The organism is Clostridium peptidivorans (assembly GCF_900205925.1).
GTDB classification, from domain to species: Bacteria; Bacillota; Clostridia; order Clostridiales; family Clostridiaceae; genus Clostridium_AK; species Clostridium_AK peptidivorans.
In genome coordinates this window covers 57,672-147,845 of sequence record NZ_OAOD01000006.1, presented here as the reverse complement: position 1 = coordinate 147,845, position 90,174 = coordinate 57,672, and the positions used below count along the sequence as shown (strand labels likewise).

General features: G+C 31.6%; 79 protein-coding genes, 1 tRNA gene, 1 pseudogene and 1 riboswitch. Of the genes and pseudogenes, 16 read left to right on the top strand and 65 right to left on the bottom strand.

Annotated features, from left to right (window positions below; genetic code table 11):
- From CRN98_RS07510 to CRN98_RS07500, 3 genes are all read right to left on the bottom strand, one after another.
- On the bottom strand, positions 1 to 371 hold a 371-nt coding region (locus tag CRN98_RS07510), incomplete at its 3' end, for an acyl-CoA dehydrogenase family protein (protein WP_179632017.1).
- A gap of 13 nt (positions 372 to 384) precedes the next feature.
- Entirely contained in the window at positions 385 to 1,170 is a 786-nt protein-coding gene (locus tag CRN98_RS07505; protein ID WP_097026808.1) for a short-chain-enoyl-CoA hydratase, read from the bottom strand.
- Between the two features lie 278 nt (positions 1,171 to 1,448).
- Positions 1,449 to 2,084: a redox-sensing transcriptional repressor Rex gene (locus CRN98_RS07500; protein WP_097026807.1), complete on the bottom strand. Its 636-nt coding sequence runs from the start codon at positions 2,082 to 2,084 to the stop codon at positions 1,449 to 1,451.
- Positions 2,085 to 2,264: 180 nt separating this feature from the next.
- Between CRN98_RS07500 and CRN98_RS07495 the strand changes: the two genes are divergently transcribed.
- The 3 genes from CRN98_RS07495 to CRN98_RS07485 all read left to right on the top strand — a co-directional run bounded on the left by CRN98_RS07495 (position 2,265) and on the right by CRN98_RS07485 (position 5,549).
- The gene (locus CRN98_RS07495; protein ID WP_097026806.1) at positions 2,265 to 4,187 is read left to right on the top strand and encodes an ABC-F family ATP-binding cassette domain-containing protein; all 1,923 of its coding nucleotides are present in this window, start codon (positions 2,265 to 2,267) and stop codon (positions 4,185 to 4,187) included.
- 89 nt (positions 4,188 to 4,276) lie between these two features.
- Positions 4,277 to 5,242 (top strand): DMT family transporter, encoded by a 966-nt coding sequence (locus tag CRN98_RS07490; protein ID WP_097026805.1) that lies wholly within the window; start codon positions 4,277 to 4,279, stop codon positions 5,240 to 5,242.
- The gene (locus CRN98_RS07485) at positions 5,223 to 5,549 is read left to right on the top strand and encodes a DUF1904 domain-containing protein (RefSeq protein ID WP_097026804.1); all 327 of its coding nucleotides are present in this window, start codon (positions 5,223 to 5,225) and stop codon (positions 5,547 to 5,549) included. The genes CRN98_RS07490 and CRN98_RS07485 overlap by 20 nt, the downstream gene beginning before the upstream one ends.
- A 754-nt stretch (positions 5,550 to 6,303) precedes the next feature.
- Here CRN98_RS07485 and proC read toward each other — a convergent pair.
- The 7 genes from proC to tsaD form a co-directional block, all read right to left on the bottom strand.
- Positions 6,304 to 7,113 (bottom strand): pyrroline-5-carboxylate reductase, encoded by an 810-nt coding sequence (proC, locus tag CRN98_RS07480; protein WP_097026803.1) that lies wholly within the window; start codon positions 7,111 to 7,113, stop codon positions 6,304 to 6,306.
- Positions 7,114 to 7,356: 243 nt separating this feature from the next.
- A complete protein-coding gene (locus CRN98_RS07475; RefSeq protein WP_097026813.1) occupies positions 7,357 to 8,346 on the bottom strand; it encodes an ABC transporter ATP-binding protein in 990 nt (329 codons plus the stop codon).
- A gap of 2 nt (positions 8,347 to 8,348) precedes the next feature.
- The gene (locus CRN98_RS07470) at positions 8,349 to 9,326 is read right to left on the bottom strand and encodes an ABC transporter ATP-binding protein (RefSeq protein ID WP_097026802.1); all 978 of its coding nucleotides are present in this window, start codon (positions 9,324 to 9,326) and stop codon (positions 8,349 to 8,351) included.
- A gap of 11 nt (positions 9,327 to 9,337) precedes the next feature.
- Positions 9,338 to 10,228 (bottom strand): nickel transporter permease, encoded by an 891-nt coding sequence (nikC, locus tag CRN98_RS07465; RefSeq protein WP_097026801.1) that lies wholly within the window; start codon positions 10,226 to 10,228, stop codon positions 9,338 to 9,340.
- 85 nt (positions 10,229 to 10,313) lie between these two features.
- Complete coding sequence (locus tag CRN98_RS07460; RefSeq protein WP_097026800.1) at positions 10,314 to 11,318, bottom strand: ABC transporter permease; 1,005 nt, start codon at positions 11,316 to 11,318, stop codon at positions 10,314 to 10,316.
- A 180-nt stretch (positions 11,319 to 11,498) separates the two neighbouring features.
- Positions 11,499 to 13,070: an ABC transporter substrate-binding protein gene (locus CRN98_RS07455; RefSeq protein WP_097026799.1), complete on the bottom strand. Its 1,572-nt coding sequence runs from the start codon at positions 13,068 to 13,070 to the stop codon at positions 11,499 to 11,501.
- A gap of 442 nt (positions 13,071 to 13,512) precedes the next feature.
- Entirely contained in the window at positions 13,513 to 14,541 is a 1,029-nt protein-coding gene (gene tsaD, locus CRN98_RS07450) for a tRNA (adenosine(37)-N6)-threonylcarbamoyltransferase complex transferase subunit TsaD (protein ID WP_097026798.1), read from the bottom strand.
- 212 nt (positions 14,542 to 14,753) lie between these two features.
- On the opposite strand from tsaD, the gene CRN98_RS07445 reads away from it, so the two are divergent.
- On the top strand, positions 14,754 to 15,374 hold the full coding sequence (locus tag CRN98_RS07445; protein ID WP_097026797.1) for a RusA family crossover junction endodeoxyribonuclease: 621 nt from the start codon (positions 14,754 to 14,756) through the stop codon (positions 15,372 to 15,374).
- Positions 15,375 to 15,411: 37 nt separating this feature from the next.
- Here the strand turns inward: CRN98_RS07445 and CRN98_RS07440 are convergent, their stop codons facing one another.
- Complete coding sequence (locus CRN98_RS07440; protein ID WP_097026796.1) at positions 15,412 to 16,677, bottom strand: NAD(P)/FAD-dependent oxidoreductase; 1,266 nt, start codon at positions 16,675 to 16,677, stop codon at positions 15,412 to 15,414.
- A 446-nt stretch (positions 16,678 to 17,123) separates the two neighbouring features.
- On the opposite strand from CRN98_RS07440, the gene CRN98_RS07435 reads away from it, so the two are divergent.
- A tRNA-Trp gene (locus tag CRN98_RS07435) sits at positions 17,124 to 17,199 on the top strand.
- Between the two features lie 209 nt (positions 17,200 to 17,408).
- Here the strand turns inward: CRN98_RS07435 and CRN98_RS07430 are convergent.
- The gene (locus tag CRN98_RS07430) at positions 17,409 to 17,789 is read right to left on the bottom strand and encodes a zinc ribbon domain-containing protein (RefSeq protein WP_097026795.1); all 381 of its coding nucleotides are present in this window, start codon (positions 17,787 to 17,789) and stop codon (positions 17,409 to 17,411) included.
- Between the two features lie 7 nt (positions 17,790 to 17,796).
- Positions 17,797 to 18,705, bottom strand: coding sequence for a metal ABC transporter substrate-binding protein (locus CRN98_RS07425; protein WP_097026794.1), 909 nt, complete (start codon positions 18,703 to 18,705; stop codon positions 17,797 to 17,799).
- Between the two features lie 142 nt (positions 18,706 to 18,847).
- On the opposite strand from CRN98_RS07425, the gene CRN98_RS07420 reads away from it, so the two are divergent.
- The 4 genes from CRN98_RS07420 (at position 18,848) to rimI (ending at position 21,804) form a co-directional block, all read left to right on the top strand.
- Positions 18,848 to 20,095: an HD-GYP domain-containing protein gene (locus CRN98_RS07420; protein ID WP_097026793.1), complete on the top strand. Its 1,248-nt coding sequence runs from the start codon at positions 18,848 to 18,850 to the stop codon at positions 20,093 to 20,095.
- 92 nt (positions 20,096 to 20,187) lie between these two features.
- Positions 20,188 to 20,646 carry a tRNA (adenosine(37)-N6)-threonylcarbamoyltransferase complex ATPase subunit type 1 TsaE gene (gene tsaE / locus CRN98_RS07415; protein ID WP_097026792.1) on the top strand — a complete coding sequence of 153 codons (459 nt, stop codon included), beginning with the start codon at positions 20,188 to 20,190 and terminating at the stop codon, positions 20,644 to 20,646.
- Entirely contained in the window at positions 20,643 to 21,356 is a 714-nt protein-coding gene (gene tsaB / locus CRN98_RS07410; RefSeq protein ID WP_097026791.1) for a tRNA (adenosine(37)-N6)-threonylcarbamoyltransferase complex dimerization subunit type 1 TsaB, read from the top strand. The genes tsaE and tsaB overlap by 4 nt, the downstream gene beginning before the upstream one ends.
- Entirely contained in the window at positions 21,349 to 21,804 is a 456-nt protein-coding gene (gene rimI, locus CRN98_RS07405; RefSeq protein ID WP_097026812.1) for a ribosomal protein S18-alanine N-acetyltransferase, read from the top strand. Before tsaB ends, rimI begins: the two co-directional genes overlap by 8 nt.
- 221 nt (positions 21,805 to 22,025) lie before the next feature.
- On the opposite strand, the gene tyrS is transcribed toward rimI, so the two are convergent.
- From tyrS to CRN98_RS07390, 3 genes are all read right to left on the bottom strand, one after another.
- Entirely contained in the window at positions 22,026 to 23,246 is a 1,221-nt protein-coding gene (gene tyrS, locus CRN98_RS07400; protein ID WP_097026790.1) for a tyrosine--tRNA ligase, read from the bottom strand.
- Between the two features lie 291 nt (positions 23,247 to 23,537).
- Positions 23,538 to 23,975 (bottom strand): hypothetical protein, encoded by a 438-nt coding sequence (locus CRN98_RS07395; RefSeq protein ID WP_097026789.1) that lies wholly within the window; start codon positions 23,973 to 23,975, stop codon positions 23,538 to 23,540.
- A 219-nt stretch (positions 23,976 to 24,194) separates the two neighbouring features.
- Positions 24,195 to 25,343 carry an AlbA family DNA-binding domain-containing protein gene (locus tag CRN98_RS07390; protein WP_097026788.1) on the bottom strand — a complete coding sequence of 383 codons (1,149 nt, stop codon included), beginning with the start codon at positions 25,341 to 25,343 and terminating at the stop codon, positions 24,195 to 24,197.
- 324 nt (positions 25,344 to 25,667) lie between these two features.
- On the opposite strand from CRN98_RS07390, the gene CRN98_RS07385 reads away from it, so the two are divergent.
- The gene (locus CRN98_RS07385; RefSeq protein WP_097026787.1) at positions 25,668 to 25,841 is read left to right on the top strand and encodes a zinc-ribbon domain-containing protein; all 174 of its coding nucleotides are present in this window, start codon (positions 25,668 to 25,670) and stop codon (positions 25,839 to 25,841) included.
- 117 nt (positions 25,842 to 25,958) lie between these two features.
- A complete protein-coding gene (locus tag CRN98_RS17475; protein ID WP_143331281.1) occupies positions 25,959 to 26,111 on the top strand; it encodes a lmo0937 family membrane protein in 153 nt (50 codons plus the stop codon).
- A 159-nt stretch (positions 26,112 to 26,270) separates the two neighbouring features.
- Here the strand turns inward: CRN98_RS17475 and CRN98_RS07380 are convergent, their stop codons facing one another.
- The 12 genes from CRN98_RS07380 to CRN98_RS07325 form a co-directional block, all read right to left on the bottom strand.
- Positions 26,271 to 29,639, bottom strand: coding sequence for a hypothetical protein (locus CRN98_RS07380; RefSeq protein ID WP_097026786.1), 3,369 nt, complete (start codon positions 29,637 to 29,639; stop codon positions 26,271 to 26,273).
- A 245-nt stretch (positions 29,640 to 29,884) separates the two neighbouring features.
- Positions 29,885 to 31,477, bottom strand: coding sequence for a peptide chain release factor 3 (locus CRN98_RS07375; RefSeq protein ID WP_097026785.1), 1,593 nt, complete (start codon positions 31,475 to 31,477; stop codon positions 29,885 to 29,887).
- 223 nt (positions 31,478 to 31,700) lie between these two features.
- Positions 31,701 to 31,928 (bottom strand): thioredoxin family protein, encoded by a 228-nt coding sequence (locus CRN98_RS07370; RefSeq protein ID WP_097026784.1) that lies wholly within the window; start codon positions 31,926 to 31,928, stop codon positions 31,701 to 31,703.
- 57 nt (positions 31,929 to 31,985) lie between these two features.
- The gene (locus tag CRN98_RS07365; RefSeq protein WP_097026783.1) at positions 31,986 to 33,002 is read right to left on the bottom strand and encodes a permease; all 1,017 of its coding nucleotides are present in this window, start codon (positions 33,000 to 33,002) and stop codon (positions 31,986 to 31,988) included.
- A 21-nt stretch (positions 33,003 to 33,023) separates the two neighbouring features.
- Entirely contained in the window at positions 33,024 to 33,389 is a 366-nt protein-coding gene (locus tag CRN98_RS07360; protein ID WP_097026782.1) for an ArsR/SmtB family transcription factor, read from the bottom strand.
- A 236-nt stretch (positions 33,390 to 33,625) separates the two neighbouring features.
- Entirely contained in the window at positions 33,626 to 35,371 is a 1,746-nt protein-coding gene (gene arsA, locus CRN98_RS07355) for an arsenical pump-driving ATPase (RefSeq protein WP_097026781.1), read from the bottom strand.
- A gap of 25 nt (positions 35,372 to 35,396) precedes the next feature.
- Entirely contained in the window at positions 35,397 to 35,786 is a 390-nt protein-coding gene (gene arsD / locus CRN98_RS07350) for an arsenite efflux transporter metallochaperone ArsD (protein WP_097026780.1), read from the bottom strand.
- Positions 35,787 to 35,864: 78 nt separating this feature from the next.
- On the bottom strand, positions 35,865 to 36,935 hold the full coding sequence (gene arsB, locus CRN98_RS07345; RefSeq protein ID WP_097026779.1) for an ACR3 family arsenite efflux transporter: 1,071 nt from the start codon (positions 36,933 to 36,935) through the stop codon (positions 35,865 to 35,867).
- 28 nt (positions 36,936 to 36,963) lie between these two features.
- On the bottom strand, positions 36,964 to 37,377 hold the full coding sequence (locus tag CRN98_RS07340; RefSeq protein WP_097026778.1) for an arsenate reductase ArsC: 414 nt from the start codon (positions 37,375 to 37,377) through the stop codon (positions 36,964 to 36,966).
- Between the two features lie 37 nt (positions 37,378 to 37,414).
- A complete protein-coding gene (locus CRN98_RS07335; RefSeq protein ID WP_423237090.1) occupies positions 37,415 to 37,795 on the bottom strand; it encodes an ArsR/SmtB family transcription factor in 381 nt (126 codons plus the stop codon).
- Between the two features lie 204 nt (positions 37,796 to 37,999).
- On the bottom strand, positions 38,000 to 39,010 hold the full coding sequence (trpS, locus tag CRN98_RS07330; protein ID WP_097026776.1) for a tryptophan--tRNA ligase: 1,011 nt from the start codon (positions 39,008 to 39,010) through the stop codon (positions 38,000 to 38,002).
- Between the two features lie 163 nt (positions 39,011 to 39,173).
- Entirely contained in the window at positions 39,174 to 39,548 is a 375-nt protein-coding gene (locus CRN98_RS07325) for a desulfoferrodoxin (protein WP_097026775.1), read from the bottom strand.
- Positions 39,549 to 39,816: 268 nt separating this feature from the next.
- On the opposite strand from CRN98_RS07325, the gene CRN98_RS07320 reads away from it, so the two are divergent.
- Positions 39,817 to 40,023: a hypothetical protein gene (locus CRN98_RS07320; RefSeq protein WP_097026774.1), complete on the top strand. Its 207-nt coding sequence runs from the start codon at positions 39,817 to 39,819 to the stop codon at positions 40,021 to 40,023.
- A gap of 63 nt (positions 40,024 to 40,086) precedes the next feature.
- Here CRN98_RS07320 and lysA read toward each other — a convergent pair whose 3' ends face one another.
- Both lysA and CRN98_RS07310 read right to left on the bottom strand, forming a co-directional pair.
- On the bottom strand, positions 40,087 to 41,382 hold the full coding sequence (gene lysA / locus CRN98_RS07315; RefSeq protein WP_097026773.1) for a diaminopimelate decarboxylase: 1,296 nt from the start codon (positions 41,380 to 41,382) through the stop codon (positions 40,087 to 40,089).
- A 120-nt stretch (positions 41,383 to 41,502) separates the two neighbouring features.
- A riboswitch (Lysine riboswitch) is annotated at positions 41,503 to 41,670 on the bottom strand.
- A gap of 119 nt (positions 41,671 to 41,789) precedes the next feature.
- On the bottom strand, positions 41,790 to 43,091 hold the full coding sequence (locus CRN98_RS07310) for a M18 family aminopeptidase (protein ID WP_097026772.1): 1,302 nt from the start codon (positions 43,089 to 43,091) through the stop codon (positions 41,790 to 41,792).
- Between the two features lie 154 nt (positions 43,092 to 43,245).
- Here CRN98_RS07310 and CRN98_RS07305 point away from each other — a divergent pair, with 154 nt between their 5' ends.
- Both CRN98_RS07305 and CRN98_RS07300 read left to right on the top strand, forming a co-directional pair.
- Positions 43,246 to 44,430 carry a cation diffusion facilitator family transporter gene (locus CRN98_RS07305; RefSeq protein ID WP_097026771.1) on the top strand — a complete coding sequence of 395 codons (1,185 nt, stop codon included), beginning with the start codon at positions 43,246 to 43,248 and terminating at the stop codon, positions 44,428 to 44,430.
- A gap of 162 nt (positions 44,431 to 44,592) precedes the next feature.
- On the top strand, positions 44,593 to 45,675 hold the full coding sequence (locus CRN98_RS07300) for a PRK06851 family protein (protein ID WP_097026770.1): 1,083 nt from the start codon (positions 44,593 to 44,595) through the stop codon (positions 45,673 to 45,675).
- Between the two features lie 101 nt (positions 45,676 to 45,776).
- On the opposite strand, the gene CRN98_RS07295 is transcribed toward CRN98_RS07300, so the two are convergent.
- From CRN98_RS07295 to CRN98_RS07240, 12 genes and pseudogenes are all read right to left on the bottom strand, one after another.
- Positions 45,777 to 47,921, bottom strand: a complete 2,145-nt coding sequence (locus tag CRN98_RS07295; RefSeq protein WP_097026769.1) for a HelD family protein — start codon at positions 47,919 to 47,921, stop codon at positions 45,777 to 45,779.
- 73 nt (positions 47,922 to 47,994) lie between these two features.
- The gene (gene ftsH / locus CRN98_RS07290; RefSeq protein WP_097026768.1) at positions 47,995 to 49,917 is read right to left on the bottom strand and encodes an ATP-dependent zinc metalloprotease FtsH; all 1,923 of its coding nucleotides are present in this window, start codon (positions 49,915 to 49,917) and stop codon (positions 47,995 to 47,997) included.
- A gap of 200 nt (positions 49,918 to 50,117) precedes the next feature.
- Positions 50,118 to 51,479: pseudogene (locus CRN98_RS07285) on the bottom strand (alanine/glycine:cation symporter family protein).
- A 164-nt stretch (positions 51,480 to 51,643) separates the two neighbouring features.
- Positions 51,644 to 53,272 carry a SulP family inorganic anion transporter gene (locus CRN98_RS07280; RefSeq protein ID WP_097026767.1) on the bottom strand — a complete coding sequence of 543 codons (1,629 nt, stop codon included), beginning with the start codon at positions 53,270 to 53,272 and terminating at the stop codon, positions 51,644 to 51,646.
- Between the two features lie 253 nt (positions 53,273 to 53,525).
- Positions 53,526 to 54,416 (bottom strand): glycine betaine ABC transporter substrate-binding protein, encoded by an 891-nt coding sequence (locus CRN98_RS07275; protein ID WP_097026766.1) that lies wholly within the window; start codon positions 54,414 to 54,416, stop codon positions 53,526 to 53,528.
- Between the two features lie 257 nt (positions 54,417 to 54,673).
- Positions 54,674 to 55,492: an ABC transporter permease gene (locus CRN98_RS07270; RefSeq protein ID WP_179632015.1), complete on the bottom strand. Its 819-nt coding sequence runs from the start codon at positions 55,490 to 55,492 to the stop codon at positions 54,674 to 54,676.
- Positions 55,492 to 56,679 carry a quaternary amine ABC transporter ATP-binding protein gene (locus tag CRN98_RS07265; protein WP_097026764.1) on the bottom strand — a complete coding sequence of 396 codons (1,188 nt, stop codon included), beginning with the start codon at positions 56,677 to 56,679 and terminating at the stop codon, positions 55,492 to 55,494. Before CRN98_RS07265 ends, CRN98_RS07270 begins: the two co-directional genes overlap by 1 nt.
- 226 nt (positions 56,680 to 56,905) lie before the next feature.
- Entirely contained in the window at positions 56,906 to 57,535 is a 630-nt protein-coding gene (locus CRN98_RS07260) for a GntR family transcriptional regulator (protein ID WP_097026763.1), read from the bottom strand.
- Between the two features lie 52 nt (positions 57,536 to 57,587).
- Positions 57,588 to 58,688, bottom strand: coding sequence for a Ger(x)C family spore germination protein (locus CRN98_RS07255; RefSeq protein WP_097026762.1), 1,101 nt, complete (start codon positions 58,686 to 58,688; stop codon positions 57,588 to 57,590).
- Positions 58,685 to 59,779, bottom strand: coding sequence for a GerAB/ArcD/ProY family transporter (locus tag CRN98_RS07250; protein ID WP_097026761.1), 1,095 nt, complete (start codon positions 59,777 to 59,779; stop codon positions 58,685 to 58,687). The genes CRN98_RS07255 and CRN98_RS07250 overlap by 4 nt, the downstream gene beginning before the upstream one ends.
- Before the next feature lie 13 nt (positions 59,780 to 59,792).
- The gene (locus CRN98_RS07245; RefSeq protein ID WP_097026760.1) at positions 59,793 to 61,253 is read right to left on the bottom strand and encodes a spore germination protein; all 1,461 of its coding nucleotides are present in this window, start codon (positions 61,251 to 61,253) and stop codon (positions 59,793 to 59,795) included.
- A 3-nt stretch (positions 61,254 to 61,256) separates the two neighbouring features.
- Positions 61,257 to 62,354, bottom strand: coding sequence for a GerAB/ArcD/ProY family transporter (locus tag CRN98_RS07240; protein ID WP_097026759.1), 1,098 nt, complete (start codon positions 62,352 to 62,354; stop codon positions 61,257 to 61,259).
- A 197-nt stretch (positions 62,355 to 62,551) separates the two neighbouring features.
- Here CRN98_RS07240 and CRN98_RS07235 point away from each other — a divergent pair, with 197 nt between their 5' ends.
- On the top strand, positions 62,552 to 63,433 hold the full coding sequence (locus tag CRN98_RS07235; RefSeq protein WP_097026758.1) for an SDR family oxidoreductase: 882 nt from the start codon (positions 62,552 to 62,554) through the stop codon (positions 63,431 to 63,433).
- 54 nt (positions 63,434 to 63,487) lie between these two features.
- Here the strand turns inward: CRN98_RS07235 and CRN98_RS07230 are convergent, their stop codons facing one another.
- The 11 genes from CRN98_RS07230 to CRN98_RS07185 all read right to left on the bottom strand — a co-directional run bounded on the left by CRN98_RS07230 (position 63,488) and on the right by CRN98_RS07185 (position 75,087).
- Complete coding sequence (locus CRN98_RS07230) at positions 63,488 to 64,789, bottom strand: acetyl-CoA hydrolase/transferase family protein (RefSeq protein ID WP_097026757.1); 1,302 nt, start codon at positions 64,787 to 64,789, stop codon at positions 63,488 to 63,490.
- 191 nt (positions 64,790 to 64,980) lie between these two features.
- On the bottom strand, positions 64,981 to 65,952 hold the full coding sequence (locus CRN98_RS07225) for an acyl-CoA dehydratase activase (protein WP_097026756.1): 972 nt from the start codon (positions 65,950 to 65,952) through the stop codon (positions 64,981 to 64,983).
- Positions 65,933 to 67,033, bottom strand: coding sequence for an acyl-CoA dehydratase activase-related protein (locus CRN98_RS07220; RefSeq protein WP_097026755.1), 1,101 nt, complete (start codon positions 67,031 to 67,033; stop codon positions 65,933 to 65,935). Before CRN98_RS07220 ends, CRN98_RS07225 begins: the two co-directional genes overlap by 20 nt.
- Positions 67,030 to 67,932: an acyl-CoA dehydratase activase-related protein gene (locus CRN98_RS07215; RefSeq protein WP_097026754.1), complete on the bottom strand. Its 903-nt coding sequence runs from the start codon at positions 67,930 to 67,932 to the stop codon at positions 67,030 to 67,032. The genes CRN98_RS07220 and CRN98_RS07215 overlap by 4 nt, the downstream gene beginning before the upstream one ends.
- 344 nt (positions 67,933 to 68,276) lie before the next feature.
- Positions 68,277 to 68,408 carry a hypothetical protein gene (locus CRN98_RS18045; RefSeq protein ID WP_278335416.1) on the bottom strand — a complete coding sequence of 44 codons (132 nt, stop codon included), beginning with the start codon at positions 68,406 to 68,408 and terminating at the stop codon, positions 68,277 to 68,279.
- Between the two features lie 19 nt (positions 68,409 to 68,427).
- A complete protein-coding gene (locus CRN98_RS07210; protein WP_097026753.1) occupies positions 68,428 to 69,027 on the bottom strand; it encodes an undecaprenyl-diphosphatase in 600 nt (199 codons plus the stop codon).
- A complete protein-coding gene (locus tag CRN98_RS07205; protein WP_097026752.1) occupies positions 69,008 to 69,676 on the bottom strand; it encodes a DedA family protein in 669 nt (222 codons plus the stop codon). The genes CRN98_RS07210 and CRN98_RS07205 overlap by 20 nt, the downstream gene beginning before the upstream one ends.
- 237 nt (positions 69,677 to 69,913) lie before the next feature.
- Entirely contained in the window at positions 69,914 to 71,287 is a 1,374-nt protein-coding gene (locus CRN98_RS07200) for a sensor histidine kinase (RefSeq protein WP_341455793.1), read from the bottom strand.
- A gap of 7 nt (positions 71,288 to 71,294) precedes the next feature.
- Positions 71,295 to 71,975 carry a response regulator transcription factor gene (locus tag CRN98_RS07195; protein WP_097026751.1) on the bottom strand — a complete coding sequence of 227 codons (681 nt, stop codon included), beginning with the start codon at positions 71,973 to 71,975 and terminating at the stop codon, positions 71,295 to 71,297.
- Positions 71,976 to 72,350: 375 nt separating this feature from the next.
- Positions 72,351 to 73,676, bottom strand: coding sequence for an NCS2 family permease (locus CRN98_RS07190; protein ID WP_097026750.1), 1,326 nt, complete (start codon positions 73,674 to 73,676; stop codon positions 72,351 to 72,353).
- 238 nt (positions 73,677 to 73,914) lie between these two features.
- Positions 73,915 to 75,087 (bottom strand): serine/threonine-protein kinase, encoded by a 1,173-nt coding sequence (locus CRN98_RS07185; RefSeq protein WP_097026749.1) that lies wholly within the window; start codon positions 75,085 to 75,087, stop codon positions 73,915 to 73,917.
- A gap of 155 nt (positions 75,088 to 75,242) precedes the next feature.
- Between CRN98_RS07185 and CRN98_RS07180 the strand changes: the two genes are divergently transcribed.
- Entirely contained in the window at positions 75,243 to 75,977 is a 735-nt protein-coding gene (locus tag CRN98_RS07180) for an MBL fold metallo-hydrolase (RefSeq protein ID WP_097026748.1), read from the top strand.
- 48 nt (positions 75,978 to 76,025) lie between these two features.
- Here the strand turns inward: CRN98_RS07180 and CRN98_RS07175 are convergent, their stop codons facing one another.
- The 12 genes from CRN98_RS07175 to CRN98_RS07120 all read right to left on the bottom strand — a co-directional run bounded on the left by CRN98_RS07175 (position 76,026) and on the right by CRN98_RS07120 (position 90,160).
- Entirely contained in the window at positions 76,026 to 77,078 is a 1,053-nt protein-coding gene (locus CRN98_RS07175) for a DNA polymerase IV (protein WP_097026747.1), read from the bottom strand.
- A gap of 8 nt (positions 77,079 to 77,086) precedes the next feature.
- Positions 77,087 to 77,953: a mechanosensitive ion channel family protein gene (locus tag CRN98_RS07170; RefSeq protein ID WP_242960857.1), complete on the bottom strand. Its 867-nt coding sequence runs from the start codon at positions 77,951 to 77,953 to the stop codon at positions 77,087 to 77,089.
- Positions 77,954 to 77,998: 45 nt separating this feature from the next.
- Entirely contained in the window at positions 77,999 to 79,132 is a 1,134-nt protein-coding gene (locus tag CRN98_RS07165; protein ID WP_097026746.1) for a M20/M25/M40 family metallo-hydrolase, read from the bottom strand.
- A gap of 140 nt (positions 79,133 to 79,272) precedes the next feature.
- Positions 79,273 to 80,778, bottom strand: coding sequence for a glutamate/gamma-aminobutyrate family transporter YjeM (gene yjeM / locus CRN98_RS07160; protein ID WP_097026745.1), 1,506 nt, complete (start codon positions 80,776 to 80,778; stop codon positions 79,273 to 79,275).
- Positions 80,779 to 81,015: 237 nt separating this feature from the next.
- The gene (locus CRN98_RS07155) at positions 81,016 to 82,023 is read right to left on the bottom strand and encodes a LacI family DNA-binding transcriptional regulator (RefSeq protein WP_097026744.1); all 1,008 of its coding nucleotides are present in this window, start codon (positions 82,021 to 82,023) and stop codon (positions 81,016 to 81,018) included.
- A gap of 2 nt (positions 82,024 to 82,025) precedes the next feature.
- Positions 82,026 to 83,426, bottom strand: coding sequence for an ADP-ribosylglycohydrolase family protein (locus tag CRN98_RS07150; RefSeq protein ID WP_097026743.1), 1,401 nt, complete (start codon positions 83,424 to 83,426; stop codon positions 82,026 to 82,028).
- 11 nt (positions 83,427 to 83,437) lie between these two features.
- Entirely contained in the window at positions 83,438 to 84,739 is a 1,302-nt protein-coding gene (locus CRN98_RS07145) for an amidohydrolase family protein (protein WP_097026742.1), read from the bottom strand.
- A complete protein-coding gene (locus tag CRN98_RS07140; protein WP_097026741.1) occupies positions 84,732 to 85,658 on the bottom strand; it encodes a nucleoside hydrolase in 927 nt (308 codons plus the stop codon). The genes CRN98_RS07145 and CRN98_RS07140 overlap by 8 nt, the downstream gene beginning before the upstream one ends.
- Before the next feature lie 14 nt (positions 85,659 to 85,672).
- Positions 85,673 to 86,599: a pyrimidine-specific ribonucleoside hydrolase RihA gene (gene rihA / locus CRN98_RS07135; RefSeq protein WP_097026740.1), complete on the bottom strand. Its 927-nt coding sequence runs from the start codon at positions 86,597 to 86,599 to the stop codon at positions 85,673 to 85,675.
- A gap of 2 nt (positions 86,600 to 86,601) precedes the next feature.
- Positions 86,602 to 87,528 carry an ABC transporter permease gene (locus CRN98_RS07130; protein ID WP_097026739.1) on the bottom strand — a complete coding sequence of 309 codons (927 nt, stop codon included), beginning with the start codon at positions 87,526 to 87,528 and terminating at the stop codon, positions 86,602 to 86,604.
- Entirely contained in the window at positions 87,529 to 88,605 is a 1,077-nt protein-coding gene (locus CRN98_RS07125; protein ID WP_097026738.1) for an ABC transporter permease, read from the bottom strand.
- Complete coding sequence (locus CRN98_RS07120) at positions 88,598 to 90,160, bottom strand: ABC transporter ATP-binding protein (RefSeq protein ID WP_341455789.1); 1,563 nt, start codon at positions 90,158 to 90,160, stop codon at positions 88,598 to 88,600. The genes CRN98_RS07125 and CRN98_RS07120 overlap by 8 nt, the downstream gene beginning before the upstream one ends.
- Between the last annotated feature and the right edge of the window lie 14 nt (positions 90,161 to 90,174).

Genomic DNA, 90,174 nt, shown 5'->3' with positions numbered 1-90,174 from the left:
CCGAAAGCACCTATTCTTTCACCCTTAGCAAGTGCTGGTAAGTACTTTTCCTTTTGAGCTGGTGTTCCATGCTCATTTATTACTGATGCACATAATGAAGTGTGAGCTGAAACGATAACTCCTGTTGAAGCACAAACTCTTGATAATTCTTCAACTGTTATTGCATAGGAAACAACGTCTCCACCTGCTCCACCATATTCCTTTGAAAATGGTATTCCCATCATTCCAAGCTTAGCCATCTTCTTTACGTTTTCCATAGGAAATTCTTCTGTTATATCGATTTCTGCTGCTAATGGCTTTACTTCAGTTTCAGCAAACTCTCTTACCATCTGTCTTACAAATTCTTGTTCTCTTGTTAATGAAAAATTCATTATACTTTACCTCCTATCTATTTTTGAAGTTCTTTTCTTTTCTCTTTTCAACAAATGCTGTCATACCTTCTGTCTGATCTTCAGTTGAGAAGCATTCTCCAAACACTTCTGATTCGTAGGATAATGCTGTATCTATATCACATTGCATTCCTCTGTTTATAGCTGCTTTTGAAAGCATTACAGCTACAGGTGCATTTGCTGCTATTTTGTTAGCTAAAGCTTTAGCTTCATCCATTAGACTTTCTACTTCTACAACTTTATTTACAAGTCCAATTCTTAAAGCTTCTTCAGCATTTATTATATCTGCAGTATATATTAACTGTTTAGCCATTCCCATTCCTACAAGTCTTGGTAATCTTTGAGTTCCACCAAAGCCTGGAGTAATTCCTAGGCCAACTTCTGGCTGTCCAAATTTAGCCTTTGTAGTAGCTATTCTCATATCGCAAGCCATAGCTATTTCACATCCACCACCAAGAGCAAATCCATGAATAGCTGCTATAACAGGTTTTTCTAAAGTTTCCAACTTTCTGAATACTTTATTTCCAAGTATTCCGAATTTCCTGCCTTCAATTGTGTTTAGCTCTTTCATTTCAGTGATATCTGCACCTGCTACAAATGCCTTATCTCCACCACCAGTAAGTATAACTGCCAATACTTCATTATCATTTGCTAAATCATCAACTATTATGTCTAATTCCTTTAAAGTTTCTGAGTTTAATGCATTTAAAGCTTGAGGTCTATTGATTTTAACAATAGCAATCTTGCCTTCTTTTTCAAGGATAACATTTTTAAATTCCATATCAAATTGTCCTCCCTATAATTTTTTTATATAATCTTGTTAATATTATAACAAACATTTATAAAAAATAAAATATTTATACTCAATTTTATTATATAACGTAGAAATTCACTTTTCAACAAAAAAGTTTATATTTTTAAAATAACTTAAAAAAATAATTTGGAAACAACCTTAGTTTATTCCAAATTATATTGATTTACAACAGCTTAAATTGTTTAAAAATAAACAAGCAACATTTTTCACACATTTTCGCGCAAAATTATACTTGATTATTCTCTCTATTTCTCATCCTGACTCATTAAATAACTTAAAGTAAGTAAGCTTTCGCTTAAATGAACATTTTCGGTGTGTACTTTTTCTGGAACCTTTAAATCAATTGGAGCAAAATTCCATATACTTCTAACGCCATTTCTTGTAAATATATCTGCAACATTTTGAGCTGCTTTACTTGGAACACATATTACTCCTACATCTGTTGAATTTTTCTTTAAGTAGTCCTCTAATCCATCTATATCGTTTATTTCGATATCTCTTATTTTAAGTCCTACAAGTTTAGGATTTATATCAAATATAGCCTGCAAGCTAAAACCTAGCCTATCAAACTTAGTATAATTTGCTATTGCTTGCCCTATATTACCTGCTCCTACTATTACAGTTTTATACTCCCTAGTAAGACCCAATATCCCACTTATCTGGTTATACAATTCCTTAACATTATATCCATAACCTTGCTGTCCAAAATCACCAAAACAGTTAAAATCCTGTCTAATTTGAGAAGCAGTGAAGCCTATTTTTTTACTCAATTCTTTTGAGGAAATTCTGTCAACTTCATTTTTAAGTAAATCCCCAAGATATCTATGGTATTTAGGCAGTCTTTTTATTACAGCCATTGATATATCTTTTTTCTTGTCCATCACTACACCTCTTAAATTTTATTTTAATCATTTTTATATTTTACCATAATCTTTGTTACTATACTATATATGTTGTGAAAAATATAGCAAAAGTATTAATAAATGTTCATAAGATAATTTATATCTACAAAAATTTAACTTTACATAGTACAATAGTAATGGTAAAGAGGTGAATTAATAATGATAGTTTTAAGCTCGAAAGAAATTCATAAGACTTTTGGAATAGATATTATATTAGATAACATTACTTTTAGTGTAAATGAAGGTGATAAAATTGGGCTTATAGGCCCTAATGGCGCTGGTAAATCCACCTTGTTTAAAATACTTATGGGAACTATGGAGTACGATAGTGGAGAGTTATTCATAGATAAGAATAAAAATTTAGGTTATCTTTCTCAGCACCTTTCCTTAGATTCCAGTAATACAATATATGATGAAATGCTTAAAGTATTTGAAGATATAATAAATCTTGAAAATAAAATGAGAAGTTTAGAAGTTAAAATGAATGAACCCTATGATCCATCTAATGAAGAATATCATAATAAAATAATAAAGGATTATTCTGTAGCTACGGAACTATATAACAATCGTGGGGGATATACTTATAAAGGTGAAATAAGCAAGGTGCTAAAAGGACTTGGATTCACTGAGCAAGACTTTGATAAAACCATAAATCTTCTAAGTGGAGGCCAAAAAACAAGAGTATCCTTATGTAAACTCCTGCTTACAAATCCTCAAATATTATTACTTGACGAACCTACTAACCACTTAGATTTAGAAGCAATTGAATGGTTAGAAGATTATTTAAAGGCATATAAAGGAACCATTATAATTATATCTCACGATAGATACTTCTTAGATGCAATAACTAATAGAACAATGGAACTTTTAAATGGCCGTATGAATTCTTATGATGGTAATTACACTAAATTTATCGATTATAAGAAAAAAGATTACGAGGTAAAGCTAAAAGCTTTTAATTTACAACAAGCTGAGGTTAAAAGGCAGGAAGAAATAATAGAAAAATTTAGATCTTTTAATCGTGAAAAAAGCATAAAAGCTGCGGAAAGCAGACAAAAGGCCTTAGATAAGATAGACAGAATTGATGCCCCAGATAGAGACCCTAGAGCAGCTAAAATCTCTTTTTCTACTCTTATAAAAAGTGGCAATGATGTACTTCACGTAGAAAATATGAGTAAACGCTATGGAGATAAATTACTTTTTCAAGGATTAAATTTAGATATTAAGCGTGAAGAAAAAGTAGCTCTCATTGGTGAAAATGGCAGGGGTAAGACCACCTTGCTTAAAATAATCATGGATAATATCGATGCTGATACTGGCTTAAAGTTACTTGGTAAAAATGTATTCTTAGGATACTATGATCAAGAGCAGTCCGACTTGAACGTTGAAAAAACAATACTTGATGAAATTTGGGATAACTTCCCAGATATGACCACCACACAAATCAGAAGTGCACTAGCAGCCTTTTTATTTACTGGTGATGATGTATTTAAAGAAATAAATAAACTAAGCGGTGGAGAAAAGTGTAGAATTAATTTATTAAAACTTATGCTTTCTAAATCAAATTTTTTACTTTTAGATGAGCCAACTAATCATTTGGATATTATGTCCCGTGAGGCGCTTGAAGATGCCATAATGGATTACGACGGAACAGTTTTGGTTATTTCTCATGATAGATATTTTTTAAATAAAGTTATTAACAAAATATGTGAGTTAAATGAAGATGGCGTCAAGGAATACCTTGGTAATTATTCTTACTATGTAGAAAAGAAAAAAAATCCAAATAGATTTATGATAGAAGAAGAACAAGAAGGTAAAACTAAAACTCAAATACACCTAGAAAAAAAGAAAAAACGAGATATAGAAAAAGCAGAAAAAGAGAAAAAACTTAAAGTTAAGCATCTCGAAAGTTCCATAGCCGATAAAGAAGAACTGCTTGTAGATCTTCAAAATCAACTATGCCTTGAAGAAATTTATTCCGATCCTTTAAAAAGCGAGGGCGTAAATAAAGAAATTATCAAAGTTCAAGAAGAAATTGAAAAACTATATGAAGAATGGGAAGATTACTTGTCTGAGGATTAATAATTTTAAAATCAGTTTATAAAGTTTAGGTGAAGACCCCTTCATCTAAACTAATTTTTATGCACTATAAAAAATCAGGAGGTAAGGTTATGAATTCTAAAAAAGACTTTCTACCATATATTGCATCTGTATGTTATGCTATTATATTTGGACTTAGTTTTTTATTTTCTAAAAAGGCTCTTAATCACTCTTCTCCCTTTGAGCTTTTATCTTATAGGTTTTTAGTTGGCTTTATATTTATGTCTTTACTTATATTATTTAAAGTAGTAACTGTGAATTATAATAATAAAAATTTAAAGCCTTTATTTTTAGTTGCACTAGCTCAGCCTGTTTTATATTTCATTTTTGAAACCTATGGACTTAAATTTTCCTCCAGTTCTCAAGCTGGAATAATGATAGCCCTAATCCCTATATGCGTAACAATTGCAGCTATATACTTTTTAAATGAAAAATCAAACATATTTCAATGGATGTTTATAGTTTTATCAGTGGCTGGAGTAATACTAATTACGGTATATAACGGAAGCAGCAATAGTTCTAATAGTGTTTTAGGAACATTTCTTTTACTAGGAGCAGTTATTTCTGCATCTGTTTTTAATATACTTTCTAGGAAGGTTTCCGCAAGATTTTCTTCTTTTGAAATCACTTATTTTATGATGGGTATAGCAGCACTAACCTTTAACTTCTTATCCTTATTCACTCATTTAGTAAATGGTACTTTAACAAATTATTTCGCCCCACTAAAATCTAAGGACTTTTTAATATCAATATTTTATTTAGGATTACTTTCATCTGTTGTAGCCTTCTTTCTTGTAAATTATAGTTTATCAAAATTAGAAGCTTCCAAATCTGTGATTTTCACAAATTTATCTACTATAGTATCTATAGTAGCAGGTGTAGTATTTTTGAAAGAAAAGTTTTATACTTATCATATAATAGGTTCTCTACTAATACTTGGTGGTATATGGGGAACTAACTATATGAATATATCAAAACAAAAAGAAAAAAATATTTTGTCTAAAGGAGAGGAAAGTTATGCCGCAGATAAAAATTAGAGGTCTTAAAGAATCTGAAATATGCAAAATAAGCAAAGACATGGTAGATGAGCTTCAAAGGCTTTTAGAATGTCCTAGGGAGTACTTCACCATAGAACTTATACCTACTACTTTAATAAAAGATGGCCAAATTGTAACTCCTTATGTTTTTGTTGAAGTAGGCTGGTTTGATAGAGGCCAACAAGTTCAAGATATGTTTGCTGGTATAGTAACAAAGCATATACTAGAAACCAGCTGTGAAAATGTAGATATAATATTTACTGCATTCAAAGAAAGCAGTTACTATGAAAATGGAATGCACTTTTAGAAAAAGTGCATTCCATTTTTAACGTTTGATTAGCAGTATGGGATTTGCACCTAGGAAAGCAATTCATTTCGCTAAAAAGGGCTAATATTTATAAATTTAAAATACCTAAGCCTTCTAAACTCGCTGTGGCTCAGACAGTAGAAGGCTCTATACGATATTTAAAATTTATAAATAAAGCCCTTTTAAAGCTCATTCAATGCTTTCTACAGTGCAAATCCCATACTGCATTCAACACTAAAAATATCTTCATTTTAAGAATTGGTACATAAGAATCTTTTAGGGCGACAGCCTGAGAGGTTACAGGGCCTTATAAGAAATAAATGGAATGAATAGAAAATTTAATTTATAAGTTAACAATGTGGTAGTATGCTTAAAGCCTCTTAAAAGAAAATTAGGTGAATAATGCTCTACGACCTGTCGGTCTGCGGGCTTATCAGCCCTTTGATAAGTATCAATTTAAAAGGATATTTCGCTAAAGCGAAATTCTTTCCTTCAGTCAGTGAGCCTAAGTAATATTTTTAATATTGAATAATAGTATAGGATTTACATTGTAGAAAGCATTGAGTAAGCACTAAAAGGTCTTTATTTCTGAACTTAAAATATCGTTAAGAACCTTCTACTGTTTGAGCAAAGCGAGTTTAGAAGGTTTAGATATTTTAAGGGCAGAAATATTAGACCTTTTTTTGCGAAACGAACGCTTTCTTAAATGTAAATCCCATACGATAGATTCAATATTAAAACTGTCACAATTTCTTTATTTTTCGCTCATCTTCTTAGACTTTTCTCCGCAAACTTTTACCGCTTCAATTACAGTTCCTCTAAAATTATTTTTTTCTAGCGAATAGACCGCTTCAATTGTAGTTCCTCCTGGGGAGCATACCTTATCCTTTAATTGTCCTGGATGCTCACCTGTTTCAAGTACCATTTTTGCAGAACCAAGCACTGCTTGAGCTGCCATTTTATAAGCTTTATCTCTAGCAAGTCCTTGCATTACTCCCCCATCTGCTAAAGCCTCTATAAACATATATACATAAGCAGGAGATGATCCACTTATAGAAGTTACTGCATCCATAAGTTTTTCTTCCACCCACTCTACTTTTCCCAGACTTTCAAATATTGAAGATACTTCTATTTCCTCTTCCTTAATTAAAGACCCATCATGACATATTGCTGCCATACCCTCTCCTACTAAGGCTGGAGTATTTGGCATAACTTTTACAAATTTATTTTCAGTGTTAAAAGACTCCTTTAAAAATTCTATAGAAATTCCTGCTCCTATGGTAATAATAATTGCACCTTTTTTAACAGTTTCCTTTATTTCATCTATTACTTCCTTATGCTTATTAGGCTTTACGGCAAGTATTATAATATCGCTAAACTCAGCAACGTCTTTATTATTAGTAGTAATAAGTACTCCGTATTGATTTTTCACTTTTTCAAGCTCTGGCATAGTAGGATTGCTTACTAATATTTTTTTATTTCCCACAACATTAGATTTCACTAATCCTCCAATGATGGCTTGACCCATATTTCCGCATCCTATAAAACCTATATTTTTATTCATATATATTTACCTCCTACTGTTAAATAATAATCTTTCTTTTCAAGTTTCTTATATATAATATATCTTAATTTACTTCCTTAATTATATCATATGCATTTATGTTATATAATAATCTCATCATAAAAACACAGAAAGCCGACCTATGCCGACTTTCATCCTAAACTATTATCTTATTGAAATATCAATTATTCATTATCAACCACTTTACTAGCCATTAAAAGCTATAGCCACGCCAACTTGTCGCTAATTATTTTCTACTGCCATACTAGCATCATAAAGGTGACAAGCAACGCTGTGCTTTCCTTCTATTTCTACCATTTTAGGTTCTTCTAATTTACATATATCCATACACTTAGAGCATCTAGTATGAAATCTACAGCCAGTTGGAGGATTTAATGGACTTGGCACATCACCCTTTAATATAATTCTTTCCTTTTTAGCCCTAGGATTCGGAACAGGTATTGCAGATAAAAGCGCCTGAGTGTATGGATGTTTTGGATCGCTATATAGGCAATTATCATTTGCAATTTCTACAAGCTTTCCTAAATACATAACCCCAACTCTATTACTTACATGTTTTACAACATTTAAACCATGAGCTATAAAAAGATAAGTTAAATCAAATTCTTTTTGCAGGTCATGCAGTAAATTCAAAACTTGAGCTTGTATAGAAACGTCTAATGCTGATACTGGTTCATCACACACTATAAGTTTTGGATCTACAGAAATTGCTCTTGCTATTCCAACTCTTTGTCTTTGTCCTCCACTAAACTCATGAGGATATCTATCCTTATGATAACTTGCAAGTCCTACATAATTTAATAGCTTCAAAACTCTTTTCTCAAGTTCCTTGCCATCTACTATTTTATTTATTTTCATAGGCTCTGCTATTATATCTCCTATGGTCATTCTAGGATTTAGAGACGCATAGGGGTCTTGAAATATTATTTGTATATTTTTACTTAAATTTTTCTTATCCTTTTTACAAAGCTCTCTAATATCTTTGCCTTCAAATAATACGTCACCCTCAGTTGGATTTAACAAATTTACAAGCATTCTTCCTGTAGTAGATTTCCCACAGCCTGATTCTCCAACTAGTCCTAGAGTTTCTCCCTTATATATATTAAAACTAACATCATCAACAGCTTTAACATATCCCTTATTACTACTTAAAAATCCAGATTGCATAGGAAAGTATTTTTTTAAGTTTTTTACTTCCATTAAAACTTCCATAATCATACTTCCCTCCTTCCTTTGTTACTATATAAAAAGCATCTTACTTCTCTTCCATTATAATTAATAAGTGGTGGCTCTTTTGATGTGCATCTTTCACTACATTTACTACATCTGCTGCTAAAAGCACAACCTTCAGGCATATCTAAAGGGTTTGGAACCATACCTGGTATCATAAATAATTTTTTGCATTCCTCATCTATCTTAGGAATAGAATTTAACAATCCCTGTGTATATGGATGCATTGGATTCTCAAAAATTTCATCTACGCTTCCATTTTCAACCACCTTCCCACAATACATAACTACAACCCTATCAGCAGTTTCCGCAACCACTCCTAGGTCATGAGTTATTAAAAGTATTGATGTCCCAAGTTTTTCTTTAAGCTTAACCATTAAATCTAATATTTGAGCTTGTATTGTAACATCAAGTGCAGTAGTTGGCTCATCTGCAATTAAAAGTTCTGGATTACATGTAAGAGCCATAGCAATCATTACACGCTGCCTCATACCTCCACTTAGTTGATGTGGATAATTTTTAATTCTTGTTTCCGGAGAAGGTATTCCAACTAGATCAAGCATTTCTATTGCTTTTTTTCCCGCTGCCTTTTTAGATAACTTTTCATGTCTCATAATGGATTCAGAAATTTGCCTTCCTACAGTAAATACAGGATTTAACGAAGTCATAGGTTCTTGAAATATCATAGAAATCTTACTTCCTCTTATATCCTGCATTTCTCTTTTATTTTTGTTTAATAAATCTTCACCCTTAAATAATATCTCTCCATCTATAACTTTTCCTGGAGGGCTTGGAATAAGTCCCATAATAGATAGGGAAGTAACACTTTTCCCACTACCAGATTCTCCAACAATTGCTACAACTTCTCCCTTATCTATATTAAAGTCCACTCCATTAACTGCATTCACCAGGCCATCTTTCATCTTAAACTGAGTTTTTAAATTCTTTACTTCTAGTAACATTTCACTCACCTCTATTTTCTAGACTTTGGATCTAAGGCATCACGAAGCCCATCTCCAAACAAATTAAAAGCTAATACGGTAATAGTAATAGCTATACCAGGGAACAATACTATGTGGGGAGCGTTATAGAAATATCCTCTTCCTGATCCAAGCATACTTCCCCATTCAGCAAAGGGTGGTTGAACACCAAGTCCTAAAAACCCTAAAGCTGATGTTTCCAAAATAGCTGTAGATACTCCTAAAGTAGCGCGTACTATTATAGGAGACATAACATTGGGTAAAATGTGTTTAAATATAATATTAAAATCGCTATTTCCTATTACCTTTGCCGCTTGAACATATTCACTTTCTTTAACAGCTAATATACAGCTTCTAACTATTCTTGCATACTCAGGTATTGTGACAATACTTATTGCAATTACAGCCTTGTCTATTCCCCTTCCTAAAGCACTCATAAATGCTATAGCTAAAAGTAGCGATGGAAAAGCCAAAACTATGTCCATAATTCTCATTAAAAACATATCTATCTTTCCACCATAGTATCCAGCAGTTGCACCTATTACAGTTCCAATGCTTAATGCAATAGCAACAGAGGCAACACCTACTCTTAAAGATATTTTTGCTCCATCTATAATTCTACTTAAAATATCTCTTCCTTGTTCATCTGTTCCAAATATATGTGCAGATGATGGCGCTTGAAGGCTTTCAGACAAATTTCCTACATAAGGATCATAAGGCATAATAAAGCTTGCAAATAAAGCTATCAAAGTCAATAACAAAATTATAATTAATCCCACTAGTGCTGCTTTATTTTTTATAAGAATACTAAATGTATTTTTTAAATGTTTATATTTTTCTTCATGCTCTTCAACTTGAGCCTCTAATTCTACGTTAGTTTCCATTAAAATTACCTCCTGCATAATTTATAGAAATCTTTGATTTCGTAATAAATTAGCACATCTCAATTCATTTGAGATGTTTCCTTTATTAAGAGTATTTTATTCTAGGGTCTAAATATGCATATAGTAAATCTACTATTAAATTTACAAGCACAAATACAACCGCTAAGATCATTACAGAACCTTGAACTACTGGATAATCTGACTTTAATATAGCATCAATTGTATAACTTCCAACCCCAGGCCATGAAAAAACCGTTTCTGTAAGTACAGCACCTCCGAGAAGGGAACCCAATTGAAGTCCTATTACTGTAGTTATTGGTATTAGTGCATTTCTTAAAGCATGTTTAAGTATAACGACTCTTTCATATAATCCTTTAGCTCTTGCAGTTCTTATATAATCCTGCTTAACAATTTCAAGCATAGTAGATCTTGTCATACGAGCTATAATTGCAGTTGAATAAGAAGCTAATGCTATTGCTGGTAATATTAAATGCTGAAGCGAACTTTTAAACGCAGCCATATTTCCAGTGATTAAGCTGTCTAATAAATAAAATCCTGTAACATGCACAGGTTCCATACCTATTTGTATTCTTCCTGATACAGGTAACCAGTGAAGCTTAACCGAAAACAATATTATAAGCATAAGTCCAAGCCAAAATATTGGCATAGAAACCCCAAGAAGTGCTCCTACCATGCTAAGATAATCAACTAAAGAATTTTGCTTTACCGCAGATATTACTCCTATAATTACTCCAACTATAGAAGCAATAATAATAGCTGCTAAAGCAAGTTCAATAGTTGCTGGAAACCTTGCTAATATCTCTCCTGTAACTGAAGTCTTAGTTATAAGTGAATTACCTAAACTTCCTTTAAATACTCCCCCTATAAAATCAAAATATTGTAGATATAAAGGTTTATTTAACCCTAATTCTTCTCTTAAGTTTGCTACCTGCTCTGCAGTAGCATGTTGTCCTAATATAATACTTGCAGGGTCTGTTGTAAAAACATGCATTACTAAAAATACAAGTATAGATACTCCAAGTATTACAGGTATTAGTAGCACTAATCTTTTAAATATATACTTTAGCATATTCCTTGGCCCCCTTTTATAATTTCTAATCTAACGCCACTAGTACTATGTACTGATTTATAATTATGAAACATCTCATTATCATGAGATGGGCTAATTTGTAATGAAATCGTAGATTTCTACAAATTATGCCTATGTAGAAACCCCGTAGCTAAACGGGGTTTCTTAATCTTATGTCAATTATTTTTCTACATCCTTTAAGAATACAACTCCTGTTGGATGAAGTTCAAAGTTTTTAACTTTAGGTGAGTAAGCCGCCATACTCTTTGCGTAGGATATTGGAAGCCAAACTGCATCTTCATCTACTATTTTTTGTATCTCTTTATAAATATTATTTCTTTCTTCCCCATTTGGAGTTTTTCTTCCTTTTACAAGAAGTTCGTCTACTTTGGGATTATTATATCTAGCGGCATTTAAAGTAGATTTTATTTCTTTTGAATCAAACAGTGATAAGAAGTTATCTGCATCTCCGTTATCTCCATTCCATCCATAAAATAATATATCCCCCTCGCCTTGAGCTATTTTTTCTTTGTATTCCTTCCATGGATAAACATCAATTGTAGCCTTTATACCTACTTTTGATAAGTAGTTTTGAATAGCTTCAGCTAACTTTTGTCCATTTACTGGATTGTATGGTCTAGGATTTGAATAAGTAATCATTTTAACTTGTAAATTTTCTTTTCCTGCTGCCTTCAATAGCTCTTTTGACTTTTCTGGATTATATTGATAAGACTTTAATTTATCATTAAATCCTGGAATGAAAGATGGCATTGAAGTATATGCTATATCTGAGAAACCTTGATATAAGTATTTAACAAGCTCTTCTCTATCTATGGCGTAACTTATAGCTTGCCTAAGTTTAACATCGTTAAATGGTGCTCTAGATGTATTAAATGCCATGTAATTTATATTCATTCCCTTTTCATTAAATAATTGCATCTTACTATCTGTAAGTTTTTTAATATCATTAGGGTCAACTCCATCTATTATATCCACAGCTCCTGTCATAAGTTCACTTGCACGTACTGAGTTTTCCTTAGTGAACTTAAATACCACTTTATCTGATTTTGCTTTTTCTCCCCAATATTCATTATTCTTTTCTAAAGTTACTGCTTCACCCTTTTTCCAAGATACAAATTTAAATGGTCCTGTTCCTACAGGATTTTCGTTTAAGTTACCATTATTTTTCTTTATAGCATCAGGACTTGCCATTGGCGCTGCAAGAGACATTGCTAGGTTAGCTAAGAAAGGAGTATATGACTCTTTTAATATAACCTTCACTGTATACTCATCCACCTTTTCAACCTTTTGTACTGGTCCAAAAGTAAAGGAGGCATATGGCATGTCATCTTTTACTTGAGGTGGTATTTGTCTTTCTATATTAAATTTTACTGCATCTGCATTAAACGGTGTTCCATCATGGAATTTTACTCCCTGACGAAGTTTAAATGTATATTCTTTTCCATCATTACTTATCTTCCATTCTGTTGCAAGACATGGCTCTACTTCTGTTGATCCTTCTTTATATTGAAGTAATCCTTCATAGACATTTACAATTATCTTAGCTGATTCCCCATCATCAACATAAGCTGGATCTAACCCCCTAGGATCAGAACCTTGCGCATAAATAAGTGTTTTTGGTGCCGTAGCATTTCCACTAGTTGCTTGTTTGTTTCCCCCTCCACACCCTGCTAGAAGTGTTGTTGTTATAACCATACTGGTTATTAATAATGCTAGTACTCTTCGTTTCATTTTTTAGAAGCCCCCTTCATTTTTCTTAAATTTGAATAATACTTTAAAATTTGAAATTTTATTTCCCCCAATCAAAATCTTAAAGCATTTAGTTTTTAGCATATTTAATACATATTAATCATGTTTATGCACAAAACCATCAAGGCAATGACCACCTATAATCCTTTACCATCAGCATGTTATCATTGGCTTATGTAAATTAAAATTATAAGTTACTTATTAATTTTTATTATTTTCCATTATAGGCTCATTAACTAAAAATTGCAATTTTCAAAAATCCAAATTTCACATTTTATGACTGATGTAATCAATTTCAGTTATAATTACTTCCCATTTTATACCTTAATCGTCATTTTTAGTTTTACATATGTATACACTTGTTTTTATATCGAGGATTTCACAACTAATTTAGCAAAAAATAAAAAAGCTGCAAAACAGCTTTTTATCTTTGCCCCAATTTTAAGTTCGGTACTGCATTTAGTTCCATGGAAGATACCCTTCCCTTTAAAAATTCAAAGTATGCTGCACTTCCTATCATGGCAGCATTGTCTGTACATAGAATAGGCTCTGGAAATAAAACCTCTATGTCATTTTCACGCCCTCTATTAATTAAGGTGTCTCTCAAGCATGAGTTAGATGCAACTCCTCCTGCTACTGCTATTTTATTTACTTCTTTAATCTTACAAGCTTTCATTGCATTATCAACTAAAAATTGAACTACTGCCTTTTGAAAAGATGCTGCCACATCAGCTTTATTAACCTCTTCACCCTTCATTTCCATAGAATTCAAATAATTTAAAACTGAGGATTTTAAACCACTAAAAGAAAAATCTAAGGATTCATTGTCATGAAAGTTTGCCCTTGGAAATTTTATTGCATCTTCATTTCCCTCTTTAGCAAGCTTATCAATTTTAGGACCACCTGGATATCCCAATCCCAAAGCCCTAGCTATCTTATCATAAGCTTCCCCTGCTGCATCATCTCTAGTTTGACCCATCACTTCAAATTCACCATAATCTTTCATATATACCACAAATGTATGTCCTCCTGATACTACAAGGCATACAAAAGGTGGTTCCAAATCTTTATGCTGAATAAAATTTGAGCTTATATGACCTTCGATATGATTTACTCCAATAAGTGGCTTATCTAAAGCAAAAGCCAATGCCTTAGCATATTGAAGTCCCACAAGTAACGCCCCTACAAGACCTGGGCCATATGTAACCCCTACTGCATCTATATCATCAAAGGTAATTTTTGCTTTATCTATAGCCTCTTTAGCTACTGCACCAACTACCTCAATATGCATTCTTGAAGCTACTTCTGGAACAACTCCCCCAAACTTTTTATGTGTATCTATTTGAGAAGCTATAACATTTGAGAGTACATCTCTTCCATTTACTACTACCGCTGCAGAAGTTTCATCGCAACTGCTTTCTATAGCAAGAATTTTAAATTTCTTCTCCTCCATACTTTTACCTCTCTTATATTTCAATTATTAGATATATTTAGACTTGTTTTCATTTTAATTTTATATGGTAAGTTCAATAAATTATTATACTTTATTAGCACCTTATAATCAAATATTTGTGTCAATTAAACTCATTATGATATTATTAAATAAGGTTTTATTTTAATATTAAAATTTGCATTATATAACTTTATAAACAAAAGGTGATTAATATGAATAAGTATGCCAAAGTTGTAGTAAAAGGTTCCCCTATATCTAAATCAAATTTTAAGTTATCAAATTTAAATGGACGAGCAATTTTACCTTATAATTCGGGAAAATATCACGATAGATATGCCCTTTATGAAGAAGAAATTGCCTATGCTGCTAGAATTCAAAATCCTCATATAGTACTTACAGAGGCATTAATAGCAGTGCTCAAGGTTTATTATAAAAGTCAAAAAAGACATCCAGATACAAATAACATTACTAAAAGTATTTTTGATGGTATAGAAAAAAGTGGATTAATTATAAATGATGCTCAAATTAGAAGACTCATAATAGAAGAATATTACGATAAAGAAGATCCTAGATTTGAATTAGAATTATTTGCTGAAAGTCTATATAGCATGAGATATGATATATGCAAAAAAGAAACCAAGGACATACCAATAGAATATGAACCTCCTTCCAATAAGAAAAACTTGAATAATTCTGTTAAAAAAAATACATCCTCATCCAATAATTTAAACTCTTGCAATATATGCGGTAAAGAAATCACTGCTGAAAATTCTGTTTCAGCAAACAAAGGGAAAATGCTTATATGTAAAGAGTGCCTAAAAAAACTTTTTTAGGCACTCATCTTATTAATTATTTAACTTTAATTAAATTCTACTCCTCTTCTATCTTTACAGTAACTTTACTGCTGTTTGGATACTTCGAAAACATATCCTTTGTTATTTTTAATGTTTCCATGTCTCCTGGAGTAAGTATTCTTTTTTTAATATGCTTTTCTAGTGAGTCATCAAAGTAAAGAGCTATATAGCTATTTTTAAATACATTACTTACTCTAAATCCTAACTCAACATAATTTTCTACATTTTTAACATTTATATATTTAGGTACCGTATATCTTATACCTTCGCCTGCTACTACTTCCGTTACATCCTCACCATTTTGAAAATTCATACCCATTACATATAATGCTGCATTTTTTCCAGCCATATGACTTTCTATACTTACATTATCCACCAAATCATGCACGTGAAGCACATTTCCACAAGCAAATATACCCTCTATATTAGTTTCTAAACTTTCATTTACTATAAGGCCTCCTGTAATTTTTGAAAGTTCAACTTCTGCCTTTTTTGATAGTTCATTTTCAGGTAAAAGTCCTACAGATAAAAGTAACGTATCGCACTCAATAAATTCTTCCGTCCCCTTTAAAGGCTTCCTGTTTTCATCCACTCTTGCTATGGTAACCCCTTCAAGTCTATCTCTTCCCTTTATATCTATAACTGTATGACTTAATTTTAACGAAATATCAAAGTCATCAAGACACTGTACAATATTTCTCTTAAGCCCTTCAGAATAATTCATAAGCTCTACTACAGCCTTAACATTTGCTCCTTCAAGCGTCATTCTCCTTGCCATTATAAGTCCTATATCTCCAGAACCTAAAACCACAACCTCTTTACCTGGAAGATATCCTTCAATATTTACAAATCTTTGTGCCGTTCCTGCAGTAAATATTCCCGCACATCTTCCACCTGGAATATTCAATGCCCCTCTTGGTCTTTCTCTGCATCCCATAGCAAGCACTACCGCCTTTGCATTTATTTCAAATATGCCTTCATCTGGATTCACCGCAGTTATGACCTTATCTCTATTTAAATCTAATACCATGGTATTTAGCTTATATTCTATATTTAATTCCTCTATCTTATTTATATATTTTTGTGCATATTCAGGGCCTGTGAGTTCTTCCTCAAATGTATGAAGTCCAAACCCATTATGTATACATTGATTTAAGATTCCTCCAAGTTCACTTCCTCTTTCTAATATTAAGATATTTCCTACTCCTTCTTCCTTTGCAGAAATTGCAGCCGCAAGTCCTGCTGGGCCTCCGCCTATTATAACTATATCGTATTCCTGCATATTGTAATCCCTCCACCCTTAAATGTGTTCCTTATTTTTACCCCCGAGAATTTTAGTTCACGAGCTAAATCATCATACATATATAATTAAGCCTCAAGTCTAATTAATAACCAATCATCTCATTTGATAAGATGTGCTAATTTATAACTAAATTATATATTCTTACAAATTATGCAAAAGAGAGCACAAACTCTAGGTATGTACCTACACCCAAAAGCCAGCTCTCTCTCTTAAAGTCTGTGTTTATATTAATTTCTTAATCAAATCTCTCATTTAATAAAATATACTAACTTATAAAGATTTTTATAGGTTATGCAACGAATATATTTTATCACTATGATTTATGGGTTGCAAGAAATAATACTGATAAATGTTCTTACCTTGGAGATTTTACAGAAAAGTGTTGACAGCTTTCTTTATACATGATACAATAATTTTCGTAATGAAGGGGTATAGCTCAATTGGTAGAGTAGCGGTCTCCAAAACCGTTGGTTCCGGGTTCAAGTCCTCGTGCCCCTGCCAAATATTAAATCGTTGATATGACTAAATTTAAGCCTATGAGCATAGGAATTAAATTTAGTCATATTTTTTTCATATATAATTTTGATAATCAACTGTATGAGTCTGTATATCAATAATAATACAAATTAGTCTGTATCTATTTAATTCAATATTTATCTTAAAATAAATAGAGCTAAGCATTATTGCCTAGCTCAAATCTTTAATATAATCTATAACTTGTGCCCACAATGTGGACAATATTGAAATTTGCACTCTATTTCCCTTCCACAATTATTACACCTAGTTACACTTATGCTGTTGTCTTCCTTAAATACGTGATTTAAATCTTCATTATTAATTGGTGGATTTTCTCCCATCTTTAATGCTTCTCCAAGTTCTTTAGGTATCTGAAAAACTGCAGTGCAACTTCTGCACTTTAAATAATGCCTATAGTTCCACTTAAATATGGGTACAAAGAAAAAATGAAAAAAATTATATGCTTCTATAAGCTCATACGTAGTCATTCTTTCACAGTCTTTGCAAACCATATTTTGAACGCTTCGTATTTCTTTATGCTTTTCTTCAATTCCAAATACGCCTATAAAAAACATAATTAAATCACTCTTTCTTTTCTTTAATATTCTTTAAGCTAGATAAGTTATTCTTTAATAAATCTGTGTAAGTAAAGTTTTCTTCATATACATGTATCTTAACTGGATGCATATTATATTTTTTTATTATTTCTTCATTTTTCTTAAGCTCGTCACTATTATTATACATAAATAAAATGTTTTCTTTGTCACTTAATTTTTCTTCTAAGTCCTTATTATTTTTAACGGCTGATGAATTAATATTTTTTAATCCTATATATTTTATAAAATACTCTAATTCTTCTTCATTAAAAAATATTACATATTCCTTAAAATCTTCTGAAACTTTTTTAAAATCCTTCTCATAAGGCTCTATCTTTTTTAAATGTTCCGTAAAATTTTTTTCATAGTAATCACTATTACGAGGATCCTTATCTTGCAGTGCATTTTTAATATTTAAAATAGAAATTTTATAATTGTCTATATTGAGCCAGTAATATGGATTATCTTTTATTGTTCTTTTCCCATATTTTTTTTCTTTATTATAAGATATAAGTTTTACACCTCTAGACGCACTTGTAATTCCTACTTTGCTTTTACTTAAACTATCTATAAAATCCTTATCCCAAGGTTCTAATCCTACTCCGTTATATATAAACAAATCCTGTTTTGAAATATTATTCAAACTATCATCTGTATATTTAAAATTTATACCCTGTGCAGGATCTTTAAACATGTAACTTACATAATGTCTATCCTTAGTTAATTCTATCGTCATATTGTATATAAATTTATTTGTAGTTACTATATTTAAGGCAACTTGTTCTTCTTTTTCTATTGGCTTTTTCCATTCATTATTTACTGTACTCTGTGCAGGAGAACAGCTATATAAAAATGTTAACATATATAAAGTTATTACATAAAATAATTTTTTCAATTATTTCACCTCTTATGTGTACATATATTTAATATATATATTTTACCTAAAGTATCCATATAATGCAAAGATGTATTTACTTAGAATAATATACAGGTTATTATAAAATAAGTTATTACTTTAAGAAAGGATGTTTATAATTATGAAAATAAATATGGATAAAATTATAAGAGCACTTTCTTTGGCATTAGATTTAGCTCAAATGAGCGCATTAGATAAAAACAATAATATTATCATAGAGGAAGTATCTAATATCAATTATTCCAAGCATATATTTATGAATCACTCAAAAAGAGCATGTTATATAAGTTTAGAATTAGCTTACTCTTTACAATTAGACTACTCAACAATAAAAGAATTATACATTTCTTCTTTACTTCATGATATAGGAGCTTCAAATTTCTTTAGCCAAAGTCATTCCTACCCCAATTTCATAAAGGATCATTGCACAATAGGCTCTCAAATAACTTGTGATTTTCCTCAATTTAATAATTTAAGTACTTTTATATTATATCATCATGAAAATTATGATGGTACAGGCCCTATGAATTTAAAAGGCAATGATATTCCTTTAATAAGTCAAATAATAAGACTTTCAGACATATTAGATCTTTTATATGATGACTCTAAACCTTGTTATATGCAAAAAGAATCTATTTCTAATTGGATAAAAAAGCACACTAACATAATTTTTTCTCCTACTTTAGTTCAAGCATTCTTAAAATGCTCTAGTAAAGATTATTTTTGGTTTAACTTAGAGAACATTAGTCTTATGGATATTATACTAAAAGATTTTTTACCTAAATTTGATATATACTTAAATTTAGATGAATTTGAAAAAATAGCTCATATTTTCGGAAATATAATAGATAATAAAAATAAATTTACTGCTCGTCATTCTATAGGGATATCAGAACTTGCTTACAATGTATCTAGGCATATAGGATATGATAATGAAAAATGCCTAAAAATGAAAATTGCAGGACTACTCCACGATATAGGTAAACTTGCTATTCCAAACAGTATTTTAGAAAAGAATGGTCCTCTAAGCAAAGAACAATTTAGCATAATAAAATCTCATGTTTATTACACTAAAATTATTTTAGATAAAATAGAAGTAATACCAGATATAAGCGATTGGGCTTGTAACCATCATGAAAAATTAAATGGGAAAGGATATCCAAGAGCTCTATCCTCAAACGAAATTTCAGAAGAAAGCAGAATAATGGGAGTATGTGATATTTATCAAGCCCTTACTGAAGAGCGACCTTATAGAAAAGGTCTATCCTATAAAGAAGCTTTTTTAATTATGGATGATATGGCAAAAAATAATTTTATATGTAGTAGAGCATTATCTTATTTAAAAGAAGCAGTAACTTCCAATAATTAGTATTGTTTTTATATAATTTACTCTTCAGTTTTCTTTTTTCATAAATTAGGATAGAATATTATAATAGACAATATTAGAAAGTAGGTTTTTTTATGGAACTTATATGTAAAAACATAGAAGATACCTTTAAAATAGGTAAAATGATAGGAGAGCTTTGTAACCCTTCTGATATAATTTGCCTAAATGGAGATTTAGGCACTGGGAAAACCCATCTAACTAAAGGTATAGCTAATGGCTTAGGAGTAGATGATACTATAACAAGCCCTACATTTAATATAGTAAATGAATACGATGGACGATTGAAGCTTTATCACTTTGATGTATATAGAGTAAATGATCCAGATGAAATTGCAGCTATTGGTTTTGATGAATACATATTTGGTGAAGGTGTAAGCGTCATTGAATGGTCTAACTTTATAGAAGAACTTATTCCTTCTGAGCATATTGAAATAACTATTGAAAAAATCCCTGGGGATGATACTCAGAAAAGAAAAATTTCTATTAACTACATTGGCAAAAGATATGATTACATAAAGGAGATTACGCTATGAAAATTTTAAGTTTAGATACAGCTACAGAATCTGCAACCTGTGCTATTTTAGATGATGAAAAGCTCTTAGGTGAAATAACCTTCAACTATAAAAAACAACATTCAGTTATTACAATGCCTATGATTGAGTGTTTACTTAAAAACTTACATTTATCTATAAAAGATATAGATGGCTTTGTGGTCTCCAAAGGTCCGGGTTCATTTACAGGCCTTAGAATTGGAGCTGCAACTATAAAAGGCTTAAGTCAAGGTACAGGCAAGCCCTTTGTCTCTGTATCTTCTTTAGATGCACTTGCAGGTGCTATGGCATATACTAATGGTATAATATGTCCTATACTTGATGCCTTAAGAGATAACGTGTATACTGCCTTATATAAATTTGAACAAGGAAACCTAAAAAAGGTATTAGATCATTCAGCTATTTCATTAAAAGAGTTACTTGAACTAATAAAAAATAAAAATGAAGATGTATGTTTTATAGGAGATTGTACAGATAAATTTAAGAATGAGATTTTATCTCAAATCCCGAATGCACGTTTTGCTCCTGCAAGTTTAAATGTGGCAAGAGCATCTTGCTTAGGTGAAATAGGAATGTCCCTTTTAAAAGCTGGAATTTATGAGGATATTTACAGCTTTGCCCCTATATATTTAAGAAAATCCCAAGCTGAAAGAGAATATGAAAGGAGAAATTCTTGCAATAAAAATGAATAATGAAGGAATTGAAATTAGAGTAGCAGATCCCGAAGATATTTTTTCTATATATGAAATAAGCACGCTATGCTTCCCAATTTCTTGGAGCATAACTTCTATTAAAGGAGAACTAACCTCTAACACTCATGCAAGGTATGTGGCAGCCGTAGAAAATGGTGCTGTGGTAGGCTTTGCAGGACTTTGGATTATAGTTGATGAAGGTCATATCACAAATGTTGCAGTGCATCCAGATTTCAGACGTAAGGGAATTGGAGCTTTGCTAATGGACAAATTAATGTCAATGAGCAAAAATGAAAATTTAATAGGTCTCACCCTAGAAGTTCGCAAATCTAACTTATCTGCACAAAATCTTTATAAGCAATTTGGCTTTATAGAGGAAGGCGTTAGACGTAACTATTACAGCGATAATGGAGAAGATGCTATAATTATGTGGAATCACTACCTTTAAGTAACAGTTAATAATTAATAGCTAATAATTAATGTAAAAAATCGGATTTTATCCGATTTTTTCCTTTAGTGGTTTATAATAAGTTTTGACACTTCACTTGTAGTATAAAATTTACATTGTAGTAAGCATTGAATAAGTTTTAAATTTATAAATATTAACTGTTTTTAGCGAAATGAATGCTTTCCTAAATGTAAATTTCATACTTCTTTCAAGTTAAGTATCTATTCAAGTACTATTCTGTTGTAGTTTTTCTTTCCTCTTTTTACTATCATAGCTCCATCTTTAAAATCTTCTTCAGTAACTATTCTAGCCACATCTGTAACTTTTTCATCGTTTATACTAAGTCCACCCTGCTGAATTAATCTTCTAGCTTCAGCTTTAGAAGGCAATACTTTAGTTTCAACAAGTATGTCAAGTATTACACAGTTTAATTTCTCATGAGTTATAGCTGCCGTAGGAACATTACTCATGTCTTTTCCCGCTCCAAATAAAGCTTCTGCAGCTGCCTTTGCTTTAACTGCTTCTTCTTCTCCATGGATAAGCTTTGTAACCTCAAATGCTAAAACTTTTTTTGCCTCATTAATTTCTGCGCCTTCTAGAGATCCTAATTTTTTAACTTCATCCATAGGTAAGAATGTTAATAATGCTAAACATTTTTCTACATCTGCATCATCTACATTTCTCCAATATTGATAAAACTCATATGGAGTAGTTTTTTCTTTGTCAAGCCACAATGCTCCATTTTCTGTTTTACCCATTTTCTTTCCTTCACTATTAGTAAGCAAAGTACAAGTCATGGCATATGCTGGCTTACTTTCTTTTCTTCTTATAAGGTCAGCTCCACCTAACATATTGGACCACTGATCATCTCCACCTAACTGCATGGTACATCCATACTTTCTGTTAAGTTCTAAGAAGTCATAGCTTTGCATTAGCATATAATTAAATTCTAAGAAAGAAAGTCCTTTTTCCAATCTCTGTTTAAAGCACTCTGCAGTGAGCATTTTATTAACTGAAAAATGCACTCCAATTTCTCTTATAAACTCTACATAATTAAGATTTAATAACCAATCCGCATTGTTAGCTAAAATCGCCTTATCATCAGTAAAGTCTATAAATCTTGATAATTGACTTTTTATGCTTGATACATTTTTATTAATAGTTTCTTTATCTAGCATCTTTCTCATGTCTGTTTTACCTGAAGGGTCTCCTATCATTACAGTACCACCACCTACAAGTGCAATAGGTCTGTGTCCTGCTCTTTGCATATGTGCCATCATCATCATAGGAAGAAAGTGACCTATATGTAAACTATCTGCTGTAGGGTCAAATCCTATATAAAATGTAACTTTTTCCTTTCCTAATGCTTCTTTTATTTCTTCTTCATGAGTTAATTGTTTTATGTATCCACGTTCCATTAGTACATCAAATACGTTACTCATTAAGCTTACCTCCTTATTACTTAGTTTAATATCCCAATTTTTATATATGTATAGTATATAGATAAATAAAATTTTTATCAACCTTATAAAAAACCTTAGGGCTGAATTAATTTTCAGCCCTAAGGTTTTTATCCAATATTTTAAAATAAAAAGTGTCACTTAAGCGACCTTTATTTATAACTTGTAAATATTGATTTTTAGTTAAAACATACGTTTACATTATATATCAACTTAAAGTAATTTTCTCCCCTATTAACTTAAAGTAATTTTCTAATCTATTAGCCTAAGTTACTAAGCATACACTAAATCATTTACATATAAATCATTCATATATTTCCCCATACAATCAGGAATGTTTTCTTCTTCATTAACACTTATATAAAAGTCTACATTATAATCTTCACTTAGCTGTTCTAAGTTATAAAACAAATGTGCCGCACTATCCCTATCAAGATTTACAACATTAAATAAGCCATCAACGAAAATGGTGTCAATATCGTAATCTTGTGACATTATGCCGCACAAAAATCCATAAAAATTCTCATAGTTTTTAATTTTAAAATCGCAGGTTGGTATAAATCTTATCTGTCTGTGTAATTCAAATAGAGCCCTTTTGTCATCGTCAATATAAACAATGTGTCCTTTTTCTGTCTCAACTTTGCTGTTCGCCATTTGTATCAATGCTTTAGTCTTACCTGATCCTCTCTGGCTGCAAAATACTTGAATCATCATTACCACCCCTAACTATATTTTTTAGGTTTTTAGGTTACCTGTAACTAAATTATATAATACTAAAAACATTATTTCAATATAATTGACTGAATATTTTAAAAACATTTTTCTACCTTTATTTACTTTTACTTTCCATGTACTATATAATCATTTACAGTATATATTTACCACTTATATTATTACTTATTATTATTATATACTGGATGAAATATTACGTTACTTATAAAATTTAGTTCCTGGATAAATAATTTTAAAGTTCTCTTGTTTTAGAGAATTTACGAAGCTTACTCTAGCCTTACCTTTAAATTGCCCCTTAATTCTTGCAAAACCTCTTCCTGAATTTAAAAATCTGCCTTTATCATCTAAAGTTATAAGCTTTTCATAAATCCACATATTTCTTTTTAAAAAAGTATGATTATTTTCTAAATGCTTTGACAATAAATTTCCCGGACTATTTAAGATTATGCTATTTGATTCTATAACTAATTCTATTTCTTTATAATACAAAGCGTAATTTCTATATAATATGGCATTGCTTAATCCCTCATATATGGCCTTAACTGGATATGTCTTAGGAAGTATATCTTTTATTATATTTTCGCCTTCATCTAACATGGAGAGGAGATTTCCTTGAATCACTATACTCTCTGCCAAATTCTTATTTACTTTATTTATTATTTTTATCATGCTGTGGGGGGCAAACAAGTAACTCAGTTTAGAAAATACCAATGCTCCTCCTAAAGTCAGAACATATTTATTAATATCTCCATCAAAGTTTATTATAGATGCACCTTCCATAAGCTCTATTCTATTATTATCATTTACTTCAATTCCTTTAAGCATAAAATACTTATCTACTAAAGAATTATCTATACAATCTAAAGTACTATTTACAATTGGACAAAGTTCTAAATTTAAACTTAAATTTTCTTGAAGAGCTGATATAATTTCTTCTTTTCTCATGGTATCTGTAGTAGAGCCCCTTCTTATATAAAAAGCTCCAGTCTCTCTAATTTGATAGGGTTTTTGTGGTCCATCATATATATTTATTATAGCCACCATTTTATTTTCTATCTCTACAAATTCTAAATTTATAGGTATAGGAGGCTCACATCTAGAACTTACTATTTGTTGGATTTGTTCCTCACTATATTTATGATCATCGTCTATTCCTATAATTTTCTTTGTTTTATCTTCTACGCCTATTATTAAGTATCCTCTTCCACCTTTGGAATTTGCTATAGCACATATATCCTTAGCTAATTCCTTTCTTGAGCTTTCCATATCTAGCTCTAACTTTTGCTTAAAATCTAGTTTTATTCCTTCACCTTTATTTATTAAATTTATAAGCCTTTTCTTATCCATATATCCCCTCTTAACTCATCTTATAAATTACTTTAAATATATTATAACATATATATTACTTTAATTTTTAATTATGAATTTTTCCTGATTTATTAGTTATTATCTTGCTCAAACTCTTAAAAAATTTCGCAAAATAATGCATTTCTAAATTACATAACTTTACCAATCTTAGTTGTTTTTTTATTGAATTATGCTATAATATTTTTAGGAGAGCTTCTCCATTTTTAATAAGGAAGGTTAATTTATTCAGATAGATCCTTTATCATAGGAGGATTATCCGTGAAAAATTATCCTGTTCCTATGATATTAAGGAGGTTGTTTTAAATGGCAGATAAGACTATCGTATGTAAAGATTGTGGTAATGAATTCGTATTCACTGAGGGAGAACAGGCTTTTTACAAAGAAAAAGGATTTGAAAACGAGCCAGTAAGATGCCCAGAGTGTAGAAAAGCTAGAAAAGCTAACAGAAATAACAACAGAAACGACAGAAGATACTAAGAGAGGTTTTCCTCTCTTTTTTTAGTTCCACCCATATGGCAAGTTATCGGATAAAACCATAAAATTATGTTAATACTATAAATACGTGGTAACTAATCAAAATACAGAGGTGATTTTATGGGTATTTTAAGATTGATTGGTGGAATTGTAGTTTTATTTTGGCTTTTAGGTATTATCTTTAGCATTGGCGGTAATCTTATACATCTACTATTGCTAATTGCTGCAATAGTATTTGTAGTAGATGCTTTGTTTGGAAGAAGAAAAATTTAAAAAATACGAAGCAATTTTTCTAGATTCTAGAACAAAGGTTCTAGGTTTGGAGGAAACTTTGCATAGCAAAGTTTCTACATTTCCTAGAACCTTATACCTAACTTCTAGTATCTAAAAGTAAAAAGAATTATAGTTATTACACATCAATGTTTCTTCAGGTTACAGCCTCACGTTTGCCGTATTCGAGTAAGCTGATGATCCTGCAGCATTTACAGCCATTACGCGATAGGTGTAATTTTTACCAGATACAACAGTTGAATCAATATACACGACGTTACCGGTAGAAAATTTGGATCCAACTATAGCCAGTGCGAAATAGTTACCTCCATTGTCAGATCGTTCTATTACAAAACCATTCTCGTTAACAGCATTGTCACGCCATGTGAGACGAACTTGCTGACCACTTAATCTTCTTGCAGTCAAATTAGTTGGAGCCTCTGGCTGACCAACACTTACCACATTAGAAAATTGTGAATCCACTGTCATCGTCGGAAATCCCGGAGTAGCCATATCACCCACAGTGTTTGATGAAAACACTCTATAATAATAAATATCGTTAGTGTTGCCAATTGGATCGGTATATGAATTTGAACTAGATGGCAGCGTTGCTAGAGTAATCCATGGTCCATTACTACTAATGGCTTTCTGAACAGTAAATCTAGTAGCATTTTGAGAATCATTATCCCAGGTTAAAACCACACGTTTGTTAAATCTAACACCGATAACATTAGCAATTAGATTTGAAGGTGCTTTTGGTTGAACAGCAACCGCCATAGAGTGCATCATATCCATCTCTTCATGGGCTAGAATATGGCAGTGATAAACGTACTCCCATCCAAAGTTAACATAATGATTTATAACTTGGTCAACTGGATTTCCTAGTGGATCGAACCATCCTACAGGTGGTGGCGGCATTAATACAGCACCCTCAGGCATTGTTGGGTCAATAAGACGAACACTGTTCGGCACCTCAAATGGTACTTGTGAAGGCGCAGTAATATTCGGCCTAAGAGCAATAATTGTATGCTCAAGCGGATTCACCCTGAAAGTTTCCTTCCAGCCTAGTTCATTAGGATCAGGCGGCATTAAAGCCCCATCCCAAGCAACTCGGTTGATGAGTTGTACAGAAAACAGATGAGTGTGAATTGTATGGGTATCCACACCATTGTGAGTAATCTTCCAAATCTGTGTCCCATCATTCAAAGAGCCAATAGGAGTTGCATTAGGATTTTCTATGCCTCTTAAAACCTCAACTGGGGGACTTGTATAGCCATAAACCACAAACTGACTAAAATTAGAGCTAGACACTGGAAATTCAAGTCCAAGCATACCACTCATACGTCCATATCCCATGTCGTATACTTCACCCATTTCATCCTGCAAAGCCTTCGGCTCAATGGTAAGAGTAACAGGTGGCAAAAGAACTCCACTAGCATCTATCGGCCTAAAGGTCTTGGAGAACTCATTAAGCTGCACGTAGGCGCTTTCAGCATCCTCAGGTAAATTAGTAACATTGTAGGCGGAGTTATAGGCTTCCTGTGGTATAATAATTGGATCATGAGATGATTCAAATACACCGGGTTTATTATCTGCTTTAGCAAACACTGCTTCCAGCGTAGTTATTTCGTACTTAGGAGCAGGAACTAAATCTTTTACCCTTATTTGCATAATGGTTCGTATATTTGGACCTTCTCCCACTTTCGTGGTGTTTGTACCACCCTCACCCCTTAGGTCTGGGTTACCCGTGTAATAGTCATAGCGCGGATCGGCTGCTGGAAAAGCTGCTGGAGCATCATTGTAGAGAATGAGTGTCTTCCCAGCATATTGTGAGAAGTCAACAATGACATCTGCACGTTCTGCGGCTCCAAGAAGCAGTGAGTGCTGATCCACATTTCCAAAGTTAAAGTTTGTAGGATTTAGGTTCCAAGTGATTGGCTGGCTTGGTATCACCACAGGTGCTGGCAAGAAACCACCTTCGGTGCCAATTTGAATCCAGTCTGGTCCTTTTAATTCAGGGTCTGGTATACCACTTGGCCAGTCAGCAGGAATACCAGGTACCCCACAAGCGGGTTTTATCATCCTAACTTCTGTACCATATCCTCCAGGTAAGCTGTAGTCATCAGGATTAGCTACATACATCTGCAGGTTAAAGAAACGGTCATCAGCAGCATTTAGAATGCGGAAACGATAAGCATTGGGTTCAACTTCCAAATATGGGTAGGCCGTACCGTTGATAATTGGCGTATCCATAAATGCCTCCCCTGGCATTGATGGGTAAGGCATGTCAGGCATCATTGGTGGTTGCTCTGGTGCATTTACAGGATCATAGTAAGGGTTTGGGATTGGTCCATGTTCTATATTCGTTGTTGGTGGCCAAAACCATGGACCGTACATCCAGCGGCCAAAGGGATTTGTCCCTTCAGGACTCCAAGGATTCTGTGCTGGACTATACACATGAGGATACCATAGATCCCCAGTATTGGGCGTGCCAGGTGTTGTTCCCCAGACCCAGGTTGGATCCGTATCGCCAATTGTACTCTCATCAACGAAGGTCTTGTCTTGAATTACAATAGGAATCCCAATGTCTGGGAGAATCTTTTTAAGACCCGGATTAACCCCTGATTCATTAGTTCCATTGATCAAATCCTTTTCTACCTTATCTGTGAGTAAATAAGCTGCTGCTTCTCCCACATATACATTAAGTCGAGTGATACCATATGAGTGATCATGATAAAACATCAATCTAGCATTTTGTGCATTAGTGTAGTACAAGGTCTGCATTCCATCGCGAGGATCATCCACATTCTCCATATCAGGAACATTCACTACACTGACACCTTGAGGATATGGAGTGTCTTCTCCAGCTGGAGTAATCCACTGATGGGGCGTTCCATCGCTAATCCAGACGGTGTTATTACCATGGAGATGAACATTGGCGCGGTTTTGCGTGTAATTCATAGGCATAGCATCATGCCCTAGAGGACCATGCCCCGCCCCCATAACAGTGGTATCAACAGGAATGAAGAGGTTACCACCAGCACCAGTAGGAAGTAGGTTGTAGAACTTGATGCGTACTGGTACGTCACGGGTTGCAATAATAACAGGCCCCATATAATGAGGAGCATCTACACCGTAAGCCTGGGTGCCATCACCTTTTAAAATTGGGTTGACTGGGTTATCATTATAGTTCAAAGGAAGTTGATTACCTTTAACCACTGTTGTGGACAATTGCACATATCCTCGGAGAGTGGTAGGCGGCAAGTCTGAGTGCATCTGTTCTTTAAATTCAACAACGGCAATTTCATAGTAATCACAGCCTGGATAAGTGGTAGTATCGGGGACAGCAACAGGTATATACTGGCCTAAAGCGTTTGCACCGCTAGGTCCAAGCATCGGCATTGCATCAATGAATTTTCTCATTTTGGGGCTATATGCCCAGTTGGCAGTATTAAAATAGTTCGGAATCAGATAACCAGTCTTTGGATCGGTCACTAATTCTGTAGGAACTAGCAATTGATTATCTTCCATTTATTTTCCCCCTTATAGATTCATTTATTAATATAAATTTGTTTATTCATTAATATAGATTTATTCGTAAATGTTGTAGTACTCCTTGCTGTTCATACATATTATTCATTATTTATACTATTTGTGAGTAACATTATAAAAAGGCTGTTGATAAAATATGCTTATCAACAGCCTGAGCCCTATGATTACCATAGGATTTTTAAACAATGTAAATAGATAAAAGGAAATTGCATCGCAATTTCCTTTTATTCACTCTTACCAATATCAGATAAAACTACACCCTTATTATGATCTAACGCCCAGCTTATAGCCCAATCACTTTGGAATAACATTAGGCTTCTATCATTCAAGTCCTTTACAATCTTAGTATCACTAGTTATACTAAGTGATTCTACATCTATATCAGTATTTTCAATCCATCTTACATATCTAAAAGGGAGTCTTTCCATCTTTATATCTACATTATATTCGCTTTTCATTCTATATTCTAATACTTCAAATTGTAGTACACCTACAACTCCAACTATTATTTCTTCTATACCTATATTTATTTGCTTAAATACCTGAATAGCACCTTCCTGGGATATTTCTGTAATTCCCTTTACAAATTGCTTTCTTTTCATAGTATCTATGGTTTTAACTCTAGCAAAGTGCTCTGGCGCAAAGGTTGGAATACCTTCAAATTTAAACTTTTTAGGACTCTTACATAAAGTGTCTCCTATGCTAAAAATACCTGGATCAAAAACTCCTATGATATCTCCTGCATAAGCTTCTTCTACTATTTCCCTATCCTGTGCTAAGAATTGCTGTGGTTGCGCCAATTTAACTTTATTTTTACCTTGAATATGGAATACTTCCATGCCTTTTTTAAACTTACCTGAACATATTCTCATAAATGCAATTCTATCTCTATGCGCAGGATTCATGTTAGCTTGAATTTTAAATATAAAAGCCGAAAACTCCTCTTCAAAGGTATCAACTTCTCCTTGATCTGATTCTCTTGGAAGTGGTGATGTAGATAACTTTAAAAAGTCTTTCAAAAATGGCTCTACACCAAAGTTTGTAAGTGCACTACCGAAAAATACAGGAGTAAGATCACCTTTTCTTACCTGCTCTAAATTAAAATTATCTCCAGCTATATCTAATAGTTCTATATCTTCTATAAGTTTATCATGAAGTTGGTCTCCTAAAAGCTCTTTAAATACTGGATCATTTACTTCTCCTTCTAAAGATTCTACTTCAGTCTGTCCGTGATTTCCACCATTAAACACTTCAATTACATTTTTATTTCTATCATATATTCCTCTAAAATCTGCTCCAGATCCTATCGGCCAATTCATAGGATAGGAACGAATTCCAAGTACACTTTCTATTTCTTCCATCAATTCAAAAGGATCTCTACTTTCTCTATCCATTTTATTTACAAACGTAAATACAGGTATTCCTCTTAAACTACATACATGGAAAAGTTTTTTAGTTTGTTCCTCCACACCTTTTGCAGCATCTATAACCATTACAGCGCTATCCGCTGCCATAAGTGTTCTATATGTATCTTCACTAAAATCTTGGTGACCTGGGGTATCTAATATGTTTATACAATATCCATCATAATCAAACTGCATAACAGAAGAAGTTACAGATATACCTCTCTGTTTTTCTATTTCCATCCAGTCAGATACTGCATGTTTGTTAGCTTTTCTAGCTTTAACGGAACCTGCAAGTCTTATGGCACCCCCGTATAAAAGCAGTTTTTCAGTTATGGTAGTTTTACCAGCATCCGGGTGGGATATAATGGCAAAGGTTCTTCTTTTCTCTATTTCTTTAACTAAATCTTCCACTCCGCACTCTCCTCTTCTTCAACTTATGAGTATTTCCTCACAATATTATAACATTTATTATTTATTTTTAAACCTTAAATATGTATTTTCTTCACAGTTATCATGTATCCAATGTTTTCAAAGCTTGTCGTATTATTTCATATGTCTTCAATTATAGAATAAAAATATAGGATACATATTAATACTTCACCATGTATCCCTTAAATTCTAAACTAGCACATATTTAGAGGTATTTTTTTATCTCATCTGATGTTGCAACTCTTCCCATAATTTTTACTTTTTCATCAACTACAAGTGCAGGAGTTTTCATTACTCCATATTTCATAATATCTTTAATTTCAGTTACTTTTTCAACTGTGGCATCTAATCCTAATTCTTCTACTGCCTTCCTCGCGTTTTCCTCTAACTTTTTGCAGTTAGTGCATCCTGTCCCTAAAATTTTAATAATCATAATTTATTCTTCCTCCAAATTTTATATTTTTAACGGTTATTCCTAACCATTGGCTGCTTATATAAACATATATGAGAATGCATTAAATAGATATCCTATAATAACTATACCTATAGAAACTATAGTTACAAACATTCTTAAAAGCTTAGGTTTTACAACCTTACTAAGCATAATCATTGATGGTAATGAAAGTGCAGTTACAGCCATCATAAAAGATAATACTGTACCAATTCCTACTCCTTTTCCAAATAACGCTTCTGCTATTGGCAGCGTTCCAAAAATATCAGCATACATTGGTATTCCTATGCCTGTGGCAAGCAGCACCGAAAATGGATTTTTATTTCCTATTACCCTTTCAACAACGGATTGTGGTATCCAGTTATGAATGGCTGCTCCAATACCAACTCCTATTAAAACATATAACCATACCTTCCTAAATATATCTTTAACTTGCTGTTTTGAATAAGATATTCTCTCTTCACGAGTCATTTCAATTACCGCTGCATCAACACTTTCTATATCACGAACATAGCCCTGTATTTCATCTTCAAGACCTAACTTATCAATAATTGTACCACCTACAACTGCAAGTATTAATCCTACCACAACATATGCTATGGCAATCTTAGCACCGAAGAATGACATTAATATCAGCAAGGAACCTATATCTACCAGTGGAGAGGATATTAAAAATGAAAATGTTATTCCAAGTGGAAGTCCTGCTGAGGTAAATCCTATAAATATAGGAATACTAGAACAACTGCAAAATGGAGTAATAGTTCCAAGCAATGCCCCTAATATATTTCCTTTTATGCCTTTAATATTACCAAGTATTTTCTTTGTCCTTTCAGGTGGAAAGTAACTTTGAATATAAGATATTATAAATATCAATAATGACAATAATATGAAAATCTTTATAGTATCATATATAAAGAAATGTATACTTCCTCCTAATCTTTCCTTAATTGATAATCCAAATACATTTTCCACAAGCAATCTAATAAGCTCCGAAAGCCATGTCATCTTTAGTATTTGATCATTAAGGAATCCAAACAAACTAGAAATTGCGCTCATTCTATTAACCCTCCTGTTGGCTTATTTATCAATGAAATACTGCCCTTGTCCTTTACATGAATCAAGATAAACTTCAGCACTAGCAATCTTTTCAATATCCTTCTTTAAGGTTTCATAGTTATCAATATTGTGTATAATTTCTTTTAAAATGTTTTCAAGTACCTTATTATTAAAATTTAAATAATAATATATAAATTGTTCTTTTCTTTCATCTTTAACAAATCCCATATCTCTAAGCTTTGCTAAATGTTTTGATATTTTAGGCTGTGTTTCTTCCATAATGCCGCATATCTCGCAAACGCAAAGTTTTTTGTGATATAAAAGCACTAGAATTCTTAAACGTGTTTCATCTGATAACATTTTAAAAAAATCAGTTAATTTATCCATTTATCATCACTATCCTCTCTTATGTAACATTCTATTTGTTAAATTCTTATATACGCATATGAGTATATGATCATAATATGCCTAAGCCTCATATTTGTCAACATTGTTTTTATAATTAACTGGAACAAACACTAAGTTATTCTTATAGCTGATTCCTACACCTGTATATTTGTAAACTAATAAAACTCCTGATATCAACCAGAAGTTTTATTAGTAATTTGCAATGGAATAATAATTTAGTTTATTAAATCATTAAGTTTTTCACCTTTAAGTTCTTCTGCTATCCACTCTATAATTGCAAAATTTTCTTTTGATATTTCATTCACTTTGTTAATCCACTGTACTTCATTGCTTGCTTTTACCTGTAATATGTCATTAGTTGTATTTGAGGCGTAAAAACTTGAGTTTATAACCCACCATTTGCTATTGATACCTGCTCTATTTAAGTCACTTTGTAATCTCATAGCTTCATAAACTGGAGTTGTTTCAGCAAGAGTTACTATGATAACTTCTGTTTCATCTTCATTTCTAAGCCTAGGCAAAAGCTTTTTAACTGATTCTGGAACATCACCCTGAGAGCGCTGAATTTCTTTATTATAACTTTGTGTAGAATCTAAAAGTAATAGTGTATGACCTGTTGGAGCTGTATCAATAACTACAACTTCATTTTCTGATCTTTCTACTATTTCAGCAAAAGCTCTAAATACTGCAATTTCTTGAGTACAAGGAGATCTTAAATCTTCTTCTACATACTCCAAATCTTCTTCACTCATTGTTTCTCTTGCCTTGCCCAATACTTCTTCTTTGTACTTTTCAAGTTCTTCTTTTTCATCAATATGGCTTAAAGTAATCCCATAGCCTTCATCTAATACAAATTTCAAATGATCTGCTGGGTCAGTGGTTGTTAAATGCACCTTTTTACCCTTTTTAGCTAGCCCTAAAGCAATTGCAGCCGCTATAGTTGTTTTTCCTACTCCACCTTTACCCATAGTAAACATTACCTTTTTATCATTTTTATATAAATCTTCAATTACATTCTTTAGTTTAGGAATATTATTTGTATTTAGTATTTCCTTATTAAATTTAATATGGCTATCCTTTAAGAATGCTCTTACATTTTCAAGTCCTGTTACATTATAAGGTCTTAGTGGAATTTCAAAAGTTTCAATGTTTTTAATCCCCTCTGGAATATCACTTAACGCCTTTTGCTGCTTACTAAAGATAGCATTAGATAGTTCATCATTATGCTCTTCAAGTACACCATTTATTATTAAAACTTGATTATTTACTCCTATATCTTGAAGTTCTTTAGATGCTCTTTCAGCTTCTTTTAATGGTGATGGTTCCGGTCTAGATACAAGTATAAGTGTAGTTTTTTCTCCATCAGCTAAATTACTAACTGCATTTTTGTAAACTTCTTTCTTATCTTCTAAGCCTGAAAGCTGTCCAAGACATGATGCTCCATGTGTGCTTTCACTTATAAAATTACTCCATGCAGAAGGCAGCTGAAGCATTCTTAAAGTATGACCTGTTGGTGCCGTATCAAATATAATATGATCATATTCCATAGCTGCTTTTTCATCAGTAATAAAGCCTGAAAATTCGTTGAATGCTGCTATTTCAACAGTACAAGAACCTGATAGCTGCTCTTCCATGTTTTTCAAAACAACATCTGGAAGTTTTCCTCGATAAGGGGCTATAACACTTTCTTTATACTCTGCAGCTGCATCTTCTGGATTAAAATTTGCAACTACTAAACCAGGGACTTCCTTTATGAGAACTCCCTTGTTATTAAGTTCAGTATTAAAAACATCTTGTAAATTTGAAGCAGGATCAGTACTAATAAGCATGATTTTCTTTCCCGCATCAGCGAGTGTTACTGCTACTGCACATGCAGTTGAAGTTTTACCAACTCCACCTTTTCCAGTAAAGAACAAGTATTTTGTTAAGTTTATATCTGATATATTAAATTTCTTAAACATTAGCATACCTCTCTTTTATTTTACTTTAGCAGCATCCATCTCCATCACAGCACCCACTGTTACTGCTTTTAATTTTAATACCTAATGGTTTCTTAACTGCAAGATAGTCTTCTGGAATATCAAGCATTTGGCAAAGTTCCTTGTTTGTAGGATAAGCCTTAATCTTAACAACTTCCTCATCAACCATTGTTACTGGCAATATATCTACACCTTCACTATTTAATAATTCATTTATTATTTTATTATCAATAAAAGCTTGAGGATTGCTTGTTAAATTATGTCTATCTACTACAATACCTTTTTTCTTTAAACTGTTTAAAGCTGTGGAAACTCGTAGTAGTTCTGGATCCACTGATGGGCCACATACTCCTGTTGAACAGCACATAGCAGGATCAAAAATAATCATTTTTTTCATAATCGTTCACTCCTTTTACTTACATTCACATTTAGATTTATCTTTACTGACCTTTTTTAAAATATTTCTTATTATATTTTATTTTTTTGTAATTTCACTAGGAAACCAGTTTCTAGTATTATTGGCTACTTTAACAAGAGTAAGCATTACAGGTACTTCTGTCAAAACACCTACAACTGTAGCAAGTGCAGCACCAGATTTTAATCCAAATAATGATATTGCAACAGCAACCGCTAGTTCAAAGAAGTTACTTGCACCAATCATACCCGCTGGTGCTGCAATTGAATGTGGAAGTTTCCATGCTCTTGCCCATCCATAAGCAATTCCAAATATTAAAAAAGTTTGAATTGTTAAAGGTATTGCTATTAGAAGAATGTGTAATGGATTATTTATAATTATTTCTCCTTGGAAAGAGAATATAATAACTAAAGTTAATAACAATCCTATAATTGTAGTATTATCAAATTTCTTCAAGAATACATCATTAAAGTATTCTAGTCCCTTGCTCTTTATTACAGATTTCCTTGTAAAGTATCCTGCTACTAATGGTATTACAACAAATAATATAGTTGATAGTATTAATGTTCCATAGGGAACTGTTACATCACTCACTCCTAGTAAAAATGCTACTATAGGAGTAAATGCTATTAATATAATTAAGTCATTCACCGCTACTTGTACTAAAGTATAAGCAGCATCCCCTTTAGTTAAGTAACTCCACACAAATACCATTGCGGTACATGGAGCTGCTCCTAGTAGTACTGCCCCTGCTAAATACTCTGTTGCTAAGTTTTCAGGTATAAACGCCTTAAATACAACCTTTAAGAAAAATGCTGCAATTAAATACATTGTAAAAGGCTTTATAAGCCAGTTAGTAACACAAGTTACTATTAATCCTTTTGGTTTCTTTGTTGCATTTACAATGCTCGAAAAATCAATTTTAAGCATCATTGGATATATCATAAGCCATATTAATATAGCTGTTGGTATAGATACATTGTAATACTCAAATTTATTAAGTGTATTTGGTATACTCGGTATAAATTTACCAATAAGTATTCCTACAACAATACAAAGTGCTACCCAAATAGTAAGATATCTTTCAAATACTCCAAGGCCCTTACCGCCTTCTTTATTTTCGGTAGTCATTTTAATCCTCCCTATTATTTTATAAATTTTAGCCTAAATTAATTTCATTATTTTTAATTCTTTTTGATAAATCTTTTACTTTTTCTTCGATAGCTTTTGCAGTTTTTATAAATTCTTCATCACTTTTACCTGATGGGTCATCTAGTCCCCAATCCTCTATGTGCTTTCCTGGTAAATAAGGACAAACCACATTACATCCCATTTTTATAACAATATCTACTGGCGGTATGTCACCTAATAGTTTAGACTTTTGTGTTTTATTCATATCAATATTGTATAAATTCTTTATAATTCTTACTGCATCCTGATTTATTTGAGGCGTAAGTTCCGTTCCTGCTGAATAGGACTCAAATACATCACTTGCAAATAGCTTTCCAAGCGCCTCTGCCATTTGTGATCTGCAGGAATTGTGTACACATATAAATGCTACTTTTGCTTTCATTAAATCATCCTCCGTATATAATATTATTTATTATAAGTTAATTATCAAAGCAAATCTTACCTTCTTTTAAGTCATCGCAGCTTAAGTTACTTTCCCTATATTTCTTTAATCTTTCTAAATCCATGCTACATTGTTTCAATTTAATAGCATGTTCCTTAATTATTTCCTTTAAAAAAGGAAACTCTTTAACTGTATCTTCATTTATCTTGTAATACACATACTTAGCTACCTTGTAGTAATCTAGAATCTTTGCATTTGTTAATTTATTTAGGTGTCTTGATGCATTTGATTGATTGATGTCAAGTAAAACCTCTATTTCACAAACACATAAATCTCCATCTTTAAGTATATTAAGCATTCTCATACGTGTTTCATCAGATAATGCTTTCATCACTTGTATTAAATCCAACTTCTTCACTCCTTATATTATCATATTCAATTATAATCATATGATATACAAAAGCTATGTATTTTGCAACCCCTTTTAAAAAGAAAATAACTAATACCATTTTATTAAAAGATATAGTTTATAAAATATCACTAAATAAATAAAGTGTATGCTTGACAAAAACAAGCATACACTTTTGTACATTATATAATTTTCTATTAATAATAATTTTTATTATCTTGACACTGGTATAAATCCTATCTTCTTTTGCATTTTTCTAAGGGTTTTATTTGCTACGTAGCTTGCCTTTTCTGCTCCCTTTTTATAAATGCTTTCTAAGTATTCCTTATTTGTGGTTAAATCCTTTACTTTTTTCTGTATTGGCTCAAGTTCCTCTACTATGGCTTCTGCTACGTCTTTTTTAAACTGAGCATACCCTTGGCCTTCATATTCTTTTTCTATTTCTTCTATAGTTTTCCCCTTAATTACACTTAAAATGGTCATTAAGTTTTTAACTCCTGGCTGCTCATCGCTATATTTAACTAATCCTAAGCTATCAGTTACTGCTCTGGATATTTTTTTTCTTATCACTTCTGGCGGATCCATTATAAGTATATATGAATTAGGATTATCAGCTGACTTAGACATCTTCTTTGTTGGCTCTTGAAGATCCATAATTTTAGCTCCAGCTTCTGGTATATATGGTTCAGGTATTTTAAAAGTTTCGCTGTATGTATTATTAAATCTTTCTGCAACATCACGAGTCAATTCTAAGTGCTGCTTTTGATCCACTCCAACTGGTACTAAATCTGCTTGATATAAAAGTATATCCGCTACCATAAGTACTGGATAATTAAAAAGACCAGCTGAAATATTATTTCCATATCTTTGAGACTTATCTTTAAATTGTGTCATTCTTGACAATTCACCCATATGAGTATTACAGTTTAAAAGCCATGCTGCTTCTGCATGAGCTGGCACATGAGATTGTATAAACAAAGTATTTTTTTCTGGATCTATTCCTGCTGCAATGTATATAGATAAAACTTCTAAAGTTCTTCTTCTTAAATCCTTTGGCTCTTGTCTTACTGTTATAGCATGCATATCAACTATGCAATAGTAGCAATCATATTCATCTTGAAGCTTAACCCAGTTTTTTAATGCCCCTAGGTAATTTCCTAAAGTTAATTCACCAGAAGGTTGTATTCCACTAAATATAACTTTTCTTTGTTCTGTTTGCTCCATTGTATATTCCTCCATTTTATAATTTTTTCATTTTCGGTAATATATTGTATTCATACCGTATTCCTTAATATACTATTATAAAACTAAAATCCCCATATAACAATTATTTTGTTATGTGGGGATTATTATATACCTTAATTGTTTTAATCAATTATGATTAAAATTACTTTTTCCATAAACCGTGTAAATTACAATATTCTCTAGCTGCAATTACTTCTTCATCAACTTTAAAGACAGCTTCTGGTTTTTCGCCTGCTTTTAAATACTTTCTATAAACTTTATCAGCTGTTAAAACTTCTATCCATTCTATGTGATGTTCTTCTAACATAGGATGCTCAACTTCTCCTATTCTTACTAAAACTCCACCCTCAATCTTTTCTATTACAGGAACATGTTTTTCCTTTGCAGCATCTACTGTATTTTCCTTAAGATGTATCATTTCTTTGCCACAACATACTAGAGTTCCTACTGATTCATGTACTACCTCTACTATATTTCCACAAATCCCACATTTATAAATTTCATTTAATTTAGTCATTTTATAATCCTCCTTATCAATAATAATTATTACCATATTATTATTATTCTATAAAATATCATTTTATCCTTCTTTTTAAAGCATTTATTTAACTTTTTTTATACTTTATAAACATATTATGAAGGTGCCACTTTAATATACCTCTAAAATTAAACTATATACCTAAAAATAAAAGTAATTTTTTTTAATAGCTGTGGAATACTAATTTTGAGGATACTATTTTTCCTCTATTTAAATTTTGTAAACTAATTTATAAGGAGGGATTTCCATGACAGAAAAAAATAGTGGATATCTCGCAATGGACAGGGACTACTTAGAAGCTCCGCAAAAGATAGTTAAATCATATTCTAAAACTGATTATACAAAGTTACCAGACAATGTACGCGATCCAGTTGTAGCAAACAATATAGCTACCTGGGAATTCGACAACACCTCTCAAGAATTAGCAGCTGACAGCGATTTGTTTTTACAGTAAGAAAAATCGCAAGGAGAAACTTCTCCTTGCGATTCCATTTAATAAAAACTAAGCACCTAGTGCTTAAAATATTTCGTTACCTATCAAGTCTTCATAACTTTGTCTTTTACATACAAGTCTATCTTCTCCATCTTTTACAAATACCACAGCTGCTTTAGGAATTTTGTTATAGTTATTACTCATAGAGTATCCATAAGCGCCAGTAGTAAACATTGCTAAAATGTCCCCACCTTCAGAGTTTGCGATGTTTGTATCATTTATAAGTATATCTCCAGACTCGCAGCACTTACCTGCTATGGTTACAAAGTCATCTTTTTCATTTTCCATCCTATTTGCAACAACACACTCATATTTAGCATTGTATAACGCAGGTCTTATATTATCTGCCATTCCTCCATCTACTGATATATATTTCCTTACTCCTGGTATATTTTTTGTAGATCCTATAGTATAAAGAGTAACCCCAGCATTTCCCACTATAGATCTTCCAGGTTCTATAGTAAGCATTGGAAGTTTTATTCCTAATCTCTTATGAGCTTCATCTGCTTTATTTATTATAATTTCACAGTATTCCTTAGTGGTTTTTGGTTCATCTTCTTCTGTATAGTAAATCCCAAATCCACCACCCAAATCCAGCTCCTGAATTTCATAGTTAAATTTATTTTTTATAACTTTTATAAAGTTCATCATTATTTCTACTTCATCTTCATAGGGTGATAAATCAAAAATCTGAGAACCAATATGACAGTGTAATCCTGCAAGTTCAATACCTGGAAGCTGTAGTGCCACATTAACTCCTTTTAAAGCATCTTCATTTGATAAAGTAAATCCAAATTTAGAGTCTATTTGGCCAGTTTTTATATATTCATGGGTATGTGCTTCTATTCCTGGAGTTATTCTTAATAATACCTTTTGCACTTTATTTTTTCTTGTTGCAATTTTATTTATTTGTTCTAGTTCATAAAAATTATCTACTACAAATCTTGAAACTCCATAGTCTATTCCCATTTCTACTTCTTCTAAAGTTTTATTGTTTCCATGAAAATAAATTTTATCTGCTGGAAAGTTCGCCTTCATAGCAGTATATAATTCTCCCCCAGATACTACATCTAAGCAGAGTCCTTCTTCTTCAATTAATTTACACATAGCTAAAGTTAAGAATGCTTTTCCTGCATATGCAACTCTATTATTTGATTCATTTACCTTAAAATATTTGTAATAATCCTTACATATGCTTCTCATAAGCCCCTCATCAAATACATACAAAGGAGTTCCGTATTTTTGGGTAAGTTCAACAGTACTTACCCCACCTATATAAAGTGTGTTTTCTCCTATTTCCATGCTTCCAAATAAATTCATAATTTTTGCCCCCTAAACTTTTATTATGATTAAGCTATTTCTTAAAATTCAAATAAATCTTACAAAAAACAAAGCAGCTAAGGTTATACCTATAGCTGCTTTTTAGCTTCTATTGTATGTAACCTCTGTAGCTCTCCACCATTATAGTGACAACTTTGCATATATTTTATGCAAAGCCAGGAGATAACTTCCTACATTATTCTCCTTCGGCTATAATTCCTTTTCTTATTCCTCATTGCGTGGCCGCTAAGAATAAGTACTATTAATTACAGCACCTCTACCCAAGGTAAATTTATTTTTTCTTTTTAGTTTATCACATTAGATTTTTAAAATCAACATAAACTTCACAATTATCTGAAATGAATTGAGTTGTGCTAATTTATAACAAAATCATAGATCTTTATAAATTATACAGAATAAAATTTATTAAAGCTTTTAGTTATGTAGTAATGATCATCTACTCCACCAAGCTCTCTTATAGAGTGCATTGCAAGTATTGGAGTTCCTATATCTACAGAATTAATATTTATATGTGACCAAGATATAGGTCCTATAGTTGATCCCCCTCTTGAGTCGGATCTATTTACAAACTTTTGAACAGGAATACTTTCTTCTTTACATATTCCTTCATAAACAGCTGAACTATAAGCATCTGTAGTATAGCTAAAGTTAGCATTTATTTTAATTACAGGTCCCTTATTTATTATAGGCCTATTGGTAGGGTCTGCCTTTTCTTCCCAGTTAGGATGTACTGCATGAGCTAAATCTGAGGATATTATAAAAGAATTTGCCAAAGCTCTAAAATATGCTTCTTTTCCACTTTCTTTCTTTTCTACAATTCTTTCTAAAATACTTGATAAGAATATAGAATCCGCTCCTTGCTTTGTAGTACTTCCTATTTCTTCATTATCAAAACACACCAAAACATTAGTTGAACTTGATGGTTTTGAATTTACAAGAGCTTCTAGTGCTGCATGCACCATGGCTAAATCATCTAACCTTCCGCTGGAAATAAATTCATCATTCATTCCCATAATACATCCTTTTTCATATTCATATAGGAATAAATCAAAATCTAGTATCTCACTTATATCTACTTTTAATTCATTAGCTATAGTTCTTAATAAGAAGTCTTCCTTTGAAAGTTTATCATTAATCATCCCCAGTAATGGCAATGTATGCTTTTGAGCATTTAATTCTAATCCTTTATTTACATCTCTATTCATATGTATAGCTATATTTGGTATTATAAGTAATGGTTTTTTAATATTTAATAATTTACAACTTGGTTTTAGGGGATTTTTTGACTTTAATACAACTCTTCCTGCTATGGATAGCGGTCTATCCATCCATGTATTTAAAATTGGTCCTCCATAAACTTCTGTATTTAGCTTTAAATAACTTCCTTCTGATGTCATTTCAGCATGAGGCTTAATTCTAAAGGTTGGAGAATCCGTATGTGTTCCTACTATTTTAAATCCATTCTCTACTACACTTTTTCTTCCCATAACAAATGCTATTATAGCTGAATTGTTTTTTACTACATAATATTTCCCCTCAGTTTTTAAATTCCACTGCTCTGTTTCTTTAAGCTCATTAAACCCATTTTTATCTAAAACATTCTTTACAGTTTCCACAGCATGAAATGCAGTTGGGCTTTTATATATAAAATCTATCAAATCCTTAGCTAACGTAACTTTATCTTCCATCCACAATCAATCCTTCTTTCGCTTTAATTGAAAATTTCATAAATTCAGCATAACATAATTACGTTCTTCTTTCAAATAATAGATAATTGTTAATTGGCAAATGTTAGTGGTATAATCTATAATTGTATTTGATTAAAGTTACGAGGTGTTTAAAATGGTTTCGCAATTATTAGTTAAGCGTTTTATAAAAAACTCTGAAAATGTTGAAAATGAAAAAGTTAGAAACTCCTATGGATTTTTAGGAAGTATTATTGGAATAGTAGCTAATGCTATACTTTTTGGAGTAAAACTTGTAGTTGGAGTTATATCTGGAAGTATATCCGTTACTGCAGATGCATTTAATAATCTTTCAGATGCCACTTCTTCTGTAATAACCATGCTTGGATTTAAGTTAGCTTCTAAGCCTGCAGATGAAGAGCATCCCTTTGGGCATGGAAGGATAGAATACTTATCTGGACTTATAGTGTCCTTTATGGTTCTTTTAGTAGGATTTGAATTTGTAAAGTCCTCCTATGCAAGAATTATTAATCCTACTCCTGTAAGATTTGAGGTTATCCCCTTTATACTTCTTGTTTTATCTATTTTTACAAAGATATGGCTTAGCAGATTTAATAATTACATCGGCAAAACTATAAATTCTTCAGCTCTTAAAGCTTCCTCTATGGATGCATTAGGAGATGTTTTTTCTTCAACTGGTGTAGCTCTATCTTTACTATTATCTAAATGGATTGCTTTTCCTATAGACGGCTATATAGGAATGCTTGTATCTTTATTTATACTTTATTCAGGATATTCCCTAATAAAAGATACCTTAGATCCTCTTTTAGGTGCTGCACCAGATTCTGATTTAGTTAACAAGATAATAAGCAGCTTATTAAGTTATGAACATATAACAGGCACTCATGATTTAGTAATTCATAACTATGGACCTAATAAGTTTATAGCTACAGTTCATGCTGAAGTACCACAAGATATATCGATAGTTAAAATCCATGACGTTATTGATAAAGCTGAAAAGGAAATTTCTGAAAAGCTAAATATCGTGCTTGTTGTGCACATGGATCCTATAAATACTAACGATGAAGAAATTAACTATGCTAAAGCTGAAGTTGAAAATATAATAACTAAATATTCTATGATTAAATCGCTTCATGATTTTAGAATGGTTGGTGAAGGTGATACTAAAAACCTTATATTTGATGTAGTTGTATGTTATACACAAAAGCTTACAGATGAATTTATCGAAGAAATTACATCTAGCTTAAATAGGGATATAAAAAATATTCACCCTCACTATAATGCTATAATTACAATAGATAGAGATTTTGCTAATAACTAGCCCTTAATCTATAATCGCTAAATTATATTACATATTATATTTTAGCGATTATGGATTTTTTATTTTTTGTTAATACATTTTTAAATATTTCACTTCACAATCACATAGAAATCAGTTTTGCATATTATATTGTATAATTTTTATTTTATGGAGTGTGAAATTATGATCGGAAAGGAAAGACACTTGTTTCCTGGCACCAATACACCTTTAGGTCCACATTTCTTATTTTCTCATATAATACCTACTTCAGAGGCTAAAAGAATAATATATTTTAAAGGTGGTCCTGGAACCGGAAAGTCATTTGCTATGAAAAAAATAGGTAAAATATTTCAAGATAGAGGACATGATGTGGAGTACTTTCATTGTTCTTCTGATAATGAATCTTTAGACGCAATACTTATTAAAGGCCTAAATGTAGCCTTAGTTGATGGTACTGCTCCTCATATGCAGGATCCTATTTATCCTGGTGCTATAGATGAGATATTTAATCTTGGAGTATGCTTAGATGAAAAAGGATTATCCTCTAGAAAAGACCAATTATTACCTGTTTATGCTGATATAAGTCGTATGTTTAAAAGAGGCTTTAGCTATTTTAAAGCTGCAGCTGCAGTTCATGAAGATTGGAGAAACTTTAACCTTGAAGCATTAGATAACATAAAATTAAATGAATTAAAAGAAAGCCTAAAAGATAAAATTTTTAAAGCTAACAAATGGGGAATAGGAAAAGAACGTCATCTATTCTGTACAGCTCTTACCCCTAATGGAATAATAACTTTTATAGATGATCTTGTAGCTCCTTTTAAAAATGTTTATGTACTTCAGGGTGGTCCTGGAACTGGCAAAACAGAAGTCTTAAGCTTCTTAAAGGATGAAGCCTTAAGACGTGGACTTTTTGTAGAGGTATTCCATGACGTAATCAATCTAAATAGAATAGAACACATTTTCATTCCAGATTTAGATTTAGCCGTTGTAACCTCTAATGAAGTAAACAGAGAATCCTTTCAAGGTGAGCATATTTTGATGACAGATCTTTTAAATAAAGATTATTTAGATAAATATAAAGCTGAAATTCAAAAGGACGAATCTAACTTCTATGACTTTTTACATGAAGGCCTGCAATGCATTACTAAATGTAAAAAAACTCATGATATTCTAGAAAAGTACTATGTATCAAATATAGATTTTAAAAGGATTGACGTAATGGTAGATGAGCTAATACAAAGACTTATTTCTTATGAAAAATAACGTACTTATTTAGACGCAACTCATTAATATATCCTGTGATTTTAAACTTTAGAGATTAGAGTTTAGAGGCTAGTTATAAAAAAATTGCTAGGAATAAATTCCTAGCAATTTTTTTTATATACATATAGTTCATGTAATGCTCTTGTACTCATTACATAAAGCATTTTATCTTTACTTTCCATTTCCTTATTAGTGTCTATAACAATTACTGCATCAAACTCCAGCCCTTTAGCAAAGTATGAAGGTATTATAACTTCTCCCGAATTATATAATATCTCCTCATTATCTATAATTTTTATATATATCTTATCTTTTAATAACTCTCCAATATTATTGGTTTCTTCTAGATCTCTACATATGACCGCTATGCTTTCATGTCCTTTTTCTTTTAATTTATTTATATTGACTAAAAGCTTTTCTTTTAATTCTTCATATTCGTTAAACTCAGTTATCTCTACCTTTTCACCACTTCTTACTAAAGGCACTATATTTTCATTATGAATATACTTATTTGCAAATTCCATTATTTCTTTAGTAGAACGATAGCTCTTATCAAGTTTAAAATGCTCAACATTTTTATTTAATAAATACTCTTCTATGGAACACATAGGCACTTCTCCCTTTATAGGAAGTAATCTTTGGTTGCTGTCCCCTACTATAGTTAAAGATTGACACTTAGTTAATTCATTTATAACCATAAATTGAAGTTTGCTATAATCCTGTGCTTCATCTATAACCACATGTTTTATCTCTTCTGGTGCTGTAAATCCTTCTAGTTTTATCTTTAAATAAAGTACTGCTGCTAAGTCATCATATGTTAAAGCTTTTTCTTCATTAAATCTCATGTATATGCTAATTACTTCTTCACCATTTATCCATCTTAAATCTTGTTTAACCTTTATAGATTCTTCAATAGCCTCTCTTATTTCTAATTTCTTTTTAAATTCTAATTCGCTTCCTTCTAAATTTAAAGCTTCTTCAGAAAGAGCATTCATCTTATCCTTATATTTCTTTTCTATAGCTTTTACGGTATCATTTCTTAATTCATTTATTCTAGTATAGATTATTCGCTTAGCTCTTTTATTTCTTTTAAATAACGGCATAGCTTTAAAATGATTTTGGAATAAATCCTGAAGTTCTTGCTTGTTCATAATTATTTTATTATATATACTAATATCTCTTAGCTCAAAATAATTATTTTCAAGATCATTTATTAATAGGTTAAGTCTTTCAATGTACTCATCAGAATTCTTATAAAGCATCTCATTTATAAATTCTTTATTTCCACTTAATACATTTTCCATATAATCCTTAAATGACATTATACTTTCTATTTCAGATAGTTCCATAGCTAAGTCTCTAAAGGTAGTTTGCCTAACTCCTACCTCTCCTAAACTTGGAAGTACTGTAGATATATACTCCATAAAGACTTTGTTAGGTCCTAATATCAACACCTTATCTTGCAAAGTTTTCCTATAGTTATAAAGTAAATAAGCTATTCTGTGAAGTGCTATTGTAGTTTTACCACTTCCAGCTACACCATCAACTACTATAGTTTTATCCTTTGGCTGCCTTATTAAATTATCCTGCTCTGCTTGTATTGTCATTACTATATCTTTAAGTTTTGATTCTGCGTTTTTACTTAATACCATTTGAAGTATATCGTCTTTAACATCTATTTCTGAATCAAACATTCCAAGAAGCTGGGCCTTTTTTATAATAAACTGCCTTTTGCTTAAAACTTCAGTTCTAATCTTACCATCTGGAGAAGTATAATACACTTCACCTATTTTTCCCGCATAAAATAATGCAGATATTGGTGCACGCCAATCTACAACTATTGGTTCAAATTCATCCTTAGGAATAACACCAAATCTTCCGATATACATGCTTTCTTCTAGTCCTATTTCTTCTTCAATAAAGTTTACCTTTCCAAAATAAGGACTAGTTTTCAGTATAACAAGCTCCTTTAGTCTTCTATCTATAACTTTGAACTGTTCTTCTGCTACAAATCTTTCGTGGTCAAAGTACTCAATTATTTTATCTTCATCATCTTTATATTCTTCTAATACTTCTTTTCTGTATCCAAGTATATATTCTGATATCTCATGTCTCTTTTGTATATAATTGTTTATTTCCTGATTTATTATATTTATAGTTTCTTTAAGCTTTTCTTTTTCCATACCAAGGTCTAATTCTTTCTGCAGTTCTTCTTTTAATTCCCTCTCTAATTCTTCTCTTTCCATATTTATATCACCCCGTTTAAATTTAGTAACCGGTAACAAGTAATTTTAACTTCTTATCTAATTTTCTATAATACTATATTAACTTATGTGTATGTTCATCGCTATCTTCTAAACTTGTCACGTTTTCTACGCTCTCTTTACCCTCTATATCTTCACCTATTTCTTTCCCTTCTACCATAGCCATAAATTCATTGCCCATAATTGTTTCTTTTTCTAATAGTCTTTCTGAAACCTTTCTTAGCAATTCCTGATTTTCCTTAAGTATATTTATTGACTTACTATGGGCATCTTTTATTATTTTTAAAGTCTCCTCGTCAACAATAGCTGCAGTTGTTTCACTACAATTCTTAACAGCTCTACCATCTAAATATCTATTAGACATAGACTCTAAACCCATCATATCAAATCTTTCACTCATTCCATATATAGTTACCATGTTTCTAGCTGTTTCCGTTGCTCTTTCTATATCATTTGATGCTCCTGTAGAAATCGTATTAAATTCAACCTCTTCTGCTGCTCTTCCTCCAAGCATAACAGAAATTTGGTCAAGCATTTCTTCTTTTGTACTTAGATACTTTTCCTTAGCAGGAACTTGAAGAGTATATCCAAGTGCCCCCATAGTTCTCGGTACAATAGTTATTTTATGCACTGGATCTGTATGGGTTAGAAGAGCTGCTACTAGTGCATGGCCTACTTCATGAAATGCCACTGCTCTCTTTTCTTGTGGGGATAATATTCTATCCTTTTTTTCTTTTCCTGCAATTATTATTTCAACTGCTTCTTCTAAATCCTCTTGTATTACTTCTTGCCTATTATTTTTTACTGCCCTTAATGCTGCTTCATTTATTATATTAGCAAGATCTGCTCCTACAGCTCCTGGAGTTGACTTTGCCAGTGCCTTTAAGTCCACGTCCTTATCCATCTTAACTCCTACAGAGTGAACCTTTAGTATATCTTCTCTTCCCTTAAGGTCAGGTCTATCTACAATTACTCTTCTATCAAATCTACCTGGTCTTAAAAGAGCCTTATCAAGTACTTCTGGCCTATTGGTTGCAGCAAGTATTACTACTCCCTTAGAGGAATCAAATCCATCCATTTCTGCAAGCAGCTGATTTAAAGTTTGCTCTCTTTCATCATTTCCACTGATATTACCTTCACGACTTTTACCTATAGCATCTATCTCATCTATAAATATTATACATGGAGCTTTTTCTTGAGCCTGTTCAAACAGATCTCTAACTCTTGAAGCTCCCATACCAACAAACATTTCTACAAATCCAGAACCCGATATAGAAAAGAAAGGTACTTTAGCTTCTCCTGCCACTGCTTTAGCAAGAAGAGTTTTACCTGTTCCCGGAGGCCCTACCAGCAATGCCCCCTTAGGAAGCTTTGCTCCTATTTCAGTATACTTTTTAGGATTATGTAAAAAATCAACTATTTCAACCAAAGATTCTTTTGCTTCTCCCTGTCCTGCTACATCCTTAAATGTTACACCAGTTTCATTTTCCGCGTAAATCTTAGCTGTATTTTTACCAAAGGACATAACACCACTGCCCATTTTTTTATCAAGCATTCCAAATAAATATCTTCCTATAAACATAAATATTATAAAAGGAAGTACCCAGTTAAGTATAAAGTTTCTTATTGGATTATCTTGCTTTGGAATTACGGTATCATAAGGAATACTAGCCTTATTTAACTTTTCTAAAAGCTGAGTATCATTTTCAACCTTTCCTGTATATAAAAGCTTTTCTTCATATCCTGATTTTTCATTAGGATATACTATAATCTTATCTTTTGAAAACTCTACTTCCTTAACCTGTTTTTGCTCTATCATGTTTAAAAAAGTTGTATACTTAATATGTTTTGTCTGAGTATTCATTATATAGTCATTAATAAAAAACACTACAATCGCTGCAGCAATGACATAATAAATTATATACTTCATTTTATTGTCGTCAAATTTCTTGTCCTTATTCTTTTTATCTGTAGGCATTTGTTAGCTTTCCTCCATTTTATTATGACTTATTTACATTCCATAATTTATAAGACCATACAGTAAGATTAAAGGCCTTTATAAATCATGCTAGCCTAGCTATATTATAATACAACAATACCTTTTTTAAAACAAATAAAGCTTGGTATTAAAGAATTATTAGACTCAATTCTTTAAACCAAAGCTTTATTTATAACTTTTTACATCGCTATCTTTTCATCATTAGATTCTTTATCTAAGTTATCTTCCCATAAATACTTTTTTGTCTCCCTTACTATAACACTGTTTAAGGCAATTAATGAAATTAAATTTGGTATTGCCATGAGTCCATTTGCTAAGTCTGCAAAGTTCCATACAACGTCAAGTGAAAAAACTGAACCTATATATATCATAATAATCCAAAGTAATTTATATGGCAAAATAGCTTTTTTACCAAATAGGTATTCTATTGACTTCTCTCCATAATAAGACCATCCAAGTATCGTTGAAAAAGCAAATGTTATAAGCCCTATAGTAAGTACAATAGGCCCTAATACTGGTATGGTTCCAAATGCCTCCTTTGTAAGCTGTCCCCCTTGAAGTCCCTGGGTCCATACTCCTGTATTTGTAAGCACTAGTCCTGTTATAGCACAAACAATTACCGTATCCCAAAATGTTCCAGTTCATGCTACAAGAGCTTGTCTTACAGGATTTCTGCTCTGTGCAGCAGCGGATACTATAGGGGCACTTCCAAGTCCTGATTCGTTAGAAAAAAGTCCACGAGACACTCCAAACCTCATTGCCATCATTATTGTAGAACCTGCAAATCCTCCAACTGCAGCTTGACCTGTAAAAGCAGAGCTTATTATGGTATATAAAGAGTTTGGTATGGTTTTATAGCCAAATGCAAGTATTATTAAACATCCTAAAATATATGAGCCTGCCATGAAAGGAACAAATACTTCACAAACCTTAGCAATACTTTTTATCCCTCCAAGAATAACAACTGCTGTAAGTATTGCAAGTATTACTCCAGTTACAGCATAAGGCACTTTAAAGGTATCATTTATCATCGCAGAAATGGCATTTGATTGAACCATTCCTCCTGTTCCTATAGCAGCAACACTTGTAAATATAGCAAACATCACACCTAACCATTTCTTTTTCATACCATGTTCTAAAACATACATGGGGCCTCCCGCCATTGTACCATCTTGAGTTTTAACTCTATATTTAGTTGCAAGTAAACTTTCTGCATATTTAGTAGATATTCCAAATACTCCTGTAATCCATGTCCAAAAAACAGCTCCAGGACCTCCAAGTGATATAGCTGTAGCAACGCCTACTATGTTTCCTGTTCCTATGGTAGCTGCAAGTGCTGTAGTAAGTGCACTAAATTGACTTACATCTCCATTTGCATTATCATCTTTTGTTACCGAAAGCTTGATAGCCTTTCCCATATACCTTTGTATAAATTTTAATCTAAAGGTTAAAAATACATGAGTTCCTAAGAGCAAAATTAATAGCGGCCAATTCCATAAAAAACTATCAATTTTTTCAACTAGTTTTATAGCCCCTTCCATATGTATAAGCTCCTCCTTGAAGTAAAATAAGCTTTACTTTAAAGTAAAGCTTATTTTAAGTATATTATTTTTTTATTATATTACAGTAAAATTATATTTTCAATTTAAATTACACTACGTATAAATATAACAAACACTTGTAATCTGTATAGATACAACGGTAGCTATGCTACGAACTCCATTGCTTCATCTCTACTTTCAAATACACATTCTTCTCCAATTAACTCTATAAAGCCCATGTTCTCTAAAACATTATATGGTTGCTCCTTTACATTTGCAAGTAATACCTTTACTTCATGCTTTTCACATCTTGCATATAATCTTTTTAAAGCATCCATCCCAGTAGCATCAATGCTTGTTGCATTTTTCATATCTAGTATAAGCACATCATAGGATTTATTTATTTCATTCATAACTTCTAGAAACTTATGTACTATTCCAAAGAAAAACGGTCCGTTTATTTCATATATTAATATTTTATCATTATGACTACTGTTTTCTATGACTTCATCTTCTTCACTGCAATTTTCGCATATAGAAGTTTTTATAGTTGTAGTATCTGCTATTCTCTTCATGAATAAAAACATAGCAAGCACCATTCCAATTTCAATTGCTACTACTAGGTCAAATATAACTGTTAATAAAAAGGTTAAAAGAAGTACCACCATATCGCTTTTTGGTGCTTTCATAAAGGAATAAAAAGACTTCCATTCCCCCATATTATAAGAAACAATAATAAGTATTGCAGCTAATGTTGTCATTGGTATAAGCTTCGCAAGGGGCATAAATACAAGCATTATTAAAAGCAAAGTTATAGCATGTACAATTCCTGATATAGGGCTTCTTCCTCCGTTTCTTACATTTGCGGCTGTTCTAGCTATTGCACCAGTTGCAGGTATTCCGCCAAATAGTGCTGATACAATATTCCCAACTCCCTGAGCCACAAGTTCCATATTAGAATCATGTTTCCCACCTATCATACCATCAGCTACTACTGCTGAAAGTAATGATTCTATAGCAGCTAATATAGCTATAGTAAATGCAGGTCCTATGAGTTCTTGAATAGTATCAAAACTAACTAAATGTATAGAAGGCATAGGTATTGATGAAGAAATATTACTGTATCTACTTCCTATAGTGTCAACTTGAATATTGAAAAAGCTTACTAAAGCAGTTGTAATTATAAGTGCTATGAGTGATCCTGGTATTGTCTTATTTACTTTAGGCCATAAAATCATTATAGCTAAAGCAGCTAATCCTACTAATAATGTAGGTATATCTATGGTGTTTAAATGCTGCAAATAGGCTTGCCATTTAGGAATAAATTCTGCTGGGACATTTTCAATTGAAAGTCCTAAGAAATCTTTAAATTGTGTAGAAAGCAGTGTAATTGCTATACCTGAAGTGAATCCTATGGTTATAGGATGAGGTATGAATTTTATTATGCTTCCCATTTTAGCAAGTCCTAAAATGATTAATATTACTCCTGCCATCATGGTTGCTATAATAAGTCCTTCTATTCCGTGCTTTTCAATTATTCCATATACAATTACTACAAATGCCCCTGTGGGCCCACCTATTTGAACTCTACTTCCACCTAAAAAAGAAATGAAAAACCCTGCCATAATTGCAGTTATAAGTCCTTTTTCTGGAGACACTCCAGAGGATATTCCAAGAGCTACTGATAATGGTAGTGCTACAATTGCAACTATTATTCCTGCAACTATATCCTTTAGAATTCTCTCTCCAGTTAGCTCCCTTCTTTGATACATTTTTAATAATTTGGGTTTCACGATATATTCCCCCTAATTTTTGTATTTTTATTCATTTTTATTGTACCATGGAATTGTTCGTATATTAGTTTTTTAATAATAATCCCAATATTACAAAAACAATACAAGATATCTCTTTCATTGTCTTTTAATATTATAAATTCATGTCAAAAAATAAAATGACAAGCAGTTTCAATCAAACTACTTGTCATTAAGCTACTTTTAAAACAGTATCTCTTGCTATTTTTAATAATAATCATCTTATAATCTTATGCTATTTCTTTGGTATCCATGAATTTACTACATCTTGATTATTGTTCATCCATTCTTTTGCAGCTTCCGATGGTTTTTTTCCATCTGCTATAGCTGCCATTAAATCTCCAAGCTGCTTTTCGTCCATTTTGAAGTTCTTTAAAAACTCTGCAACTTCTGGCATATCTTTATCTAAGCCAAGTCTTGCGAGTTTATGGATATCTTCCGCCTTACCATAAACGTTCTTTGGATCTTCTAAGAATTTTAAATCCCATTTAGCAAACTTCCAATGTGGAGACCATCCTGTTATAACTATAGGTTTTTTCTTATCTATGGCATCTTTTAGCATTGTAAGCATAGCTGGCTCGCTGCCCTCCATAAGCTCCATATCCAGTCCATACTCTGAAACAGCTTTTTTAGTAGTTTCCATTATCCCCGCCCCAGCATCTATTCCTATTATCTTGCCATTAAATTTATCCTTATTAGCTTTAAGTTCCTCAATACTATTTATATCTGTATCTTTAGGTACTACAAGTCCTATTTTAGCACCTTTAAAACTAATTCCTAAGTCCAATAACTTATCCTTATATTTATCCATATAGCTTTTATGAGTAACAGGAAGCCATCCATCCAAAAATGCATCTGTATCTCCTTCCGCAAGGGATGTAAATATTACACCTGGATCTGCCTCTGTCATTTCTACTTTATATCCCATTTTTTCTTCAAGCACAACCTTTGCAAGGTTTGTCATAGCTATACCTTCTGCCCAGTTTACGTAGCCAAGCTTTACCTTTTTAGATGCATCTCCACTCTTACTTTTATTTGAAGCTCCACAGGCAGCTAGCGATACCGCAGTTATTAATCCCACCGACATTAACGCAATTGATTTCAGTGCTTTATTTTTAAATTTCATTACATTCACTCCTTCTAAATTTATAGATAATTGATTTACTATAGCATGAGATTTGCGTTGTAGAAAGCATTGAACAAGCATTAGAAACTCTTTATTTCTGAATTTAAAGCACCGTTAAGAATTTTCTAATGTTTGAGCAATAGCGAGTTTAGAAAATTTAGGTGATCTAAATTGAGAAATATTAGAGTTTCTTTGCGCCATGAACAGCTTTTCTAAATGCAAATCTCATAATATAAGTTGAACATTACCGTAAAATATTACGCAGTTTTTCCAAGGGATTGAGTTATCCTATCAAGTATCATTGCAAGAATTACCACTGCAAGTCCACTTTCAAAACCTATACCTATTTTAAGCTGAGTTATTCCTGTTAGAACTTCCCTTCCAAGTCCACCTGCTCCTATCATGGCTGATATAACTACCATAGACAAGGAAAGCATTATGGTTTGATTCACTCCTGCAAGTATTGTAGGAAGCGCTATAGGGAGCTGAACTTTATAAAGCATTTGACTCCTAGTTGATCCAAATGACTTTGATGCTTCTATAACTTCCTTTGGTACTTGTCTTATTCCTAAGTTTGTAAGTCTTACAGCCGGTGGCATAGAAAAGATTACAGTAGCTATTGCCCCAGGAACTTTTCCCATACCAAAGAAAAGTACTGCTGGTATTAAATATACAAAGGCCGGCATGGTCTGCATGAAATCTAAAACTGGCCTCATAATCTTATTCATCCTGTCATATCTTGCTGAAAGTATTCCAAGTGGAACGCCTATAAGAAGCGCTAATAGTGTAGATACTAAAACTAGAGCTAAAGTACTCATAGTTTGATTCCAAAGCTCCATGCTATTTATAAAGAAAAGCCCTAAAAAAGTAAATACTGCTGTTTTTTTATTAGCCATATAATATGCTAGTGCAGTTATTAAAAGTATAATAACTATAGCTGGCGGAGCAGTTAGTATATTTTCTAATCCATCTATTAAAAACTCACTTATTGTCTTTATTGCATCAAAAAAAACTCCTAAATTTGATTTTAACCATTCAATGATGACTTCAAAATAAGGTCCTATATGAAATGTCATTATCTATATTCCTCCTCTCCTATGATTCCTGCGATAATTGTAGATCTTTTAATTATACCCATCATCTTATTATCTTTATCTACCACAGCTATCGGAAATGAAATATCCTTTGCTATAGGAAGAAGCTCTGCTATTGAAGCTTCTGGAGAAGTTATAGCTACTTCTTTTATTATTATATTTGATATATCCTTTTCTCCTTTTTTATAGCTTTCAATTGCATCATCAATTTTTACTATACCTTGAAGTGTTCTATCTTTATCCGTTACATATATACTCGAAATCCCTTGCTCTTCCATAGCCCTTGCTGCAGCCTTAGGGCCATCTTTTGATAATATAATCACATTTGTTCTTTGCATTATAGCTCCTGCTGTCATAACCTTCGTTCTATCAACATCTTGAGTAAACTTTCTTACGTATTCACTTGCAGGATTAGCCAAGATATCCTCAGGAGTTCCTATTTGCTCTATTACTCCATCCTTCATTATTGCAATTCTATCACCAAGCCTTAAGGCTTCATCTAAATCATGAGTAATAAATATTATGGTTTTTCTCATTTTAGATTGAAGTTCTATCATTTCTTGTTGCATATCCTTTCTTATTAAAGGATCTAGTGCACTAAAGGCTTCATCCATTAAAAGTATCTCAGGCTCTGTGGCAAGTCCTCTTGCAAGCCCTACTCTTTGCTGCATACCACCACTAAGCTCATGAGGCATTTTTTCCTCATATCCCTTAAGCCCTACAAGCTCCAATGCTTTATATGCCTCTTCAGTTCGTATCTTTTCATCTACACCCTGTATTTCTAATCCAAATTCAACATTTTTACATACGTTTCTATGAGGTAGTAATCCAAAGTTTTGGAATACCATAGCCATTTTTTTTCTTCTAATTTCTCTCAGCTCTTCCTCATTACATTTTAAAATATCTTGTCCATCAATTAATATTTCTCCAGAGGTTGGCTCTATAAGCCTATTCAAACATCTTATAAGCGTTGATTTACCGCTTCCAGACAGCCCCATAATTACAAAAAACTCACCTTCATCGACATGAAAACTTGCATTGTTAACTCCTACAGAGTTACCTGTCTTTTTTAATATCTCTTCTTTATCCATACCTTCTTCAAGAAGGGGAATAACTTTTTTTGAATTTTTCCCAAATACTTTATATAAATTTTTAACTTCTATCTTCATAAATAACATTTTCCTCCTTCCATTATTATGCAACAACTTTCATATATCATTAAGTTGTTTTATGCAACAACTTCATTCTATCATTGGGTTGTTAGTTTGTCAATAAAAAAAAGATAGCTTTCTAAGTAAAATTTGGTCAATTTTTACTCATAAACCATCTTCTTATATACATATAGAATAAGACCTTAATTATATAAACTTAACCCTATCATCTAGCCCCTCATTCCTAATTATCGTAGTTTTCTATAAACTTTCTTATTCTTTCACTTACCCATTCATCTCCAACTGCTAATATTATATCCCCTTGAGTAAATACTAGATATGGCCCTGGAGAAATAAGTATTGTATCTTCTCTTTTAACTCCAACTATAGTTGCTGCAGTATTGTACCAAAACTGTACTTCTCCCACAGTTTTTCCTATTATCTTCGACTCTACTGGTACTTGAATCTCTAGTATTTCTACTAAATTTGTACCTTTATATCTATAAGAATATTCAAGTATTTTTAAATTTACTTCTTGTATTTCCCTTTCTATTTCATCTCTTTTATCTATGAGGCCTTTCATGCTATTTCTTAAGTCCCCTATGTGTTCTTTTTCTCTAAAGCTATCTATAAACTGCAAAGCATTTTTAGGTGACTTTACTATAACTCCTATACCCTTGCTTACTTCCACAACCCTTTTATCCTCTAAAAGCTTCATAGACCTCCTTATAGTTTCAGGAGATACGTTATACTCACTTGCAAGTATAGACCTGCCCTTTAAAATACTTTCTTCCTTTAAAGAACCTTTGTATATTCTCGAAGCTACATCAACTGCAATTTTTATGTATCTAGGCAGTTCTATTCTATCCGCCATTTTAAAAACCTCCAAATATATATATGTCTAAGCAAATAGATTATAGCATAAATTATTCAGCTTTTCCTCCTATAGAATCTATTTTCACATTTACATTTACATCTATTTGGGCGTTTTTAAACATCTCATCGCTACTATAAGTACTTAGTCTACCATACTTAGCTACTGCATATTTAGTTAAATCCAGCCAGTCAACTCCATATTCTTGCTGTATTTTTTTAGCTTCTTCTTCTAAATCTTTTTTTATGCTTTTAACAAAGCTTTTCTCCATTTCCTTAACTTCTTTTTTTGTTATAACTTTATTAATTATAGTATTAACTTTCAAATCTCCCCTAAGTGTTATATATATAGAATATTTTAATTTATCTCCCTCCTTAGAAACCTTAACTTTTCTTTTAGTTTTAAAATATCCTTCATAATAATTGTTTTTTCCTGGAAAGTTAACACTTAAATGTCCGTTGGTTTTACTATTTCTTAGAAGATTTATAAGCTTTGCCTCTCCTAGATCTACAGTAGTTATCATCTTATCAGCATCAAATAAAGCAAGCCCCGCTATTTTAGGTCTATCTTTATCTATATCAAGATATGGAAGCACTATTTCTCTTCCTTCTTGATGATACATTTGTAAAACATCACTAGTGCTTACATCCTTGCTAAAAAAACTTTCTTGCCATGCAAATTTTAAAGTACCATAAATATCTTCTGCCATGGTTGAATATCCCTTAGGTTGTAATTGAAATAATTGTTCTGCTGGCTGCCTGCAAATAGCTACTAACGCTACTCTTCTTCTATCAACATCCCTCATCATTGAATCAATTAGATCATTAATTCCATAATCTGCTCTTTCCTTTCCTACTAAATACATTAATTCACTTCCTATAATCCACTTCCTACTAAACTTAGATTGAAGATTATCTCGAGTACTGTATATAGATTTACCTGGTCCTGTTACTACTTCATGCTGAATTTGCTGTTGTCCTCTAAATGTAAATGTTTCTGAGGTATCTTTATACATAGCCATTATCCCATCATTTTCTAAATCATATCCCATTCCTACAACTATTCCCAGCTTTTCTTGTGGGTATCTATCATAACATCCAGAAGTTATCAAGCTAATTAATATAATAAAACATAATCTTACAACTCTTTTCATGATTTTAGCTCCTCCTTATAATCTTTTTTCTTAAGTAAAATAATTATGGAGGTTATAATTCCCCAAGCTAATCCTACTATCGCTAAATAAGGAGTAATTTTATCCACAACATTTGCCCTATTAGGCTCAGGCGATAGGAAAAAACTTAGTAGTATTAATAGAGCTGTTATAATAATACAGCTTTTTTTATAACTTATATTAGTTGCTTTAGATAAGCAAAATGATGATGCAAATAACTCACATGGAAGAATTCTAAATATAACAAAACTCCATATAAGCATTATTATTGTCCTAACATTTTCAATTAAAGGTATTTCTACACTAGCTGCTACATATAAAGATGGATATAAATGTTTAGATGCTATTTCCCAACCTAAACAGAAAATAGTTATAAATACATTTGCCGTATATGAAACTATAACAGTTAACACACCATAAATTCCAGGTTTGCTAGTATTTTTTGTATTAGTTATAAAGGATATAGCTACGTAACTAAGCTCTACTCCTGCATATGAATATATAGTATCAGGTAAAGCAGATAATATATTTTTAAATGAACTAAAAAAAGGCTTTACATTTGTAATATTTCCTTGAGAAGCAAGAGACAGTGTTACAAATATAAAAATTATTACTAAATAAAATACTATTTCACATAATCGTCCTACTATATTAAGTCCGTTTATTGCAGTATATAAAGTTAGTAACATTACAATAATTGAAATTACATATGTTGGTGCAAAAGGCACCAATAATCCATGAATTAGATTAGTATAAGCGGATATTATACTTAGCTGCGAAAAAGAAAATACTGCAATAAAAATTATAATTATTATGTAAGATAAGAACTTGCCGTATATTTCATTATTTATTTGCCAAAAGTTATAATGATTCATTTTTTTATCAATGAAGGATGCCAGTACTACTACAATTATTGGATATACTCCCCCAATAATTACTGCTATCCAAGCATCTTGATAAGCATGCTTAGTTGCAGCTCTAGCAAGCGTTAATATTCCTATTGCAATCATAGAACTTTGAACAATTGCCATGTATTGGTTTCCCGTTATTTTATTATTGATTTCTTTATTCACAATTTACCTCTTACTATTCCTTTTTATTTTCCTTTAATTTAAATCCCACTGCTCTCTTATTTAAATTTTCAATTTTACTTCTAATTAAAGTATCCTTTAAACCTCTAAATCTTAAAGGAGCTACAGGTGAGAGATAGGGAACTCCAAAGGAATCCATCTTCATTAGTTTTACTACTATTAATTGTATACCTAATAAAAGTCCTAATATTCCTAATAAGCTAGTTAATGCAAGCATTCCAAAACGCAAAAGCCTTATTGAAAGCACCATATCATAATTGGGAATAACAAATGTACAAATAACTGTAATAGCAATAACCACTAAAGTTGTAGGACTTACAATCCCAGCTGCAGTAGCTGATTGTCCAAGTATAATACCTCCTATTATACTTAGTGTTTGACCTACAGGAGTTGGTAATCTTAACCCTCCTTCTCTAAGTACTTCAACTACTATCTCCATCATAAGTATTTCTACAAATGCAGGTAGAGGATTATCAAGTCTAGATCTTACTATTATCTTTGACAAGTTTAGTGGTGTAAGCTCACTATTATATTGGAGGAGTATAAGATATATTGATGGTAAAGTTAAAATAATTACCAAAGCTAAAAATCTTATAATTCTATCAAAATTTGCCAGAATCATTCTATTTCCATAATCCTCAACTTCTTGAAAGAATTCCATAAAAACAACTGGCATTATCATTGCATATGGTGAGCCTTCTACCATTAATGCTGCTTTTCCCTGAAGTATATCAGAAACTGCCTTTGTAGGTTTTTCAGTAGATTTTGATTGAGGGAAAATTGAATATGGGAAATCTTCTATAATTTGGGTAACAACCCCTGGTCCTAAAATTTGAGGCATTTTTACAGAACTTAACTCATCTTTTATCCTTTGCAAAATTTCTTTATCAATAGCATTATCTAAATATATTAAAACTGCATCTGCTTTATTTTCTTTACCAAATACATATTTATCAATTTTTAAGTGTTCATTTTTAATTCCTTGCTGTATTAAAGCTATGTTGACATTTAAGCTTTCAATAAAGGCTTCTTTTCCACCTTTTATTACCTTTTCTACTTGAGATTCTGTAATAGCTCTATGCGTAGTACCTACTGTATTACAAATTATAGCTTTATCTTCATTTTCAATTATAACAACACATTTTCCGTGCATCAGTTCGCTGGCTATAAGACTTACATCCTTTGTTATTTTAATTTCACCTGATACAATAAACTTTTTAGCTATAAACTCTGCTTTGTTTATAATATTATCTATTGGTGATTGTACATGAAATAATAAAGGGGATATTATATTATTTTCTATATATTCTTGTTTTACAAGATTACTTATATATAAAATAACACACGATACTTCGTTTTTAATAACTAACTCTCTTTTTATAAAATTGAAATTTAACGGAATATTAGATGAAATTATATCTACATTAGTATTTAAGTTGGATTTAAGCTCAATCATTAATTAATCCTCCTTTTTATACGAATTATTAGATGCTTTTTTATTTTTAATTACAATGATTATGGAAGTTATTACTCCCCACAAGATTCCAAATGCCGTTGCATATGGAGTAACCTTGTCTAAAATATCTACTCTGTTGTATTCAGGTAACATAAATAAGCTTCCAATTGATGATAGAATTAAAGTAATTATCACACTTGCTTTATATTTCATGTTAAAAGCCTTTGATAAACAATATCCTGCACCAAATAAATAACAAACAAGAATTCTAAATATAATAAAAGTCCATATTATCATTAATATAGTTCTTAGATTCTCAATTATGGGTATTTCTAAAGTAGCTGCTAAATACAAAATAGGATATGAATTCTTTGAAGTTATTTCCCATCCTAAGCAGTAAATAATTACAAATACATTTGATGCATATGTAAATATAATAAATAAAACTCCCTGTAAACCTGCCTTTTTGGTATTATTTTTATTAGTTATAAAAGATATAACTATATAGCTTAATTCTATTCCCGTATATGAATATAAGCTATTTGGTACAGCTGAAATTATATTCTTAATCGAGGAAAAGAATGGTCTGACATTTATTATATTTCCTCCAAATGAAAATGCAATCATCATAATTATCAGTACTATTAATAAATAAGATACTAATTCACATAGCCTTCCGACTAGTGTAAGACCATTTATAGCTGTATATAAAGTTATTAAAAATACAATAAATATTATTAGATAAGGTGACATAAATGAAACTATTACTACTTTTGCTACATTGGTAAATCCAGCAATAACAGTGGCTTGAGAAAAAATAAATCTCATAGAGAAAGCTATTAATATTATTTTGGATAAAAGCTTTCCATATACCTTATTATTTATATTTTCAAAACTACATCCATTCATTTTTCTATCAATGAAGGATGCTGATAGCACCACAATTATAGGATATATTCCCCCAAGGATTACAGATATCCAGCCATCTTGATATGCATTTTTACTTACTAGCCTAGACAAGGTTAATATTCCTATAGCTACCATAGAACTTTCTACGATTGACCTATATTGGTTTTCTGTTATCTTATTGCTAATATCCATATTCTCTGCTTTCCTTTAGTTATAATTTATCAAAATTAATATAATCTTCATTTTAATTTATTCTTCCCGTATAAATTAAACATATGCAAAAATTTACACTACTTATTTAGGAATATTTCAAAGAAGTATTTTAAATAATAAATAGGTAATATATCTTAATAAGATAAATAATAGAAACCATACGGAGGTACATTAATATGGATGATATTCAAAATGTCATACAAAGTTTTCCAAAACAAATTCCACCCCAGCATCAAAATATACATCCTGGAATTGAAAAAAATATGAATCCAAAACCAATTTATGATAATCCTAATTACAAGGGCTCAAAAAAGCTCCAAAACAAAGTAACTCTTATAACCGGTGGAGATAGCGGAATAGGGAGAGCTGTAACTATTTCCTACGCCAAGGAAGGATCAGATATTTCAATAGTTTATTTTAATGAACATCAAGATGCTGAGGAAACTAAAGAAGCTGTTATAAAATATGGAAGACGCTGCATACTTATTCCTGGTGACATTAAAGATTCCGCATTTTGCAAGTCTGCAATAACGCAAACCGTAACAGAACTTGGAGGATTAGACATTTTAATAAATAATGCTGCAGTTCAATATGTTCAAAATACCATAGAAAATATCACAGATGCTCAGCTTGAAGAAACTTTTAAAACTAATATATTTTCTATGTTTTATTTAACTCGTGAAGCTCTTGCTCACATGAAGAGAGGATCTTCTATAATAAATACAGCTTCTATTACAGCCTATAAGGGACATGAGCTCCTTATAGATTATTCATCAAGTAAGGGAGCTATAGTTACTTTTACCCGCTCTATGGCTATCTCACTGGCATCTAGAGGAATAAGAGTAAATGCTGTAGCACCAGGTCCTATTTGGACTCCACTTATACCTTCTTCTTTTGATACCAATAAGGTAAAACAATTTGGTTCAGATACTTCCTTTGGAAGACCAGGCCAGCCTGTGGAACTTGCTCCAGCCTATGTATTTTTGGCCTCAGATGATGCTTCTTTTATAACTGGAGAAATCATCCATGTAAATGGAGGAGAAATTGTAAACGGATAAAAAAGCAACACCCCAGGGCTGATTCCATTATATGGTTCTACCCCTGGGGTGTTTTTAAAATTTTGTTTTAAATCTCTTTTCAAATTCCTCCATTAAGCTTAATCTAAAACTTGGATGTGCAATGTTAATAAGTTCTCGTGCTCTATCCCTTAATGTTTTTCCCTTTAGTTTTGCTATACCGTATTCAGTTACTATATAATCAACATCATTTCTTGATGTGGTTACGGCGGCACCTTCATCAAGAAACGGTACTATCTTTGATATTGTTCCCTTTGATGTTGTTGAAGGTAACGCCATTATAGATTTACCATTTTTACTCATGTTAGTTCCTCTTACAAAGTCTACTTGTCCTCCAACTCCACTTATTTGTGTAATTCCCACACTTTCCGAAGCAACTTGTCCAGTTAAATCAACTTGCACACAAGAATTTATAGATATCATATTATTATTTTTCATAATTACACATGGATTATTAACATAATCTACAGGATGCAATTCAACCATTGGATTATTATCTATAAAATTATAAAGCCTTTTTGTCCCCATAAGGAAGGTTACAATAATCTTTCCTGGATGAAGACTTTTTTTCTTATTTGTTATAACTCCTGCTTCCACCAGTTCTACCACTCCATCAGATATCATTTCTGAATGTATCCCAAGATCCTTTTTATCCTTTAAAAATAAAAGTACTGCATCCGGAATAGCACCAATTCCTAGCTGAAGTGTTGCTCCGTCTTCTATAAGTGATGCACAATTTTCTCCTATAGCTCTCTCAATGTCAGTTATTTTAGGAGGCTTTAATTCTATTAAAGGGTGAGATGCTTCAACTATATAATCTATATCTGAAACATGCACAAAGCAGTTACCCAGGGTTCTTGGAAGCTGTTCATTTACTTCAGCAATTACAAGCTTTGCACATTCTGCCGCGGGCTTTATATAATCGCTGGAAACTCCGAGACTACAATATCCATGCTCATCTGGAGAAGTCACTTGAATTAAGGCTACATCTACAGGAATATATCCTTTTTTAAATAACTTAGGTATTTCATGAAAATAGCATGGAGTATAATCTGCTCTTCCCGAAGATACTGCATCTCTAGTTTTAGCACCCACAAATAAGGCATTGTGCGTAAAATATTTTTCCATGCCAGGCTCTACATATTCCGTTTTACCCATAGGTAACATATGAATAATTTCAACATTTTCATAATTTTCTTTGTTTTCCACCATGGCATCTACAATTGTAGATGGTTCTGATATAGCATGTCCAATCACTACTTTGTCTCTTGACTTAATTTTACTTACAGCCTCTTTTGCAGAAACTAATTTAGTATTATAAAGTTCTCTCCAATCCATTTGCAATCGCTCCCCCTTCTTTCATATATTTCTTTGCAATAACATAAAACTGACATCAATGTCACAAATTGTATTTCTTTTTGAATTTTATGATAAAATCATCCTACTTATTCTTAGATTTAAAATTATTTTTACTTTTAAATTTAATTTAAAAAAGAAGCTGATATGATACCATACCAGCTTCTAAATTTTTAACCTGAAACGGTGATTTGTGAATTAACACTGCTCCACTTTCCACACCTATCTCCTAAATTACCTATAATTACATCATCACTTTTTATACTTACTATTTCACATCTGTTAGGGCAACCTGTACATTCAAAACTTTCGGATCTAAATACACTTTCAGAAACATTAAAGCCTTTAAAATTAGTGTATCCCTGAGCCTTTACTCTTTCTTTGCTTAAAAGTGCTACTCCAATAGCACCCATAAGTCCATAGTGTTTTGGAACATATACATTGACACCTAAGGCTTCTTCAAAAACTTTTTTCATGCCTTCATTTGCTGCAACGCCGCCTTGAAAAAATATTTTATTCTTAATTTCTTTTCCCTTACCCACATTAGTTAAATAATTTCTAACTAGTGCTTCACAAAGTCCTCTTATTATATCCTCCTGTTTATGTCCTACTTGCTGTTTATGTATCATATCGGATTCTGCAAACACCGCACATCTTCCAGCAATACGCACAGGATTTTTAGACTTAAGCGCCATTTGACCAAAGTTTTCTATAGGAACTCCAAGCCTTTCTGCTTGCCTGTCTAAAAAGGAACCTGTACCTGCTGCACACACCGTATTCATTGCAAAATCTGTAACTATTCCATCTCTAAGTATTATTATCTTAGAATCCTGGCCACCTATTTCAATTATAGTCTTTACTTCAGAATCTAATTCCAGCGCCGCCACTGCATGAGCTGTTATTTCATTTTTAACCGCATCTGCTCCTACTAAAAATCCTGAAATTTTTCTTCCACTGCCTGTAGTTCCTACAGATTTTATATCTTCATCTTTATACTTTTCTCTAAGTATTTTAAATCCATCTTGAATTACCTGTATAGGTCTTCCTTTGGTTCTTAAATATAATCCATCAACTATATTACTTTCTTCATCTAATAAAACTATATCTGTACTTACTGACCCTACATCAATACCCATATAATACATTTTTATCTTTTCTCCTTTCTAACAAATCAACAAAGGCCTCTACTCTAGTATCAAACCCTGCTTCCCCTGTCATTTCATCTACTACCAGCGTCATTATAGGGAAATTTTTCTCCTTAGATATGGTAGGAAGTATTGACTTTGATACAATCTCTGGCATACATCCCATAGGAAGTATTTGAATTGCACCATCAAAGCCTTTCTTATGTGCAAGTACTGCTTCTCCAACACACTCTCTACCATGTCCCCCTATATATAAAGAAAGATATTTTTTAGATGCTCTTCTTATATCTAGCGAATTTAACTTAAGTGGAGATAACACCGTATTTTTAACCCACCAACTTGGTGTTAAACTCTTTTGAGTTGATACTCCCATATCCATAAGCTTATCTTCAATATATTGATTTGAAAATGGCTCAAGTATAGTATATATTTCTCCAATTATAGCTATCTTAATAGGATTTCTATATTTATCTAATTTTATATTATCTAATTTCTTCTTATACTTTATGAGTAAATTAATCATTTCCTTAGTACCTAAGGTATTTAATGCATCTCTCTTGCATTTTCTTAAAAGATTTTTAACTTCTCCCTTATTTATTTCATATCCAGAAAGAAGTCTTGCTTTTCTTTCTATATCATCTATTAAATTTATAATTTTATATCCTTTTAAAACTGCTGATATCTTTTCAGTTTTTGATTTTTTAGAGTACTGCCCTATTTTTGATACTCTATTTAAAAATTCATCTTTTCCTATACTTTTTGGAGCATCTATTACTATAAAGTTAACGTTATATCCTAGCTTTTTTAATATATTTATTTGCAATTCACAATACTCGCCATATCTACAAGGTCCACAGCTTCCAGGTAAAATTATAGTATCTGCTCCCTCTTCAATACTTTGTATATATGCTCCTATCATTATTTTAAACGGAAAACACATTTCTTCAGGAGAAATTTTAGAACCCATTTCAAGGCAAGTTTTATTGCTTACAGGAGGCAATATATACTCTATTTCTAAATCATCAAATATAGCTTTTACAGCAAAGTATGTATTACCAAGTTGAGGAAAAGTCACCTTCATACAGCTTCTACCTTCCTTCTCTTGAGCATATCTGTAAATGCTTCTAGCCTTGTAACAAAACCAGCTTCGCCTGTTTGCTCGTCTATTTTAAGTTCTAAAAACGGAAATTTTTCTATTCTATGTTTTATAAGATCAACTACTACCGAATCTATGCCACAGGCAAAGGAAGATGCATATATTATTCCATCAGCTAATTTATTTTTACAAATATACGACCCAAAACCATAGGAATTTCTTGCAAAGGTCCAAAAGGGCTTTTTAAATAACTTTTCTGCTTCCTTATTTATATAAGAATCACCTATATGTTCCTCTGTGATAACTCCTATTCCTAAATTGTTTAACTTTTCTACAAGGTTCATGTTAATATAACTATCATATAAATTATAAGGATGACCTATTAATGCCACTTTTATTTTAAATTCCTTATCATTTAATCCCCCTATATATTTTTCCTGTTCTTTTAGAGCCCTATTGAAAGCCTCATTTATCTTTAAAATATTTTTAGTAAATTTAAGTCCTACCTTATAGGACCACTTCTTTAAATTATTTAAACTATCCGCATATATAGGCTCTGAAATTATCTGCGGCATACCTGGTATGCTATTTTCAATCATTTCCACAAGGCCACAAAATTTAGGACATATATATTCATTTTCATAAAGCTTCATTATCCTAGGTATAAATATAAAATCACATTTATCTTTAAGATAAGCGCAGTGACCATGAAATATCTTGATTGGAAGACATGCCTCATCCACAGAGTATTTAACTCCTTCATTTAAAATATTTTTGTTTGTATCAGGAGATAGTACTACCTCCAATCCAAGTCCCTGAAAAAAGTTTATATAGAAATTATGATATCTACAAAACAAAAGACCTTTAGGGATACCAACTCTCAACCGTAACACCACCCTACTTAATAAATAATAAATACTAAAAATAACTATTACATAGTTTTCCTATTAAATTCTTGCCAAGTGTTTGTTTATTTATACAAAAAAATATTATATTTATTTTAATAAATGTAGAATATATAATATATGTTCACAAAAAAACACCCGATATGAAAAAGATAGCCAGAGTGCTATGGCATAAATTCTTAGAAGGCATTATAAAACCCTATGCTAGGCATAGGGTTATTCAATAATCTGAGAGCAAATTATGTTGTTAAAAATAATATAGATGTTATTTCGTCTTATAAAAATATTGTGTCTTTATTTACGTTATGTTTATAATTTGTAAGCTATTGTTGCATTTTAGGTAATATGCGATAAATCTCTAATAAAACTATATATCCGTAATGATTAAGAAGTTCTGTTATAGACTGCAATTTATAAATCCCTCCAACATCTACCTTTGATAAACTTGTTAGCATATGAAAAGGGGCTATCTCATTAGTTATTTAATATATTTTCATCTGTATTCTTATAAAATCTTACTTTACTAATTATCAACTTTTCAACTTTTGTATAAACTTCTTCAATTTTATTTTTTAATACTAAATTGTATAAATAGTTTGTAACAAATACCATAATATATGCACCAATAACATCTGAAGGATAATGATTTCCTACATACACCCTTGAAAATCCTACAATTATTGATAGTATTGTCATTATCATTCCAAGTACTCTATTGTATTTTCCTAAGCCTAAAGCTATACTCATTGTTCCTGTAGCATGGTCGCTTGGAAACGATGCATCTGCTGAGTGAGATATTAATAAATTTACCTTATTATGAACAAAAGGTCTATCCACATAATATATGCTTCCAATGATAAAACTTAAGACTAAATTAATTACTGTAATAACGAAAGTATTTACAGAAACTTTTCTATACTCCTCATTCTTTTTAATAACACCTAAAATAAATACTAATGCAATAACTGCCATAAATATATAGGGTACATCTTTTGAAAAGAAAATCATTATCTTATCCAAAACTGTATTTTTACCTGCTAAATTATTTATTAATCTAAAAATCTCCACATTCATATTCGTTATTACCTCCATCTCTTTTTCCTTTAATAAATGCAACTATTCCTGGGATTATAGATATTATTATGATAGCAATTAATATATAGGAAAAATGTTGTTTTATAAAAGGTAGTTCTCCAAGGAAGTATCCTCCCCCTAAAAACAATGTAACCCACAAGACCCCCCCTAGCATGTTATAGGCAATAAACTTTGAATAACTCATTTCTCCTATTCCAGCAACAAATGGTACAAAGGTTCTTATTACAGGTATAAATCTTCCTACTACTATAGTCATAGAACCATGTTTTTCATAAAAACTATTTGCTTTCTTAAGATATTCCTTATTTATATATTTCACATCTTTCTTCTCTAAAATGTTAGTTCCAATTTTCTGTCCTATATGATAATTAACAATATCACCCATTACAGCAGATAGATAGACTACAATAAATAATGGGAATATTTTAAGTGACCCAATAGAAGCAAGTGCTCCTGTTGCAAATAAAATAGAATCTCCTGGCAGAAATGGAGTAACAACTAACCCAGTTTCACAAAATATAATTAGAAATATAAGGGCATATGTCCACATCCCATAATTTTGTATTATTACATTTAAATATTTATCAAGATGTAATATTACATTAATTAAAGTTCCTATAATGCTCATATTTTTCTCCCTTCGTTATTAAAATTTCTTATAAATACATGATTAGACACAATAAACTTAATTGTCTCTAAATAATCTTTTCTCATTATGTTATACATTATGAACACTTAAGATTAAAATCACATTAAAAAACTCTTAGATTTATCTTAAAAAATTGCTCTATATTTTAAAATTTAAGTAAGTATCACAAAAATAATAAGATGAAAGAAATCTTTTCTTTCACCTTATCCTCTTTCTTTATTTATCTAAATTCAATATAACAACTATTTTTGTATACTTTGCTTCCTCGCTTTCAACTTCTATAGCTCCATTATGTATATCAACAATCCACTTTGCTATAGATAATCCAAGTCCTGTTCCACCCTTTTCTTTAGATCTGGATTTATCAACAATATAAAACCTGTCAAATATTCTCTCAATTTCATTTTTCGGTATACCGATCCCCATATCACTTACAGTTATTTTTACTTTATTCCCCTGAATTTCTGAACTTATATCTATCACGCTCTGCTCTGGTGCAAATTTAATACTATTCTCAATAAATATTCTTAACATTTGCTTTAACATTTTATAGTCTGCAATAATGCTCACAGTATCATTTTTGTCACTTGATATTATATGATTGGGTGATATTAACTTACTTTCTCTTACTACATCATCAACAAGTTCATTAAGCCGAAATTCCTTTTTTTCTATTAACTGCGTACCACTGTCACCCCTTGCAAGAAATAATAACTTTTCAACTAAATTAGACATATTGGTAGCCTCTAATTTGATTGCATGAATTGATTTTTCCAAAGCTTCTTTATCGTCTTTTCCCCATCTATCTAATAAATTAGCATATCCTTGAATAACTGCAATAGGAGTTCTAAGCTCATGAGATGCATCTGATACAAACTGAACCTGTCTGTCAAAGAACTTTTGAAGTCTATCTATCATATTATTAAATGTGTTTCCAAGCCTTTTAAGTTCATCATCAGGGCCATTTACTTCTATTCTTTCTTTTAAGTTATTAATGCTTATACTTTCAGCAGTTTTAGTTATATAATCAATAGGTTTTAACATCTTTTTACTTACCATATATCCTACTATAATTGAAGCAATAATTCCAATAAAATCAGCTATAGCCATAATCACAAATAATATTTTCATGAAGCCATACTCATTGTGCATATCTTTTACTATTTGAAGATATGCAGTGCCATAACCTTTACTTTCAATTTTAATATTTTTAAAAACTAAATGTTTCTCTTCTTCTTCTAAGCGTTGTATTCTATCATAAGGTTCTTCTACTTTAATAGTATAATTAAATCCATTAGATATGTTTAGTATTTTTCCATCTTCCTGAAGTATTCTTATATGTACATTTTCTTTAGATGGAACATCCGAAATAAGCTCTTTATCGGATAAATTCGTATGCTCATTCCGTGATGTAACTTTATTTAGTATCATTGTTTTAACATCATCTATTTGCTTATTTGACTGATTGTAGAAGTAATACTTTACTCCAAATAAAATTGAGGCATTTAAAATAAGTAATACTAAAGAGAACATAAAAGCATATACTATTGTAAGTTTTACAGAGATCTTTGCACTCTTAATAATCTTCAAAAAATAATTAATTGGCTTTAATAACATAACCCACACCTCTTATTGTAGTTATCAACTTATCTTCAAAGCCATCGTCAATCTTACTGCGTAAATATCTTATAAACACATCTACTACATTGGTATCGCCTACATAGTCATAACCCCATACACTCTCAATCAACTGCTCTCTGGTAAGTACAATATTTTTATTTATTAGTAGCACCTCCAGAATATTATATTCTTTCTTTGTGAGCTCAATTTCTTTACCAGCTCTCCATACTTGATGCGTTTTATTATTCATAACAATATCCTTTACTTTTATTTCATCAAGTTTATTTTTTAATACTTTCTCTCTTATGTGTACCCGTATTCTTGCCAATAATTCTTCTATTGCAAAAGGTTTTGTTAAATAATCACTAGCTCCAACATCGAGCCCTAAAACTTTGTCAGATACATCACTTTTAGCAGTTAGCATTATAATAGGCACACAAGAAAATCGCCTAATTTCTATACAAACTTCAATTCCATTTAATCCTGGTAACATAACATCAAGAAGAATTAAATCATACTCTTTATTCTTTACTTTTTGCAATCCTTCTCTTCCGTCATATACTACATCAACTTTGTATCCTTCATGTCCAAGTTCCATTTCAATAAACATTGCCATTTGCTTTTCATCTTCTACTATAAGTATTTTATATTCCTCCATCTTACCACCTCTTATGTTTATATAAAGTATTCATGTTTGCTTACATTTTAAAAACATTATACTATAAATTAGTAACTTTTATATTATCTGATATTTAATTATTACCATACATCTTAAGCCCCGAAATTATTCTGGATAATTACCTATACATTTAATATAATGTTTCTTTAGTTACAAGAATACACGAAGTGTCAAAATCAATTATATTTACTTGAAAAGATTATAAAGAAGAAGTTTTTAATTTCGTAAAAACTGAAGAAGATAGTCAGAGTGCTATGCCGCAAATTCTTAGAATGCATTATAAAACCCTATGCTAGGCATAGGGTTTTTCAACAATATGAGTTCCCCAAAGGGACTTTTTACATTTTCTATTTCTTAAATTAAGAACTTTAATACAAATAATGCTGCTATTATATATGTTGTTATTGTTATATCTTTTTGCTTTCCTGTCAGTAACTTTAACAATACATAAGACACTATTCCAAATACTATACCATCAGAAATACTGTAGCTTAAAGGCATTATAATTATTGTTAAGAAAGCTGGAATAGCTTCACTAAAATCCTCTAAGTCTATTTCCTTTATAGGTGATAGCATAAATAATCCAACTAATATTAATGATGGTGCTGTAGCTGCTGCTGGTATCATTAAAAATAATGGTGATAAAAATAATGCTATTATAAACATTCCTGCTGTAGATACTGCTGTAAGACCTGTTCTTCCACCTGCTGCAACTCCTGATGCACTTTCAACGAAAGTTGCTACAGTACTTGTACCGAAGCATGCACCTAATGTAGTTCCTATAGCATCTGATAATAATGCTTGCTTTGCTCTTGGAACATTTCCCTTCTCATCTAACATACCTGCTTTTGTTGATACTCCAACTAATGTTCCCACTGTATCAAACATGTCCATAAATAATAACGTAAATAACGCTATGGCCATATCCGCTGTAAATATATGGTTCCATTCAAATTTCATAAATACAGGGCTTATACTTGGAGGTGCACTTATTATTCCTGTAGGAAGCTTTGTTATTCCCATAGGTAATCCTATAAGTGTAGTAATTATGATTCCTAAAAGTAATGCTCCACTTACGTTTCTTGCCAAAAGCACTCCTGTTACTATAACCCCTATTATTGCAAGTAATCCTGTTCCAGAAGTTATGTTACCAAGTGCAAGTATTGTTCCTCCATCCTTTGGATGAAGTACTATGCCTGCATTTTCAAGTCCTATAAATGCTATAAAAAGTCCAATACCAACGGAAATTGATTTCTTTATATTTGTAGGTATTGAGTTTATTATAGCTTCTCTTATATTAAATGCTGTTAATGCTATAAATATAATTCCTTCTAAAAAAGCTGCAGTTAACGCAAACTGCCAAGTATGCCCCATTCCTATAACTATAGTATATGCAAAGAATGCATTAAGTCCCATTCCTGGCGCTTGGGCAAATGGAAGCTTTGCATAAAGTCCCATAATAAGCGTTGATACTATGGTAGCTAGCGCAGTTGCTGTAAATACTCCTCCAAAATCCATACCTGCATCCTTTAGTATGTTTGGATTTACTATCAATATATATGCCATTGTCATAAAAGTCGTAATACCTGCAAGAATTTCCCTTTTTACATTAGTACCATTTTCAGTTAATCCAAAATATGAATCTAAAAAACTTCCCTTTAACTTCTGTGAACTCTGCATCAAATTACCCTTCTTTCCTTATAATTCTATGTAGTAAATTGTATAACTTTATCGAAAGTACGCAAAATTTTTCAAACCACAATTTTATATATTACTAGATAACGAACTATAAGTCAATATTTTTTTACGAACGTTTTGGCTTTTTATTTTTATTATTATTTGTCATTAAAATAATAAATGCAAAAGTAACTTTGTTTATACTTTTGCATTCAACCATATAAAATAATTTTTAATTTTTTTACTTCTTGGATTTACCTTTAGCCTTTCCTTTACTTTTATCCTTTTTATAATCATCATCGTGGTCATCTTTTTGATTACTTTTTTCATCTGTCTTGACATCCACCTTCTCTTGAGAATCATTGTTTTCTATAGTAGGGGTGCTACTTTCTTCTAAGTCTACTGTTTCTATATTTTTATCAAGGCTTTCATTTATATTATTAACATTACCCACATTTTCCTTTGTATTAGCTTCTGTTCCCTTATAGCTGTATACTAAACTATAAGTTCCTATAATAATTAAAATAATAATTAAGAAGAATATCAATAAACTTTTGCGCATAGATTTCATTTTTGCTAATTTTGAAGTAGTATCCTTGTTTAAAAATAATCTAGTTCTTAAAATCGTCGCTTCTATTTCTGAAACCTTGGAAATTTCTTTCCTCATCTCCTCAATAGAGCTATGTCTTTCTTCAGCTTTAATTTTCATTGCCCTTTTTATTATTTCCCTTATATCTATATTTACATCTTTATCATAATTTTCATCATATAGTGGTTCCAATGCTGTAGACGGCGCCTTACCAGTAAGCATAAAATACATTACAGCACCTAGAGCATAAATATCTGTTTGCACTGAGGATTGTCCAGTACCATAAAATTGTTCTGGTGCTGCATATCCCTTTGATCCAATATAAACAGTATCACTTTCTTGACCTGGCTTATATACTCTTGAAATCCCAAAATCTATTAAAGCTACCTCCCCCTCTGGGGTTATCATTATATTGGAAGGCTTTAAATCCCTATGTATAATAGGAGGATTAAAGCTATGTAAGTAACTTACTATTTTCCCTATTTCTAATGCAATATTACATATCTCTTCAGCATTTAAACTTCCTTTTCTTTTAACATATTCTTTTAAATTCTCACCTTCTATATAATCTTCTACCATGTACAAATTATCATTTTTATAAAATATATCTATAATCCTTGGAATACCTGGATGTTTTAGCTTTTTGAGTATATTAGGTTCTGCTAAAAAATTTACATTACTTTTTACTTCCTTTGGTACTTCTTTTATTGCCCATAAAGTATCCAAATTTATATTTTTACACAAATATACTCTTCCCATTCCGCCTTGTCCAATAATTTTAATAACTTCATATTTTCTATCGAGCAAACTTCCTTGTTCAAGCAAAAAACTCCACCTCTTTTATTCAAGAATACTCCCATAAATATATACGAAATTTTTTTATAATTTGAGGGGGTGAAAAACTGAAGGAAATTTTTGTCTTTCATAATGAAATAAATATTGTTAAAATATATATGCATGATTTCATAAGGGGTGTTCATATGAGTAAAGCTAAGATACATTATTTATATCATGATGGATTTGCAGTAGAAACTAAAAACTTCTTTTTAATATTTGATTATTACAATAATCGTCCTCAAAATTCAGACGCAACATTAGAAAACGGAGTTATAGATATTACTTCAATTAAGAGTAAAAAAAATATATACGTGTTTGTATCTCATGCTCATCATGATCATTTTAATGATGTAATTTTTAGTTGGAGTAACATAAACCCCCATATTAAATATATTATGAGCTGCGATGTTCCCTTACGTGATTATAAAAGCAATTATTATTTTATATTTGCTAATAAGGAGCTTATCTTTCAAGGAATTAAAATAAAAACTTTTGGTTCTACAGATATTGGAGTATCTTTTTTTATAGACGTGGATGGATTAACTATTTTTCATGCTGGAGATTTAAATTGGTGGCACTGGAAGCACACTTGTATAGAAAATCAAGAGACTATGGAACTAAATTTTAAAAAGGAAGTGTGGAAGATAGCTGAGGAGAATATAAATATAGCCTTTTTCCCTACAGACCCAAGACTTGAAGAATTTTCCCACATAGGAGGAGAATATTTCATAAGAAAAGTGCGTCCTAATTTATTTATACCAATGCACTTTTGGGATGATTATTCTATGCCACAGAAGTTTTATAACAAAGTTAAAAATGATAAAACCAATATTGCTAAGATTAGTAAAAGAGGAGAAGTTATTGAGTTCAAATATTAGCTATTAAAAATAAAGGCTAGACAAAACCATAAATTCACTGGTAGCCAATTACTGGCTACCGAAAAAAGATATCTGCCTTATGCTATTATCACTAAGGGAAGATACTGTAAGTCCAATAAGCCTTATGCTATCTTCAAATACTATTGTATCTAATATTTCGCAAGAGACTTTAAATATATCTTCTTCGCTATCAATATAATTTAACAATGTTTTGCTTTTTGTGTGGTTTTCAAAGGATGAGGTTTTAATTTTTACTGTTACGGTTTTTCCTAACAACTCCTTGTTTTTTAGATAACAAGACACTTCACTTGAAAATTCCTTTAAATATCCTTTCATTTCTTCCTTATCTTTAATATCACTTTTAAGAGTAGTTTCACGACCTATAGACTTCCTTTCTCTAGTGATTTCAACTTCTCTTTTATCCATTCCACGTATTCTTTCATAAATTTCTATGCCAAACTTACCAAAGTATTCAAAGAAAAAATCTTGAGGTAATTTATAAAGATCTTCTACAGTATAAATTCCTATGTTATTTAATTTATCTCTTGACTTTTTGCCTATTCCATGAATTTTAGAAATAGGCAAAGGAAGTAAAATCTTTGGAATCATATCCTTTGTAATTATCATTATTCCATTTGGCTTATTCCAATCTGATCCAAGCTTTGCCAAAAATTTATTATAGGAAATTCCCATAGATATAGTTAGTCCTACTTCTTTCTTAACTCTAGATTTTATATAATCTACAGCATCCATAGGCTTTATGTTTAAATCTGATATATCTATATAAGCTTCATCAATGGATACAGGTTCAACCTTAGATGTGAGCTCATAAAGTATATCAAATACCTTATTAGAAATTTCCTTATATCTTTCATGCCTAGTAGGAATATATATACCCATGGGGCATTTTTTCCTTGCCATAAATATTGGCATGGCGGAATGTACTCCATACTTTCTTGCTTCGTAAGAGCAAGTTGCAACTACTCCTCTTTCTCCAATTCCCCCTACTATTACAGGTTTGCCCTTTAAACTCGGATTGTCTAATTCTTCAACTGATGCAAAAAACGCATCCATGTCTACATGCATTATAACTTTATTCATATGTTCACCTACACAAGTTTTATATCTTCGTGTTTTTTAAATTCAATAAGTATATTCTCAACTATACTGTGTTCTAAAGTCCTAAAACTTCTAGAGCCACAAATAAATCTTAATGTAAGAATTATCTTGCCTTCGCATAGGGAAGTATACACCGTATGGGAAAGATTTTGATAATAAATCGGTTGAGTTTTAGCTGCCATATCTAAAGCTTCTCTTACTTCCTCTTCCATATTTCCAAGAATATCTTTAGCCTTATCAAGTATTATTTCCTTTGCCTTCTCCCAATTGCTATCTAAAGAAAGTTTTATTTCGATTTCATTCCAGCTATATGGAAAACTTCCTGTTCCATTAATAACCTCAGCATTCAAAAGTTTTATATTAGGTATATGAATAAGTCTTCCTGTACTTTGTCCATATGCATTACTTGTTTGAGTTACTTCTATTATAGTTGTATAAAACCAATTTATCTCAATTACATCTCCTATACTATCTCCAACTTTAATTCTGTCACCTAAAGCAAAGGGCTTATGAGAATTTATAATTATCCATCCTAAAAAGCTAGATACTAAATCCTTTAATGCAAATGCCAGTCCTGCTGAAAATAGTCCTAAAAATGTCAGTATATCCTTTGTTTCATATATCCATATAGGGATTAAAATCAGTATAAAAGTAATCCTTAAAATATTAGAAATGACTTTTTTGGTAGTTAGTATTTTCGTTGACTTCCAATTAGTCTCATCAACTTTCTTTAATATAACTCTATTAAAAGAATATAGCATTGCGGCTATACCCAACGTAAGTAGGAACTTAGGGACTATTCCGAGCATCCCAAACTTTAAACTTATATATTCAAACCACTGACTTATTTTAATCAAGAATATATACACCCCTATCCCCTTATTTTAACTTTCAATTATAATTTAATTTCCATCTGATATAACCTTATTATCTCTAAGCATTATTTGAAGAAGTAATTTGCTGGTATTTACTAAATCTCTTATTTTTATATATTCCTCTGTTGTATGGTCCTTGGACATTCCAGTACCTAAATTTACTGTCTTTATTCCTTTAGATGAAAACACATTTACATCACTGCCTCCACCCGTTGATTCTGATTTAAAGGTTACTCCTATTTTATCACAAGCTTCTTTCATTATCTCTAGTATTTCATCATCTTCATTTATAACGTAATTTTTATAGCTCAATTCACTTTGTACATCAACCTCAGCTCCAAATTTTTCTGAAGCCTTTTCAAAACACTCTTTCATATGTTCAATTTGAGCATTTAGTTTATCCATATTTAAGCTTCTAGCTTCTGCCTTGATCTCCACATAAGGACACACAACATTCGTTGCTTCTCCTCCAGTTATAACACCAATATTTGCAGTAGTTTCCTCATCTATTCTAAGAAGCTTCATATTTGAAATTGCATCTGCAGCCACTTGAATGGCACTTATTCCATTTTCAGGTTCCACTCCTGCATGAGATGACTTTCCCTTTATTTTAACTGTAATTTGACTTTCTGCTGGTGCCTTGGTAATTGCAGCTCCTACTTCCTTTGAACTATCCACTATAAACCCTTTTTTAGAGGCTAATTTTTCATATTCTACACCTTTAGATCCATAAAGTCCTTCTTCTTCTAATATGGTAAATACTACTTCTATTGGGCCATGAGATAAATTTTTGTCCTTTATAGTTCTTATAGCTTCTAAAATTGATGAAACACCTGCCTTATCATCACCTGCAAGTATTGTATCTCCACTGCTATATATAACCTCATCTTTAATTACAGGTTTTATACCCTTACCAGGCTTTACCGTATCCATATGAGCACAAAATAGTATTGGTTCTATGTTTAGGTCTCCATCTAAATATCCATATACATTATTTGCATTTGATCCTATACTTTCTCCTGCAGTATCTGTTTGAACTTTCATTCCTAATTCATTCATCTCTTTTATAAGAGTTTCTGCCATTTCCTTTTCATTAAAACTTTCGCTATCAATTTTAACATATTCAAAAAATTTATTAACTAATCTTTCTTCATTTATCATTTTATCATCTCCTATTTATATAAATAATAGATTATAGTTGATAATTAATGTGAGAAAGCCCTCTAAAGAGGACTTTCCTCTAAAATTATTATTTATTATATATTAATTATCATTTATTATATACTAATTATTGTTTAAATTTATGTGGTTTTTTTATTTTGAACTTTTCTTTCATATCTCCAATAGATTATAAGAGCTGTTATAATAAATACTACTGGTCCTACAATCATCCATATAGTTGATATGTAATCCCCTTTCATTACGGTTGGTTCTATTATAGTAAATAAATTTGCAAATCCTACAGTTAGTGTGACAAGAGCCGCTGCTAAAAATGCTATTGAATAGCTTTTAAAAAATTCAAAAGGCTTTTTTATATTACTATTCTTCTTAAAGGCAGGAAATGCTACTGATAAAAACATGTACGGCAATGTCATCGCTACATTTGTCATAAGTATGAGTCTTGAAAAAAACTTAGATGCTCCTGCTCCACCAAAGGATACTAAGGCAATCATAGCTACTACAATAGCACATTGAACCCACATAGCATTTACTGGTATATTATCTTTTGTTTCTTCAATCTTCGGAGTCCAAAGCCCATGCGGAGTTCCATCAATAAGCTGTTTTAGTGGTGAATAAGCAAGTGCAAAGAATGCTCCTGTTAAAGCTAAAAACATTGATAAACCTACAAACCTTGCTACCCATATCCCAAGTTGAACTGATATAACTTCCCCAAGTCCAAAAGCTCTTCCAAACTCATATCCAAAGTTTTTCATTAATATATATGCTACATTTCCCATATGAATTCTATTAGAGGATAATACACTTTGCCAGTTAGTAAATACTCCACATAAAAATATTCCTAGTGAATATCCTATGGAAATTACTATAGCAGCTAAAGTTATTCCCTTTGGAAAATTAACCCTTGCATTTTCCGTTTCATCAACTAAACCTCCTACAACTTCTATACCACCATAACTAAATATAGCAAATACTAAAAACCCTAAGGAAGATATGGTAGTTTGATATCCAGGATTGGGGGAACTTATAAATGCTATTCCTCCTTGAAGTGGCTGCGCAAGTCTCCCTCCATTTGCTATAAAAATTAAAACTGCACCTACAATCAAAACTACATTAAGTGCTGCTACTGCAGTACCTCCTATGGAAGTTATTTTAGTTATTTGCTCTACACCCTTAGATGCAATACGAGTCACTAATATTACCCATATTATACCTAATACACCTATAAGTTGAGTTGAATTTAATCCAAATGCCGCCCATGTAGCTGTTCTATCATCTCCAAATATAGCTGTGGAAAAAGGTATCCATATACTTGATGATATATTAACCATCCATACGATATAAGAAGCATACCACATAAATGTTCCTACAAAAGCAAACTTTGGTCCCACAGATTTACTCATCCATGAATAAATTCCTCCTTTTTCTCTTTCAAAAGCCGATCCATATTCCGCCATCATAAATGCAAATGGAATAAAAAACGCAAATGCAGCAAATATATACCAGATAATTGCTCCATATCCCATTAAATAATAAGATCTTGGCATATTTGCAAATCCAAATACAGATGTAAAAATCATTAATACAAGTGCTTTAAGACTTAATTTTTTGGTATCTTTTTTATTCATTTAATGAATCACTTCCTTGCATTATTATAGAAATTTATAATTTTGTTATAAAATAAATCAGTATATCTCAATTCATTGAGATGCTTCCTTATAACAAAACTTATTATTAGCTTGTTCTTCAACAAAGTTTTTATACTTTAAGATTAAGGAATCATATTTAAATAATTCTTATTTTGCATTCAATTACCAAATAAGTATTTTTACTATTAAAAATAAAAAGTTGCCATAAAAGGCAACTTATAATTTTGCAACTGAATTTCTTATTATTAAATTAGTGTTCAATATAATTTCTTGGCATAGAAGCTCTTCTTTATTTATTATCTTAAGAAGTAACTCTACAGCATTATACCCCATTTCATAAGTTGGCTGAGCTACAGTAGTTATCTTTGGAAATGTTACTTTAGTCAAAAATATATTATCAAATCCTGTAACAGATATTTCATCAGGAACTTTTATTCCTCTATTATTTAAGACTTCTAAGGCGCCTATTGCCATTAAATCATTTTCTGAGGCCACTGCTGTAAACTTTAAGTTTTCTTCTAAAAGCTCTTCCATACACTTTATTCCACCACTGATTTTGTAATCTCCGTATTTTATAAGTTCCGGAGCTATAGGGATGTTATATTTACTTAAGGCTTTCTTATAACCTCTAAGTCTTTTATATTCTGCATACATACCCTTTTTACCTGATATATAAGCTATTTGTGTATGCCCATTTTGGATTAAGTATTCTACTACCTTATACATTCCCATTTCACCGTCAGTAGATATAAAAGGAACTTCATCTAAAGGTCGATTTCTATCCATAGATACAAAAGGTATTTTGTACTTTTTAAATAAATCTATATTTTCTCCTTTATCTTCAAGAGTACTTGTATATATTACTCCATCTACAGACTTTTCTTTTAAAATTTGTATATGTTCTATTTCTTTTTCTTCCTTATCATCTGTATTACAAAGTATAATGTTATATCCATATTTACTTGCAGCATCCTCTGCTCCTCTTACTATTCCAGGAAAAAAGGGATTGTTTATATCTGGTAATATAAGACCTATTATATGTGTCTTTTTTGTAACCATTCCCCTTGCTAAGCTACTAGGTACATAATTATGCTTTTCCATTATCTTTAGTATATTTTCTCTTGTATCCTTGCCTACACCATCCTCTTTGTTATTTATAACCCTTGATACAGTAGCAATAGATACCTTTGCTTCTTTAGCTATATCCTTTATAGTAACACCCATTTTTATTCTCCCTTATTGGCTCTCCTTAAAGCTTGAACTGTCCACTTAGATAATTCACTTATCTTTAAATGTTTCATCCCTCTAACATAAGTTATTAAATCATCACCAATCGGGTCTATCCACTTTTTATCAATTCCCTTAAATCCATAAATTGCACCATAAACACCTGCTATTTGAGCTGCATTGCAATCAACATCTTGTCCCGCCATGGAAATTATATTCATGGTTTTATCAAAATCATTTCCTCCAAAGTAAAGAGCAACTACTTCTGCTGCTGCATTTGGATACGCATGAATCCAATTATACATCTTAAACCTTTCTTCGCACGCCTTCCATGCTTCTTTCCAATTGCCATTTGACTTACATTGATTATATGCAAAATCTATTACTGAATAATATTCTGAATCCTTAGGAATCATATTTATAGTCTTATCAAGTATAACTTTCACGTCATTTTCTACAAAAGCAAGTGATACAAGTACAGCATTAAATATTTCTCCTATTACTCCATTATTGTGATGAGAAATAACACCATCAATCCAAGCAAGTCTTGCAGCTTCCTCTGGATTACCAGGAGCCACCATTCCACAAATAGCTCCTCTCATCTGAGCACCTATCCATTCACGATAATAGTTGTTAAGCTCTCCACTCTCAGGAGGATATATTCCTCTTTGAATATTTTTTAAAGCAATATCTTCTGCTGACCATCCTGTAGGAATAAGCCCTACCCATTCTTCTGCTATATCTATTGAAGTTACATTATATCCTTTTTGATCAAATGCCTTTAAAAATGCTAATTCATAAGTTATATCATCATTATAAGTATTTGGCTTTCTAACATAATTTATTACATTACCAAAGGTTCTCTCTATATTTTCTGAAGTATATCCTTCAATAGCTGTTCCTAATGCACCGCCACATATTTGAGCTATCCAAGCAGCATGAATTTTTTCTTCAAAGCTCTCTGCATATATATCACATTTATCATATTCAGAAAAAGTTATAGATTTTTTATAATCCTCCCAAGAGGAATATATTTTATATTTAAAGTAAGGTGAAGCTAAGTCTTTTTTTGCATTATTTAATTCATAATAAACTCTAGCAGTTATCTTACTTAATTCAATTATATTGTTTTCTTCTAATGCCTTAAGTCCAAGAGGAATTAGAGCCTCTGCTTCTTCCACATTGTATCCCATACTTTCCATGGATTGAATTGCACCTATTATTACTCTTTCAGGCGCAAAAGAACCTGGCACATTACTCTTCCAAACAAGCTTTGTAGAAAGCTCTATATGATTTTCCATCTCTTGCGCTCCTGTTTCCCAAGTTTGCTCCTCATCACTTAATACAACAGGTACAGCATTATTCATTAATTCATGTTCCATTTTCCAAGCCTTTTTCATACTAATCCTCCCTAATAACTTATTTTATTTGCCCCTTTTCCCTTTTTTAAAATTTCCTTAGAAGTTCTCTCTATTTCCTTCCATAAAGGAGTGTTTTTAAATACTACTTTCCCATCTCTTTTCACAAATTTACCTTCCACTATGGAATGTAAAATATTTTTACTTTCACTACTGTAAATTATAGATGCTAAAGGATTGTATATAGGGTATGTGTTTGGCATATTCAAATCCCAGATAAGTAAATCTGCATCATACCCTTCTTTAATATTTCCTGTATTAAAATTTAAAGCCTTATGTCCTCTCATTAACATTTCCCACATATTTTTAAGTTTGAAGTTTTCCGAATTACCTTCAGCCTTTCCTATGAGTGCAAATAACCTTAACTGTTCTAATGGATTTAATGTATTTGAGCTTGCTGCTCCATCTGTTCCTATACAAAGTGGAAGCTTGTCGTAATTACTCCATAAGCTTCCATGACCCATACCTAGTTTCATATAAGTTTTAGGACATACCGCAAAGTAAGTTTTATCATTTATATAGTTCAAATCCTCTTTCTTAATCCATAATCCATGAGCAATTATTAAAGGAATATCAAACCCTCCTATTTCATTTAATCTTTCAAAAGGAGTTTTTCCATAAGATTTTAAACTTTCTTCTACTTGCCCTGAGGTTTCCGAAAGATGAATATGAATTCCTACATTTAGCTCCTTTGCCCTTTGAACAATTTTTTTAAGTTTTTCATTTGGACAAGTATATGGTGCATGAGGACCCATCCTTAAGCTTAATCTAGTACTTTGATTTCTTTTTTTTTCTATAAGTGATGCTGCATCTTCTAAATCCTCTTCAAAATTATCCGATAGTCCAAAGATTGTAGGAGCTATATCTCCTCTTATTCCACTTTCTATAACTGCATCACATATCTTATCTGCAAAGAAGTAATGGTCTGCAAAAGAGGTTACTCCATTATCTATCATTTCACTTATGCCTAGCAAGGCTCCATAATATACATCCATAGGGGTTAACTTACTTTCATAAGGAAAGATTTCCTCATTAAACCAATCGTTTATATTTACGTCCTCCGCTAGTCCCTTTAGTATGTTCATAGATACATGAGAATGTAAATTTACAAAGCCTGGTGTTACAAAATAATTTTCACACTCTATTATTTCACCAAATCCATATTCATATTGATCTAATATTTTTTGTATCTTTCCATCTTTAACGTAAATGGTTTTTGCCCTATATATATTCCCTTCGCCATCAATTATATTAGCATCTTTTAAAATCATATCCCAAGACTGAACCCTATTCATATGCCTTAATCATCCCCCTAAGCATTTCTACAAATCCCTCTCTATCTACATCCATAGCAACTTCTGCATTAGCTTCCTTTTTAGTAACATTATAAATATCAACTACAGTTTTTCCGTAAGTAAGCTCACCCTTTGTTTCTACTGCAACATAATACTTATGCTTTTCGATAATATTAGGATTAATAACCGATGCTACTGCTAAAGCATCATGAACTATTGCTCCCTCTAAACCATAGAGTTTGCATATTATTGAACAACAATTAAAGAATTGCCTTATAGTTTCAGAAATCTTACTTTTACCTTCAGTTATATACTCTATGTCTTTTTCTAAGACTAATGCCTTATGAGTTGCATCAAGTCCTACCATGATTACTGGTATTCCTGATTTAAATACTATATCTGCTGCTTCTGCATCCACATATATATTAAATTCTGCTGCTGGAGTAGTGTTTCCTATATAACAAGCTCCTCCCATAAGAGTTATCTTTTCAATTTTATGCTTTAAATCTGGATACTTCATTAAAGCTATTGCAATATTGGTAAGAGGTCCTATGGCTATTATATTAAGCCTCCCCTCACACTTTATAGCTTCTTCGTATATAGTATCCCAAGCACTTTTTTCATAAAGTTTTATATTTCCTTCAGGTAAAACCACAGAATGAAGTCCAGTTTCTCCATGTACATACTCTGCAGTGTGAAGTTCTCTTAAAATAGGGCCTTCTGCCCCCTTAGCTACTTTTGTGTTAGCTCCTATGTAACTTACAAGGTCTATAGAATTTTTAGTAGTCTTTCCTAAAGGTATATTACCTCCTACAGAAGTTATAGCTCTTATATCTAACTTTTCTGATGAAAATGCTAAAAATAGTGCTAAAGCATCATCTATTCCTGGATCTGTGTCTATAATTACAGGTATTTTCATATGCGATTCACTCCTTAATTGTAGTACTTTACAGCTTCTACTAGCATATCCACAAATCTTTCTCTATCTATATCAAAGGCAACATCTACATTTTTTTCTTTTTTAAGCACATCATAATAATCAACAACTGTAGCTCCTAAAGTATGTTCACCTTTAGTTTCTATATCTACATGAAGTTTTTTAGTAGTAAGTATTGATGGATCAATAACCCAAGCTACTGCACATGGGTCATGAAGCGGACTTCCCTTAAATCCCATATCCATATGAAACTTAGCAAAGAAATCTAAAAGTTCTGCTACCATTACAGCAACTTTTCCGCCAACATTTCTTATTCTTTCTACATCTTCATCATAAATTAAAGCTTTGTGAGTTACATCAAGTCCGCTCATTGTTATTGGTATTCCAGATTTAAATACAATGTCTGCTGCTTCTGGATCTACTAGTATATTAAATTCTGCTGCCGGACTCCAATTTCCACCAAAGCAAGCTCCTCCCATTAGAGATATTCTTTCTATCTTCTCTTTTAATTCTGGATAACATAAAAGAAACTTTGCTATGTTTGTTAAGGCTCCCGTTGGTATTAAAGTAATCTTTTTATCGCTTTCTCTAACAACCTTTGCTATAAGCTCTATAGCTAACATATCACAGGCCTTTAAATTTGACTCTGGGAGTTCTGGTCCATCAAGTCCACTGTCTCCATGAACTTCTGGTGCAATTATAAGATCTCTCATTAAAGGTTTATCGTCTCCCTTTGCTACAGGTACATTAACCCCCGCAAAACTTAATACCTTTAGTGCATTATTTAATGTTTTTTCTTGAGTTTGATTTCCAGCAACTATTGTTACTGCTTTTACATCTAGCTTTTCACTAGCAAAGGCAAGTAATAGCGCTATTGCATCATCATGCCCTGGATCACAATCTATTATTACTGGTATTCTCATAATTATTTCCTCCTAATTTTCTTAATCTTATTAGTCTGTTGAATTGAGTATATAACTAGTCCAAATATTGTAGTTAAATATGGTACCATCTGAACAAATTCCGCTGGCACTCTTAAAGACTGCATTACATTCGATAAAGCATCTGCAAATCCAAATATTAAAGACGCTACAAGAGTTCCAATTGGTGTTCCTCTACCCATGGCTTCCGCTGCAAGTGCTATGAATCCTCTTCCTGCAGTCATATCTCTTGAAAACCAAGACACATATCCCATGGACATATAAATTCCGCCTAAAGCTGCAAATATTCCACTCATCATTAAAGCTAAATATTGTATTTTTATAACACTTATACCTACTGAATCCGCTGCATTTGGATTTTCTCCAACGGCTCTTATTTTAAGTCCAAGTGGTGTTCTATATAAGAAGTAATGTACTAATACAACTGATAACAATGCTAAATAAGTTAATATGTTATGTCCTGAAAATATTGGTCCAAGCACTGGTATTTTATTTATTAAAGGAATCCATATTTCCGGTACTACTAAACTCTTTAATGAAATTGAAATCCCCTTATCTTTAGCCACTAAAAATAATAAGAATACCGTTCCTCCACTAGCAAGCAAGTTAAGAGCAATACCTGTAAGTATTATATCTGCCTTTAAATGCAAAGAAAAATATGCAAGAGCTAAAGATAACAATGCTCCAACTATTACTCCAGAAAGCACTCCAACTAACACGCTTTGAGTAAAAGCACTGACAATTACACCTGTTAAAGCAGAGGAAAGCATTATTCCTTCAAGTCCTATATTGATAACTCCTGCCTTATCTGATATTAAAGCTGCTAAAGCTGCAAAAAGTATAGGAGTAGTAACTCTTAGTACTGAATATCCAAAATTAGTAGTAAATATTAATGAAAACAAGTTATCCATTTACTTTCCCTCCTTAACAGCTAATTGCTCTTGAGAATACTTAACAATTTTCTTATGTTTCCATTTTGCAAGGAATCTATTTGCTGCAATTAGTATGATTATAATTGCTTGTATAACTGATATTACCTCACTTGGAACATCTGTCATTCTTGCCATGATATCTGCCCCAACTCTTAAATACGCTAAGAATACAGCTGCTATTGGCACTAAAATTGGATTGTTTCTTGCTAAAATAGCAACTATTATTCCATCAAACCCGTACCCTGGGAGACTCTGCCACTGAAATCTTTGATACATACCAAGTACTTCTGTACCTCCACCAAGACCAGCAATAAATCCTCCTAATAACTGTGAGTATAAAATAACTTTCTTTGTATTAATTCCTGAATACCTTGCAAAATTTTCATTTAATCCTGTCATTCTTAGAGCATATCCCCATTTTGATCTATACATAAATAAATAAGTTAAAATTACAAATATTATTGCTACAAATATTCCAGCATGTATTCTTGTGCCTGGAATTATCTTTTTAAACATTGCTGTTTCATTAAATATAAAGGATGCCATAAATCCTGAATTAGGATCTCTTATAATATTATTTATAACGTAAAGTCCCAAATATAAGCAAACATAATTTAACATTAGAGATGATACAAGCTCGCTAGCATTCCACTTTGTCTTAAGTATTCCTGGAACAAAGCCCGCTAAAGCTCCTATAATTCCTCCAAATAATATAGCAACTATCGGATGAATTCCCATAGGAAGTATCACCTTTACTGCTATAAAGGAAGCCGCTACCCCTCCAATAAAGAAAGCACCTTCACTTATCATATTAAATTGTTTTGCTTGAAACATTACACATACAGATAGTCCTGTGAATATAAATGGAATGGACATCTCTATTACATTACCAAAACGTCTTATAGATGAAAATGGTCCTGTAAAAAGTGTGGTTATAGCATTTAGCGGCTGTTTACTTATACCTAAAATTATTAAAAAAGCCAAAGTCATCGCAAGTAAAATTGCCACAAAGGTTCTTATTATTTCAAATTGAGTCTCTATCTTTTTACTACTCATTCATAGCCCCCCTTATCTCTTCAGGAGATTGTTTCTTTATTCCAAGCATGTATTTTCCAAGTTCTTCTTCAGTAACTTTAGAGCTGTCTTTAAAGTAAGCTACTACTTCTCCGCCATACATTACCATTAAACTATCACTTAATTCCATAGCTTCGTTTAAGTCTGCAGATATTAATAATACTCCTGTACCTTCATCTCTTAGTTCTACTAATTTTTTGTGAATAAATTCTGTTGCTCCTACGTCAATACCTCTAGTTGGCTGATTTGCCACTATAAGTTTTGGATTTGAGGAAAACTCTCTAGCTACTACAACCTTTTGAATATTTCCTCCTGATAACATTTTCACTGGCTGATCTGGACTATCACATTTAACTCTATAGTCTTTAATCAGTTCTTTAACCATGGAGTGTATTTTTGACATGTTAAGCAGCCCACTTTTATTTAATTCCTTACTATCAAATCTATCTGAAATAATATTTTCTTCTATGCTCGCTTCACCAGCTGCTCCAAATATCATTCTATCTTCTGAAATATGAGAAGCACCTAGGTTTCTTATTTCCTTTATACTTAAATTTTTAATTTCTTGTCCCTCTATAAAAACTTCACCTTGATGATACTTTTCAAGTCCAGTTATAAGTTCTATAAGTTCTCTTTGTCCATTTCCCTCTACTCCAGCTATTCCAAGTATTTCACCTTTTCTTACTGTAAAGCTTATATTATTTAATATTGTCTTTCCTGTTTCATCAGTATGATTTATATTATTAACCTTTAACACAACATTGCTTGGGTTACTTTTTTCCTTTTGAATTTTAAGTACTACATCACGTCCTACCATAAGTCTTGAAATGTCTTCTTGGGATACTTTTGCAACATCATAAACCCCTATACTTCTTCCAGATCTTAAAATTGTTATTCTATCGCATATTTCTTTTATTTCTTTTAACTTATGAGAAATAAATATTATTGTATGTCCTTTTTTCTTTAAATTTATAAGTTCCACAAACAATTCTTTTGTTTCTTGAGGAGTTAATACTGCAGTTGGTTCATCTAGTATAAGTATTTCTGCTCCTCTAAGTAGTGCCTTTAGTATTTCAACCTTTTGTTTTATTCCTACAGGTAAATCTGAAACCTTTGCTTTTGGATCAACTATAAGATTATATTTCTTTGAAATTTCTTCTGTAACCTTTATTGCTTTTTCTATATCAACAAGTCCATTTTTCTTTGGTTCCATACCTAAAACCATATTTTCTGCAACAGTAAGCGATGGAACAAGCATAAAATGCTGATGAACCATTCCTATACCATTTTTTATAGCTGTGCTTGGAGAATCTATGTTTATTTTCTGGCCTTTTAGCAGAATATCTCCCTCTTCTGGTCTTTCAAGCCCAAATAGTATTTTCATGAGTGTACTTTTACCTGCCCCGTTTTCTCCCATTAGGGCATGTATTTCTCCTGCTTTAACAGAAAAATTTACATCCTTATTTGCAACCATTCCATTTGGGTAAACCTTGGTTATGTTTTGCATGGTTAAAATTTCTTCTGCCAAACTCTTCACCTCTTTCTAAGTTT

What these genes read in the sequence shown, in the direction of transcription:
- CRN98_RS07395 (WP_097026789.1), bottom strand. Translation starts at nt 23,975, where the DNA reads ATGATTCAAGTATTTTGCAGCCAGAGAGGATCAGGTAAGACTAAAGCA.
- CRN98_RS07445 (WP_097026797.1), top strand. Translation starts at nt 14,754, where the DNA reads ATGAATAAGTATGCCAAAGTTGTAGTAAAAGGTTCCCCTATATCTAAA.
- CRN98_RS07440 (WP_097026796.1), bottom strand. Translation starts at nt 16,677, where the DNA reads ATGCAGGAATACGATATAGTTATAATAGGCGGAGGCCCAGCAGGACTT.
- CRN98_RS07390 (WP_097026788.1), bottom strand. Translation starts at nt 25,343, where the DNA reads ATGGATAAGAAAAGGCTTATAAATTTAATAAATAAAGGTGAAGGAATA.
- CRN98_RS07225 (WP_097026756.1), bottom strand. Translation starts at nt 65,952, where the DNA reads ATGTATTATATGGGTATTGATGTAGGGTCAGTAAGTACAGATATAGTT.
- rimI (WP_097026812.1), top strand. Translation starts at nt 21,349, where the DNA reads ATGAATAATGAAGGAATTGAAATTAGAGTAGCAGATCCCGAAGATATT.
- CRN98_RS07470 (WP_097026802.1), bottom strand. Translation starts at nt 9,326, where the DNA reads ATGTTACTAGAAGTAAAGAATTTAAAAACTCAGTTTAAGATGAAAGAT.
- rihA (WP_097026740.1), bottom strand. Translation starts at nt 86,599, where the DNA reads ATGAGAATACCAGTAATAATAGATTGTGATCCAGGGCATGATGATGCA.
- CRN98_RS07230 (WP_097026757.1), bottom strand. Translation starts at nt 64,789, where the DNA reads ATGGATTGGAGAGAACTTTATAATACTAAATTAGTTTCTGCAAAAGAG.
- CRN98_RS07310 (WP_097026772.1), bottom strand. Translation starts at nt 43,091, where the DNA reads ATGGAAGATAAAGTTACGTTAGCTAAGGATTTGATAGATTTTATATAT.
- proC (WP_097026803.1), bottom strand. Translation starts at nt 7,113, where the DNA reads ATGAATAAAAATATAGGTTTTATAGGATGCGGAAATATGGGTCAAGCC.
- CRN98_RS07360 (WP_097026782.1), bottom strand. Translation starts at nt 33,389, where the DNA reads ATGGATAAATTAACTGATTTTTTTAAAATGTTATCAGATGAAACACGT.
- CRN98_RS07255 (WP_097026762.1), bottom strand. Translation starts at nt 58,688, where the DNA reads ATGAAAAGAGTTGTAAGATTATGTTTTATTATATTAATTAGCTTGATA.
- yjeM (WP_097026745.1), bottom strand. Translation starts at nt 80,778, where the DNA reads ATGAATAAAAAAGATACCAAAAAATTAAGTCTTAAAGCACTTGTATTA.
- CRN98_RS07495 (WP_097026806.1), top strand. Translation starts at nt 2,265, where the DNA reads ATGATAGTTTTAAGCTCGAAAGAAATTCATAAGACTTTTGGAATAGAT.
- CRN98_RS07300 (WP_097026770.1), top strand. Translation starts at nt 44,593, where the DNA reads ATGATCGGAAAGGAAAGACACTTGTTTCCTGGCACCAATACACCTTTA.
- CRN98_RS07125 (WP_097026738.1), bottom strand. Translation starts at nt 88,605, where the DNA reads ATGAGTAGTAAAAAGATAGAGACTCAATTTGAAATAATAAGAACCTTT.
- CRN98_RS07340 (WP_097026778.1), bottom strand. Translation starts at nt 37,377, where the DNA reads ATGAAAGCAAAAGTAGCATTTATATGTGTACACAATTCCTGCAGATCA.
- CRN98_RS07140 (WP_097026741.1), bottom strand. Translation starts at nt 85,658, where the DNA reads ATGAAAATACCTGTAATTATAGACACAGATCCAGGAATAGATGATGCT.
- CRN98_RS07130 (WP_097026739.1), bottom strand. Translation starts at nt 87,528, where the DNA reads ATGGATAACTTGTTTTCATTAATATTTACTACTAATTTTGGATATTCA.
- CRN98_RS07270 (WP_179632015.1), bottom strand. Translation starts at nt 55,492, where the DNA reads ATGACATTTCATATAGGACCTTATTTTGAAGTCATCATTGAATGGTTA.
- CRN98_RS07305 (WP_097026771.1), top strand. Translation starts at nt 43,246, where the DNA reads ATGGTTTCGCAATTATTAGTTAAGCGTTTTATAAAAAACTCTGAAAAT.
- CRN98_RS07455 (WP_097026799.1), bottom strand. Translation starts at nt 13,070, where the DNA reads ATGAAACGAAGAGTACTAGCATTATTAATAACCAGTATGGTTATAACA.
- CRN98_RS07195 (WP_097026751.1), bottom strand. Translation starts at nt 71,975, where the DNA reads ATGGAGGAATATAAAATACTTATAGTAGAAGATGAAAAGCAAATGGCA.
- CRN98_RS07295 (WP_097026769.1), bottom strand. Translation starts at nt 47,921, where the DNA reads ATGGAAAGAGAAGAATTAGAGAGGGAATTAAAAGAAGAACTGCAGAAA.
- CRN98_RS07490 (WP_097026805.1), top strand. Translation starts at nt 4,277, where the DNA reads ATGAATTCTAAAAAAGACTTTCTACCATATATTGCATCTGTATGTTAT.
- nikC (WP_097026801.1), bottom strand. Translation starts at nt 10,228, where the DNA reads ATGGAAACTAACGTAGAATTAGAGGCTCAAGTTGAAGAGCATGAAGAA.
- tyrS (WP_097026790.1), bottom strand. Translation starts at nt 23,246, where the DNA reads ATGAGTAACGTATTTGATGTACTAATGGAACGTGGATACATAAAACAA.
- CRN98_RS07175 (WP_097026747.1), bottom strand. Translation starts at nt 77,078, where the DNA reads ATGAATAAAGTTATAATGCATGTAGACATGGATGCGTTTTTTGCATCA.
- CRN98_RS07235 (WP_097026758.1), top strand. Translation starts at nt 62,552, where the DNA reads ATGGATGATATTCAAAATGTCATACAAAGTTTTCCAAAACAAATTCCA.
- CRN98_RS07380 (WP_097026786.1), bottom strand. Translation starts at nt 29,639, where the DNA reads ATGGAAGATAATCAATTGCTAGTTCCTACAGAATTAGTGACCGATCCA.
- CRN98_RS07265 (WP_097026764.1), bottom strand. Translation starts at nt 56,679, where the DNA reads ATGAAGATAGAAGTTAAAAATTTATATAAAGTATTTGGGAAAAATTCA.
- CRN98_RS07420 (WP_097026793.1), top strand. Translation starts at nt 18,848, where the DNA reads ATGAAAATAAATATGGATAAAATTATAAGAGCACTTTCTTTGGCATTA.
- CRN98_RS07240 (WP_097026759.1), bottom strand. Translation starts at nt 62,354, where the DNA reads ATGGATATTAGCAATAAGATAACAGAAAACCAATATAGGTCAATCGTA.
- CRN98_RS07190 (WP_097026750.1), bottom strand. Translation starts at nt 73,676, where the DNA reads ATGCAGAGTTCACAGAAGTTAAAGGGAAGTTTTTTAGATTCATATTTT.
- arsB (WP_097026779.1), bottom strand. Translation starts at nt 36,935, where the DNA reads ATGACTACCGAAAATAAAGAAGGCGGTAAGGGCCTTGGAGTATTTGAA.
- arsD (WP_097026780.1), bottom strand. Translation starts at nt 35,786, where the DNA reads ATGAAAAAAATGATTATTTTTGATCCTGCTATGTGCTGTTCAACAGGA.
- CRN98_RS07145 (WP_097026742.1), bottom strand. Translation starts at nt 84,739, where the DNA reads ATGAATAGGGTTCAGTCTTGGGATATGATTTTAAAAGATGCTAATATA.
- CRN98_RS07205 (WP_097026752.1), bottom strand. Translation starts at nt 69,676, where the DNA reads ATGAGCATTATAGGAACTTTAATTAATGTAATATTACATCTTGATAAA.
- tsaB (WP_097026791.1), top strand. Translation starts at nt 20,643, where the DNA reads ATGAAAATTTTAAGTTTAGATACAGCTACAGAATCTGCAACCTGTGCT.
- CRN98_RS07365 (WP_097026783.1), bottom strand. Translation starts at nt 33,002, where the DNA reads ATGAGCGCAATTTCTAGTTTGTTTGGATTCCTTAATGATCAAATACTA.
- CRN98_RS07150 (WP_097026743.1), bottom strand. Translation starts at nt 83,426, where the DNA reads ATGAAAAAGGCTTGGAAAATGGAACATGAATTAATGAATAATGCTGTA.
- arsA (WP_097026781.1), bottom strand. Translation starts at nt 35,371, where the DNA reads ATGTTTAAGAAATTTAATATATCAGATATAAACTTAACAAAATACTTG.
- CRN98_RS07165 (WP_097026746.1), bottom strand. Translation starts at nt 79,132, where the DNA reads ATGATAAATGAAGAAAGATTAGTTAATAAATTTTTTGAATATGTTAAA.
- CRN98_RS07275 (WP_097026766.1), bottom strand. Translation starts at nt 54,416, where the DNA reads ATGAAATTTAAAAATAAAGCACTGAAATCAATTGCGTTAATGTCGGTG.
- CRN98_RS07325 (WP_097026775.1), bottom strand. Translation starts at nt 39,548, where the DNA reads ATGACTAAATTAAATGAAATTTATAAATGTGGGATTTGTGGAAATATA.
- CRN98_RS07320 (WP_097026774.1), top strand. Translation starts at nt 39,817, where the DNA reads ATGACAGAAAAAAATAGTGGATATCTCGCAATGGACAGGGACTACTTA.
- CRN98_RS07460 (WP_097026800.1), bottom strand. Translation starts at nt 11,318, where the DNA reads ATGCTAAAGTATATATTTAAAAGATTAGTGCTACTAATACCTGTAATA.
- tsaE (WP_097026792.1), top strand. Translation starts at nt 20,188, where the DNA reads ATGGAACTTATATGTAAAAACATAGAAGATACCTTTAAAATAGGTAAA.
- lysA (WP_097026773.1), bottom strand. Translation starts at nt 41,382, where the DNA reads ATGAATTTATTTGGAAGCATGGAAATAGGAGAAAACACACTTTATATA.
- CRN98_RS07475 (WP_097026813.1), bottom strand. Translation starts at nt 8,346, where the DNA reads ATGGAAGTTTTAATGGAAGTAAAAAACTTAAAAAAATACTTTCCTATG.
- CRN98_RS07180 (WP_097026748.1), top strand. Translation starts at nt 75,243, where the DNA reads ATGAGTAAAGCTAAGATACATTATTTATATCATGATGGATTTGCAGTA.
- CRN98_RS07385 (WP_097026787.1), top strand. Translation starts at nt 25,668, where the DNA reads ATGGCAGATAAGACTATCGTATGTAAAGATTGTGGTAATGAATTCGTA.
- CRN98_RS07155 (WP_097026744.1), bottom strand. Translation starts at nt 82,023, where the DNA reads ATGGGTGTTACTATAAAGGATATAGCTAAAGAAGCAAAGGTATCTATT.
- trpS (WP_097026776.1), bottom strand. Translation starts at nt 39,010, where the DNA reads ATGGAGCAAACAGAACAAAGAAAAGTTATATTTAGTGGAATACAACCT.
- CRN98_RS07210 (WP_097026753.1), bottom strand. Translation starts at nt 69,027, where the DNA reads ATGAATGTGGAGATTTTTAGATTAATAAATAATTTAGCAGGTAAAAAT.
- CRN98_RS07245 (WP_097026760.1), bottom strand. Translation starts at nt 61,253, where the DNA reads ATGATTGAGCTTAAATCCAACTTAAATACTAATGTAGATATAATTTCA.
- CRN98_RS07370 (WP_097026784.1), bottom strand. Translation starts at nt 31,928, where the DNA reads ATGATTATTAAAATTTTAGGGACAGGATGCACTAACTGCAAAAAGTTA.
- CRN98_RS07500 (WP_097026807.1), bottom strand. Translation starts at nt 2,084, where the DNA reads ATGGACAAGAAAAAAGATATATCAATGGCTGTAATAAAAAGACTGCCT.
- CRN98_RS07485 (WP_097026804.1), top strand. Translation starts at nt 5,223, where the DNA reads ATGCCGCAGATAAAAATTAGAGGTCTTAAAGAATCTGAAATATGCAAA.
- CRN98_RS07220 (WP_097026755.1), bottom strand. Translation starts at nt 67,033, where the DNA reads ATGAAGGTGACTTTTCCTCAACTTGGTAATACATACTTTGCTGTAAAA.
- CRN98_RS07505 (WP_097026808.1), bottom strand. Translation starts at nt 1,170, where the DNA reads ATGGAATTTAAAAATGTTATCCTTGAAAAAGAAGGCAAGATTGCTATT.
- CRN98_RS07430 (WP_097026795.1), bottom strand. Translation starts at nt 17,789, where the DNA reads ATGTTTTTTATAGGCGTATTTGGAATTGAAGAAAAGCATAAAGAAATA.
- ftsH (WP_097026768.1), bottom strand. Translation starts at nt 49,917, where the DNA reads ATGCCTACAGATAAAAAGAATAAGGACAAGAAATTTGACGACAATAAA.
- CRN98_RS18045 (WP_278335416.1), bottom strand. Translation starts at nt 68,408, where the DNA reads ATGCTAACAAGTTTATCAAAGGTAGATGTTGGAGGGATTTATAAATTG.
- tsaD (WP_097026798.1), bottom strand. Translation starts at nt 14,541, where the DNA reads ATGGAGGAGAAGAAATTTAAAATTCTTGCTATAGAAAGCAGTTGCGAT.
- CRN98_RS07260 (WP_097026763.1), bottom strand. Translation starts at nt 57,535, where the DNA reads ATGGCGGATAGAATAGAACTGCCTAGATACATAAAAATTGCAGTTGAT.
- CRN98_RS17475 (WP_143331281.1), top strand. Translation starts at nt 25,959, where the DNA reads ATGGGTATTTTAAGATTGATTGGTGGAATTGTAGTTTTATTTTGGCTT.